Annotated in this window: 113 protein-coding genes, 1 other RNA gene and 1 riboswitch (1 of these 115 running past the window's edge); of the genes, 56 read left to right on the forward strand and 58 right to left on the reverse strand. The window is 37.4% G+C overall.

Annotated elements, in window-relative coordinates; all coding sequences use genetic code 11:
- The 4 genes from ACXM0J_RS09490 to ACXM0J_RS09505 all read left to right on the forward strand — a co-directional run.
- Positions 1–658, forward strand: a 658-nt coding sequence (locus tag ACXM0J_RS09490) for a fimbria/pilus outer membrane usher protein (RefSeq protein WP_304457400.1), incomplete at its 5' end; no start/stop codon positions are given.
- Entirely contained in the window at positions 649–1,677 is a 1,029-nt protein-coding gene (locus ACXM0J_RS09495) for a Csu type fimbrial protein (protein WP_086265640.1), read from the forward strand. The genes ACXM0J_RS09490 and ACXM0J_RS09495, both read left to right, overlap by 10 nt.
- 441 nt (positions 1,678–2,118) lie before the next feature.
- Positions 2,119–3,282: an MFS transporter gene (locus ACXM0J_RS09500; RefSeq protein ID WP_213034440.1), complete on the forward strand. Its 1,164-nt coding sequence runs from the start codon at positions 2,119–2,121 to the stop codon at positions 3,280–3,282.
- 153 nt (positions 3,283–3,435) lie between these two features.
- Positions 3,436–3,939: a hypothetical protein gene (locus ACXM0J_RS09505; RefSeq protein WP_086265639.1), complete on the forward strand. Its 504-nt coding sequence runs from the start codon at positions 3,436–3,438 to the stop codon at positions 3,937–3,939.
- 46 nt (positions 3,940–3,985) lie between these two features.
- Here ACXM0J_RS09505 and accC read toward each other — a convergent pair whose 3' ends face one another.
- The 13 genes from accC to ACXM0J_RS09570 all read right to left on the reverse strand — a co-directional run bounded on the left by accC (position 3,986) and on the right by ACXM0J_RS09570 (position 21,956).
- Positions 3,986–5,353, reverse strand: coding sequence for an acetyl-CoA carboxylase biotin carboxylase subunit (gene accC, locus ACXM0J_RS09510; protein ID WP_002115704.1), 1,368 nt, complete (start codon positions 5,351–5,353; stop codon positions 3,986–3,988).
- Between the two features lie 17 nt (positions 5,354–5,370).
- On the reverse strand, positions 5,371–5,790 hold the full coding sequence (accB, locus tag ACXM0J_RS09515; protein ID WP_000354611.1) for an acetyl-CoA carboxylase biotin carboxyl carrier protein: 420 nt from the start codon (positions 5,788–5,790) through the stop codon (positions 5,371–5,373).
- A 17-nt stretch (positions 5,791–5,807) separates the two neighbouring features.
- Entirely contained in the window at positions 5,808–6,263 is a 456-nt protein-coding gene (gene aroQ, locus ACXM0J_RS09520) for a type II 3-dehydroquinate dehydratase (protein WP_002115614.1), read from the reverse strand.
- A gap of 235 nt (positions 6,264–6,498) precedes the next feature.
- Entirely contained in the window at positions 6,499–7,824 is a 1,326-nt protein-coding gene (locus ACXM0J_RS09525; protein ID WP_086265638.1) for a Y-family DNA polymerase, read from the reverse strand.
- A 269-nt stretch (positions 7,825–8,093) separates the two neighbouring features.
- Positions 8,094–10,331 (reverse strand): TonB-dependent receptor, encoded by a 2,238-nt coding sequence (locus tag ACXM0J_RS09530; RefSeq protein ID WP_086265637.1) that lies wholly within the window; start codon positions 10,329–10,331, stop codon positions 8,094–8,096.
- Positions 10,332–10,485: 154 nt separating this feature from the next.
- The gene (locus ACXM0J_RS09535; protein WP_139841481.1) at positions 10,486–11,256 is read right to left on the reverse strand and encodes an HpcH/HpaI aldolase family protein; all 771 of its coding nucleotides are present in this window, start codon (positions 11,254–11,256) and stop codon (positions 10,486–10,488) included.
- Complete coding sequence (locus ACXM0J_RS09540) at positions 11,249–14,776, reverse strand: IucA/IucC family protein (protein ID WP_086265636.1); 3,528 nt, start codon at positions 14,774–14,776, stop codon at positions 11,249–11,251. Before ACXM0J_RS09540 ends, ACXM0J_RS09535 begins: the two co-directional genes overlap by 8 nt.
- Positions 14,773–15,978: an MFS transporter gene (locus tag ACXM0J_RS09545; RefSeq protein ID WP_086265635.1), complete on the reverse strand. Its 1,206-nt coding sequence runs from the start codon at positions 15,976–15,978 to the stop codon at positions 14,773–14,775. The genes ACXM0J_RS09540 and ACXM0J_RS09545 overlap by 4 nt, the downstream gene beginning before the upstream one ends.
- Before the next feature lie 3 nt (positions 15,979–15,981).
- Complete coding sequence (locus ACXM0J_RS09550) at positions 15,982–17,622, reverse strand: IucA/IucC family protein (protein WP_086265644.1); 1,641 nt, start codon at positions 17,620–17,622, stop codon at positions 15,982–15,984.
- 71 nt (positions 17,623–17,693) lie between these two features.
- Positions 17,694–18,707: a 2,3-diaminopropionate biosynthesis protein SbnB gene (gene sbnB / locus ACXM0J_RS09555; protein WP_086265634.1), complete on the reverse strand. Its 1,014-nt coding sequence runs from the start codon at positions 18,705–18,707 to the stop codon at positions 17,694–17,696.
- A gap of 21 nt (positions 18,708–18,728) precedes the next feature.
- The gene (sbnA, locus tag ACXM0J_RS09560) at positions 18,729–19,733 is read right to left on the reverse strand and encodes a 2,3-diaminopropionate biosynthesis protein SbnA (protein ID WP_086265633.1); all 1,005 of its coding nucleotides are present in this window, start codon (positions 19,731–19,733) and stop codon (positions 18,729–18,731) included.
- A 621-nt stretch (positions 19,734–20,354) separates the two neighbouring features.
- Positions 20,355–21,365 (reverse strand): ABC transporter substrate-binding protein, encoded by a 1,011-nt coding sequence (locus tag ACXM0J_RS09565; protein WP_086265632.1) that lies wholly within the window; start codon positions 21,363–21,365, stop codon positions 20,355–20,357.
- Positions 21,366–21,956: an ANTAR domain-containing response regulator gene (locus ACXM0J_RS09570; RefSeq protein WP_001125253.1), complete on the reverse strand. Its 591-nt coding sequence runs from the start codon at positions 21,954–21,956 to the stop codon at positions 21,366–21,368.
- Positions 21,957–22,411: 455 nt separating this feature from the next.
- Here ACXM0J_RS09570 and ACXM0J_RS09575 point away from each other — a divergent pair, with 455 nt between their 5' ends.
- The 12 genes from ACXM0J_RS09575 to ACXM0J_RS09630 all read left to right on the forward strand — a co-directional run bounded on the left by ACXM0J_RS09575 (position 22,412) and on the right by ACXM0J_RS09630 (position 37,616).
- Positions 22,412–22,681, forward strand: coding sequence for a hypothetical protein (locus tag ACXM0J_RS09575; protein WP_316249391.1), 270 nt, complete (start codon positions 22,412–22,414; stop codon positions 22,679–22,681).
- An 11-nt stretch (positions 22,682–22,692) separates the two neighbouring features.
- The gene (gene nirB, locus ACXM0J_RS09580) at positions 22,693–25,239 is read left to right on the forward strand and encodes a nitrite reductase large subunit NirB (RefSeq protein ID WP_086265630.1); all 2,547 of its coding nucleotides are present in this window, start codon (positions 22,693–22,695) and stop codon (positions 25,237–25,239) included.
- Positions 25,240–25,251: 12 nt separating this feature from the next.
- Positions 25,252–26,874, forward strand: a complete 1,623-nt coding sequence (nirD, locus tag ACXM0J_RS09585; protein WP_086265629.1) for a nitrite reductase small subunit NirD — start codon at positions 25,252–25,254, stop codon at positions 26,872–26,874.
- An 18-nt stretch (positions 26,875–26,892) separates the two neighbouring features.
- Positions 26,893–29,673, forward strand: a complete 2,781-nt coding sequence (locus ACXM0J_RS09590; RefSeq protein WP_086265628.1) for a nitrate reductase — start codon at positions 26,893–26,895, stop codon at positions 29,671–29,673.
- Entirely contained in the window at positions 29,670–30,299 is a 630-nt protein-coding gene (gene mobA / locus ACXM0J_RS09595; RefSeq protein ID WP_057086238.1) for a molybdenum cofactor guanylyltransferase, read from the forward strand. Before ACXM0J_RS09590 ends, mobA begins: the two co-directional genes overlap by 4 nt.
- 148 nt (positions 30,300–30,447) lie before the next feature.
- Positions 30,448–32,721, forward strand: coding sequence for a molybdopterin-dependent oxidoreductase (locus ACXM0J_RS09600; RefSeq protein ID WP_086265627.1), 2,274 nt, complete (start codon positions 30,448–30,450; stop codon positions 32,719–32,721).
- Positions 32,722–32,950: 229 nt separating this feature from the next.
- Complete coding sequence (gene moaA, locus ACXM0J_RS09605) at positions 32,951–33,991, forward strand: GTP 3',8-cyclase MoaA (RefSeq protein ID WP_086265626.1); 1,041 nt, start codon at positions 32,951–32,953, stop codon at positions 33,989–33,991.
- On the forward strand, positions 33,992–34,246 hold the full coding sequence (locus tag ACXM0J_RS09610; RefSeq protein WP_086265625.1) for a MoaD/ThiS family protein: 255 nt from the start codon (positions 33,992–33,994) through the stop codon (positions 34,244–34,246).
- 3 nt (positions 34,247–34,249) lie between these two features.
- Positions 34,250–34,735, forward strand: a complete 486-nt coding sequence (locus ACXM0J_RS09615) for a molybdenum cofactor biosynthesis protein MoaE (protein WP_068563107.1) — start codon at positions 34,250–34,252, stop codon at positions 34,733–34,735.
- Positions 34,736–34,758: 23 nt separating this feature from the next.
- On the forward strand, positions 34,759–35,682 hold the full coding sequence (gene moaCB, locus ACXM0J_RS09620) for a bifunctional molybdenum cofactor biosynthesis protein MoaC/MoaB (RefSeq protein WP_000799986.1): 924 nt from the start codon (positions 34,759–34,761) through the stop codon (positions 35,680–35,682).
- On the forward strand, positions 35,682–36,917 hold the full coding sequence (locus ACXM0J_RS09625; protein ID WP_086265624.1) for a molybdopterin molybdotransferase MoeA: 1,236 nt from the start codon (positions 35,682–35,684) through the stop codon (positions 36,915–36,917). Before moaCB ends, ACXM0J_RS09625 begins: the two co-directional genes overlap by 1 nt.
- A gap of 216 nt (positions 36,918–37,133) precedes the next feature.
- Positions 37,134–37,616 carry a winged helix-turn-helix transcriptional regulator gene (locus ACXM0J_RS09630; protein ID WP_004791810.1) on the forward strand — a complete coding sequence of 161 codons (483 nt, stop codon included), beginning with the start codon at positions 37,134–37,136 and terminating at the stop codon, positions 37,614–37,616.
- A gap of 16 nt (positions 37,617–37,632) precedes the next feature.
- Here the strand turns inward: ACXM0J_RS09630 and ACXM0J_RS09635 are convergent, their stop codons facing one another.
- Complete coding sequence (locus tag ACXM0J_RS09635) at positions 37,633–39,024, reverse strand: aminotransferase-like domain-containing protein (RefSeq protein ID WP_086265623.1); 1,392 nt, start codon at positions 39,022–39,024, stop codon at positions 37,633–37,635.
- 123 nt (positions 39,025–39,147) lie between these two features.
- On the opposite strand from ACXM0J_RS09635, the gene ACXM0J_RS09640 reads away from it, so the two are divergent.
- Entirely contained in the window at positions 39,148–40,011 is an 864-nt protein-coding gene (locus tag ACXM0J_RS09640) for a DMT family transporter (protein WP_213034439.1), read from the forward strand.
- Positions 40,012–40,013: 2 nt separating this feature from the next.
- On the opposite strand, the gene ACXM0J_RS09645 is transcribed toward ACXM0J_RS09640, so the two are convergent.
- From ACXM0J_RS09645 to tusD, 4 genes are read right to left on the reverse strand one after another with little or no spacing between them, the layout of a single operon-like run.
- Positions 40,014–40,325, reverse strand: a complete 312-nt coding sequence (locus ACXM0J_RS09645; RefSeq protein WP_086265621.1) for a TusE/DsrC/DsvC family sulfur relay protein — start codon at positions 40,323–40,325, stop codon at positions 40,014–40,016.
- Positions 40,326–40,343: 18 nt separating this feature from the next.
- Positions 40,344–40,628, reverse strand: a complete 285-nt coding sequence (locus ACXM0J_RS09650) for a DsrH like protein (protein ID WP_086265620.1) — start codon at positions 40,626–40,628, stop codon at positions 40,344–40,346.
- Between the two features lie 17 nt (positions 40,629–40,645).
- Positions 40,646–40,996, reverse strand: coding sequence for a hypothetical protein (locus ACXM0J_RS09655; protein ID WP_086265619.1), 351 nt, complete (start codon positions 40,994–40,996; stop codon positions 40,646–40,648).
- A gap of 44 nt (positions 40,997–41,040) precedes the next feature.
- On the reverse strand, positions 41,041–41,409 hold the full coding sequence (gene tusD / locus ACXM0J_RS09660; RefSeq protein WP_002115623.1) for a sulfurtransferase complex subunit TusD: 369 nt from the start codon (positions 41,407–41,409) through the stop codon (positions 41,041–41,043).
- A 65-nt stretch (positions 41,410–41,474) separates the two neighbouring features.
- Between tusD and ACXM0J_RS09665 the strand changes: the two genes are divergently transcribed.
- Together ACXM0J_RS09665 and fumC are read left to right on the forward strand one after the other, a co-directional pair.
- Positions 41,475–42,482, forward strand: coding sequence for an NAD-dependent epimerase/dehydratase family protein (locus ACXM0J_RS09665; RefSeq protein WP_063099004.1), 1,008 nt, complete (start codon positions 41,475–41,477; stop codon positions 42,480–42,482).
- 116 nt (positions 42,483–42,598) lie between these two features.
- A complete protein-coding gene (gene fumC / locus ACXM0J_RS09670) occupies positions 42,599–43,993 on the forward strand; it encodes a class II fumarate hydratase (protein ID WP_068527042.1) in 1,395 nt (464 codons plus the stop codon).
- 96 nt (positions 43,994–44,089) lie between these two features.
- On the opposite strand, the gene ACXM0J_RS09675 is transcribed toward fumC, so the two are convergent.
- Entirely contained in the window at positions 44,090–44,383 is a 294-nt protein-coding gene (locus ACXM0J_RS09675) for a hypothetical protein (RefSeq protein WP_086265618.1), read from the reverse strand.
- A 173-nt stretch (positions 44,384–44,556) separates the two neighbouring features.
- Between ACXM0J_RS09675 and ACXM0J_RS09680 the strand changes: the two genes are divergently transcribed.
- Complete coding sequence (locus ACXM0J_RS09680; RefSeq protein WP_086265617.1) at positions 44,557–45,258, forward strand: alpha/beta fold hydrolase; 702 nt, start codon at positions 44,557–44,559, stop codon at positions 45,256–45,258.
- On the opposite strand, the gene ACXM0J_RS09685 is transcribed toward ACXM0J_RS09680, so the two are convergent.
- The gene (locus ACXM0J_RS09685) at positions 45,253–45,516 is read right to left on the reverse strand and encodes a hypothetical protein (protein ID WP_086265616.1); all 264 of its coding nucleotides are present in this window, start codon (positions 45,514–45,516) and stop codon (positions 45,253–45,255) included. The genes ACXM0J_RS09680 and ACXM0J_RS09685 overlap by 6 nt on opposite strands.
- 228 nt (positions 45,517–45,744) lie before the next feature.
- On the opposite strand from ACXM0J_RS09685, the gene ACXM0J_RS09690 reads away from it, so the two are divergent.
- From ACXM0J_RS09690 to ACXM0J_RS09700, 3 genes are all read left to right on the forward strand, one after another.
- Positions 45,745–46,188: a BLUF domain-containing protein gene (locus ACXM0J_RS09690; protein ID WP_005073889.1), complete on the forward strand. Its 444-nt coding sequence runs from the start codon at positions 45,745–45,747 to the stop codon at positions 46,186–46,188.
- Positions 46,189–46,430: 242 nt separating this feature from the next.
- Positions 46,431–46,922, forward strand: coding sequence for a hypothetical protein (locus ACXM0J_RS09695; protein ID WP_002115670.1), 492 nt, complete (start codon positions 46,431–46,433; stop codon positions 46,920–46,922).
- Positions 46,923–47,071: 149 nt separating this feature from the next.
- Positions 47,072–47,160: riboswitch (glycine riboswitch) on the forward strand.
- A 175-nt stretch (positions 47,161–47,335) separates the two neighbouring features.
- Positions 47,336–48,580, forward strand: a complete 1,245-nt coding sequence (locus ACXM0J_RS09700) for a D-amino acid dehydrogenase (RefSeq protein WP_086265615.1) — start codon at positions 47,336–47,338, stop codon at positions 48,578–48,580.
- A gap of 44 nt (positions 48,581–48,624) precedes the next feature.
- On the opposite strand, the gene ACXM0J_RS09705 is transcribed toward ACXM0J_RS09700, so the two are convergent.
- Complete coding sequence (locus ACXM0J_RS09705) at positions 48,625–49,269, reverse strand: A1S_1983 family putative colistin resistance protein (protein ID WP_202744382.1); 645 nt, start codon at positions 49,267–49,269, stop codon at positions 48,625–48,627.
- Between the two features lie 100 nt (positions 49,270–49,369).
- Here ACXM0J_RS09705 and ispF point away from each other — a divergent pair, with 100 nt between their 5' ends.
- Positions 49,370–49,861, forward strand: a complete 492-nt coding sequence (gene ispF, locus ACXM0J_RS09710) for a 2-C-methyl-D-erythritol 2,4-cyclodiphosphate synthase (RefSeq protein ID WP_086265614.1) — start codon at positions 49,370–49,372, stop codon at positions 49,859–49,861.
- Here ispF and ACXM0J_RS09715 read toward each other — a convergent pair.
- From ACXM0J_RS09715 to glnL, 5 genes are all read right to left on the reverse strand, one after another.
- Complete coding sequence (locus ACXM0J_RS09715; RefSeq protein WP_086265613.1) at positions 49,849–50,373, reverse strand: protein tyrosine phosphatase family protein; 525 nt, start codon at positions 50,371–50,373, stop codon at positions 49,849–49,851. The genes ispF and ACXM0J_RS09715 overlap by 13 nt on opposite strands.
- Before the next feature lie 192 nt (positions 50,374–50,565).
- Positions 50,566–51,483 (reverse strand): ornithine carbamoyltransferase, encoded by a 918-nt coding sequence (argF, locus tag ACXM0J_RS09720; protein WP_086265612.1) that lies wholly within the window; start codon positions 51,481–51,483, stop codon positions 50,566–50,568.
- 112 nt (positions 51,484–51,595) lie between these two features.
- On the reverse strand, positions 51,596–52,249 hold the full coding sequence (gene adeN / locus ACXM0J_RS09725) for a multidrug efflux transcriptional repressor AdeN (protein WP_086265611.1): 654 nt from the start codon (positions 52,247–52,249) through the stop codon (positions 51,596–51,598).
- Between the two features lie 264 nt (positions 52,250–52,513).
- Entirely contained in the window at positions 52,514–54,007 is a 1,494-nt protein-coding gene (glnG, locus tag ACXM0J_RS09730; protein WP_086265610.1) for a nitrogen regulation protein NR(I), read from the reverse strand.
- On the reverse strand, positions 53,994–55,103 hold the full coding sequence (gene glnL, locus ACXM0J_RS09735; protein WP_002115631.1) for a nitrogen regulation protein NR(II): 1,110 nt from the start codon (positions 55,101–55,103) through the stop codon (positions 53,994–53,996). Before glnL ends, glnG begins: the two co-directional genes overlap by 14 nt.
- A gap of 73 nt (positions 55,104–55,176) precedes the next feature.
- On the opposite strand from glnL, the gene ACXM0J_RS09740 reads away from it, so the two are divergent.
- The 13 genes from ACXM0J_RS09740 (at position 55,177) to lpxA (ending at position 67,784) form a co-directional block, all read left to right on the forward strand.
- The gene (locus tag ACXM0J_RS09740) at positions 55,177–55,398 is read left to right on the forward strand and encodes a hypothetical protein (RefSeq protein WP_005803464.1); all 222 of its coding nucleotides are present in this window, start codon (positions 55,177–55,179) and stop codon (positions 55,396–55,398) included.
- A 47-nt stretch (positions 55,399–55,445) separates the two neighbouring features.
- Complete coding sequence (rimO, locus tag ACXM0J_RS09745; protein WP_032003820.1) at positions 55,446–56,789, forward strand: 30S ribosomal protein S12 methylthiotransferase RimO; 1,344 nt, start codon at positions 55,446–55,448, stop codon at positions 56,787–56,789.
- A 51-nt stretch (positions 56,790–56,840) separates the two neighbouring features.
- The gene (gene pyrH / locus ACXM0J_RS09750) at positions 56,841–57,569 is read left to right on the forward strand and encodes a UMP kinase (protein WP_000852257.1); all 729 of its coding nucleotides are present in this window, start codon (positions 56,841–56,843) and stop codon (positions 57,567–57,569) included.
- Between the two features lie 84 nt (positions 57,570–57,653).
- The gene (gene frr / locus ACXM0J_RS09755) at positions 57,654–58,208 is read left to right on the forward strand and encodes a ribosome recycling factor (protein ID WP_002115638.1); all 555 of its coding nucleotides are present in this window, start codon (positions 57,654–57,656) and stop codon (positions 58,206–58,208) included.
- Between the two features lie 5 nt (positions 58,209–58,213).
- Positions 58,214–58,966: a polyprenyl diphosphate synthase gene (gene uppS, locus ACXM0J_RS09760; RefSeq protein WP_002115643.1), complete on the forward strand. Its 753-nt coding sequence runs from the start codon at positions 58,214–58,216 to the stop codon at positions 58,964–58,966.
- Entirely contained in the window at positions 58,966–59,790 is an 825-nt protein-coding gene (locus ACXM0J_RS09765) for a phosphatidate cytidylyltransferase (protein WP_017385994.1), read from the forward strand. Before uppS ends, ACXM0J_RS09765 begins: the two co-directional genes overlap by 1 nt.
- Positions 59,791–60,987 carry a 1-deoxy-D-xylulose-5-phosphate reductoisomerase gene (gene ispC / locus ACXM0J_RS09770; RefSeq protein ID WP_086265609.1) on the forward strand — a complete coding sequence of 399 codons (1,197 nt, stop codon included), beginning with the start codon at positions 59,791–59,793 and terminating at the stop codon, positions 60,985–60,987.
- A gap of 1 nt (position 60,988) precedes the next feature.
- Complete coding sequence (gene rseP / locus ACXM0J_RS09775) at positions 60,989–62,344, forward strand: RIP metalloprotease RseP (protein WP_086265608.1); 1,356 nt, start codon at positions 60,989–60,991, stop codon at positions 62,342–62,344.
- 36 nt (positions 62,345–62,380) lie between these two features.
- The gene (bamA, locus tag ACXM0J_RS09780; RefSeq protein ID WP_199993209.1) at positions 62,381–64,891 is read left to right on the forward strand and encodes an outer membrane protein assembly factor BamA; all 2,511 of its coding nucleotides are present in this window, start codon (positions 62,381–62,383) and stop codon (positions 64,889–64,891) included.
- A gap of 40 nt (positions 64,892–64,931) precedes the next feature.
- Positions 64,932–65,432 carry an OmpH family outer membrane protein gene (locus tag ACXM0J_RS09785; RefSeq protein ID WP_069030002.1) on the forward strand — a complete coding sequence of 167 codons (501 nt, stop codon included), beginning with the start codon at positions 64,932–64,934 and terminating at the stop codon, positions 65,430–65,432.
- A gap of 4 nt (positions 65,433–65,436) precedes the next feature.
- Positions 65,437–66,507, forward strand: coding sequence for a UDP-3-O-(3-hydroxymyristoyl)glucosamine N-acyltransferase (lpxD, locus tag ACXM0J_RS09790; RefSeq protein ID WP_086265607.1), 1,071 nt, complete (start codon positions 65,437–65,439; stop codon positions 66,505–66,507).
- A gap of 6 nt (positions 66,508–66,513) precedes the next feature.
- Positions 66,514–66,999: a 3-hydroxyacyl-ACP dehydratase FabZ gene (gene fabZ / locus ACXM0J_RS09795; protein WP_002115603.1), complete on the forward strand. Its 486-nt coding sequence runs from the start codon at positions 66,514–66,516 to the stop codon at positions 66,997–66,999.
- Entirely contained in the window at positions 66,996–67,784 is a 789-nt protein-coding gene (gene lpxA / locus ACXM0J_RS09800; RefSeq protein ID WP_086265606.1) for an acyl-ACP--UDP-N-acetylglucosamine O-acyltransferase, read from the forward strand. Before fabZ ends, lpxA begins: the two co-directional genes overlap by 4 nt.
- A 51-nt stretch (positions 67,785–67,835) precedes the next feature.
- Here the strand turns inward: lpxA and ACXM0J_RS09805 are convergent, their stop codons facing one another.
- A complete protein-coding gene (locus ACXM0J_RS09805) occupies positions 67,836–68,708 on the reverse strand; it encodes a YbgF trimerization domain-containing protein (RefSeq protein WP_262470340.1) in 873 nt (290 codons plus the stop codon).
- Between the two features lie 314 nt (positions 68,709–69,022).
- On the opposite strand from ACXM0J_RS09805, the gene ffs reads away from it, so the two are divergent.
- An RNA gene (gene ffs, locus ACXM0J_RS09810) (signal recognition particle sRNA small type) lies at positions 69,023–69,119 on the forward strand.
- A gap of 13 nt (positions 69,120–69,132) precedes the next feature.
- Here ffs and ACXM0J_RS09815 read toward each other — a convergent pair.
- The 4 genes from ACXM0J_RS09815 to ACXM0J_RS09830 form a co-directional block, all read right to left on the reverse strand.
- On the reverse strand, positions 69,133–69,615 hold the full coding sequence (locus ACXM0J_RS09815; RefSeq protein ID WP_086265604.1) for a regulatory protein RecX: 483 nt from the start codon (positions 69,613–69,615) through the stop codon (positions 69,133–69,135).
- A gap of 59 nt (positions 69,616–69,674) precedes the next feature.
- Positions 69,675–70,721 (reverse strand): recombinase RecA, encoded by a 1,047-nt coding sequence (recA, locus tag ACXM0J_RS09820; RefSeq protein WP_002115680.1) that lies wholly within the window; start codon positions 70,719–70,721, stop codon positions 69,675–69,677.
- Between the two features lie 145 nt (positions 70,722–70,866).
- Entirely contained in the window at positions 70,867–71,295 is a 429-nt protein-coding gene (locus ACXM0J_RS09825) for an RNA-binding S4 domain-containing protein (RefSeq protein ID WP_086265603.1), read from the reverse strand.
- Positions 71,279–71,965 (reverse strand): HAD-IA family hydrolase, encoded by a 687-nt coding sequence (locus tag ACXM0J_RS09830; RefSeq protein ID WP_213034438.1) that lies wholly within the window; start codon positions 71,963–71,965, stop codon positions 71,279–71,281. The genes ACXM0J_RS09825 and ACXM0J_RS09830 overlap by 17 nt, the downstream gene beginning before the upstream one ends.
- A gap of 422 nt (positions 71,966–72,387) precedes the next feature.
- Between ACXM0J_RS09830 and ACXM0J_RS09835 the strand changes: the two genes are divergently transcribed.
- Positions 72,388–72,681, forward strand: a complete 294-nt coding sequence (locus ACXM0J_RS09835) for a hypothetical protein (protein ID WP_086265602.1) — start codon at positions 72,388–72,390, stop codon at positions 72,679–72,681.
- A gap of 37 nt (positions 72,682–72,718) precedes the next feature.
- Here ACXM0J_RS09835 and ACXM0J_RS09840 read toward each other — a convergent pair whose 3' ends face one another.
- Together ACXM0J_RS09840 and gigD are read right to left on the reverse strand one after the other, a co-directional pair.
- Entirely contained in the window at positions 72,719–73,255 is a 537-nt protein-coding gene (locus tag ACXM0J_RS09840; RefSeq protein ID WP_086265601.1) for a GNAT family N-acetyltransferase, read from the reverse strand.
- 29 nt (positions 73,256–73,284) lie between these two features.
- Positions 73,285–73,734: an Lrp/AsnC family transcriptional regulator GigD gene (gigD, locus tag ACXM0J_RS09845; protein WP_004791887.1), complete on the reverse strand. Its 450-nt coding sequence runs from the start codon at positions 73,732–73,734 to the stop codon at positions 73,285–73,287.
- A gap of 147 nt (positions 73,735–73,881) precedes the next feature.
- Here gigD and kynU point away from each other — a divergent pair, with 147 nt between their 5' ends.
- From kynU to ACXM0J_RS09870, 5 genes are all read left to right on the forward strand, one after another.
- Positions 73,882–75,132: a kynureninase gene (gene kynU / locus ACXM0J_RS09850; RefSeq protein ID WP_086265600.1), complete on the forward strand. Its 1,251-nt coding sequence runs from the start codon at positions 73,882–73,884 to the stop codon at positions 75,130–75,132.
- 40 nt (positions 75,133–75,172) lie between these two features.
- Positions 75,173–76,579 (forward strand): amino acid permease, encoded by a 1,407-nt coding sequence (locus tag ACXM0J_RS09855; protein WP_086265599.1) that lies wholly within the window; start codon positions 75,173–75,175, stop codon positions 76,577–76,579.
- A 7-nt stretch (positions 76,580–76,586) separates the two neighbouring features.
- Complete coding sequence (locus ACXM0J_RS09860; RefSeq protein ID WP_086265598.1) at positions 76,587–77,333, forward strand: alpha/beta hydrolase; 747 nt, start codon at positions 76,587–76,589, stop codon at positions 77,331–77,333.
- 579 nt (positions 77,334–77,912) lie between these two features.
- On the forward strand, positions 77,913–78,179 hold the full coding sequence (locus ACXM0J_RS09865; protein ID WP_086265597.1) for a ubiquitination-like system serine protease family protein: 267 nt from the start codon (positions 77,913–77,915) through the stop codon (positions 78,177–78,179).
- 557 nt (positions 78,180–78,736) lie between these two features.
- A complete protein-coding gene (locus tag ACXM0J_RS09870) occupies positions 78,737–79,915 on the forward strand; it encodes a S8 family peptidase (protein WP_086265596.1) in 1,179 nt (392 codons plus the stop codon).
- Between the two features lie 45 nt (positions 79,916–79,960).
- Here the strand turns inward: ACXM0J_RS09870 and ACXM0J_RS09875 are convergent, their stop codons facing one another.
- The gene (locus tag ACXM0J_RS09875; protein ID WP_086265595.1) at positions 79,961–81,415 is read right to left on the reverse strand and encodes a SulP family inorganic anion transporter; all 1,455 of its coding nucleotides are present in this window, start codon (positions 81,413–81,415) and stop codon (positions 79,961–79,963) included.
- 408 nt (positions 81,416–81,823) lie between these two features.
- Here ACXM0J_RS09875 and ACXM0J_RS09880 point away from each other — a divergent pair, with 408 nt between their 5' ends.
- Positions 81,824–83,263, forward strand: coding sequence for a glucose/sorbosone family PQQ-dependent dehydrogenase (locus tag ACXM0J_RS09880; RefSeq protein ID WP_086265594.1), 1,440 nt, complete (start codon positions 81,824–81,826; stop codon positions 83,261–83,263).
- A gap of 55 nt (positions 83,264–83,318) precedes the next feature.
- Here ACXM0J_RS09880 and ACXM0J_RS09885 read toward each other — a convergent pair whose 3' ends face one another.
- The 4 genes from ACXM0J_RS09885 to ACXM0J_RS09900 form a co-directional block, all read right to left on the reverse strand.
- Positions 83,319–83,762: a universal stress protein gene (locus ACXM0J_RS09885; RefSeq protein ID WP_086265593.1), complete on the reverse strand. Its 444-nt coding sequence runs from the start codon at positions 83,760–83,762 to the stop codon at positions 83,319–83,321.
- A gap of 146 nt (positions 83,763–83,908) precedes the next feature.
- Positions 83,909–85,999 (reverse strand): sensor domain-containing protein, encoded by a 2,091-nt coding sequence (locus ACXM0J_RS09890; RefSeq protein ID WP_086265592.1) that lies wholly within the window; start codon positions 85,997–85,999, stop codon positions 83,909–83,911.
- Positions 86,000–86,591: 592 nt separating this feature from the next.
- Positions 86,592–86,807, reverse strand: coding sequence for a hypothetical protein (locus ACXM0J_RS09895; RefSeq protein WP_017480975.1), 216 nt, complete (start codon positions 86,805–86,807; stop codon positions 86,592–86,594).
- A 194-nt stretch (positions 86,808–87,001) separates the two neighbouring features.
- Positions 87,002–87,466: a MarR family winged helix-turn-helix transcriptional regulator gene (locus tag ACXM0J_RS09900; protein ID WP_479750474.1), complete on the reverse strand. Its 465-nt coding sequence runs from the start codon at positions 87,464–87,466 to the stop codon at positions 87,002–87,004.
- Positions 87,467–88,217: 751 nt separating this feature from the next.
- On the opposite strand from ACXM0J_RS09900, the gene ACXM0J_RS09905 reads away from it, so the two are divergent.
- Complete coding sequence (locus tag ACXM0J_RS09905; protein WP_086265591.1) at positions 88,218–88,721, forward strand: peptidase associated/transthyretin-like domain-containing protein; 504 nt, start codon at positions 88,218–88,220, stop codon at positions 88,719–88,721.
- 60 nt (positions 88,722–88,781) lie between these two features.
- Here the strand turns inward: ACXM0J_RS09905 and ACXM0J_RS09910 are convergent, their stop codons facing one another.
- The 4 genes from ACXM0J_RS09910 to ACXM0J_RS09925 form a co-directional block, all read right to left on the reverse strand.
- Positions 88,782–90,500 (reverse strand): fructose-specific PTS transporter subunit EIIC, encoded by a 1,719-nt coding sequence (locus ACXM0J_RS09910; protein WP_086265590.1) that lies wholly within the window; start codon positions 90,498–90,500, stop codon positions 88,782–88,784.
- Complete coding sequence (gene pfkB / locus ACXM0J_RS09915; RefSeq protein ID WP_086265589.1) at positions 90,487–91,434, reverse strand: 1-phosphofructokinase; 948 nt, start codon at positions 91,432–91,434, stop codon at positions 90,487–90,489. The genes ACXM0J_RS09910 and pfkB overlap by 14 nt, the downstream gene beginning before the upstream one ends.
- A 15-nt stretch (positions 91,435–91,449) precedes the next feature.
- Positions 91,450–94,302 (reverse strand): phosphoenolpyruvate--protein phosphotransferase, encoded by a 2,853-nt coding sequence (gene ptsP, locus ACXM0J_RS09920; RefSeq protein WP_086265588.1) that lies wholly within the window; start codon positions 94,300–94,302, stop codon positions 91,450–91,452.
- A gap of 315 nt (positions 94,303–94,617) precedes the next feature.
- The gene (locus ACXM0J_RS09925) at positions 94,618–95,478 is read right to left on the reverse strand and encodes an alpha/beta hydrolase family protein (protein WP_086265587.1); all 861 of its coding nucleotides are present in this window, start codon (positions 95,476–95,478) and stop codon (positions 94,618–94,620) included.
- A 143-nt stretch (positions 95,479–95,621) separates the two neighbouring features.
- Between ACXM0J_RS09925 and ACXM0J_RS09930 the strand changes: the two genes are divergently transcribed.
- Positions 95,622–96,077 carry a hypothetical protein gene (locus tag ACXM0J_RS09930; RefSeq protein ID WP_086265586.1) on the forward strand — a complete coding sequence of 152 codons (456 nt, stop codon included), beginning with the start codon at positions 95,622–95,624 and terminating at the stop codon, positions 96,075–96,077.
- A gap of 25 nt (positions 96,078–96,102) precedes the next feature.
- On the opposite strand, the gene ACXM0J_RS09935 is transcribed toward ACXM0J_RS09930, so the two are convergent.
- The 3 genes from ACXM0J_RS09935 to brnQ form a co-directional block, all read right to left on the reverse strand.
- Positions 96,103–96,357, reverse strand: a complete 255-nt coding sequence (locus ACXM0J_RS09935; protein ID WP_005068965.1) for a hypothetical protein — start codon at positions 96,355–96,357, stop codon at positions 96,103–96,105.
- 259 nt (positions 96,358–96,616) lie between these two features.
- Positions 96,617–97,036, reverse strand: coding sequence for a GlcG/HbpS family heme-binding protein (locus tag ACXM0J_RS09940; protein ID WP_086265585.1), 420 nt, complete (start codon positions 97,034–97,036; stop codon positions 96,617–96,619).
- Between the two features lie 189 nt (positions 97,037–97,225).
- Positions 97,226–98,527: a branched-chain amino acid transport system II carrier protein gene (gene brnQ / locus ACXM0J_RS09945; protein ID WP_086265584.1), complete on the reverse strand. Its 1,302-nt coding sequence runs from the start codon at positions 98,525–98,527 to the stop codon at positions 97,226–97,228.
- A gap of 352 nt (positions 98,528–98,879) precedes the next feature.
- Here brnQ and map point away from each other — a divergent pair, with 352 nt between their 5' ends.
- Positions 98,880–99,674, forward strand: coding sequence for a type I methionyl aminopeptidase (gene map, locus ACXM0J_RS09950; protein ID WP_086265583.1), 795 nt, complete (start codon positions 98,880–98,882; stop codon positions 99,672–99,674).
- Positions 99,675–99,719: 45 nt separating this feature from the next.
- On the opposite strand, the gene ACXM0J_RS09955 is transcribed toward map, so the two are convergent.
- Positions 99,720–100,619 (reverse strand): LysR family transcriptional regulator, encoded by a 900-nt coding sequence (locus ACXM0J_RS09955; protein WP_086265582.1) that lies wholly within the window; start codon positions 100,617–100,619, stop codon positions 99,720–99,722.
- Positions 100,620–100,860: 241 nt separating this feature from the next.
- Between ACXM0J_RS09955 and ACXM0J_RS09960 the strand changes: the two genes are divergently transcribed.
- Complete coding sequence (locus ACXM0J_RS09960; RefSeq protein WP_479750476.1) at positions 100,861–101,184, forward strand: hypothetical protein; 324 nt, start codon at positions 100,861–100,863, stop codon at positions 101,182–101,184.
- A 47-nt stretch (positions 101,185–101,231) separates the two neighbouring features.
- Here the strand turns inward: ACXM0J_RS09960 and grxD are convergent, their stop codons facing one another.
- On the reverse strand, positions 101,232–101,573 hold the full coding sequence (gene grxD, locus ACXM0J_RS09965) for a Grx4 family monothiol glutaredoxin (RefSeq protein ID WP_002120913.1): 342 nt from the start codon (positions 101,571–101,573) through the stop codon (positions 101,232–101,234).
- A gap of 227 nt (positions 101,574–101,800) precedes the next feature.
- Between grxD and ACXM0J_RS09970 the strand changes: the two genes are divergently transcribed.
- Entirely contained in the window at positions 101,801–103,009 is a 1,209-nt protein-coding gene (locus ACXM0J_RS09970; RefSeq protein WP_086265580.1) for an aspartate aminotransferase family protein, read from the forward strand.
- Positions 103,010–103,066: 57 nt separating this feature from the next.
- Here ACXM0J_RS09970 and ACXM0J_RS09975 read toward each other — a convergent pair whose 3' ends face one another.
- From ACXM0J_RS09975 to ACXM0J_RS09985, 3 genes are all read right to left on the reverse strand, one after another.
- Positions 103,067–103,498: a CBS domain-containing protein gene (locus ACXM0J_RS09975; RefSeq protein WP_004791938.1), complete on the reverse strand. Its 432-nt coding sequence runs from the start codon at positions 103,496–103,498 to the stop codon at positions 103,067–103,069.
- 147 nt (positions 103,499–103,645) lie between these two features.
- Positions 103,646–104,020, reverse strand: a complete 375-nt coding sequence (locus ACXM0J_RS09980) for a DUF2750 domain-containing protein (RefSeq protein ID WP_025470625.1) — start codon at positions 104,018–104,020, stop codon at positions 103,646–103,648.
- A 392-nt stretch (positions 104,021–104,412) separates the two neighbouring features.
- Entirely contained in the window at positions 104,413–104,646 is a 234-nt protein-coding gene (locus ACXM0J_RS09985; protein ID WP_002121063.1) for an SEL1-like repeat protein, read from the reverse strand.
- 216 nt (positions 104,647–104,862) lie between these two features.
- On the opposite strand from ACXM0J_RS09985, the gene ACXM0J_RS09990 reads away from it, so the two are divergent.
- From ACXM0J_RS09990 to ACXM0J_RS10010, 5 genes are all read left to right on the forward strand, one after another.
- Positions 104,863–105,222, forward strand: a complete 360-nt coding sequence (locus ACXM0J_RS09990) for a hypothetical protein (RefSeq protein ID WP_002120892.1) — start codon at positions 104,863–104,865, stop codon at positions 105,220–105,222.
- Between the two features lie 99 nt (positions 105,223–105,321).
- Positions 105,322–105,648, forward strand: a complete 327-nt coding sequence (locus ACXM0J_RS09995; protein ID WP_002120920.1) for a hypothetical protein — start codon at positions 105,322–105,324, stop codon at positions 105,646–105,648.
- A 120-nt stretch (positions 105,649–105,768) separates the two neighbouring features.
- A complete protein-coding gene (ftsY, locus tag ACXM0J_RS10000; RefSeq protein WP_019767698.1) occupies positions 105,769–106,881 on the forward strand; it encodes a signal recognition particle-docking protein FtsY in 1,113 nt (370 codons plus the stop codon).
- Positions 106,882–107,070: 189 nt separating this feature from the next.
- The gene (locus tag ACXM0J_RS10005) at positions 107,071–107,667 is read left to right on the forward strand and encodes a nitroreductase family protein (RefSeq protein WP_031948528.1); all 597 of its coding nucleotides are present in this window, start codon (positions 107,071–107,073) and stop codon (positions 107,665–107,667) included.
- Between the two features lie 220 nt (positions 107,668–107,887).
- Positions 107,888–108,559, forward strand: a complete 672-nt coding sequence (locus tag ACXM0J_RS10010) for a YccT family protein (protein ID WP_086265578.1) — start codon at positions 107,888–107,890, stop codon at positions 108,557–108,559.
- A gap of 64 nt (positions 108,560–108,623) precedes the next feature.
- On the opposite strand, the gene ACXM0J_RS10015 is transcribed toward ACXM0J_RS10010, so the two are convergent.
- The 8 genes from ACXM0J_RS10015 to ACXM0J_RS10050 all read right to left on the reverse strand — a co-directional run bounded on the left by ACXM0J_RS10015 (position 108,624) and on the right by ACXM0J_RS10050 (position 114,300).
- Entirely contained in the window at positions 108,624–108,923 is a 300-nt protein-coding gene (locus tag ACXM0J_RS10015) for a cyd operon YbgE family protein (RefSeq protein ID WP_086265577.1), read from the reverse strand.
- Positions 108,924–109,025 carry a cytochrome bd-I oxidase subunit CydX gene (cydX, locus tag ACXM0J_RS10020; protein ID WP_002120988.1) on the reverse strand — a complete coding sequence of 34 codons (102 nt, stop codon included), beginning with the start codon at positions 109,023–109,025 and terminating at the stop codon, positions 108,924–108,926.
- Positions 109,026–109,035: 10 nt separating this feature from the next.
- Entirely contained in the window at positions 109,036–110,181 is a 1,146-nt protein-coding gene (gene cydB / locus ACXM0J_RS10025; protein WP_086265576.1) for a cytochrome d ubiquinol oxidase subunit II, read from the reverse strand.
- A complete protein-coding gene (locus tag ACXM0J_RS10030; RefSeq protein ID WP_086265575.1) occupies positions 110,178–111,764 on the reverse strand; it encodes a cytochrome ubiquinol oxidase subunit I in 1,587 nt (528 codons plus the stop codon). The genes cydB and ACXM0J_RS10030 overlap by 4 nt, the downstream gene beginning before the upstream one ends.
- Entirely contained in the window at positions 111,764–111,958 is a 195-nt protein-coding gene (gene cydP, locus ACXM0J_RS10035) for a cytochrome oxidase putative small subunit CydP (protein ID WP_005073962.1), read from the reverse strand. The genes ACXM0J_RS10030 and cydP overlap by 1 nt, the downstream gene beginning before the upstream one ends.
- A gap of 378 nt (positions 111,959–112,336) precedes the next feature.
- Positions 112,337–112,945 (reverse strand): OB-fold-containig protein, encoded by a 609-nt coding sequence (locus tag ACXM0J_RS10040; protein ID WP_002121106.1) that lies wholly within the window; start codon positions 112,943–112,945, stop codon positions 112,337–112,339.
- Positions 112,946–112,970: 25 nt separating this feature from the next.
- Positions 112,971–113,279 carry a Rieske (2Fe-2S) protein gene (locus ACXM0J_RS10045; protein WP_002121079.1) on the reverse strand — a complete coding sequence of 103 codons (309 nt, stop codon included), beginning with the start codon at positions 113,277–113,279 and terminating at the stop codon, positions 112,971–112,973.
- 16 nt (positions 113,280–113,295) lie between these two features.
- A complete protein-coding gene (locus ACXM0J_RS10050) occupies positions 113,296–114,300 on the reverse strand; it encodes an adenosine kinase (RefSeq protein WP_086265574.1) in 1,005 nt (334 codons plus the stop codon).
- 380 nt (positions 114,301–114,680) lie between these two features.
- Here ACXM0J_RS10050 and ACXM0J_RS10055 point away from each other — a divergent pair, with 380 nt between their 5' ends.
- Positions 114,681–115,343 carry the beginning of an insulinase family protein gene (locus ACXM0J_RS10055; protein ID WP_213034437.1) on the forward strand. 2,277 nt of this gene lie beyond the right edge of the window, so the window shows 663 of its 2,940 coding nt (coding positions 1–663); the start codon lies at positions 114,681–114,683; the stop codon falls past the right edge of the window.

Raw genomic sequence — 115,343 nt, forward strand, 5'->3', positions numbered from 1 at the left:
CGATCAGGATGCGAATGAAAACAATGCATCTGTCTATGCCTCTTACCGAGCACGAGCGGCTTACCTGACGGGACGCTATAACCGATTTGGAGACAACGATCAGGTTGCACTTTCGGCGACGGGATCATTGGTTGCGGCGGCGGGACGTATCTTTGCGGCCAATGAAATTGGAGACGGCTTTGCTGTTGTCACCAATGCAGGGCCGCAAAGTCAAATTATAAATGGTGGAGTCAATTTGGGAGAGACTGATAAGTCTGGCCGATTCTTAATTGCGAATTTAAGACCCTACATGTCTCATCATATCTATCTAGACCCATCATATTTACCTTTAGAGTGGGAGATTAGCTCTACGAATCAGACAGCGTTTGTAGGGTATCGCCAAGGAACTTTGGTTGACTTCGGTGCTCATCAGGTCATTTCAGGATTAGTGAAACTGGTTGATCAAAACAATTCACCGTTAATGCCGGGTTATACCGTTCGAATTAATGGCCAGCAAGATGGTGTTGTGGGCTACGATGGTGAAGTGTTTATTCCAAATCTTTTAAAGCAAAACAAGCTTGAAGTCGATCTTCTTGATCATGGCTCCTGCCAAGTTGACTTCACCTATAACAGTAATCAGTACTCAACTAAAAAATTGGGACCTTATGTATGTCGATAAATATTATGAGTCATGATTTTTTGGTAAAGGGTAAAATTTTTTCATTGGTTATAAAGTACATTCTCGTCACAGTGCTAGTTTTTATTCTCTATGCATTTTTTAGCTCGGCGCATGCCAGTTGTACGGTAACGGGCACTACTAATAGTACTTACACCTATACAGCAGCCACCATTAATAATGATGCAACCATAAACTTTTCAGGAACGATAAGGTGTTTTGGTGGGCGTGCTACGCCGGAAATTTCAGGTTATATGTGCATGAAAACGGTATTTACAGGAACCACAAACGCAATTAACAGTGTTTCATTACCTTACACCGTCACAGCAACTGTAGGTGGAGCAGGGTCTTCTACCACGAATCAAACCTCCAATGTTTGGTATGGGCCAGTGAGAACAGTCGCATCAAATAATATTGTGAGTTACTCGGTAAATATAAAAGTACCGGCCCGAACAGGATCGCTCATTGCCTACCCTCAAGGCACGTATACTGGTACGATTCAGCTATTCTGGGACATGCAAGCAAGTTCTAGCACGGTATGTGAAGGAAATAGTGGTGGAGGGTGGGATTCGGGTAATACCACTATAATTGCTAATTATGTTGTACCAAGTTTGTGTCAATTAGATTCAACATCAAATGTCGATTTTGGAAATATCAATGATATTAGTACAACGAGTCGTGATTACACAGCGCAAGGAGCAGTGAATACAACCTGTAATTATGGAACACCATATAGCATTTATTTAGGGGATGGTAATAACCGTATAGCTGGGGGCTTTAGGCGTATGGCAAATGCTAGTAGTCAGTATATTCCTTATCAACTCTATCAGAATTCAACTTATAGTACGGTATGGGATACTACAGGTGGTGTGATTACGGTTGGAGGTGCAGGCGGTGTTTCTAAGACAGGATCGGGGACTGCTCAAAGCACAAATGTCTATGGAAAAATTCCACAGGGGACCACCATTTCAGCCATACCTGGGAATTACTCGGATACTATCGTTGTTACAGTGACTTATTGAGGGATGTTTTGAGTGTGAATATTTAGCTCTGAAAGCATCCTTTCTATGAACTTGATTTTAATTGTTTTGATTTAAAAGCAGTAGATGAACTTGTAATAAAAAGAGGCTCGCAAAAGAACGTTTAACGGTAATGTTGTTTTAGGATGAGTAAAAACAGAAAAAGACAAATTAAAAAAATAAGAAAAAACATCTGATAAATATATACCTTATGAATATTAAATGTATTTTTACATAAGTTAACAGATTGTACAAATTAAATTACAGTTATCTTTGCTTTATTTATTCTTTCTTATCAATAAAAAAGCTTTTAGAGGAAAAGTTGCTTATTAATAATTTAGTTATTTGTATTGGAAAACAAAGTGTTAAAATTGTAGGGTTGGGATGTTTTGAATATATAATTATCTTGAATTTTAACCTATTGAAAATACTAAGGTTTACAACTTGTTCCAACCACTTACAATCCAAACTAGACTTGGCGGATTCTACTTTTTCTACTATTCCATTGTGGGTACATTTATGCCTTATTGGAATTTATATCTACAAGATCAAGGATTTAATTATCAAGAAATTGGTGTCTTATCATCAATTGCGATTGTAACGCGTTTTTTTGCACCTTTAATTTGGGGGTGGATTGCTGATAAATCTGGTAAGAGAATGCTACTTGTTCGGCTGGCAACTTGGATGGAGTCGTGCATATGGTTGGCTATTTTTATAGTTCCAAATACTTTTCAATCAGTTGCTTTGCTTATGCTTATTTTTAGCTTTTTCCAAAATGCGATATTAGCTCAATTTGAAGGGGTAACTTTATTTTGGTTGGGTGATCAAAAAGCCAAACTTTACGGCAAAATTCGTAAGTGGGGATCTGTCGGGTTTATTGTTGGGGTATTCACTATTGGAGCAATTTTAGAAATAGTGCCTATTTCAATGCTTCCAATTTTATTATTAATTATTGCTTCACTGGCATTCATCTGGTCTTTCACCATCCGCGAACCTGATAGTGCGCCTAGCTCGCAAAAACATTTAGAGCCTTTGCTTCCTGTTCTTAAGCGGCCAACAGTGGCTGCTTTTTTTGCAATTGAATTTATTCTACTTTTTTCACACGCCCCTTTTTATAGTTTTTATAGTAATTTTCTGAAATCTTTAAGTTTTAGTACCACACAAATTGGCTTCTTATGGGCTATGGGAGTTTTTGCTGAGATTTTTATGTTTTCAATAGCTGCAAAAGTTTTTCAGCATTTCTCATGGCGTATTCTAGTGATTGTGTGCCTCATATTAACGAGCATACGCTGGATGTTAGTTGCAGTATTTTCACATCAGTTTATGGGTCAACTTTTTGCACAGTGTTTGCATGCTTTTAGTTTCGGTTTATTTCATTTAATTGCTATGCGGGTTATTTTTCAAAATTTCTCTGCGGGACAACAGGGGCGTGGGCAAGCACTTTACAGCACGATGTGGGGATTAGGGGTAGCTTTTGGTAGTATTTTAGCTGGGCATTTTTGGAAAACTCTTTCTGGTGAAGTCATCTTTATGTGTGCAAGTTTAGTTGTGCTATTAGGCTTAGGCTTTGTAATGTGGCTTCCTAAACGAATTGATACTTCAGCATAAGTTGGCGTTACGCATCAATAAATTGGTATTAAAAAAAGCAAATAAATATAAAAATTGTTTGATGAGATATAGTCACTTGTTACGGTTGAAAAATATTGTTTTTATATGGTTATGGAGCAATGATTTTCTAAAAAAATATGCTAACTTAACTCCATGCGTTTAATGATTAATAAATCTATGAAAAATATTTATATTATTGGATTATTGTGGGCTTGTTCTGGTTTAGCTGTGGCAGAAACAGTAACAGAGAAGCCAGTCGAACAACCAGTTCGGACTGCAAGTAATCCTAATGCTATACGTATTGTTACGCGACCTGAAATTATGGGATTATGGGGAATGGAAATTCCAAATAATAAAAAATGTGTAGAATATTATAACTTTCGTAGTAGTAATGATGTAGTGATTAAAAGTGGTCAGGAATGGTCTTATGGTATCTATGAATACCAACCATCTGATGATCCTAAAGAACAGCTAGCTGCTTTAGTGATGCAAATTAAATTTGATAATAATAAAGTAGATTGTTCTGGTCAGAAACAAGACCAAACAGGTGATGTATCACAATATTTTGTACAATGGAAAAACGACCATACAATCAATTTTTGCTCGACAGCTAAAGGTGAGCAGTGCTTTGCGACTTTGCGTAGAGTGTTACCATAAAATTATAGATATAAAAAAAGCCTCTTAAAAATAAGAGGCTTTTTTATTATGCAGTTTCAGCTTTCTTTTCTTCAACTTGCTTTAACAAGTGTTTTTCAAGGTAATGGATATCCATTGCTTGAGAGCAGAAGCTCTTATCTTGCAAAATAAGATCTTTATGCAGAGGAATATTTGTTTTAATTCCTGTAAGGATCATTTCATCTAATGCTTGACGCATACGAGCAATTGAAGTTTCACGGTCTTTACCATGAGAAATCAATTTAGCAATCATAGAGTCATAGTAAGGTGGAATGCTGTATTCTGGGTAGATATGAGAATCTAAACGAATACCAGCACCGCCTGGCGCATAGAAGCTTTCGATTTTACCTGGTGAAGGTAAGAACGTTGTTGGATCTTCTGCATTGATACGGCATTCAATTGCATGCCCTTGAACTTTGATATCTTCTTGTTGAAGCTCTAGTCCTAGACCGCCTGCAATACGTAACTGTTGTTCAATAATATCAACACCAGTAACCATTTCAGTTACAGGGTGCTCTACCTGAACACGAGTATTCATTTCAATAAAGAAGAATTCGCCATCTTCAAATAAGAATTCAAACGTACCCGCACCACGATACTGCATCAACTGACATGCATGAACACAAGCTTCTAAGATATCAGCTCGAGCTTGCTCTGGTAAGTTTGGTGCAGGTGCTTCTTCTAGTACTTTTTGATGACGGCGTTGTAATGAACAGTCGCGGTCATATAAATGAATTGCATGACCATTACCATCACCAAGAACTTGAACTTCGACATGGCGAGGTTTCTGCAAGAAGCGCTCCATGTAAACTGTATCATCACCGAACCACATTTCTGCATCGCGCTGAGCTGCTTGAACAGATTCAAGGAGTGTATCTACCCGCTCAACAATACGCATACCACGTCCACCACCGCCAGAAGCGGCTTTAACGATAAGCGGAAAGCCGATTTCTTTCGCTTCTGCCAAGGCATTGTGGATGGTTACCGCATGGTCGCAACCTGGTACAGTAGGTACGCCTGCTTTTTTCATGGCAACAATCGCAGAAACTTTATTTCCCATAAGGCGAATATGTTCTGGACGTGGACCAATAAAAGTGAAGCCTGAGCTTTCTACAATTTCAGCAAACTCAGCATTTTCTGAAAGGAAACCATAACCCGGGTGAATAGCATCAGCACCGGTAATTTCTGCAGCAGTAATAATTGCCGGGATATTTAAATAGCTATCACTACTTGCGCCCGGACCAATACATACTGCTTCATCAACAAAACGTAAATGCATCAAATCCTTATCGGCATCTGAATAGATACCAACAGTCTTGATTCCTAATGTTTTACAAGCCCGGGTAATACGTAAAGCGATTTCACCACGGTTTGCAATTAAAACTTTTTGCAACATAGACGTCCCCGGGGTAATTACGCGCGATAACGGAATAAAGGTTGACCGAATTGGATAACTTCACCATTTTTCACTAAAATTTCTTCGATCACGCCACTTTGAGTTGCTTCAATTGGGTTCATGATTTTCATTGCTTCAATAATACCCAAAGTTTCACCAGCAGATACTGTTTGGCCTACTTTAACAAATGGTGCTTCACCTGGGCTTGGAGCAGCGTAGAACACGCCAACCATTGGAGAAGTTTCAACTGCTCCACGCGGTGTTTTTGCAACTGGTGCTTCTGCAACAGGAGCAGCCGGAAGTGCTACACCAGCCGCAGCAACGACAGGATTGCGACGAGTTAAAGCGATTGATTGATCACCTTCTTTAACTTCGATCGCTTGCAAGTCAGACTCAATCATTAAATCGATGAGTTTCTTAATTTTGCGGATATCCATGGGCGACTATTCCTAAACTAGTTTGGGTTAGATGGTTGAATTTTTTCAATAGCGTAATCGAGTGCAAAACGATAGCCTTTTGCACCTAAACCACAAATCACGCCAATTGCTTTATCAGATAAATAAGAATGATGTCTGAACGCCTCTCTTGCATGGACATTCGACAAATGTACTTCGATGAATGGAATCGCAACGCCAAGAAGAGCATCACGTAGAGCAACAGAAGTATGGGTAAGGGCTGCAGGGTTGATAATAATAAGTTTTACGCCTTCAGTTTGTGCTTGATGAATACGATCAACAATGGCACCTTCCCAGTTGCTTTGAAAAGTATCTAATGTGATTGAAGCTTGTTGAGCTTGGCTAATAAGTTGTTGGTTAATATCATCTAAGGTAAGATGACCATATACCTCTGGTTCGCGTTTTCCCAGCAAATTCAAATTCGGTCCATGAATCACCAAAATGGTCGAACTCATTCAGATTGCTCCAGCTCTAAAGTTGCAAATATTCTTTGCAAGATGTCTGCAAAGTTTGCTTATTATGGCATATGTTTCTACAAATTTTTTATAATTTGTTTTTATTGTCGCAGAAAGGGTATACCAAATTCGGCTTATATATTGTAAATTTTGCGATGATTTAGCAATGTTAAAAAATGACAAAATTTCAAGTAATTTAATGGAGCTTATTTTAAACCGAATTGACAAAAACAGTTCATGTATTTTGTGTAACGGCTATAGAGTTCTCTCCAATCACTAATAGCTCATTCCATCGAGTTAGATAATTTTTTGAACGGTGGCATTGTTTCATATGCCAAGATGGACTACGGGAATGATAACCGACTTGTAAATAGTGACTACCGAATCGATTACGAACTGTGCTGAGCGTTTGCATTAATTGTTGTCTTTGCTGAATCAACTCAAGAGGTTGCCATAAATCATCAATGTGATGTTGACGGGGATGCAAACCACAAAATAAGACTCCAATTTTAATGTATTTTTTATTTTCTTTATATAAAACATCAATTTGTTGCATAGCTGCTTTTGTTAATATACATAAATCATCTGTTGCATAATTTAGGCCTATCGCCTGAGAAGATGCTTTTTTATAAGGTGGTTTATCTGTTTTTTCATAAAGCATGACTTGAACGCAGGCGCACAGCTGTTCTTGTTTCATTAAGCGGCGATGAGCTCGGTTAAGATGAAAAATAAGCGCTTGTTTAATAATTTCAATACTGGATAAAGCTTGAGCGAAACTACGTGATGCCAAAATTCGTTTTGTGATGATAGCTGGATCGTCAAGTTGAATACAGGATTGGCCTTTTAGCTCACGAATGGTACGTGCCATAACCACAGAAAAAGCTTTTGCTAGATGATGCTCATTGGCAAAAGTTAAGTCTAAGCATGAATAAATCTCATAACTTCGTAATTGTTTGACTAATTGATAGCCAATTCCCCAGACTTCTTTGACTGAAGTGTGTTGCATGAGGTCTTCAAGAAGCAAAGGATCTAAAGTGGTGAAATTACAAATTCTATTAAAGCTTCTAATTTTTTTAGCATAGTGATTGGCTAATTTTGCTTGAGTTTTTGAATATCCGATGCCAATACAACAAGGTAAGCTTAGCCATTCTTCTAAGGTTTCTACGACTTTGACACAATAAGAATGAATATCTAGAGATTGAAGATAAGGGGTAAGGCGAATAAAACATTCATCTATAGAATAAGCTTCTAAATCATCGGGCGAGAAAAATTCACCAAGAACTGAAAAAAAGCGACGCGACATTTCAGCATACAAAGTATAGTTGCTTGAATAGACGTGTACACCTGCTTGAAGAGCTTCTTGTTCGATTTGATACCATGGAATCCCCATTTTGATACCCATATTTTTTGCTTCTTCACTGCGTGATACAACACATCCATCGTTATTAGAAAGTACTACGACAGGCACGCCAATAAGTTTTGGGTTAAATAGTCGCTCACAACTGACATAACAGTTATTAATGTCTACAAGCGCATAAATTTCGCGGTGTGAGATTTCCATTATGATTCGCCCCATTAAAAATATTGGTAAAGCTACATATTTGTATGGGTCTCCATAAAACACAGCGATGTGGCGTGTGAAATGAAAAGTTGGATTTTGAATATGTAACAAAATCAAGTTAACAAAATTTTTAGCAGAATGCTAGGGTGGTTCTGTGGGTTTAACTTAGGTTAACCATGGAAAAAATAGATAAGGTTTTAATATTTTTAATAAAAAAGGAGATCGCATCGATCTCCTTTTTTTATGACACATTCAACGTCAGTTTTTGATTACCACTTATGACTATAAGTTACTTTAAGCGTTGCACCATTTGCCACTAAATGGCTAGTGTTATCGCTAGTTCGTAATAATTGGCTATAGAGAGGATAATACTTGCGGTTAAACATGTTCTCTAAACCAATCGTCACAGTGTCTTTTTTGTTAAGCGCAAAGCTACTGATTAAATCTGCTGTTGTATAAGATTTTACATCATAGCGACCAAAACTATTTTTGCCATTTAAGCGGTAATCTTCTGAACCAAAGTAAGTGGCTTGTAGACGATTCGTCCAAGTTTCCGTTGGACTATAAGAAATATAACCTGTGAGTTTTAATGGTGGAATACGGAAACCTGTCATGTCTTGTTCAGCACCGTTTTGCGGCTTTTCACGACCTTTCATCCACGTAACACTACCACCAGTTCCCCAAACATTGGCATCATCAAGATAATCAAAAGTTGCTTCAACACCAGTGACTTTTTCTTTGGTTCTAGCGAGTACTAAACCATTGTTGAACGATTGCACAGCACCTAGGTCGGAAGTGGAGTGGAAGACCGCTAAACTTGAAGAGAAATTGTTGAAGTTTCCTTTCCAGCCTAACTCGTAGTTATCTACTTTTACGGGTTCTAAGAATGACGAACCAAGGTTAAAACCTTCACCAGCATTACGAATAATCAAACCAACATCAGGTAATTGGAAACCTTGGTTAAAAGATGCATAAATCGAGTGTTGGTCATTTGGAGAGAAAGTCACGTTAGCATTGTACAACCATGCATCAGCTTTCACTTTTCCGCCCTCAACGGTGTAAGGGTTGGGCTTACCTAATTGTGATAAAGGAACAAAGCTATCAATTTGGGCATAGCTGTCTTCATAACGCGTACCAGCTTCTGCTGACCATTGGTCATTAAAGCGGTGTTTTAACTGTATAAAACCACCTATACTTTGCGTGGTGAGTTCAGGTAAATAAATAAGTTTGCCAATTTTTACAAACTCTAAGCCACCAGATTGATCATAAATGTCAGGATCGAAAATATCTAAAGGCATTTCGCTTTTTTCGCGGCTAAAGTCACCACCCCAAACCAATGATGTATCACCTAAAAATTCAAGTGGTGTGGTCACAGTTAAACGGCTACCGAGTACGTTATTTTCTTGATAAATCTGATCGACTTGCTTACCACGATTCGCATTTCCACGCGCATCAAACGGTGAAAAACGTGTAAAGAAGTCGCGGTAATAAATTTGAGCATCAACCTTATTGCCAAAAAAATCTTTATGGTTGTAAGTCAAATTGTATATCTGGTTTTCATTCTTATTTTGGTCTTTAAGCTTTAAGCCTTTAATTGCTTTTGCTGGTACAGTTCCAGTAGCGGCATTCTTAACACTTGGATCAGATGCATAGTCTGAATCTTGCTCAGCATTATAGTAATTTGCAGCGAATTGTAGATATTGGTTGTCATCAATATGGTAACCAAGCTTACCGCCTACGCTGTAGCCATCGGAGTCATATAAATCACCCTGACTTGGTTCTGGTGCAACACGGTCACCACTTGCATCGTACGGGCTACCAATACGTTGATAACCAAAGTCGAACGCGTAATCAAAGGCATTAAAGCTACCTGTGAAATATTGGTGAATATCGCCACTTAAAGCATTAGAACGGAAATTTGTTAAAGGTGTTTGAAGCCCAACCACGGTTTTAGCTGTAGGTTCACCGCCCGCAGCTTTTGTAGTAATTGAAATAATACCGCCCGCAGCACCGCCACCATAAATTGCGTTACTGCCGCGAATCACTTCAATATTTGCAATACTTTCAGGATCAATTGCTGAAAGTCCGCGTGATGTGTCACGTGTAAGGTTCATCGGCACGCCATCGACTAAGATGAGGGCATTACGACCACGTAAGGTTTGACCGTAATCGGTAATGGTGCGGCTTGAATCGGACAAACCCGGTACGGCTTTTGCTAAAACAGTCGCAATACTTCCAGATGAACCATTTCTTAAAAGTTCAATTTGTTTCTCATCTAGCTTGGTGACTTGTTTGGCAGAGGTAGAGAGTTCATCTGCGCGTGAAGCAGTAATTGTAATTGTCGGGAGAGCTTCAGGTTTCTTTTCTGTTTCTGTGGTTTCAGCAGGTGAAGCAGCAAAAGCTGAATTGGAAAGAATGATGGCCCCACTAAGTGAAAGAAGTGGAATGATATTTTTAACTTCAGACTTCCTCGTAAAAAGCTTATTACTTTTTATCTTATTTCTCATTGTCTCGCCCTGAGAGTGATTTTAAATTGAGCGAATTATAAATGAGAATCATTGTAATTAACAATATTGTTCATTACTTTAAAATAATATATTTGAAATTTATTCAATGAATTAGGGGGATAAGTGTTTATTCCCCCAGAAAATTGAATAGTGATTAAATTTCTTTAAACGCATTTAGGTGATTTTGATGGGCACGGCGAATAATGCTTCGATCATCTCCAAGTACAAAAAGCTGAACAGACTGTTGTTTCCAAGCAGCAATATCTTCAGGTTGTCGGGGAATAGCACAGAAATGCTTTTGGCTGTTTTTAATCTTTGCATACATCTCTTGAACTTTTTCTTTGACCTTTGGATGGCTGGTTTGCCACGGCATTCCCATAGATTGAGAAAGGTCGGCAGCACCTTCCAGAATAATATCAATACCTTCAACTTTTAAAATTTCATCAAGCTGTTCTAATCCTTCCAAGCTTTCAATCATAGCAATGACAACCGTTTCGCTTGCTGCGTGTTGAGCAAAACTCGCTAAATCGTCCATGCCGTATCGATTTAACCTTGTCGAATTCAATCCTCTTTGACCAAGCGGCATATAGTGGCAATAGTTCACAGCCTCTTGAGCTTGTTGAGCATTTTCAATACGTGGAAACACAATGCCTGTTACCCCTGCATCGAGCAGAGGTAGAACTAAATGGTTAGCGTTTAAAGGCACTCTTACAAACACATCGAGGCTCATGGCTCTAGCCGCTAAAATCATAGTCTCGACTTGAGACGTACTAAATAAAGTATGTTCCAAGTCGATAATAATAAAGTCATAGCCCGCAAGTGCTAGTTGCTCGACATTAATCGGAGAAGCTACGGAACAAAATATTCCATAAAGCATCTCTCCATTTGCTATTCGTTTCTTAAAAGAAATCGAATGCTTATTCATATTCAATTTCCTTAATGAGACTGAGCGGGTTTGGTGTGGTTTGTACTCTTAAGCGAATTTCCGGAAGGAAACGGCGGCTTGCGAGTTGTTCAATATCAATGGTGTCATCTGTAAAGTTAAATAATTCATAGCGCTCGCTAAACTCTGGGTGAGCTTCTTTATGCTGATTAATAATGCTTCTTAACATGGTCCAGAATTTGATTTCATCGAAGTCATAATGTTCATTTAAGAAAATCGCTAACTCTGCAAGATTTACAAACCAAAGCGCATCTTGGGTAAAGTCTCTTAACTCATTTGGAGAATGGGTTTCCAAGAACGAGTTCGGGTTAATCTTGGCATGTTCTTTTGGTGCATCTTGTAAGTTAGGTAAAAGCTCGGGCTCACGTAAAAGATGACGACTAAAACGGATACCATCGTGGAAATCTTTCAAGGCTGCCTTAATTGGTAGGCCATTTTTATGAATCAGTACCATGTTTTGTGCATGTGACTCTAAAGCCAGACCGTGGCACCATAAAATATGCATGATAGGTAAATAAGCGTTGGTAAGTAATTTTTCTAACCAGAACTCAATACCGTACTCTTGAATCCACTCATCGATTAGTGGTTTTTGGTCCGTATCAACTTGCATTAGACCCGTTACTGGTGTTGCTGATTCGCCTTCTTTTAAGTAGCTGTAAATACTTTCGCGCCAAATGCAGGCGAGTGCGCCGTATTGAACAGGTAGCGCAATTTGCTGATTCACTGAAAGACCGCCAATCTCTCTTAAAATAACAGGCTTACGCTGTTTTTCTAAAATATGGTCTTGTTCAACAATGTTATAAAGCCAGTCACTCATTTTGGCTGCATTTTGAACAGTATGTGGTGCCAATACACGAGAGGTAGAGGTATTGACCAAGTTCATTGCCAACTTGAGAGAAAACGCTGAGATATCACTAATATTTGATAATGTGCGAATGGACTGCTGTGGTAAATAGGTTGGACCTTCAATGTCTAACGGAATGATCAGTTGGTTGCTAATCGCATCTTGATAATATAATTCAATGATTTTATCCCACTGCCACGGGTGAATTGGGGTGAGGATATAATCTTTAAAATCTACATTTTGCTCTTTCAATTGATCATTAATAGTTTGTAGATCTTTTCCTGAAAAATGCTGTTTATAAAGCTGTTCTAAGTTAATAGTTTCACTTAAAACCAGTTTGCATAAACTGTTATGAGTTGCCACCCATTGAACCGTAAAGCCTTCAGAAAGTTCCGGTGCATATTTCTGGTTTTCTTTTAAATCGAAGCCGATACGAGACTTAAAGCTTGGATGATATAAATGCGCATTGGTAATCCGTGCTTCTTGTTCTAAATAAGGCAAGGTTCTTAAAGGTTGAGCAGTGGCTTGGCTTAAAGTTTGAGCATGTTTAACGTAAGTTAAATTGAGTTCATCATTAAAGTTTTGCCATTTGACTGGATCAGCTTCAATAATATTTCTTAGGTCGGTAAGTAGCGTTTTTAGATTAGGGCGAGTTTCAGTGTCTAACGTAATATCAGAACGGACTAAGCTTAAAGAATCTAACTTAATTCGTTTAAAACTAAAGTGTCGTTTAGCCGCGCAAGTATAGAAAACGGTATCGGAAATATAAAATTTGATCTGACCTTTAGAAAACTCGTATTTAAAAGTATTTTCAAAAATGAGTGCTTCTAATAATTGGCCTATCACGCGATTTTCCGCGAGGGTTTTATAATTGGTTTGTTGTGTTGGTTGAAGAGGGCAAAGCGCTTCTGCGCCGCGATATTTATAAATAGGGTTTTCAACTTCAATCCAGATTGGATTGCCACCACTGTGGTAGAGCGTATTTAACATATTTGCCTTAATTGGTAATGTGAGTGAGTTAATTAATAAATCGCGATATTGCTGACCTTTGGTGGTAAATTTTTCTTGTGTGAGCGTAAGACGTGTTGCTTGCCAAAGTTCAGATTCTTCAATCACCGTAACTCGCGCAATTGCACTGATGAGATGAGCAATGTGATTGATCACGAGGTAATATTTTAAAAAGATCCATGCATCTTTCTGAGAGAACCAAACCGTACTATCTTCAGAAATAGATAAGTCATCTTCTATCATTTCTGGAACAATGCTAATGCCTTCCATGTCTCGAAGAATAAGGCGATGGGGATAGCCATTTTTAAATTCCATTAAACTATTTTGCATGTGCGCTTCTACGCTAATACCTTTATTTGCAAACAACTCAATTAATGGAATAAGCGAAACCTTAACGTACTGTTTCCACCAGAAAGTAATGAAGTCTTTCGCGTCTTTCGATTGTAGATTTTGGTTGGGTGCTGCTTGCTGAATAAAGCTGAATAGAGGAATCTCATGATGTTCGTTTTCTTCAACCAAGCCGCCCAGCATTCGGGTATTTTCTAATACATCAGGAGTGAGTCCCGCTCTATAAAGGATACCAAATGAACTTTCAAGCTCTGGAATTTTGACTGTTTTTGCTTCTAACTCCGGCAGAATCACAAGGTCGGGATATTGCTCATTAATCTTGTGATTGATAATGATTTTGCTCGCATCAATGGCACGTTCCATTTCATCCATTGGATTATTACGGATGAAACTGGTAATACGTACATCAATAGAGAGTTTTAAGAATAGGTTCGATTGAGGTAACCACACGGTACGAACGGATGAGGTTGGCCATACCGTTTGACCTAAAGCTCCAAAATAAATAACGTCTTGGCTATCTAAATGTTTCTTTAAAGATGGATGTTGAAGTAAGAAGTTGGCTTGCCACGGATGCGTTGGCATGAGCTCGTAATTTGCTAAGTTTTCTTGCAAATGCTCTTTTGCAGCTTCTAAAACTTCATTTTCAATATGGTGAGAAGGCTGTTCTTCACTTACCAGCTTTTGAATTAAAGAAGAATGAATTGCAAAGTAATGAAGTTGGAAATTTGCGCCTAACTCAGGGCTATACTTTTTCATGTCTTCTTTAGAAAAACCTAAGTTGGCCTTAGAGGTCACATGAAAAGGGTGCCCATATAACATGCCTTGTTCGGTTGCCTGAAAACCACTAACTACTTTAGATGCTGTTTGAGATGGCTTATTTTCTAAAAAGAATTTTGTGTTCTCGATACTATTTACAATATCGGAGTACAGGTTCTTATTTTGGTTTTTATCTTTAAATAAACTATTCAACTCATCTGTAATCAGTTTCACTAAATTTTTAGGGTCGGTGAGCGAGTCGAACGTATTGTCATTTAAGTTTTGCAGGACAAAACCACGTTGATATCTGTGATAACCCGTAGTTGAAAGATGCTGAACTGCGCCATAAACAGTCGTGTTAGATGCATTAAACGTATAAGCAAAATACAGGGTACTGGGTTGCTCCGCATATAGGGTGAATAAAGGAGAATCTTGAGCTGGGATAATGTGCTTTTCAAGATTTACTTTGAGTTCACGAAAGAAAGTATTCAGGTACTGTTCGAAAAGTTTATAAGACCATGCATCTGTTGTAATAATTGAGTTCATTCTTGTGCCTCTTTTAAAATTGTATCCATTAAGAATCTGTTCAAAATCACCACTAATCCTGCACCTATAAAAAATAGTGAAGTGCAGATTAATGCAGCAGTAATATTGAAAAATGAGTAAGTGAGCGTGATGGTGATTGGGCCAATAAGCTGTCCTAAGACAAAGGCACTGTTAGAAATGCCAATCACTTTTCCTTGGCTTTGAGTGCCAGCTTTTAGAGAAATGGTGTGTAAGATCGAAGGAATAAGGGCTGCAAAGCAAAAGCCTTGTATGAGTCGTAATACAAGAACTAGCCAAATATTCGAAACCCAGATCAATGCGAAAATCGTGATGCCGCAAATTAAAGATGCGTAAACGAAGTTATTAAAAGAATCTCCTTTATCATCATTTCGTTTTCCCCAATAGGTTGCAGCAATAAAGGCCGCACCCCATGAAAGCGCATGAATGGTTCCCGTTAAACTCGCAGCAGATAACGATGAATGGGTGGTCTGGCTTATTTCACTAATGTATAAAACGAAGCAAGACACCAAACCAAAACCGCCGGCTTGAACCAAAATGCCAGCGCTTAACCATGAAAAAATCGTTCTATCAAAGAAAGCTGGAAGCTTAGATTTTTCTTTGGTTTTTGTGACCTCTGCTTTAACGGGATTGGTTAATACAAATGACGCAATCAAAATTAAGGTCATCACAACAAATGCTGTTGCGTTGAGTAATACTTCAACCCGCCATTGATCCATAAATATCCCGCCGAGTACCGGACCACATAGGCACGCTAGCGCAACACTACTTTGTAGTTGCCCAAAAGCGGCGCCTCGTTGCTGTTCATTGGAAAGATATGAAACATAAGCATTTAAAATCACGGAAAGACCGCAAAAACCGAGTAAAATTCGCGCGAAAATAAACAGGTATAAATGCTGAGCACTCGCCATGAGCAGTATTGAAATACAGAAACCTGCCAGAGAAAGTAGCAAGGCTTTTTTATGGCCGAATATGTCGGATAGGTGTCCCACAATCGGTGCTGTAAATAAGCTGCCAATAGCTGGAGCCGCGAGTGCCAAACCTGCCCAGATAGTGGGAGCACTCATATGTGCCGTCAGTTTTTTCATATAAAGTGGCATAATCGGAATAAGTACCATGAGCCCGAAAGTGGAAAAAAACTGACAGAGCAAAATAATGAAATGATCTAGGCGAGATGAGCGCATGATTTAGATATCCATGGTCTCATAGCTAGAAACAGATAAGCTGTGATAAGGGTTTGGCGTAGTTCCGATTTTACTTGGCATGCCTGTAGAGTCGCTTTCTTGCGCAAGTAAAGGCGTAAGTAGCTGTTTGAATGGCCAAGTCTTATTGTCAAAAAAATAGGTTTGAATTTGAGATTTTGTTTGTTCTGAAATAGGTTGGGTTTCTACAAAATCTTGAATAATATCTTGAACCATTTCCCAAAAATCGCTTTCTGTACGATCTGTATATTTCAAGGTCGCTAAAGCAATCGGGTAGAGGTTAATTTGAATGCCTAAGGTAATGAAGTAATTAAATAAGTCTTCATTTTTAGTAAAGATAAGATTGTTCGGCGTGCTGGTATCGATGGTATAAACTGGGGGTGTAAAACCATTTTCTTTAATGGCTGTGGTGCATATTCTTAAGGTGTCGTGGTCACGCAAAATAAAGCATTTCAACTTATTATTTTCATAACACACCATGGTGTTTTGCCCGTGGCATTCAGGCATGATTCCTTTTGCCCAAAGCGTTAAGAATGTTTGAATAAAATGAACACTTAAGTCTTTTAGTAATGACCATTTGTCACCTTCAACGCCTAAAGCTTCCCATGGGTCGACATAGGTACAGCTTAAAGCTGACATAGTGATTGGCGTGACATTTTTGTCTCGGCAAAAGTCAGGTAAATGTCGGACTTGGCAACCGATTACACCTAAATTTTTTACAATCGGCTCTTGTTTACCCAGCACCCACCAATGTGTTTCATTACTCAAAAAGAGACGATTGTTTAATAAAGCAGTTTCATTAATGACGTCATTTAAAAAATCATAAGCCGTATGACCATTCATTAAATAACGGCCCGGCATAGAGCGGATTGCACCTAATGTCTTGGCATTGGTTGAGAGTTTTAAATGCAAAGTCGGGTTTGCGTTGTGAACAAGCGTTCTTAAAGAAGAAGTCGGTAAACCAATTGTGGTGACATGGTTTAGGTCAATACCGTCGTACTTATTTTCTTCAAACTTTAAATAGCGATGTTGCGTCTCTAACAAAGGCAGGGCTAAGTAATCATCTGAAAGCTCAGCTATTTTGTCAGCAATATGACTTTCCTCAACTTCTGATAATAGAAGCTCTTTGTGAGGAATCGACTCCATATTGTTGATCACGTCATCTTTCTTAAATGCCCACCAGTACACCTCAATTTCTTTTTGAGTTGTGAGTGGTGCAAGTTCACCTTTTGAGTGAGCGAACGGATGAAATGGACGATCAGCTACCAACGATAGCAATTCACTAGTAATTAAAGGCGAAGAAAATGAAAGGGCTGACTGTAAAATTTGAGGAATTCTTTCAGCCGTTACTAAGTTATCTAGCCAATAATTAATCGCTTTTTGATGGTGTGGTGAAGGCCACCAAGTTGCTTTAGTTAAATAGTTAAAAACTTCAGAGATCGAAATTTTAGAAGTTGTATTACTTAAGAGGTTATGAAGCAAAACTTCGGGTTGGGTAATATAGAAAGGATTTACACCATCTACTTTTAAACAGCTGAAATAGAGTTCCAACTCATCATTGAGAGTAATTGCCAGATAAGGCTTTTTATAGGAAATATGATCTTTAAAATCTCCATAATTCTCCATGTAGAGTGCATCTATCGTTTTTTGTAGTTGTGCTGTGTAAATCCGATCTAACATTTTAGTTATTCCTATTCTTATAAAAGCGGTAGAACCGTGCCAACGTTTTGTTCTTGTGCAGCATTGAAGAACCATTTAGCGCAGACAATATCGTCAATCGCCATGCCCATTGGGTTGAGCAAAATGATTTCATCTTCGTGTTCGCGGCCGCTTTTATGACCAATAATGATGTCGCCAAGTTCAGCATGTAGTTTTTCACGGCTGAATAAGCCATCCTCAACCAGCACGTTGATGACTTTCTTTTCTCGGTTTGATTGGTCCCAGTCATCCACAATGACTTTGTCCACTTTTAAGAAGACTTCGGGCTCGATATCCATAATTGAAATGTTTGAAACAAAGCAGCCTTTTTTAAGCCACTCAAATGGAATGTAAGGCTTATCTGAAACGGTACAGGTAATGAGGACATCGGCTTGCTGAATCGCAGACTTAGCACTGTCATGAATTTCAATTTCTAGATGTGGATATTCCGATAAGAACAGTGCTTTGAGTTTTTCAGCTGCTTCAGGGTTCACATCAAATAAATGGATTTTTTTCACTTGAGCATATTGTTCAAGCACAGTCTTAATTTGCATTTGAGCAATCGGTCCGCAGCCAATCACGGTAATGTCTGAAAAGTCTTTTTTTGCTAAATACTTAATAGAAACACCGGTAATTGCAGCAGTTCGCATGGCACTGATGAGGCTGCCTTCCATCACTGCAACTGGATAATTTGTTTCTGAGTCATTTAAAACAATTAATGCACTGGCACGCGGAATATTGAATTTTTTAGGGTTATGTTGTCTTGAACCAATCCATTTGATTCCGGCAATCGGGTCGTTGCCGCCTAAATAACAAGGCATTGCAATAATACGGTCGGCAATATGGTCTGCACCTTGCCAGCGAAGATAAGGTTTTAAGGGTTGTACAAACTGTTTATTTGCATGCAGGGTTAAACCTTCAGTAATCGCTTCAATAAATGAATTACTATGATTTGCGCCCAGATTTAATAAATCTGATTGACTTAAGTAGCGAAGGGTAGCCAAATTGCTCATGAATATGTCCTAAGGAGAAGGTTAAACAACATTTTGTAAAGTAAGGTTTTCTTGGCGTCGTACGTTTCGATTGAAGTGCCGCTTCTTGATCATTTCGAACCATTCATCTTCATAAACCAGATCGAGGTAACGATCGCCGCGATCGGGCAATAGTGTTAAGACGCATGATCCAGCGGGAATGGTTGGAATCAGTTTTTTGATGGCTGAAATAGATGAGCCGCTCGAACCACCTGCAAAAATTCCTTCATGTTCAAGTAGTTCTCTGCAACCGAGTGCCGATTCATAGTCATCTACATAAATGACATCATCAATTTCATCGGGGGAGAGCAGCGGTGGGACTGTACTTGCACCAATACCGGGAATTTCGCGTGGACCAGATGTGCCACCGAACAAGACGGAGCCGACAATATCGACTGCGATGACTTTTAATTCAGGGAACTTTTCTTTAAGGCGACGAGACACGCCCATAATCGTGCCGGAGGTACTTGCTCCAATCACGAGGTAATCAATCTTGCGATCAATTTGATTTAGGATTTCTTCTGCTTCTCCAAAATAATGGCTTTTCCAGTTATTGGGGTTTGCATACTGATTAATCCAAACAGCATTTGGAAGCTGTTGGCAGAGTCGCTTTACAGTGTCAATTCTGGTTTTTAAATAACCGCCGTTTTGATCTTTTTCAGAGACCATCTCGATATTGGCTTTATAAAGCTTCAACATTTGTAAGTTTGCTGAGGCAATTTTGGGGTCAATAACGGCAGTAAATTTTAATCCATATATTTTGCAAGCCATTGCAAGCGCAATCGCTAAGTTCCCTGATGAACTTTCAACAATATGACTATCTTTATTAATGACTCCAGATTTTAGGCCTTCCTGTAGCATGAATAATGCTGGACGGTCTTTAATACTTCCTCCTGGGTTTAACAATTCCATTTTCGCAATCACTGAGACTGATTGATGCGTGAACAGCCTTGATAGTTGTAATAGTGGCGTTTTACCTATGCATTCGAGAATATTTTCATGGATCATGGTAGATCTTCTCAGGTTTTTATGTGATGTGAATGATAATGATTATTAATTTAATTATTATTACCATTTGTGCCATGATTGTTGCGGTTTGTAACGCAAAATACAGGGGACTTATAGGATTTTTCACTAATTTTTTTTGTGTAATTATTTGAATCATAATATTTATATTTTATGAAGTTAGAAATTAATAAATGTTTTAAATATAATTAGATAGGCAAGAAATTACTTTTTAGCTAAAAAAATTAATTTAATTAAGACGAATGTTTGAAAGTTCTTTGAAGCAATAAAATTTATGACCTGACCTACATAATTTGTGTATCACTATTTTGTAGAGATCATAGATAGGTTTAATGCATAAATAAAAAGAGAGGACTATTTGAGTACTTTCTTAAAAGGCTAAGAATGATTAACGAAATTGAATAAGTGGCAGTTATTGATATGGAAATGTCTGAAAATGATAAGTTTTAGTTGGTTATGATCGAAACCATAAGAACTATATTTAATAGATGGGTTGAGTCCTTTAAATATAGTAATGCGTATAACGCATTTGTCTTATGGGTCTTTCAAGCTGTCTTTGTTAAAAAGACAGCTTTTTTTATGATGATTGAGTTTTAGTATTTCTTAGTGCTTAGCTTGATTGTAGCAATCAAGATTGATGCATTGGTTACTTAGTTCTATGATTTGAGCAGGGGTTAATTGAAGTTTTTCCCATTTTTGCATTTGTTCAAATAGCCAATGAAAGTCTTCAGGTTGAGGGGCAGCATTTTCTTTAACCAAGTGCTTTACAATATTTTGAATCATATAATATTTATCGACATGCACTTCTTCAGAACAATGAAATCGGACAATTCCAAACTCGACTAACAACTTTAAGACAGGTACAAAATCTTTCAAGTCACTTAATTCTTTTTGAGCTTTCATAATTGCTGTTGTGAGTGCAATTAAAGTTTGAGGATGCTGTTCAGCCCACTCTTGAGTTACTGCGAGAACTTTATCTGCCACATTGGGAATAATGTCCTGACTTGAGCATACGATTTTACTTAGACCTAAAAGTTCGCCTTGTGTATTCCAAGGCTCTCCTACACAAAAACCATCAATCACATGGTTATCTAAAGCTTCGACCATATATGGTGGTGGAAGTGCTTTGAGCTTGAGCGTTTGAGCTATTTTAGAGTCTGCCAAAGCGAGCCATTCTCTTAAACAATAATGATGAATTGAATGTTTAAATACATGGGCTAAGGACAAAGGATGATCTGCTTGAATGTATTGAGTTACTTTTAGGGCTGTTGCTTGAGCATCCTCATTTTCTTTAATAGCCAGTTGATGAATTAATTTTTGGCTTAAGCTAATAAAAGCACGGTTTTTACTTAAAATGAGAGGAGTTTGCAGTGCAATACCAATTTGGTCGGCACCCACTGCTGCGGCAGGAAGCATGGCAGATAAACAATGTGCGGCATCCAATAAGCCAAAAGCCAAACGGTCGCGTAGACTTGCCCATGATGCTTCTTTAACTAAAGTAACATCTAAACCGACTTCTTCGAAGAAACCTTGCTGTTTTGCCCAAAGCAATGCAAGACAATCAAGTAAAGGAATATAGCCGAGTTGCAATTGAGTCTTTTCTAATGTGCTCATTTATTCATCCTTTAGTTGATCATTTAGTAATTTTTGGGCATCAAGTAAACGCCTCGCCATTTCCCCAATGGTTATACGATGACTCATGGCATTTTTCCTGAGTAATTGAAAGGCTGTATCTTCAGGTAAGCCATGCAGTTGCATGAGTAATACTTTGGCCTTTTCAACATCTTTACGATCTGCCAATTTGGTTTGAGCTTCTTTTAAGTCACCTTCAAGCTTTTTATGCTTTTTATATTGCTCAATCGAGATTTCTAAAATGGTATGTAAGCGGGCAGGGTCTATGCCATCTACAATATAAGCAGTTACTCCCGCATCTATGGCTTGTTTGATGGTGTCTTTATCTGAATTTTTAGTGAATAGAACGGTTGGTAGGTCATAACTACTTACACAGCTTTCAATAATGTCACGATGAGGATGATCCATATCGAGCAAAATCACATCGGCTTGTAAATCTTCAAGACGAAAAATATTTAAGTGGTCCAAAGTAAGGCAGGCAACCACTTCAAAGTCATTTTCAAGCAGACTGTTTTTTATATAGTCGGCCCGCGCATGATCATCATCAATAAGAGCTATTTTGAGTTTTGGCATAAGGTCAGAAAATCAGGCTAAGAAAATGCGCCAATTCGACGCGTTTTTTGTTATTCAGTTTTAAGCAAGATTAGTGCCATCCAAAACTAAACTAAAAATCAGGATTTATTGGCAATTTAAGAAGTCAAAAAATCGATATGATCAATATTAGTGCAAGAAGATGATTCATTTTGTGGCAAGACGTATTTCTATTTAAACCATTTAAATGTAGAGCTTTGGTGCAAATTGAATAAGACATTATTTTTATATGAGAAGAAGAAAATTTATATCTATATGAAAATAAATATAAAAATTATCAATTTCGAATTTTAAAACAATTGGCATGCAAAATGCTTACTTAATTACAGGTCGAAGACGACCATAAGTTTTAAAGACGGCCAACGATGTCCGTTCTGATCGAATTTGTGAGTGCAACTGTACACACAAGGAATTTACGTTCAGTCGGAGTGAAGGCCATGTCTTTATTTTTATTGCATAAAAAAGTTACATCTGAATTATTTAATTTTTCAGTTCCAGCGATGCGAGCCTTCTCTATGAGGGGGCTCGCTTTTTTTATTTCTTTTTATGACTTTGCTGTGCATTGGGTGTCATCAACAAGTGGGAAAAATGGATTCCAAGCAGCTAAATGCTTTGTGAGATTGATTCGCTTCTCGGTAGAACACAAGGCAAAAAAACAACGTCTATTTGAGAACGCAATAACGCAGCTTAAAAGCAACGTGATTTGAGGAGAAACACTATGAAATTGGTAATGATTGGTCATGGTATGGTGGGCCACAAATTCATCGAAGCCATTTTAGAAAAAGCAGATGATGAACTGGAAATCACGATTCTTGCAGAAGAACCTCGTATCGCGTATGACCGTGTACATTTGACAGAATATTTCTCTGGGAAATCAGCAAAAGATTTATCTTTAGCCCGTTTTGACTTTGCTGATGCTCATGGTATTGACCTGCGTCTAAATACCAAAGCAACTGCAATTGATACAGCAGCACAAACAGTCACAACCAATCATGGTGATGTCATCAGCTATGACAAATTGGTGTTGGCAACTGGTTCGTATGCATTCGTTCCACCAATTCCGGGTAATGACCGTGAAAACTGCTTTGTTTACCGTACGATTGAAGATTTAGACGCGATTCGTGCAGCAAGTTTAAGTGCTAAAACAGGTGTGGTGATTGGTGGTGGTTTACTCGGTCTTGAAGCTGCAAAAGCATTGCGTGATCTTAACTTGGAAACACATGTTGTTGAATTTGCACCACGTTTAATGGCAGTTCAAATTGATGACTTAGGTGGTAAAGTTTTACGCCGTAAAATTGAAGATTTAGGTGTAAAAGTTCATACACAAAAAGCGACGCAATCTATCGAATGTGGCAACAGCACTACACATGTAATGAAATTTGCAGATGGTAGCGAGCTTGAAGCAGATGTCATTTTATTCTCTGCTGGGATTCGTCCACGTGATGAACTCGCACGCAACAGTGGTTTGGCGATTGGTGAACGTGGTGGTATCGTCATTAATGATTATTGCCAAACGTCAGATCAAAACATTTATGCCATTGGTGAATGTGCGCTTTGGCAAAACAAAATTTATGGCTTGGTTGCACCGGGCTATGACATGGCACGTATTGCAGCAAAACACATTTTAAATGAAGAATGTCACTGCTTCGCTGGTGCAGACATGAGCACTAAATTGAAGTTGATGGGTGTTGATGTTGCTTCTGTAGGTGATGCGCATGCCATGACTCCGGGTGCATTAAGTTATTTCTATGCAGATGAGCATGCACTGGTTTATAAAAAGATTGTTGTAAATGCAGATAAAACCAAATTGTTGGGCGCGGTTTTGGTGGGCGACGCCAAAGAATACAACGACCTTTTACAAATGATGTTAAACGGTCTGGTTTTACCGGAAGTTCCTGAAAGCTTAATTATGCCGGGATTTGAGCAGTCGGCAGGAAAATCTGGTGGTAGCGGTGTAGATTTGTTGCCTGATAGCGCAACAATCTGTTCATGTAACAACGTATCAAAAGCAGACATCTGCCAAGCGATTAGTGATGGTTCGACCTCTTTAGGTGCATTAAAGAAATGCACCAAAGCAGCAACTGCTTGTGGTGGTTGTGCACCATTAGTGACTCAAGTTTTAAAGTCAGAGTTACAACGTCAAGGTGTAACTGTAAACAATCACATTTGCGAACACTTTCCGTACTCGCGTCAAGAGTTGTATCACTTGGTTCGTGTCAATGAAATTAAGACATTCGATGATTTGATTCATCAACATGGTCATGGTCTAGGGTGCGATATCTGTAAACCTGCTGCCGCAAATATTTTGGCATCTTGCTGGAACGATTTCGTCCTTGAGCCAAGCCATGCAGGCTTACAAGATAGTAATGACTACTATTTGGGTAACATCCAAAAAGACGGTTCTTACTCGGTTGTACCGCGTATGGCAGGTGGTGAAGTGACTCCAGATGGTTTAATCGCGATTGGTCAAATTGCGAAGAAATATAACTTGTACACCAAAATTACTGGCGGTCAACGTGTTGACATGTTCGGTGCGCAAGTTCATGAGCTTCCATTCATTTGGGAAGAATTAAATGCTGCTGGTTTCGAGTCTGGTCATGCTTACGGTAAATCATTGCGTACCGTGAAATCTTGTGTGGGTAGTACATGGTGCCGTTACGGGGTAGACAACTCGGTTGGTTTGGCGATTGAGCTTGAAAACCGCTACAAAGGTTTACGTTCACCACATAAATTAAAAATGGCAGTGTCTGGCTGTACTCGTGAGTGTGCGGAAGCGCAAGGTAAAGACGTTGGTATTATCGCGACCGAAAAAGGTTGGAACCTTTATGTCTGTGGTAACGGTGGTATGAAACCACGTCATGCCGAGTTACTTGCATCTGACCTTGATAAAGCAACGCTCATCCGTTACATCGACCGTTTCTATATGTTCTACATCCAAACTGCAGACCGTTTACAACGTACCAGTGTATGGCGCGACAACATGGAAGGTGGTTTAGATTACCTTAAATCTGTAGTGGTGGACGATTCACTTGGTTTGGCTGCCGAGCTCGAGCGCCGTATGGAACACATTATTGGCACATATCAAGACGAATGGCGTACTGCGGTGGAAAATCCTGAAGTTCGCAAACGCTTCCAAACGTATATCAACGCAGGTGCAAATGAGCAGGCTGATCCGCACATTCAATTTACAACTGAACGTGGTCAAATTCGCCCATTAACTGAAGCTGAACGTTCAGAAGACCGTATTCCAATGGTTGAAGCATAAAGGAGAGTTTCTATGAATATTGTACAAGACAAAAATATGCTTCCTGATGATCAATGGATTGATGTGTGTGCGCTCGATGATTTAACCCCAAACACTGGCGCGGGTGCGCTCGTGGCTGGACAGGCTGTTGCGATTTTCCGTGTAGGACATGAAAAACGTGTTTACGTGCTGAGTAATAAAGATCCGTTTAGCCAAGCGAATGTCATGAGCCGCGGCATTATCGGAGATTTACAAGGTGAGCGTGTCATTGCATCGCCAATCTATAAACAACATTTTAGTTTGGCAACGGGCCGTTGTTTAGAAGATAAAGACCAAAAATTGGCGGTTTACCCGAGCAAAATTGTTGATGGCCGTGTTTGGGTCAATGCGGTGCCGCAGAAAACTTATATTACCAATACAGGTGTATCACAAGACAAACTTAAACTGGTGTTGATCGGGAATGGTTTGGCAGGGATGCGTTGTCTGGAAGATTTACTTGATATGGCACCAGATCGTTATGAAGTTACGGTGATTGGTGAAGAACCATGGGGTAACTATAACCGTATTATGTTGTCTCCGGTTTTATCGGGTGAAAAAACCATTGAAGACATTATGTTGCATCCACCAAAGTGGTATGACGATAAAGGCATTAAATTTATTGCCGGTGATAAAGCCGTAAAAATTGATCGCCCACGTAAAGTGGTTTACACCGAAAAAGGCCAGACAGTTGATTATGATCGTTTGATCCTGGCAACAGGTTCGGCACCATTTATTCCACCAGTTCAAGGTGTTGACCTAAAAGGGGTGTTAACTTTCCGCGATATTTATGACGTTAACACGATGATTGAATACTGTGGTTCAAAAACTAATGCAGTCGTGATTGGTGGCGGTTTACTCGGTTTAGAAGCGGCGTACGGTTTAAAACAACGTGGTATGAATGTCACAGTCCTGCATTTGATGGACCGTATTATGGAACGTCAACTTGATGGGCGTGCAAGTCAGTTATTACGTCATAGCATTGAACAAAAAGGTATTCAAATCCTTACCGAAGCCAATACCGAAGCGTTAATTGGTGATGAAAATGGGCATGTGAAGCAAATCCGTTTGAAAGATGGCACAGTGTTAGATGCTGACCTTGTGGTGTTCGCTGTGGGTATCCGTCCGAATATTGCTTTGGCACAAAGTGCTGGTTTACGTTGCAATCGTGGTGTATTGGTAAATGACACCATGCAAACATTTGACCCAAGTATTTATGCAGTTGGAGAGTGTATTGAACATCGTGGTCAAACTTTTGGTTTGGTTGAGCCACTATGGGGCCAAGCTTTTATTTGCGCGACCCATTTAGCAGAACACGGCAGCTTAACTTTTAAAGCTCCGACCGTGCCGACTCAGTTAAAGGTGAGTGGAGTCGATGTATTCTCTGCGGGTAACTTTGAGCCGAAAGATGATTATGAAGACATTATCCTGAACGATGAAAAACGCCAGATTTATAAGCGTATTATCATTCAAAGCGATCGAGTAATCGGTGCAGTATTGTTTGGTGATACTGAAGATGGCATGTGGTATGCAGAGTTAATTGCAGACCAAACACCTGTTTCTTCATTCAGAAATAAACTGCTATTTGGTCGAGATTTTGCATTAAAAAATGCAGGCTAAATAGGGAAAGGAGCAGTTATGAATAGTATCCCAAGCGTTGAAGTTGATAGCTCCGATCATGTTGCAAAAACAATCAAAACAACATGTCCATATTGTGGGGTGGGCTGTGGTGTTAGCGTAAACGTCCAACAAAAACCTCAAGGACCTCTGGTACAAGTTGAGGGGGATGCCGAGCATCCTTCCAACTTTGGACGCTTATGTATTAAAGGTAGCCGACTTGCGGATACTTTGGGGTTAGAAACACGTGTTTTACAACCAATGATGGGACGAAAAGCTGATCGGGTGGTAACGACATGGGATGCCGCCATTAATAAAATTGCCGATAAATTCCAATCTTGTATCGATCAATATGGTCGTGACAGCATTGCATTTTATGTTTCAGGTCAGCTTTTGACTGAAGACTATTATGTGGTGAATAAGTTTGTAAAAGGCTATTTGGGTACTGCAAATATTGATACCAACTCACGCCTTTGCATGTCATCTGCGGTGGCAGGTCACAAACGGAGTTTCGGTGAAGATATTGTGCCTGCAAGTTATGAAGATTTTGAACATGCAGATATGGTGGTTTTGGTTGGTTCCAATACCGCATGGTGCCATCCTGTGCTGTATCAGCGGATTATGCAGGCTAAAAGCCAAAATCCAGATATGTTTGTGGTCGTGATTGACCCACGCTTTACCAGTACCTGTGAACAAGCTGATTTACATTTGCCGATTTTACCGGGCCAAGATGTCGCATTGTTCAACGGTCTATTCCAATATTTATATCAAAATGGGAACGCTGATCAGGCCTTTGTAGATAGCTATACTGAAGGTTTGCAAGAGGTTTTGGCAAGTAGTCAGCCAGAAGCCGATATTGAATATGTAGCAAAGCGTACGGGAATTGCACTCGATAAATTACAGCAGTTCTTTGAGAAATTTGCGCAGACTGAAAAAGTAATCACGCTATTTTCAATGGGTGTGAATCAATCAAGTCAGGGTGTAAATAAAGCCAACAGCATTATTAACTGCCATTTACTAACAGGCAAAATTGGTAAGCTCGGCGCTGCACCATTCTCAATGACAGGCCAGCCCAATGCGATGGGTGGTCGAGAAGTGGGTGGCTTAGCCAACATGCTAGCGGCACACATGGACTTAGATAACCCTTTACATCAAAAAGTAGTGCAAACCTTTTGGGACAGCCCATTTATTGCAACTCAAGCTGGCTTAAAAGCTGTTGATTTGTTCCGTGCTGTTGAAGTTGGAAAAATTAAAGCCATCTGGATTATGGCAACTAATCCAGTGGTGAGTTTGCCAGATGCCGATCAGGTGAAACGTGCATTAGAGAAATGTGAATTAGTCGTTGTGTCAGATATCTGTGCCGATACCGATACTACGGCTTACGCCGATGTTTTGCTTCCAGCTTTAGGTTGGGGTGAAAAAGATGGAACCGTTACTAACTCTGAGCGCCGTATTTCACGCCAACGTGCGTTCTTGCCTGCGCCGGGTGAAGCAAAAGCAGACTGGTGGTCGGTGAGTCAAGTTGCGAAGAAATTGGGCTTTAAAGGTTTTGACTATACGAGTGCAAGTGACATCTTTAATGAGCATGCGGCGTTATCTGCACAAGACAATGCAGACATGGATGTGCGAGAAGAGAGTAATAACTTTCGTTATTTCAACCTGAAAGGTTTAATGAACCTAAGTAATGCTGAGTACGATGCTCTGCAACCAATTCAATGGCCAGTATGGGATAAAAAACAAGACACTAAAGTTGTTCAACAACTGTTTGGCAAGGGCCAGTTTAGTCATAAAAATGCCAAGGCAAAATTGATTCCGACGGTTGCCATTGATCCAGTACATGCAGTTTCAGAAGATTATCCGCTCATTTTGAACACAGGTCGTATTCGTGATCAATGGCACACCATGACTCGTACTGGTTTGTCACCAAATTTAACCAGTCACCGTGCTGAACCATTCTGTGAAATTCATCCGAGTGATGCATTGAAGTTTGGTGTACGTGACCAAGGTTTGCTCGAAGTTCGCTCGAAATGGGGCAGTTGTGTACTACGTGTGACCTTCTCATCGGGTGTACGTCGTGGTCAAATTTTTGCACCGATTCACTGGACTGAACAGGTCGCATCCGACGCCCGTATTGGTAAAGTCGTTAATCCAGAAGTTGATGCAATTTCAGGTGAACCAGAGTTCAAACATACGCCTGTAACTATTCAGCCGTTCTATACCACTTGGCAAGGTGTGCTCTATATTCGTGAAGGATATGATTCGCATATTCAAGGATCGCTGCATCACTGTGCATGGTGGACCAAGGTCAAAATGGTTAAAACCAACCGTTATGAACTTGCAGACCGCCAAACTTTTCACGATACTCAAAAGAACCTGAAAAGCTTTTTGCCATTTGCCGATGAAACCTTTGAATGGTTAAGTATAGAAGATATCTCTTCACAACTGAGCCATAGCGTTATTTTGAAAGATGGCATTGTAATTGCAAGTCTATATATTGCACCGCCAGATTTATTACCAGACCGTGATTGGGTTGCGAGTCTGTTTAAACGAGAACGTTTGAGCGCCTTGCACCGAAAAGCTTTACTAGCGGGTATGCCAATGTCGGCTACTAATAATGATGGGCCTTTAGTGTGTAGTTGTTTTAAAGTAGGTAAGAATAAAATTATCGACGTGATAAAAACACAAAACATTACCCATGAAAAACAGGTTACGGCATGTTTAAAAGCAGGTGGGAACTGTGGTTCATGTTTACCTGAGATTCGTGGCTTGATTAAAGCTTGCCAACAAGAGGTGGAAGTGTGAATAAGGGATATCCCGTAACTGATCTGGTCATTTTGGCGGGTGGACAAGCCCGCCGTATGAATGGTTTAAATAAGCTGTTGCAGCAATTTGATGGCGATACCCAACTACTCAAAATTCATCAAAAACTAAAGTCATCTGTATCTGAAATTTGGGTAAATAGTCATCGTGATTATTCGATTTATCAAAGTATTGTGCCTGATATTAAGTGTTTTCAAGATGATGCTTCCGGTTTTTTCGGCCCACTTATGGGTATGAAAAGCGCATGGTCACATGTAAAAGCAGATTATGTTTTGTTTATTCCTTGTGATGTGACGTATATACCTACGCAAGTCGTTGCGAAATTACACAGCGCACTACGCAAAAATAAACAAGCTCAGGCAGCCTATGTTTCAATTAATGGAGATGCTTTATATCCATTTTGCTTATTAAAGCGTGAAAGCCTGATTACGATACGAGAGCAAATTGACAAACAACGATTAAGTTTGAAAGAGTGCTTTAAACTTTTACATGCACAAGTCGCCGTATTTCAAAAACAAAACTTATTTTTTCATAGCATTAACTCTCTGGATGAACTACAACAATATAAACAAATCAATGCCTTTAAAGAGATATTTACAGCAAGTTAAACATTAAATCCTATCAATTTATAAACTAAAGTGATGTTATAAACAAATTTAAAATGATGCGTTCTTGACTATTTAATATATAAGTTCTATTTTGGAACTTGTTATTTTCATTCTAGCCAGATGTATAAAAATAAATGGAGCCAGAAAAATGATGGACGCAGCTCAGCAAAGTAAAACAGATGTGACCGCATGTATCTTATGTTCTAGAAACTGCGGTTTAAGTGTCGAAATTAAAGATAACCAGTTTGTCAAAATTAAAGGTGATCCCAAACATCCTTTTTCTCAAGGTTACATTTGCCAAAAAGCTGCCAGATTACAGCATTACCAGCAACACGCAGACCGTTTGACCACACCTTTAAAACGTCAGCCAGATGGTTCATTTCAAGAAGTGGGTTGGGATGTTGCCATACAAGAAATTGCCGATCAATTAGTTCAGATTAGAGATGATTTTGGTGGGACTGCTTTTGCTTCGGTTGGGGGCGGTGGTCAAGGCAATCATTTAGGTGCAGCGTATGGTCGACAACTTTTGCTGGCCATGAAAAGTTATTATGCATACAACTCACTTGCCCAAGAAAAAACGGGTGATTTCTGGCTCAATGGCCGCCTATTCGGTAGTCAGGCCTGCCATACTACAGAAGATGTTGAACACGCAGATTATGTACTTTTTATTGGAACAAATCCTTTTCAGGCCCATGGCATTCCCAACGCTCGAGACACGCTAAAGCATATTAAGAAAGATCCAAATCGAACCATGGTCGTGTTTGACCCGCGTGTTACCGAAACGGCCAAACAAGCAGACATTCATGTGCAGCTAAAACCAGGGACTGATGCTTTTTTAATGTCGGCTATGATTGCGATCATTATTAAAGAAAAGCTTTATGACGAAGCATTTATTGAGCAACATACGCAAGGATTTGACGACGTAAAAACAGTATTTAACCATGTCCCGATTGAAGACTATATTACCAAAGCAGATGTTCCAGTCGATTTGATTTACCAAGTGGTTCGAGATTTTGCCAAAGCTAAAAGAGGCTGTGTGCGTATTGATTTAGGTATTCAACATACTTTAAATACTACCTTAAACGGATATTTAGAAAAACTACTGTACTTAGTGACTGGAAACTTTGGAAAGCAGGGTACCAATAATTTACATACCATGTTTATTCCAATCTTAAGCGATACAGATGAAAGAAAGCCGAAATATAGACGTAGTGTTTATCATAAAATGTTCCCTATTTCTGGGTTCTTCCCGCCTAATATTTTACCCGATGAAATCTTAAAAGCAGGGGAAAAGCGAATTCGCGCTGTGTTTGTAGATAGCTGTAATCCGTTATTAACTTATCCAGATACACCAGCTTATGAGGAAGCATTTAAATCATTAGATTTGTTGGTTGTGGTTGATGTTGCTATGACGGAAACAGCGAGAATTGCAGACTACATTTTGCCGGCTCACACTCAGTTTGAAAAATGGGAATTTACGGGATTTAATCTTGAGTTTCCTAAGAATGGCTTTCACCTAAGACATCCAGTATTGAATGCTCAAGCGAATACTTTGCCGGAATCCGAAATTTATACACGATTACTCGAAGCCATGCAGGTGATTCCAAAACGCTTTCCACTTTTAGAAAAAATAGCTTCAGTCGATTCTAAAAAAACAGCTTATTTACCGTATTTGTCAGCATTAGGACTCACTTTTGCACGGCATAAAAAATATATTCCTTTTGCAGCCTCAATTCTCTATCGCACTTTAGGTAAACACTTAGAAAAATCAGCTGGTTCAGTTGCTTTTTTATTGCCATTATCGATTCAATATGCTGTGTTACACACCAAAGCGGTACGCCGTGCAGGTTATAAAGGTAATCCATTAACACAAGGTGTCAACTTATTTGAGCAGATATTAAAGCAACGTTCAGGTATGGTTTTATCACAACATGAATATGATGAAGTCTGGAAATTGGTTGCTTATAAAGATAAGAAAGTACGTCTTGCGATTCCCGAAATGTTAAGCGAACTCACAACCTTGAAAAGCTATGAGGTGAATGTTGAAGAATTTCCTTTCATCCTTTTGTCGGGTGAGCGACGTAGTTATAACGCTAATCAAATTTACCGTGACCCGGCTTGGCGAAAAGTAGATGCTGAAGGTGCTTTACGAATTCATCCTGAAGATGCGAGGCAGCTTAATGTAGATGCAGGTGGTCAGCTTAAATGTATTTCACAACATGGAGAAATTCAGGTTACCGTAGATTTTGATGAGGGAATGCGAAAAGGGGTTGTCTCACTTCCACATGGTTATGGCATGCGTTTTCAAGATGGAGAGCCAATAGGACCGCAATTAAACCGTCTAATTTCCGCTGAACATTGTGATCCATTATCTAAAACGCCGTACCATAAATATGTACCCATTCGTCTAGAAAAGTGTTAGAAATAAAGTAAGGCATATAAAAAATTGACGCCGTGCTGGTTTTGCAAAGCTTTAAAAGCTGAGTTAAAACAGTAATGCTGATATTTTAATTACAACCTTAATAATTATGGATGATAAATAGAATTGGAACAAATTTTGCAATAAAGATCAAAGCACTACTAAGGCGCAATTTTTACAGTTTAATTGCTCGTAATCGGTGCTTGCAATATTTGAACTGTTCTCGATATGAGTGCAAATGATGAAACAATATCACTCTGAAACGGCCCCAATTCTTCTGCAAGATCAATATGGGCGCATCAAGCGTAAGTTAAGAATTTCTGTAACTGATCGCTGTAATTTTAAGTGTGTATATTGCATGCCTGAGCATCCTGAATGGTTAAATAAACAGAATTTGCTTAGTTTCGAAGCGCTCTTTCAATTTTGTCATTTTATGGTGCAGCAAGGTATTGAAAGCATCCGTATTACAGGTGGTGAGCCCTTAATGCGTCAAGGAGTTGTTCATTTCATTCGTGATTTACAAGCCTTAAAAATATTAGGTTTAAAACGTATTTCAATGACCACTAATGGACATTACCTTGCAAAGTACGCTCAGCAATTAAAAGACGCTGGCCTAGATGATTTAAATATTAGTCTAGATAGCCTAGATCCTATTCAATTTAAAGAACTTACTAAGAAAAAGTTAGAACCAGTTCTTGAAGGTATTCAAGCTGCAAAAGATGCAGGACTATCCTTTAAAATTAACTGCGTATTGATGAAAGACAAAAATGACGATCAAATCCTACCTATGGTGAGATGGTCAATCACCAATCATATTCCGCTACGTTTTATTGAATTCATGCCACTTGATGGTGATGCTCTTTGGTCAAATAAAGATGTGGTGAGTGAGGCTGAAATTTTACAGACGTTGCACCCACATTATTCACTACAAGTGATTGAGCAGCAACATGAACCAGCGCGCCAATATTTACTTAACAATAGCTACGCGCTAGGCATCATTTCTACCATTACTCATTCATTTTGCCATCAATGTGACCGTATACGACTAACGGCACAAGGTGAGCTATATAACTGTCTATTTGCGCAGCAGGGTTTAAATATTAAGCCGCAGCTTCAAGCATTATTACGCGCACATAACTCAACCGATCATGTTCTGCATAGTCAGCAATTAAAAGATCAAGTTATGCCGTATATCTGGCACAAAGCTAAAGGTTTTCATGCCTTACAACATCAACAAACCCGTAAAATCAGCATGCATATGCTTGGGGGATAAATGCAGCAATCTATTCAAATTAAAATCGAATCATTTGGTGCAATTGAAAAATTGCTACCTCAAGATCTTTCGTTAGTTTTTCCAAGCCATATTTTAGTTAAAGATGTATTAGATGAAATTGTTTCATTACACCCGTCATGTACACAGGCGATGGAAAAATGTGCATGTGCTGTTGGCGATAATGTCATAACAAGACAATCGGCCTTAAGTGAGCCGTGTACTTTGGTTTTATTATCACCAGTTGCAGGAGGCTAAGCTATGCGAGATTTTGCCCGTATACAAGAGCAGGCTTTAAGCCTAGATATTTTTGATCCTATTGAAACATTTCCTGAATGTGGTGGAATCGATATTTTTATGGGTACGGTTCGTAACCATCATGAAGGTAAAGCTGTTAAAGCGCTGAAATATACCTCGTATAAACCGCTTTCTGAAAAAATGATACGTGAAATTGAACTGGAAATTGAGAAAAAGTATCAGGTATCTTATGTGCGAGTGGTTCATCGGATTGGACATCTAGATGTCGGTGAAACAGCCATTATTGCCATTGCTTATGCAGCCCACCGCCGTGAAGCTTTTCAAGCATGCGAAGAAGCGGTTGAGCGGGTAAAACATGAAGTGCCTGTGTTTAAAGAAGAGTTCTTTACAGATGGTACAAGTCACTATGTAGAAGGCTGCTGTATTCGTAAGGATGCGCCGCACGAACACAAACATCACCATCATGCCGGCCATGAACACTCACACTGAAGTAAGCAAGACTAGGATAAATAATGAAAAATGTAGGAATGAAGCCGGAAAGTTATCGAGTTGCTGAAGCACAAGCCATTTTATATGCACCACCGCACTGTATTGAGTTATTAAGACAAGGAAATACTGAAAAAGGGGATGCATTAAAAACTGCACGTGTTGCAGGAATTTTGGCAGCAAAACGAACTGATGAGCTGATTCCTTTGTGCCATCCACTGCCGATTTATCGTGCAGATGTTGAATATGAATTAGAACATGATTTTGTAAAGATTATTACCGTGGTCGAAACCATTGGTCCAACTGGCGTAGAGATGGAGGCCCTAACGGCTGCAAGTCTTGCAGGGTTAACTATTTACGACATGTTAAAGCCACATTGTGAACCAGAAGAGCTCTGGATGGATCAATGTAAATTGCTTAAGAAAAAAGGTGGAAAATCACACTTTAAGCGCGTTCTTCGTCAGCCTGTTTCTGCTGCTGTTATTGTCTTATCCGATACCGTGGCAGCGGGCAGAAAGCCCGATACTGCCGGAAAATCTGTGGTTGAAACTTTAACCGAGGCAGGATTCGATCCAATCCATTACCAGATTTTGCCAGATGAAGCGGATACTTTAAAAAACTTAGTGCTTGAGCTGAGCAAATCATATGCTTGCATTATGACCGTCGGCGGTACGGGAATTGGTAAGCGTGACATTACGGTTGATACGCTAGAGCCACTTCTTGAGCGTAAGCTAGATGGTTTAATGGAAGCTGCTCGTTCATTTGGACAAAAACGCACGCCATATGCTGCAATGTCACGTGGGGTAGCTGGCTTTATTGATCGTTCTTTAGTGGTGACTTTACCGGGAAGCCGTGGTGGAGCGAGCGAATCAATGGCTGCTATTTTACCTGCCTTAGTCCATATTTTTGATGTTTGCCGTGACTTACCACATCCGGGAGGCTATGAATAATGTCAGGTTGTGGTGCAGAACGTGGTTTGATTAGCGTAGATGAAGCACTTGAGCTGATTAGTAACCGACCTAAAAAATTAGGTTCAATTCAGCAACTTCTTCAGAATAGCCTAAGTAGGTATCTTGCTAAAGAAATCTATTCAGAAGTTAACCTACCAAGTTTCTCTCAAAGTGCTGTAGATGGTTACGCACTTTGTTGTCATGCCGAAGATTTAAATAATCAAAAGTTTCAGGTTACTGGCGAGATTCGTACTGGAAGCGAAAGTCATGACATTCTAAGTGAAGGTCAGGCAATTCGTATATTTACGGGCGGTAAAATTCCTGAAGGCACAACGCATGTTGCGAGGCAAGAAATCGTATCGGTTGTTTTGCCTCAAGAGATTTGTTTAACGGAGAATATACGCCCTCAAGCTGATATTCGTTTTACTGGCGAAGAAATCCAGCAAGGGCAGTTACTTGCACAAGTTGGACAATTTTTGAATATTGGAAGTTTGGCTGCCTTAAGTATGGCGGGTGTGCAAACCGTTGAAGTCTATCGTGCACCGAAAGTCGCTGTTTTGATCACCGGTGATGAAGTTGCCGAAACAGCAGAAGATCTAGCTGAAGGTAAAATATTTGATGCAAATGGCCCATTACTAAAAGCTTGGTTTGAAGATTATGGCTTGCAGGTTGAAATTATTCATGTGGCAGATGAGGCAGCACAGGTCACACAATATTTCGACCAATTAAAAGATAACCATGATGTTGTTATAACGACTGGCGGGGTGTCCGTAGGAGACTACGACTTTGTTCGGCCATGTGCTTTTGAAGTTGGTTTTGAACAGATCTTTTGGAAAGTAAAACAAAAGCCGGGTAAACCTTTATTCTTTGCTGAATATTCTCAACCTGAAACAAATCACAATTGTTATTTGCTGGGGTTGCCGGGTAATCCTGCTGCGGTCTATGTGTCTATGCAGATTTACGGTAAAGCATTGCTTGATACTTTGCAGGGAAACTTAGCTGGACCAGAGTGGTTTAGTGCAATTTTAGATCATGATTTAAAAGAAGATGCACGTGAACGTTTTCTACGGATGCATGCTTATTTTGACAATGGACAACTTAAAGTTAAAAGTCTGGCAAAACAGCAATCACACATGCTCAGTAATCTAATACAGGCCAATTGTCTGGTACGAATTCCAGCAAGTGTGAAACTAGAAGCAGGTCATATTTTGAAGGGCGTATTCATCTCAAATTAATGATGAATAATAATAGATATAACTCACTATATAATTGAGTGAGTTATATTAATTAAGCAATTTTAAATAATAATTTTTAATTTTTTATAATAAAAATTTGTTCATAAAGTTGATAAGAAGTTATTTTTATAATGAATCTTGCTTAATTCGTGGTAAGTGGTTTAGGGTATAAACAATAGGGCCATTAGGCTAGGAAATATCGAGGAACGCATAAAGATGAAATGGGATGACATCGGTGATCAACCTTGTTCGGTTGCTCGTATGCTATCAGTGATTGGCGATCGATGGACGATGCTAATATTACGTAATGCTTTTATGGGAATACGCCGTTTTGACGATTTTCAAAAATCATTAGGTGTCACTCGTCATGTCCTTTCAGATCGTTTAAAGCGTTTGGTTGAATATGAAATTTTAGCCAAAGCTCCTTATTTTGATCGTCAAGAACGTTTTGAATATCGCCTCACTGATAAAGGTTTTGAACTTTATCCAATTATTTTATCGATGGCGAATTGGGCAGATAAATGGATGGATCAAGGTTTAGGCAAACCTTTAGAATATCGTCATAAAACTTGTGGCCATAAATTTGAACCAGTTATGGTGTGTTCAGTCTGCCATGAACCTTTACATGCAAAACAAGTGCAAGTTTCAGCTGGGCCAGGCTATTTTGCATATATTGAACAAAAACAGAAACAAGCTTAATTTCTCTTATTACCAGTCATGAAGACTCTTGTTGAATCGCATCAGCTAGAGTCTTATAGATGTGGTCATGATTTGACTGGGTTACATTAAAGCGGATGAATTGACCAGCATTAGAAGCTTGGCTAAACGCGTTTCCTGGCGCAAGAATAACCTGATGATTAATACAATATTTTGCAATTTCTGAAGCTTCAACTCCCTTTGGCAAATGACACCAAACAAAAATTCCCGCTTGTGGCTTAATCCATGGCTTTATACCCAATGGTTCAAGTTTACTAATCGTATCGTGCATCGCTTTTGCTAAACGAACCTTTAGTAATTCTATATGTTTACGGTACGAGCCATCTGTTAAAGCACTTAATAAAACTTCAGCTGATACGCCATTGTGAGAAAAGCTTGTGGCAATTTTCAGGTCTGTGAGCTGATCAATCCATTCTGGTTTAGCAATAATATAACCACAACGAATAGATGCTGATAACGTTTTAGAAAAACTTCCAATAAAGATTACACGTGAAAGATTATCCAAAGCAGCAAGTCGAGGAGCAGGGCTATATTCAAAGTCTGAAAAAATATCATCTTCAACGACAATCAAATTGGATTGTTCAATGAGTTTTAATAATTGATGCGCCATAGAAAGAGAAAGTACTGCACCAGTTGGATTATGAATTCCTGAGTTGGTGATATAAAGACGTGGATTATAAGTTGCAATTGCTTCTTTAAATGCCTCTAAGTCAGGACCTGTTGGTGTGTAGGGAATACCAATAACCTTAACTTGATGAACTTTAAGTAATGCATGAAAGTTAAAATAACAAGGATCATCAATGAGAACGACATCATCGGGCTTTAGTAAAAATCGGCAAACCAAATCAATCGCTTGAGTTCCTGAGTCTGTTAAAAGTACTTGATTAAGATTTGCATTGATACCTTTTGCTTGAGCGCGTCTTGCCAGTAAGTCACGTAGAGCGGGTAATCCTAACGGTGTTGAATAACCCATCAAACAATCATCTGGGCTTCTTGCAGCTGACCTTAAGGCTTTACGAATACTATCTAATGGCATCCAGTCATCAGGTAACCAACCACAACCGGGTTTAAACACATCTGCTTTCGCCTCCAAAGATTGGCGTGAAATCCACAATGGATCGACTGAGCGATCTAATTTAGGACCTAATTCACTTAAAGAAAGAGGGGCAAGCGGACCAACAATATAGAATCCAGATCCAGTTCTTGATTCGATTTTGCCTAAAGCAATTAATCTTTCATACGCTTCTACAACAGTTGATACTGAAAAGCCCAGATCATTTGCTAACTTACGAACAGAAGGCAAGCGTGCTCCAGGCATTAAAGAGCGATTTTTTATTTGTTGCTCAATCTCTGAAATGACAATTTCAATTTTGGTTTTGTTCTGGTTCACTGACTTACAATCCGAACTGTACTGGTTATTAATACATTACAGTTCTTTAAAATTGTACTGCTTTGTATCTGGTTTATTCACCTTAGCACAGCTTAAATTCTTCGTATAGTGACGGAGAAAATTATGAATAGGTTTATGAATGGCTGGGTGAATGGTTTTATTGGCGTGGCTATTTTTGCGGGATCACTACCAGCAACACGCGTAGCCGTAATGGGTTTCGATCCTGGTTTTCTAACTGCGGCACGTGCGGCAATTGCAGGTATTTTAAGCCTTATTCTTATTTTGGTTTTAAAACAAAAAAAACCAGCCAAGCAAGATTGGTTGCCTCTTGCCATCGTTTCTTTAGGCGTGGTGATAGGTTTTCCTCTATTTACAGCGTTTGCTCTGCAATACATGAATGCAGCTCATTCAATCGTTTTTGTTAGCCTTTTACCTCTCGCAACTGCAATATTTGCTGTGTTGAGAGGCGGTGAAAAACCGAATCAATTTTTCTGGATATTTGCAGTCTTAGGGAGTGCGGTTGTCTTCACTTATATGTTTTTGATTTCTGGTGATATCTCACTTGGGATAGGAGACTTTTATATGTTGATGGCGATCATTTTTTGTGGCTTTGGTTATGCAGAAGGCGGTGTACTTTCAAAAAAAATTGGTGGATGGCAGGTCATTTGTTGGGCGCTTATTTTGTCACTACCTTTTATGCTATTTCTGACTATTTTCTATATGCCAGCTTCATTTCAGAACATATCTACATCAGCTTTAGTAGGTCTTATTTATGTGTCTTTATTTAGTATGCTGATCGGTTTCTTCTTTTGGTACAAAGGGCTTGCGCAAGGAGGAATTGCTGCGATTAGCCAACTACAACTCTTGCAACCTCTAATGGGATTAGGTATTGCTGCGGTCTTGTTACACGAACAAGTAAGTTGGTCAATGTTGGTTGTTACAGCAGCAACAATTTTATGCGTCGCTGCTGCTAAGAAATTTACTTAATTTTATAAACAATTTGCTGGTTTAGGAATCCCTGCTAAACGACTTAAGTGACGCGCCACTAAACCAGTATTAAATTGTTGCTGTAAAACTGCATTATTAATCTCTGGACTGACCGTTTTCATTAAAAATTTAATCAGCGGGCGAGTTGCTGGAGAGTGTCCAAATTGCTGATAAAACTGACGTACAGCTGCTAAAACTTCAAAATGCCAATCGGTGAGTTCAAGATCAAGCGATTTGGCAAGTTCTTGCGCAACTTTAGGATTCCAGATTGTGTAATCAACCAAATGACCATCTTGGTCTAATTCTAAATTCATGAAACCAGCCTAAATATATTATTTAAGAGAAATACAGCGATTAAACGTTAAAACCAGATCAGTAAATTGATCGTAATCTAATACCTTTATCTGAGCTAAAGTATCTGTATCAAGTAAGTCTTTCTCGATGCTTAAGCATGAAACAGATTCAAATGGTTGAATCATTTCAATAGAAATGTGTGCAACTGAATCACCCATAAAAACAACTTGATCACCTATCTGAAAAAGATGACTTAATTCATCAATAATCTTAGGTGTAGCATGGTAAGAAGATTGCACAAGATAAAGTGTCGACGGATTCATTAAACTTACACCTTTATCTACCAATATAGAACATGATCAAAAGATTGAATGAACTCAGCATTCAACTGAACGAATTCAATCTCTTGTTCGGTTTTTTTTACAAGAGGATGCTGCTGATTTTTACTTTCAATCAGAATAGGGCTCAAGTCGTAGAACTCAAAACTTTCGACCATATTTGAAGCCACTTTGAAAGCCTGACGAAACTGATCAAAGCTTAAATCATTTTGCAGAAGACTAAGAGCAGCATCTTTCAATAATACTTTGACTGGTGAGCCAAAGGTTGCTAAAACCATAGTAGCAGAAAGGCTTTCATTGATTTGAAGACTGGTTAAATTGGCTTGACTTAAAATGACGAGTACAGATTTCACACAATATACCTTTTAAAAGCAACAATCTAAGCAAACAAAGTAACTTAAAATTGAATAAGACGAGATGCTGACTGTACTGCATCAGCAAGTTCACCTAACCCGACAAGTTCAAAGTCTTTGGCAAGGTTGTGATGAGTAAGGTGATGGCGACTGGCATTTTCTGCATCTGTAATACCACGAGCGAGGGCAGCACTCACACAAACAGGAAGACGAATCGCAAGCTTTTGCCATTCATGCGTTAAATTACGCTGGTCGTCAGGAACCCATTGAAAATCATTAGCAACCTGCACGCCATCTTGGTAAAAGAATACACGGAAGTCTTCATTTTTACTTTTGAGTGCCTGAGCAAGTCCTAACGCATGCCAAGCATGAATGGAAGTAGGAGCAGAGGTAATTAGTAGTAATGTACTCATTGAGAATTCACTATGGTCATACGTCTAAATGGGCGTAGATACATTAAGAGAAAGGTAAGTATACAATGATTTTAGTGACAGGTGGTTTAGGCTTTATCGGTTCACACATTGCGTTGAGTCTAATGGCTCAAGGGCAAGAGGTGGTAATCGTCGATAATTTGGCTAATTCAACCTTGCAAACTTTGGAGCGACTAGAGTTTATTTCTGGTATGTACGTTCCATTTGTCAAACTTGATGTACGCAATACACCAGCGCTGAATAAGGTGTTTGAGCAATATTCAATTGATGCAGTTATTCATACTGCCGGATTTAAATCAATTGAAGAGTCTAACCTTAAACCTCTTGAATATTATAATGATAATGTTAGCTGCATCATGAGTTTACTGCGTGCCATGCAACGTACGGGTGTTCGTCACTTCATTCATCTGTCTAGCCTTGCAGCTTATGGGAAATCTGGTTTGCAATTGAGCGAAACAGAAGAATTTAATTATGCTTATCCTAATCCTTATATTAAGTCTCAACAGATGATTGAAGAAATTATCCGTGATACTTATAAAATTGATCATGAGTGGAAAATTGCGATTTTACGATTATCTAATATCGTGGGTGCATTTGAGCATGGAGTGCTTGGAGAGTATGTCGCTCAGCTGCCTAAAAATATCGTACCACTTGCCATGCAAGTCGCAGCAATGCAACGTGATTTGATTGAATTACAAGATCAAGCTGAAACGTCAGATCATACGACTGAACGCAGTTTTCTACATGTCTTAGATTTATGTGAAGCGGTTAGTGCGAGTTTACATTGGTTGCGTGAACAAACGCATTGTTGCGAAGCATTTAATATTGCCCATGACCAAGTTCATTCAATTCGTCAATTACTCGATGAAATTTCACAGGTCACTCAAGCTGAGATTTCAACACAACCAGCAATTTATAAACATGTTGAGTTAGATCAAGTTGGGGCTAATATTGAAAAAGCGAAAACATTATTGCAGTGGTCACCAAAACGCCCGTTAAAACAAATGATCGAAGATGAATGGCGCTTTTATCAAAATACTCTAAATGGAAGATAAGATAATGATTCTTATTTACAATGTTGGTATGCTTGAGTACGATATTCAAAATTAACTAGCCAGAGCAAACACTTGCTTCAGCCCGTGAGTTCTTTATTGAGATAACCGAGGTTTCTATGCAAACACGAATTGAACATGACACTATGGGTGAGATTGAAGTTCCAAATGAAGCATTGTGGGGAGCACAGACTCAACGCAGCTTACAGAACTTTAAAATCGGGCAAGAACGATTACCCCGTGCCATGATTCGAGCAATGGGTTTGGTAAAAAAGGCTGCTGCAATAACTAACGCTGAACTTGAGCAATTACCACAAGATTTGAGTCAATATATTGTGGATGCGGCTCAAGAAGTAATTGATGGTAAATGGGATTCACAGTTTCCTTTAGTCGTTTGGCAGACAGGTTCTGGTACGCAAAGTAACATGAACTGTAATGAAGTGATTGCCAATATTGCAAACCAAAAGTTAGGTCAGGCGTTAGGTGCTCAAAAGCCAGTACATCCAAACGATCATGTCAATCGTGCTCAATCAACAAACGACTCGTTTCCAACCGCCATTCACGTGGCAGCAAGTTTACAAATTAACGAATTACTCATCCCTGCTGTAGAGCAACTTAAAGCGACTTTGCAAAGAAAGTCAGATGAATTTCAAGACATTGTCAAAATTGGCCGTACTCATTTGCAAGATGCTACTCCATTAACCTTAGGCCAAGAATTTAGTGGCTATGTATCTCAGCTTGAGCATGGATTGATTCGATTACAGCAAGCTTTAACTGGTTTATATGAATTGCCATTGGGTGGAACTGCGGTAGGGACTGGGTTAAATGCACATCCTGACTATGCAGTAAAAGCAGCTGCTCAACTTGCTTTGCTGACGGGCTTGCCATTTGTAACTGCGCCTAACAAATTTGAAGCACTTGCAGGCCGTGATGCGGCTGTTTTTGCATCAGGTGCATTAAAAACTTTGGCTGTAAGCTTAAACAAAATCGCGAATGATATTCGTTGGCTGGCTAGTGGACCGCGTTGTGGTTTTGGTGAAATCCGTATTCCAGAAAATGAGCCTGGTTCAAGCATTATGCCGGGGAAAGTAAACCCCACACAAAGTGAAGCAATGACCATGGTTGTTGCGCAAGTGCTTGGAAATGATACGACCATTAATGTAGCAGGTGCTTCAGGTAACTTTGAATTAAACGTATTTATGCCTGTGATTGCTTATAACTTATTGCAGTCTATTCAATTGCTTGGTGATGCGTGTAATAGTTTTAATGACCATTGTGCAGTAGGAATTGAGCCTAATCGCGACAAGATTGATCACTTCTTGCATAATTCTCTGATGCTAGTTACAGCTTTAAATCCGGTAATCGGCTATGAAAATTCTGCAAAAGTTGCAAAGACTGCTTATAAAGAAAATAAAACTTTGAAGCAGGTAGCTGTTGAGCTTGGTTTAGTTACAGCAGAGCAATTTGACGAAGTCGTTAAACCTGAAAAAATGGTTTCTCCAAATAGTAAATAATCACTAAAATAATGTAAGTGTTAATATTTATATAAAAGCCCTCAAATGAGGGCTTTTATAGGTAGAGACTAACTTATAGCTTGAGATAGGAAAATATCAAAGTAAGCCTTCTATATATTCCCAGCCATGAGATTTCATAGCTTCAAACTTCTTTTTTAGCTCTTCTTTTTCGTAGTCATGTATATCGCGTGCTAAAAGAACATGATACGAGTTAGTTTCTGGTTCTATAGTCACTTCAATAATCTCTACTGGTTCAATCACTCCACTCTCAGTTAAACCAGAATCTATAAAACACATTCCTTTTACAGGAATAACAGTACAATCATATTCCTTGGAAATAAAATAATTATTTGCTGAAGCGGAATACGTACGTGATGCTCTAACTTTCATGTGTACCTCCTTCAAGCGTAAAAAGGGAATGTTTTAGTCTGGCGTGCTTGTAGAGTTAATACTGTTTAATTTATATAGTGATTTTATTTTTTACTTCAATATTCTAATTATCGATTTTTTATTAGCATAAAATGCTGTTAGCTATAATTTACAAGTAAGGTATTAAAAAATTTATGAATCAAAAGCCACTTTCAGTTGTTTTAATTCCTGGTTATATGCTTGACGAATCTCTGTGGAATGAAGTCATAAATGAGGTGCCTAAAGAGTGGAATATATCTCGAGCTACTTTAAAAGAAGGGCAAACAATAAAAGAGATTGCTCAGAATATTGTTAAAAATGCGCCTGAGAGCTTTGTATTGATTGGATTCTCACTTGGAGGATATATCGCTAGATCTATAGTGGAGCAATTTCCTGAAAAGGTTAAGGCGCTTGTTTTAATAGCCTCTTCATTACGTTCAGATACAGAAGAGCAGAAAAATCAAAAGTTAACCGCAATTAAACTTAATTCTGAGAAAACTTTCCATGGGCTAAGCTCAATATCAATTGAAAAAACACTTCATCCAGCAAATGTGCAGAATCGTGCTCTTGTAAAAAGAATCCAAGAAATGGGAAAAACTTTGGGTTATGAAGAGTTCGTAAAACAATCGATGTTAGATAGAAGCTCTTATGATATGAGTAAGATCGCATGTCCAACTTTAATTATTTCTGGTGCTGAGGACCAGCTCCGCTCCAAGGAAGAAGCCATAGAATTATTAGATCAATTGCCACATGCAAAGTTTGAGATAATTAAAAATACGGGCCATATGATTCCGATTGAACAGCCGAAAGCATTGGTTTCAGTGATTTTAACTTGGTTAAGTACTTATCTTTCATGAGGGCCTAACTTTCGTTTTCTTCGTCAGAATCTTGATAATCTTGAAAACTTGATTGCCAAGTTTGATTTTTTGATGAATAGTTGCATGATCAAGCTGATCCCATAACTCAAATGGGAAAAACTCCGAACTATGATCAAATATCCATAACCATTGATAGCTATTGTTAAGGGTATTCTTATCAAAACGAACATCTTGAACTTTGACAATTTTAAACTGTTTATGATGTTCATCTTGAAGAATAACTTCATGATTCTCCATTAGACATCCACGCATTAAAAACAATTTTCAATTGTACTAAAATTAATAGTGTCTGATTAACTTGTTAAGTTGGCATTAATTTACAAAAGATTTCGGGTTGTTAAAGTTTGTCATTTTCAAAAAGAAAATAATCTTTACTTTTGAAATACAAGGTTTTAATTAGGTTACATTGTAAGAAATGTGTGCAAATGTCAGAATGTACAGTGAAATCTATCTTCGAGTATCGCTATGAGTTTAATAGGCTTTATGTATGCAAGTAAAACCAATAGTGAACATAGTCAAATAAAACAAGATTTAATTGATATTCTCACTGAAGCAGTCAAATTCAACTCACATAATGATATTACAGGAGTACTTTACTATGGTAATGGATACTTCTTGCAGTATTTAGAAGGTGAGAAAGAACAAGTCGAATCGCTATTTTATAAATTAATTTTGAAAGATTCGAGACATCAGAACTGTGAAATCATCTTTTCAGAACCATCCGAACAACGTCTATTTAAACATTGGAGTATGAAATTTGCTCCCATTAACACGAAAATAAAAGAATTCTTTCATCATCATCATGTTGATGAGTTTAATCCTTATCTGCTTAACACTACATCTATTCCATCTTTTATTGAATTGCTTGTAGATCAACCAAACCATAAAGTTGATCAATATCAAGGTTAATCAAAATCAGGAATTGCAGTAGATTTTTAATTATCCTATGTAAAATTAAGCTCTCTTCGGAGAGCTTTTTATCAAGAAGGTTGAAACTTTCACTAATTAATGGCGAATTGGCGTTGAATAAGCCGTCATAATTGTTAAAATGCCCACCTTGTCCTGTTTTTATATTGTTTTTTGTTTTGCATTTATTTCGCAAAGTTAGAGATAAAATTATTAAAAACAGCTGCTTAGTTAAGGATTTTTGAATGCTCTCTATTTATTTGACAGATACCCAACAACACGTGCAATTTAATGATTATCCTAGTGATCAGCCGGTTAAGTTTCTGTTAAATCTTAAAAAGATTTTCCCAAGTACAGCGGATTTATTATTACCAGTTTTACCTGAAGATAATGATTTAGAAAACGTAACGTGGGAATCTACCTCAAAAGATTTTGAAGTCTTTAAAAAGCTATTAGCGGGATGGGGTGTGATTGAGCTTCGTTTAAATGCAATCACTGCTTATAAAGATAAAAACTTTGCAAATGAGCTAGTGAAACAAGCACAGGTAAAACGTAAGAAAACAGCGCAAAAAAATCATCAGCTTTCTTTAGTTGCTTTGGATTATATTTTTATGCACGAAGTTCATGCATTGATTGATGCTGAGCTGGTCACTATTGGTGAAAAATTCTACTTACCAACCTTGCGTGAGCAATGGAAGGGTACGGTTTCAGACCAAGTGCTCAACGGAAAACTCTAATTTTAGTGCAAAAGGTGAATTTATAAAAATTCACCTTTTTTATTGTTAATTAAATCAATAGCTTATATTTTTAAGATTGCTTATACAAAAGTTTACAAGAAAAGAATGCGTTTTTTCTAATGTGGCAGATACATTGCTTATATAAATACAAAATTATTGCGGGAGAGAGGTTCATTAAGAACCCGCCGAAGGAGCAACAAGCCCGGAAACTCTCAGGCAAAAGGACTGTAATAATTAAAAAATCTGGAGAGAAGCTTAGATTTATAAGAATGGAAAACAATAACTTATAAATTATAAACTCACCGAAGGGGAAGATCTAAACGTTAAAAGGTAACGTTGGGGTCGAAACTCTCAGGTACCAATGACAGATGGGCTGTACTGATGAAATGTTTTGCATTTCTGAGGAGTCTGTTATGCCACATGTTATTGTGATAGGTGCGGGAATCACAGGGGTTACCTCTGCTTATGAGTTATCGCAACTGGGTTATGAAGTCACAGTGATTGATCGACATTTATATCCTGCAATGGAAACATCATTTGCCAATGGAGGGCAATTATCGGCTTGTAACGCCGAAGTATGGAACCAAAAAGCTACCGTGATTAAAGGCTTTAAATGGATGAGACAAAAAGATGCTCCTCTATTGTTGAACCCTTCATTTAGTTTGCATAAGTATAGTTGGCTAGTTGAATTTCTATCACATATTAAAAACTATGAAGCGAATACGATTGAGACGGTCCGCTTGGCATTGCTCGCTCGTAAGCGTTTATTTGAAGTAGCTGAAAAAGAGCAGCTTGAGTTTGATTTGGAGAAACGTGGAATTCTCCATATGTATCACAGTAAGGCTGACTACGAGATTGCTAAAAAAGTTAATAATGTATTGAACAAAGGTACATTGGAGCGCTATTCAGTTTCACCTGATGAAATGAAAACAATAGAACCATCTTTGACGGGTGACTATTTCGGTGGCTATTACACGCCAAGTGATGCGACGGGTGATATTCATAAATACTCAACCTCTTTAGCTGAGAAGACTAAACAATATGGCGTTCAATATAAGTTCGGTCTAGAAGTTATGGATATTAAGTGCAGCGCAGACAAAGTAGTCGTAACTTGTCAGCCAAGTGCTGAGCATCCTTATTTGGTTGAGTCCGACAACATTCAGCTAGAAGGTGATGTACTTGTAGTTTGTGGTGGTGTAGGGAGTTATCAACTTGCCGATATGATTGGTGAGCGAGTAAATGTGTATCCAGTAAAAGGTTATTCAATTACCGTACAATTAAAAGATGAGCACAGTGTAAAGAATGCTCCTTGGGTGAGCTTGTTAGATGAAAGTGCAAAAATTGTGACTTCTCGTTTAGGTAAAGATCGACTGCGTGTGGCAGGGACTGCTGAGTTTAATGGCTATAACCGCGACATACGGGCTGATCGTATTCAACCATTAGTGAATTGGGTTAATCGTAACTTTGATATTTCAACTGAGCATGTGGTGCCTTGGGCAGGGTTAAGACCTATGATGCCGAATATGCTGCCTGTTGTTAAGCAATCTAAACAACCTCGTGTTTTTTATAATACAGGGCATGGGCATTTAGGTTGGACTTTGTCTGCGGCAACCGCAGTTTTAGTCGGTCAGGATATTGCTCAAAAATATCCAGCGTAGAAAGTAAAAAGCCAGTGTTCAAACACTGGCTTTTATTTTAAGCGTTAGTCATATAAGCGGTAGATTCCGCTAAAACGTTCACAGCCTTTTTGCTGAGTTTTTACCTTCAGTAAAGCTTTTTGAAAATTAAACTGATATTTACAGTTGTGCTCATTGTCTAAAATTTCACTTTTTTGTTCAGGCGAACTATACGCCATCAATGAAATCGTTTGAGTTTCTTTGCGATTATTTGGGTTGCGGTATGCTATCCCTTCAATCTTGATTTTGTCTTTCGCGAGTTGATGGACTTGAATGTGTACAGGCTGAGCGGCTATATGTCCATTCTCAAACTTAAGATAATGTTGGGTAAGCGTTTGCTTAAGCGACGCATAAAAATTTAAGTCATCAGTACGTAAATCAAACTGTTGTTGAATGCATGTATTGCTCTTGCATTGCTGAGTATGTTTAGACCATAACTTTTGTGTATCCTGTAAAAGCTGTAAGGGGGCATCAGTAACTAAATATGCAGAAAGATATTTATTATTGAGTTGCTTTCTTGATTCACTAAATGTTTTTGAGCAGATTTTAAGCTCAGTTCCAGTATTGGAACAGTCTATTGATTCTGCAAAGACAAGAGGTGAACATAAACAACTCAGTGTCATGACAAAACTTAATCTTTTCAATTGATTCATATCAGTATTAGACAGCATGATCGCTTATACTTTCAGTCTACTTTGCTAGGTGTACTATAGCGAAACAGAAAGGCTGAATACAAGATTTCTTAAGTTTTTATGGAAGGTAATAATTTATATGGTTGCTCAGATTCGTATTGGACAAGGAATAGATGTACATGCCTTTGAAGAGGGGAACTTCGTTACATTGGCGGGTATTCAAATTCCACATACACATGGTTTGAAAGCACACTCGGATGGTGACGTCGTACTTCATGCGCTATGTGATGCTTTATTAGGTGCTTTAGCGCTTGGAGATATTGGACAGCATTTTCCTGATACTAATCCAGAATACAAAGGCGCAGATAGCCGAGTATTGTTAAAGCATGTTTATCAATTAATTTTAGACCGCGGATATCAGTTAAATAATGCCGATATTACGGTGGCTTGTGAGCGTCCAAAATTAGCTAAGCATAATTTAGAAATGCGTCAAAGCATTGCTGACGTTCTAAATGTAGATATTAATCAAATTAGCATTAAAGCAACGACAACCGAAAAACTAGGGTTTACCGGTCGTCAAGAAGGCATTTTGGCAACAGCGACTGTTTTAGTCTCTCATCACACTAAATGATCGGCCTGTTGCAAAGATTGCTGAAGTTCTAGAGTTGCCTTACGGCCTTGTAGCTGTAAGGTAATACTATGAATGAGTCCAGTCCAAGTTTCGTTTGGTTCCCAAATTTCGTGCAATAAATCTTGAGACGTAGGCATATCCATATTCATATAAAACTGTCTATAGACATACATAAGGCAACTTACACGTTTATTTTTGGCACAATGTATCCAAACAATTTCATTTTGCACTAAATGATCAATCAAATCTAAAACTAATAAGCACTGCTCAGCAGAAGGAATCTCCCAATCAATTGGAATATGAATGTAATTTAAACCAAGGTCTAAACAAATACGATCTTCATTTTCAAGATGATTTGAAGCATTAGTTAAAGCAAGGTTAATGACTGTGCTACACCCATACTCTTTAATCAATTTTAGTTGTTCGACAGAAGGTTGGGCTGAACTAAATAAATGTTCATGAATAATTGAAAATGTGGGAATTTGGGATAATGATTGTTCAACGGTTGTCATGATCGCACTCTACAAGAGTAGGCTTAGCTTATTGTATAGAATGTTATACACGATTCTAGATCAGAGTTGAAATATAGAGTGTTTATATATTCGACAACGTTATCAAAATTTTAAAAATAATTAACTAGAGAACTACAAGTCTTATAAAAATAAAAAAACAGCATCATAAAGATGCTGTTTTTTTCTAAATACTTAAGCTTTTAGATTTTCATTCAATAAAAATTCGACTAAAGCTTTTTGAGCATGAAGACGGTTTTCTGCCTCATCCCATACCACTGCATTTTTATGATCGAGCATGGTTTCCGAAATCTCTTCTCCACGATGAGCAGGTAAGCAGTGCATAAATAAACAGTCTGGGTGAGCAAGACCCATTAATTTTTCGTTAACCTGAAAATCAGCAAAGGCTTTTTCACGAAGTTTTTGTTCTTCTTCTTGGCCCATGCTTGCCCATACATCAGTCACAATGAGATCGGCATTTACTGCTGCATCTTCCGCATTATCATAAAGCTCAACGCAATGACCAAACTCCGCTAAAAATTCAGGTTTAGGTTCATATCCTTTTGGCGATGCAATCTTGAGTTTGAAACCCATCATGTGTGCAGCTTCAATGTATGAATTACACATATTATTACCATCGCCAATCCAAGCAACGGTGTTGCCTTCGATGCTGCCGCGATGTTCAATATATGTTTGTAAATCTGCTAATAACTGGCAAGGGTGGTGGTCATCAGTTAAGCCGTTAATTACGGGAACTTTTGAATAAGATGCAAAGCGTTCAACAATGTCATGACCGAAAGTACGAATCATCACAATATCAAGCATACTTGAAATTACACGTGCTGAATCTTCGATTGGTTCGCCACGACCTAATTGTGTGTCACGAGGCGATAAAAAAATCGCACTACCGCCAAATTGGTTAATACCTGCTTCAAAAGAGATACGTGTACGTGTGCTTGATTTCTCAAAAATCATTCCCAATACTTTACCGACAAAAGGTTGGTAGACCTTATTGTCATGTTGCATTTTTTTAAGCTCACTTGCGCGTTCCAAAATGCGATTAAGTTCTAGAGTGGATAGATCACGTAAAGTCAGGAAATGTCTTAGAGCCATGTAGCTACTCCATAATAATTGTTTTGAAATATAACAATTATCTGTTGTTGGCTGGGTGGATGTGGGAAAAAAGAAGTCTACTATACTATAAGCATTTTAAAATGCAAAAGAATTAGACTTTATGATGGCCTTTTAAGAAAATATCTACACAATAATTAATATAATCAATAGCTTCTTTCTCATTAGGTGGAAGTGGCATTCCCATAATCATACGCCATTCGATATCACGTAAAATTCCAAAATACATTAAAGAGGAATAATCTGGAGATGCGCAAAAAATTTCTTCAGCTTGGTGAGAGAAGAGAAGTGCTTGAGCAATTGTGTTTTGTACGTCTAGAGCGCACTTTTCATATAGATATTGACTCAAAGTTGCATTGCATTGTGTTTGCTCTATAACTAGACGTAAAAAAGCGATGTGTTCAGGTTGAATAATATGAGTATAAAAGCGGATCAGAGTTTGAACTAAATAATCGCGTAGGGAGCCTTGTGAAGGCTGAAATGGTACACAAATATCTTTAAAGAACATTTCGCGGCGGTAATCGCAAATTGCTGTAAATAAACCATCTTTATTGCCAAAATACTTATAAATTGACGCCTTAGAACCGCCTGCATGATTGACAATATCATCAAGAGATACCGCATCATATCCTTTCTCTAGAAACAGCTCGGTCGCGCTTAACAATAGGGCTAAACGACGTTCAATACCGCGGCGTGTTTGAGGTTTTTCACATACAAGATGATGTGAATCCAGGACTGAATCATGCATAAAATTTAATAATTACGACTAACTTTGCTTATTTAGTATAGCAAAACTATCTTTAAGGATGCTGATTGCTATTTTTTTAGATCATATGCTGAACAGTAATTGACTAATTAAAGCAAATAAAATAATAAAAAATATGGGGTTAGTTTGTTTTTGAAATGATTAAATGATGTAACCTCGTGTTTATTTTAAAATTTAATGGAAATCCGATCTTAAAAAAAGCGGCTAAGAATGACTTAACCGCTCTGAAGTTAACGCATAAGTGTTTTAGGCCTCAGTTTGAGTAACCTTGTGCTCATCTTCTTCGTCATCATCTGCAGAATCCATTCCAAGTTCTTTTAATTTGCGTGTTAAGGTATTGCGACCCCAACCTAATAATTCTGCTGCGTGACGTTTGCGTCCACGTGTTTGTTGTAGAGCTGCGTTAATCAACGTGCGTTCAAACATTGGTGTGGCAATATCCAAAATCTTCATTTCACCATTCTTAAGCTTTTGAATGGCCCATTGATTTAGTAGCTCATCCCAATGGTGTAAGGAGATACGCTCAAATGAAGGTGCAGGTTGTCCAGAATCACTATTTTTTTGCAATGGAACTTGTTTAAGCTCTGATGGTAAATCTTCTGGATAAACTTCACGACCAGTGATCATTACAGTTAACCAGCGGCATGTGTTTTCTAGTTGGCGAACATTACCGGGCCATGGTAACTGTTGCATGTAGTCCGTTGTTTCAGTGCGTAAGATTTTTGGACTTACACCAAGCTCTTTGCCTGCACGAGCAAGAAAATGCTGCGCAAGCATTGGGATATCTTCACTACGGTGAGCAAGTTTAGGAATGTGAATACGAATAACATTTAAGCGGTGATATAAGTCTTCACGGAAGCGGCCTTCGTTTACCAGCTTTTCTAAATCCTGATGTGTAGCCGCTACAATTCGAACATCTACTTTAACGGGAATATGTCCGCCTACACGATAGAACTCCCCGTCAGCGAGTACGCGAAGCAATCGAGTCTGAGTTTCAAATGGCATATCACCAATTTCATCAAGGAACAATGTTCCACCATTTGCCTGTTCAAAGCGGCCTTGATGCTGAGTATTCGCCCCTGTGAAAGCGCCTTTTTCATGACCAAATAACTCGGTTTCAATCAAGTCTTTTGGTATCGCTGCCATATTTAAAGCAATAAAAGGCTTGGCACGGCGTGGGGAGTGCTTGTGTAAAGCATGAGCGACTAATTCTTTACCCGTACCCGATTCACCATTAATTAAAACAGTAATATGAGATTGAGATAAACGGCCGATAGCACGGAAAACCTCCTGCATTGCCGGAGATTCACCAATAATTTCTGTTGATTGAAGAGGTGAGGCTGTTTTTGTAGCTTCTTGCTGTTGTAGTTTATTAATGTGCAGGATCGCGCGATTGACTAAAGCTAAAGCTTCATCAATATCAAAAGGTTTTGGTAAATACTCAAACGCACCCGTTTGATAACTTGATACAGCCGACTCTAAGTCAGAATGTGCTGTCATAATAATGACAGGTAGCTCTGGATGTGTGTTTTTGACTTTAGATAAAAAAGTTAAACCATCAATTCCAGGCATGCGGATGTCAGTTAAGATGACATCGGGAGCATCATGGTGCAAGCGTTCAAGTGCAGTTTGAGCTTCTTCAAAATTGGTAACATCAAAACCTTCCTCTTTAAAGGTCTTTTCCAATACCCATCGCATGGCGCGATCATCATCAATAACCCATATTTTATTTCGCGACACGGTCTGACTCCCAAGGTAAATATAAGCTAAAAATTGTTTTTCCAGGAACAGATTGGCATTCAATCATTCCGTTATGTTGATGCATAATATTCTGTGCAATACTCAGGCCAAGCCCAGTACCTTTTGCTCGTCCAGTAACCAATGGATAGAATACTGACTCCAAAATACTTTCAGGAATGCCTGGTCCATTGTCCTCTATATCGACTCGCACTGTAGATCGATTCAGCACACCATTAATTGTGACAAGTCGTTGTATGCGTGTACGTAGAATTAACTCCGGTTCGTGATCTATAAAAAATGCTTTGTTTTCTGTTATGGCTTGAATTGCATTTACACTAATGTTGAGCATGACTTGTATTAATTGATCACGATCGGCATTAACATCGGGTAAAGACAAATCATAATCCCGTATAATTTTAATTTTCTTCTTTGTTTGGTTGGCGATAAGTGAACGCACTCGCTCCAAAGGCTCGTGTACGTTAACATTTTCATAACTTGGAAGTTGCCTAGAACCCAACATGGTATCTGCTAAGTTAGTTAAGCGATCTACTTCATTAATAATGACATCTGTAAATTCAGCATAACTCTTATCATTCAAACTGCGCGCGAGTAATTGAGTTGCACCACGAATACCCGCAAGTGGGTTTTTAATTTCATGAGCTACGCCACGCACAAGCTGCCTAGCCACCTGATGTTGCTGTACCAGATTTTCTTCTTTAGAAATCTTTAACATACGATCAATCGGGTTGAGCTCAATCAAGAGTAATGGGTGATAACTTTTGCCAGCATTTAATTGTGAAACTGTATAATCAACATGAAGGTCTTTAAAGTTGACATTAATAACCGCTTCTCGACGGGTATAAGGTTGCCCCGTTTTTATGGTGTTTAATAAAGCTTCATGTGTATTAAAAGTATCATCAGGCGCATGAAGTAAGTTTAAAACGGGCTGTCCTGAAGCTCGAAGCAAACTAATATCAAATAGTGCTTCGCAGGCAGAATTTAAATAAAAAATGTTTAAGTTACTATCGATCAATAAAATCGCAGTAGTTAAGTTGTCTACCAATAGGCGATAGTCGATAGGGTTGTGTTGATCCATTAGCGAATCGTTCCTGTCTTAAAATAGCGCAATGGCATCTTCATTGGTTATCGGATTTTCACCGTTATAGAACATGAACGATGCAAAATGTACGCCAACTTTGTTTATGGGTTATTTTAAAGTTTTAAAGTATTTAAAAACGCGCTTAAATCGGTCTTTATATCGGTTGATCAAAACTGATGGCTTAAATAGAGATAATAACATGATCCAACTTGGTGCAAAGATGAGTTTTGGTGCAAATGTTGGTCGTATTTTGGTGCATTACACAAAGAGTGGGCTTTCCACCTATGCTTGAGACAAGAAAAGACATACAATACGCGCATTCAAGTGGAGCGCAGATTCATGAAGACCCCCAAAGTCGGTTTTGTTTCTTTAGGTTGTCCTAAGGCATTGGTAGATTCTGAACGAATTTTAACTCAGTTAAAGACTGAAGGTTATCAAGTTGCATCAGATTATGATGGTGCTGATTTAGTTGTTGTAAATACCTGTGGTTTTATTGAATCTGCGGTACAAGAGTCGCTAGATGCAATTGGCGAGGCCATGAGTGAAAATGGTCGAGTGATCGTTACAGGGTGCTTAGGTAAGGACGAAGACAAAATTCGTCAAATGCATCCAAACGTTTTAAAGGTTACTGGTGCAGCAGCTTATCAAGATGTAATGGAAGCTGTGCATGAATATGTACCGGCACCTCCTAAACACAACCCGTTTGTTGATTTGGTTCCTGAACAAGGAATTCGCTTAACACCAAAGCATTATGCCTATTTAAAAATATCTGAAGGATGTAACCATCGTTGTACCTTCTGTATTATCCCAAGTATGCGTGGTGATCTTGTTTCTCGTCCAGTTGGAAGTGTATTGGAAGAAGCCGCTGCGCTTAAAAGAGCAGGTGTTAAAGAAATCTTGGTTATTTCGCAAGATACATCAGCTTATGGTGTAGATACCAAGTACAAACTTGATTTCTGGAATGGCCAGCCTGTTAAAACAAAATTCTTTGATATGTGTGAAGCACTAGGTCAACTTGGCATCTGGGTGCGCTTACATTATGTTTATCCATACCCACATGTTGATGCAGTTATTGACTTGATGGCACAAGGAAAAATTCTGCCATATCTTGATATTCCATTTCAACACGCAAGCCCGCGTATTCTTAAGTTAATGAAGCGTCCGGCTCACAGTGAAAATACACTAGAAAAAATTAAATTGTGGCGTGAAAAATGCCCTGAACTTGTAATTCGTTCTACATTTGTTGTGGGTTTCCCAGGTGAAACTGAAGAAGATTTTCAAATATTGCTCGATTGGTTAGTTGAAGCTGAACTTGATCGTGTTGGCTGCTTTACCTACTCACCAGTAGAAGGCGCTACGGCAAATGATTTACCCGATCATGTGCCTGAAGAAATTAAGCAAGAGCGTTACGAGCGCTTTATGCAAGTGCAGCAACAAATTTCTGCTGCTAAGTTGCAAAAACGTATTGGTCAAACGATGACTGTATTAGTCGATAGTTTGGAAGATGAATATCCTGTTGCTGTTGCACGTTCTTATGCGGATGCTCCGGAAATTGACGGTAATGTCTTTGTAGAAGATATCGATAAGAGCACTATTCAACCAGGCGATATGTTGGAAGTCGAAATCACCGATGCGGATGAATACGACTTATTTGCAAAGTTAATTAAAATTAAGTCGGTTTAATCGATAACGATTCAAAAAAGCATTCAGTTTAAGAGGTTTTGGAGCAAACTCATGGCGGAAACAATTAGCCCCCGTTATTCACGCATTTTATTAAAACTATCTGGTGAAGCATTATCAGGTAACAAAGACATGGGTATTGACGCCCAAGTTCTTGATCAAATGTCCCTTTCAATTGCTCACTTAGTTGGCTTAGGTGTGCAAGTGGGTATCGTTGTTGGTGGCGGTAACTTGTATCGTGGTAGTCAGTTGCAAAAGGATGGCTTGGTTGGTCGTGTAACAGGCGATCAAATGGGTATGCTTGCAACTGTAATGAATGGCTTGGCTATGCGTGATGCATTGGTTCGCCGTAATATCAGAACTCGTCTTATGTCTGCATTACCAATTGGTACAGTAGTAGAGTCTTATTCAAGTCGTGATGCGATTCGTCACTTGAGTCAGGGTGAAGTTTGTGTTTTTGTTGCTGGTACTGGAAATCCATTCTTTACGACGGATACGGCAGCTTGCTTACGCGGAATTGAAATTGAAGCAAATTTAATTCTAAAAGCGACCAAAGTTGATGGCGTATATAATAAAGATCCAAGTAAATACGAAGATGCAGTTAAATATGATCATTTAACCTTTGATCAAGTATTAGACGAAAAACTTGGTGTTATGGATTTGACAGCTATTTGTTTATGTCGTGACCATAATGTGCCATTACAAGTTTTTGATATGAATAAATCAGGCGCGCTATTGTCAGTAGTCATGGGCGAAAAAGAAGGTACACGCGTTACTAAATAATGTACGTGTTGACGAAAGCTCTTTATACTAGCGCTAAATTAAATTTGTTAAAACATCCTTGAATAAATAAGTAAGGTAGATCATATGATTAACGATCTGAAAAAAGACAGCGAACAGCGTATGTTGAAAACTCTTGAGTCTTTGGAACTAGGGTTTGCTAAAGTTCGTACCGGCCGTGCACACCCATCAATCTTAAATGGGGTAATGGTTCCTTACTACGGTTCTGATGTGCCTTTAAATCAAGTGGCAAACGTTGGGGTTGAAGATTCTCGTACACTTCTTGTTCAGCCATTTGAACGTACAATGGTTTCAGCTATTGATAAGGCAATTCGTGAGAGTGATCTTGGTTTAAACCCAATTACAGCGGATGCAATTCGTGTACCTTTACCTGCATTAACTGAAGAAACACGCCGTGATATGCAAAAAATTGCGCGTAGTGAAGCTGAAAATGCAAAAGTTGCAATTCGTAATATTCGTCGTGATGTGTTAGGTGATATCAAAGCATTATTAAAAGAGAAAGAAATCTCTGAAGATGATGAGCGCCGTGCAGGTGATGATATCCAGAAAATCACTGACAAATATGTTGCAGAAGTAGATAAGCGTCTTGCAGCGAAAGAAGCAGAATTGATGAAGGTCTAAATTTTATGACCGATTCAGAAGAGTATCATCTTCCTAAGCATGTTGCCATCATCATGGATGGCAACAACCGCTTTGCAAAAAAAAATCAAATGCAAAAAGGTGATGGACATCGAGAGGGTAAAAATGTTCTTGATCCTATCGTTGAACATTGTAAAAAAACAGGTATTCGTGCTTTAACGGTTTTTGCATTTTCAAGCGAAAACTGGAATCGACCACAATTTGAAGTCGATCTGCTTATGAAGCTTCTTGAAGAAACTATTCATGAGCAAATACCTCGCATGAAGAAATTTAATATTGCTTTGCGTTTCATAGGTGATCGTTCTCGATTACCGTCACACCTAGTTGCCTTAATGGAAGATGCAGAGCAACAGACAGCACACCATAACACGATGACCTTAACTATTGCTGTGAGCTATGGTGGGATGTGGGATATTGCAAATGCAGCAAAACAAGTTGCTGAAGCGGTTTCCCGTGGTGAATTTGGTGCTGATCAAATAAATGTTGATTTGTTCGAAAAATATGTCAGTCTAAACGATCTGCCAGCTGTGGACTTATTAATCCGTACAGGCGGAGATTATCGCATATCTAATTTCTTGTTATGGCAAGCAGCATATGCTGAGCTGTATTTTACTGATACTTTATGGCCAGAATTTACAGTACAAGAATTCGATCATGCATTGAATGTTTTTTCAGGGCGTGAACGTCGTTTTGGCAAAACATCTGAACAAATTCAGCAAGAGAAAATAGAGAACTTATAATGTTAGAGCGGATTGTTACCGCATTGGTACTTGTCGCAGTTGTTTTAGGCTGTATGTTTGCTACGCAATCACATTATCCAATGTTGGTTCTTATGATTGTAGCAGCAGGGGTTGCGGGGTATGAATGGTATAAATTAATGCCCCATGAAACTGTAAATGCTGTAAAGCCAAAAGCTTGGTGCTACGGTCTGCTTGTTGCATTCGTTTCAGGCGTTGCTCTATTTTTCCATGATATTGCATTACTGTTGTGGTCAGCTTCAATTTTGACTTGGCTTGTAAGCGTTTATTGGGTCAAATCTTTTCCTGAATTTGATGGGTGGTATAACGCTACTCTATATGTAATTGGCATTATTTTAGTTTGTGCGGCGGTAACTTCAATTTTTGTTGTCTGGCAAAGTTCGCCATGGTGGTTAATGTATCTGTTCTTACTCGTGTGGGGTGCAGATAGTGGTGCTTACTTTGTTGGCCGTAAATTTGGTAAAAGAAAACTAGCACCAACCGTAAGTCCGAACAAATCAGTAGAAGGTTTGTATGGTGGTATTATCACGACCATACTGGTAATGTTGGTTGTGCAATATCAGTATCTAAATTTAACTTTAATTCAGCAAATCCTGTTTCTTATCTTGTCACTAATTACAGTATTCGGTTCAGTTTTAGGTGATTTATTTGAGTCGATGATTAAACGTCGTGCTGGTATTAAAGATTCTGGACGTGTACTACCTGGTCATGGTGGTGTTTTAGATCGTATTGATTCTTTACTTGCTGCAGCCCCGATCTTTGCAACGGGAATGTATATATTAAAACTTATTGGTGTAGATTTATAAATGACACAATCTGTTTGCATATTGGGTGTAACCGGTTCCATTGGGCAAAGTACCTTAAAAATTTTAAATCAACATCCTGATAAGTATTCAGTATTTGCAATTTCAGCTCATAGTCGAATTTCTGAATTGGTTGACATATGTAAACAATTCCAACCAAAAGTTGTAGTTGTTCCAAAGCAAAAAATTGATGAATTAGCAGCTTTATTTGTAGAAAATGAATTACAAAATATTGAGATTTTGACTGATCAGGAAGGGTTGGTAAGTATCGCATCTCATCCAGATGTTGATGTAGTTATGGCTGCAATTGTTGGAGCTGCAGGTTTATTGCCAACATTGGCGGCTGTAAAAGCTGGTAAACGCGTTTTGTTAGCTAACAAAGAAGCTTTGGTCATGTCTGGTGAAATCATGATGCAAGCAGCACGTGATCATCAGGCATTATTATTACCGGTAGATTCAGAACACAACGCTATTTTTCAGTCATTACCTCATAATTATTTAGACGCTGAAAGAAATGGACAACCGCAACAGGGTGTATCAAGAATCTTATTGACCGCTTCAGGTGGACCATTTTTAAACCATTCGTTAGAACAATTAGAAAAAGTTACTCCTGCCCAGGCTTGTAAGCATCCCAACTGGTCTATGGGACAGAAAATCTCAGTTGACTCAGCTACTCTTATGAATAAAGGGTTAGAGTTGATCGAGGCGTGTCATTTGTTTTCAATATCTGAACATTTTGTTACAGTTGTTGTTCATCCACAAAGTATTATTCATTCTATGGTGCAATATGTTGACGGTTCAACATTGGCTCAAATGGGTAATCCAGACATGTGTACACCGATTGCCCATGCATTAGCATGGCCAGAACGTTTACAGACTAGTGTTCCTGCTTTAGATTTGTTTGAGTATTCTCAGCTTAATTTTCAAGCACCGGATATCCAGAAGTTTCCAGCGCTTGATTTAGCCCGTCAGGCAATGCGTGCAGGAGGGCTAGCCCCTACTATTTTAAATGCTGCAAATGAGGTTGCTGTTGCTGCATTTTTAAAGGAACAGATTGGATTTACAAATATCCCACAAGTGGTAGAGCATACTTTGCAAAAATTGGAAAACTCAGTTGCTGATAATATCGAGTCTATTTTGAATAAAGATGAAGTAGCACGACATGTAGCACAGCAGTATATATCAAGTATAGGAGGCTGAAATGAGTGCATTATTTATGATTGCAGCAGCAGCTCTCTTGCTCGGTCCATTAATTGCAATTCATGAGTTCGGTCATTATTGGGTGGCACGAAAACTTGGTGTTAAAGTTTTAGTCTATTCCATCGGTTTTGGTCCGACATTACTTAAATGGACATCAAAAAAATCTGGAATTAAGTACCAACTTTCAGCTTTGCCTTTAGGCGGATATGTAAAAATGCTCGATGAGCGCGAAGGTAATGTTGCAGAGCAAGATTTACCTTATGCATTTAACCGTCAAAAACCATGGAAGCGTATAGCAATTGTTGCGGCTGGACCTTTAATTAACTTGGTTTTTGCTGTTTTACTTTTCTGGATTTTATTTTTACCAGCGCAAGAACAACTAAACACGAGAGTGGGTAAAGTTATACCTAACTCGCCAGCAGCAACTGCTCAACTACAAGTAGGTGATAAGATTATTGCTGTTGACGGAAAAGAAACTCAAACTTGGGAAAAACTTAACTTTGCTTTGATTGACCGTGTAGGTGAAACTGGTACCTTGAATATCGATGTAGATCGTGCAGGCACTGAAAAAAATATTGTTTTACCGATTAAAGATTTTTTAAAAAACCAAAATGAATCAGCTTTAGATGTATTGGGTTTTTTACCCTATCGTCCCATTATTCCTGCTGTTGTAACTGAGTTGACTGCAGATGGGGCAGCAATTCGTCAAGGCATGAAAGTTGGTGATCGTATTGTTTCAATTAATGGTCAAGTAATGAAGGATTGGTTTGATGTTGTGGAAGTCGTACAACACTCACCAGAAAAGTTACTTAATATTGATGTGTTGCGTAATGGTCAACTCGTTCATTTGCAAGTCATGCCTCAAGGAAAGCGTGACAACATGGGGCAAGTGAGTGGGGTTTTAGGCGTAAAAAGCGATGCAGGAAAAATTACAATTCCTGACGAATATAAGCAAACAATTCAATACACTCCAATACAAGCTTTCCAGATGTCGCTCGATAAGACTAGCCAAATCTCTAGCATGATATTGAGTTCAATAGTAAAAATGGTTAAGGGATTGATTGGTCTAGAGAATCTTTCTGGTCCAATTACAATCGCGAAAGTAGCGGGACAAAGTGCAGAAATGGGATGGCAGACTTTTATCTCATTTATGGCTTTAATGAGTGTAAGTCTTGGAATTTTAAATTTATTGCCAATTCCAATGCTAGATGGTGGACATCTCGTTTATTACATTATTGAAGCTATTCGTGGGAAGCCTGTTTCTGAACAAATACAAATGTTTGGTCTAAAAATTGGTATGGTACTGCTCGGTAGTATGATGCTTTTAGCTTTATTTAACGATTTTATGCGTTTGTAAACGTATATGGATTTATAACTTACTGGAAAAACTGGCATGCGGCACACACATTTTTTAATGCCTTTGGCACTTGTTAGCGCTATGGCAGCGGTACAACAAGCATATGCAGCTGATGATTTCGTTGTTCGAGATATTCGTATAGATGGTTTGGTCCGTCTAACTCCTGCAAATGTTTCTACCATGTTGCCAATCAACAGTGGCGATCGCGTTAATGAACCGATGATCGCAGAAGCAATTCGAACATTGTATGCCACTGGACTTTTCGACGATATTAAAGCATCAAGAGATAATGATACTTTAGTCTTTAATGTCGTAGAGCGCCCAATTATTTCAAAACTTGAATTTAAGGGTAATAAACTTATTCCTAAAGAGGCATTGGAACAAGGCCTCAAAAAAATGGGAATTGCTGAAGGCGAAGTTTTTAAGAAGTCAGCTTTACAAACAATTGAAACTGAATTAGAGCAGCAATATACTCAACAAGGCCGTTATGATGCTGATGTAACTGTTGACACTATAGCTCGTCCAAATAACCGTGTTGAACTTAAATTAAATTTTAATGAAGGTACGGCAGCTAAAGTTTTTAATATCAATATTATTGGTAATACTGTTTTTAAAGACAGTGAAATTAAACAAGCTTTCGCAGTTAAGGAAAGTGGTTGGGCTTCAGTTGTAACCCGTAATGACCGTTATGCTAGAGAGAAAATGGCAGCGAGCCTTGAAGCTTTGCGTGCGATGTATCTGAATAAAGGTTATATCAATTTTCATATCAATAACTCACAGCTTAATATTAGTGAAGATAAAAAGAATATCTTTATTGAAGTTGCTGTAGAGGAAGGTAGTCAGTTCAAATTTGGTCAAACCAAGTTTTTAGGTGATGCACTTTATAAACCTGAAGAACTGCAAGCTTTAAAAATCTATAAAGATGGCGATACTTATTCTCAAGAAAAAGTAAATGCTGTTAAGCAGTTGTTATTGCGTAAATATGGTAATGCTGGTTATTACTTTGCAGATGTGAACGTTGTTCCGCAAATTAATAATGAAACGGGTGTTGTTGACTTAAACTATTATGTAAACCCAGGCCAGCAAGTAACCGTACGTCGTATTAACTTTACAGGTAATAGTAAAACTGCCGATGAAGTACTACGTCGTGAAATGCGTCAAATGGAAGGCGCTTTAGCAAGTAATGAAAAAATTGATTTGTCTAAGGTTCGTCTAGAGCGTACTGGATTCTTCAAAACAGTTGATATTAAACCGGCTCGTATTCCAAATTCACCAGATCAGGTGGACTTAAACGTAAATGTTGAAGAACAGCATTCGGGAACTACGACATTGGCGGTAGGTTACTCGCAAAGTGGTGGTATCACCTTCCAAGCAGGTTTGAGTCAAACTAACTTTATGGGAACGGGTAATCGTGTTTCGATCGATTTATCTCGTTCTGAAACTCAAGACTACTATAACTTAAGTGTTACCGACCCTTACTTCACGATTGATGGGGTAAGCCGCGGTTATAACGTTTACTATCGTAAAACAAAGCTAAATGATGACTATAACGTTAATAACTATGTTACCGATAGTTTTGGTGGCAGTTTAAGTTTTGGTTATCCAATTGATGAAAACCAAAGCCTAAGTGCTTCTTTAGGTATTGATAATACTAAAGTAACGACTGGTCCTTATGTCTCTACTTATGTACGAGACTACTTGTTAAAAAATGGTGGGAAAACCACTTCTACAAGTACCTATTGTCTTGTTGATCTTGTTCAAGATAAAGAAACAGGACTGTATAATTGCCCACCAGACAAAGTATCAGATCCTTATGGAAGTGCATTTGAAGGCGAATTTTTCACTTATAATCTGAATTTAGGTTGGTCATATAACACACTAAACCGTCCAATTTTCCCAACTTCAGGTATGTCTCATCGAGTAGGGCTTGAAATTGGTTTACCGGGTAGTGATGTCGATTACCAAAAAGTAACTTATGATACACAAGCATTCTTACCGATCGGTAATTCAGGTTTTGTATTACGTGGTTATGGTAAGCTTGGCTATGGTAATGATTTGCCATTCTATAAAAACTTCTATGCGGGTGGTTATGGTTCTGTTCGTGGTTATGACAACAGTACCTTGGGCCCGAAATATTCAAGCGTGAATTTACAAGAAGAAGGTAAAAATGACTCTTCTCCAGAAGAAGTTGGTGGTAATGCTTTAGTTCAGTTTGGTACAGAGCTTGCTTTACCATTGCCATTCAAAGGAGATTGGACTCGCCAAGTGCGACCAGTCATTTTTGCTGAAGGCGGTCAAGTATTTGATACTAAGTGTGATGTTGGCTCTTATTCTATGATTATGAATGGGCAGCAAATAGCAGATGCTAGAAAATACTGTGAAGATAACTACGGTTTTGATTTAGGCAATATGCGTTATAGCGTAGGTGTAGGATTTACATGGATTACCATGATTGGGCCATTATCTCTTAGCTATGCATTCCCTCTAAATGATAAGCCTGGTGATGAAACTAAAGAGATTCAGTTTGAAATCGGTCGTACTTTCTAAGTACGACTTGACTAAACATGCAATAAGGACACAAATTTAAATGAAAAAATTAAATATATTAATTTTAGGATTAGGCCTTACAGTTTCTGCTATGACTAATGCAGCTGGGTATGGTGTTATTGATCTTGCTAAAGTTGTTGAGAGTAGTACTTATTTAAAACAACAAAATGCAAGTTTAAATCAATCTGTTAAACCAACAACAACTCGTCTTGAGCAGTTGGGTAAAGAATTAGAAGGTCTTCAGCGCCAAGCCCAAACTCAAGGGCAAAAAATGAAAGAAGATGATATTAAGAAGCTTCAAACTCAATATCAGTCGAAATTAAACGAATTTAATTCAACTCAACAAGGCTTACAGTCTAAAGTTCAAACTAGTTTGCAAGGAATGAACTCAACATTTGAGACTCGTGTGAAGCAAGCGGCTGAACAATTACGAAAAGAAAATAATCTTGACTTCATTTTGAATAAAAATTCGACCGTTGCCTATGACGCTAAATATGATTTAACTGATAAAATGATACAAAAGGTTAATTCAATGAAATAAATTAATGAAAGTGCAACATTATCGTTTAGATGAACTAGCTCACCTAGTGAATGGTGAGTTAGTCGGTGCGGGTAGTCTTCAATTCATAAACCTAGCAAGTTTAGAAAATGCTGAACCTTCTCATATTACTTTCGTAAATGGCGAAAAGTATATTGATCAAGCAAAGGCTAGTCGTGCGGGTGCGTACATTGTTACAAGCTCTATTAAAGAACAGCTTACTGATAAACAAAATTTTATTATTGTTGATAATCCATATTTGGCTTTTGCCGTACTTACGCATGCTTTTGATAAAAAGATCACATCAATAGGTATTGAAAGTACTGCTCAAATTCATCCTTCCGCAATTATTTCCGATAAAGCATATATTGGCCATTACGTTGTAATTGGTGAAAATTGTGTAGTAGGTGAGAACACGATTATTCAGTCTCATACTCGTCTGGATGATAATGTGGAAATTGGCAAGGATTGTTTTATTGATTCACATGTTACAATTACGGGTGGGGCTAAATTACTTGATCGTGTTCGAGTTCATGCAAGTACTGTAATTGGTAGTGAAGGCTTTGGCTTTGCACCATATCAGGGTAAATGGCATCGTATTGCACAATTAGGTTCGGTTATTATTGGTAATGATGTTCGCATTGGATCAAATTGTAGTATTGATCGAGGGGCACTAGATAATACGATTTTGGAAGATGGGGTAATTATTGATAATCTTGTGCAAATCGCACATAACGTTCATATTGGTTCCAATACAGCTATTGCTGCTAAATGTGGAATTGCTGGAAGCACTAAAATTGGCAAAAACTGTATTCTTGCAGGAGCCTGCGGTGTGTCTGGTCACCTTTTAATCACTGATAATGTGACTTTAACTGGAATGTCAATGGTCACAAAAAATATTTCTGAAGCTGGTACATATTCTTCAGGAATTGGATTATTTGAAAATAGTCATTGGAAAAAGACGATTGTACGCTTGCGACAATTAGCAGATGTGCCATTGACCCAAATCACTAAACGACTTGATCATATACAAGCTCAAATAGAGTCTCTTGAATCAACTTTTAATTTGCGTAAATAGAATATTATGACCGAGTCAACTACACCTAAATTTGCCATCCCTGAATTACCAATGCAGATTCAAACGATTCGTCAATATTTGCCGCATCGCTATCCATTCTTATTGGTTGATCGTGTTACTGAAGTTACTGACAATAGTATTGTTGGTTATAAAAATGTTTCTATTAATGAAGAGTTCCTGCAAGGGCATTTCCCAGAATACCCAATTATGCCAGGTGTTTTAATTGTAGAAGCATTAGCTCAAGTTTCGGGCGTTCTAGGTTTTATTATGAACAATGAAACGCCAAAACCAGGTTCTTTATTCCTCTTTGCTGGTGCAGAAAAGGTTAGATTTAAAAAACAAGTAGTTGCTGGCGACCAACTTGTATTAAAATCTGAATTAGTAATGCAAAAACGCGGTATCTACAAATATAACTGTACGGCTACCGTTGACGGTATTGTAGCAACAACCGCTGAAATTATGATTTCACACCAAAAAACAGAGCAGGCATGAGCAATCACGATTTAATTCATTCTACGGCCATTATTGATCCATCTGCAGTGATTGCCCCGGATGTCCAGATAGGACCTTATTGTATTATTGGTCCAAATGTGACGATTGGAGCTGGTACTAAATTACATTCACATGTTGTAATTGGTGGTTTTACGAAAATTGGTCAAAATAATGAGATTTTCCAGTTTGCAAGTGTTGGTGAGGTTTGCCAAGACTTGAAATATCAAGGTGAAGAAACTTGGTTAGAGATTGGAGATCATAATTTAATTCGTGAGCATTGCAGTTTACATAGAGGAACTGTACAAGATCATGCTTTAACTAAAATAGGTAGTCATAACTTATTGATGGTTAATACTCATATTGCGCATGACTGTATTGTTGGTGATCATAATATTTTTGCAAATAATGTAGGTGTTGCTGGACACGTCCATATCGGTGATCATGTCATTATTGGTGGTAATTCAGGAATTCATCAATTCTGTAAAATCGATTCTTACAGTATGGTCGGTGGAGCATCTTTAATTTTAAAAGATGTACCAGCTTATGTTATGGCATCTGGTAATCCAGCACATGCATTTGGTATCAATATTGAAGGTATGCGCCGAAAGGGTTGGTCTAAAAATACAATTCAAGGTCTTAGAGAAGCTTATAAATTGATTTTTAAATCAGGCCTGACTTCTGTTCAAGCAGTTGAGCAGATTAAAAATGATATTCTTCCGAATGTTCCAGAAGCTCAATTATTAATTGACTCTGTTGAGCAATCAGAACGTGGTATTGTGCGTTAAGCTGAGATATTAAAAAAGACACCGTATATACGGTGTCTTTTTTTAACAGTTTTATTTATTAAAAAATTTGGCTTCTTCAGATTTCGGATACTGACTTAAGATTTTAGCTTTATATTGGTTTGCTGAAACAGTATTTTTATCTACATCCTTAGCAATACTGTAGAGTTGATAAAGCGCGCGAGGAGCTTTACTAGAATTTGGGTATTGCGTTGCGACTACATTATAGTTCTTTTTAGCTTCGTTATAATTTACGGGATCAGTAGCTAAATTAAACTCGGCTAACCAAAAATAGGCATTCCCTGTATAAACGCTATTAGGATGATTTTTGATAAAGTTTTGCATTGGAGCAATCGCTTTTTTTGCTCCACCTTGTTTATAGGCATCTAAAGCAACAGTATAAGCTGCTTTTTCAAGTTCTACAGGGTTCGATTGATTTTGTGTAGCAGGCGGTGAAGCTGGTTGTGTTACTTGCGTTTGTGAGGGGAGAGTAACTTGACTTGCAGAAGTTGTAGTACTTGCTGCTTTATTGTCGGTAGGTGGAGCTTCTGAGCTTCCAGTAGCTGTAGCATCACTATTAGTTGTATTGTCTGGTGTTGCACTTTCAGGATCTACTTTTTGATTCAGTAATTCCAAACGCTGGTCTAAATCAGTATAGCGATTAGATAAATCTTTTTTCAATTGTTCAATATCATTCGATTGTTCTTCTAACTGACCGCGCAGGGTGCGTATATCATTTTCTAATTGTTGGTTTTTTTGCATCAATTCCCAATTTAAATTACTAGGGACTGAAGCGTTATTCGATGAAGTGCTAGTTGAGCTACCACCACTTTGACTTAAACCGCGCGATTCAATTGGAATATTGGCATAGAGAGAAGTAGTGCTCATTAAGGCAATAAATAATAAAGAATGCTTCATCAATCGCATGAGTATAGGTCCATAATTTTATGTAAAAGCTAACTTGACAAGGGAATATGTAAACTATTCACATTAGCTATCTAAGGTTTTAATTGATCACTGCAATTAAAACAGCTAACAATATAAATGCAAGAATAGTTTACAATGTTCAAGCATATTTTATTCAAAATAAGTATCAAGAAAGAATACAAGATAAAATATTCTAGGAATTTATGTGTTTTTGATGATGAATTAATCAATTGAAACATAAACTTGCTTAAAAATGAGAAGAAGGCTTGCAACTCTTTTAAAAATCTCTATACTCTGTTTTGCAATGGTAGCCCCGCTGGTGGCTTCGCAATTGTACTCTGTGAACCCCGCCAGGACCGGAAGGTAGCAACGGTAGCAGATCTATGATGTGCCGAAGTTTTGCTAGTGGGGTTGCCACCATCTTCTAATCCGACCTTCGTTGGATTGCCTTCATAATTACATCTAAATCAAATCCTCTATACTGTAAAAATCTCATCTGTTTTGCTTTAAGTTTAGGATCTTTTTCTACTTCTTCACCAAATTTTTTAACTTTAAGCTGATAAGCCTGTTCTACCCAATCAATGTTATGAATTTCATCTGCAATTAAATCATTTTCGATTTGTTTTGTTTTTAAAGCTTGTTTAATACGTTTTGGGCCTTTACCTTTGCGAATTTGGCTAGCCAATGTTAGTTCTGCAACGCGTTGGTCACTTTGATAGTTTTGCTCAGATAACTCTTCAACAAGTTGCTTAACCTCTTCAGGGTTTTGTGCATAACGATTCAATTTCTCGATAAGTTCTGCTTTCGAATAGTCTCGACGAGTCAATAAAGCAAAAGCATATGAGCGCAAACGTTGACCTGTAAGCAAAGCGCGTTGTTGGGACTGTTCTTCTGTTCTTTTGAACATATTTAATATTTCCTTGTAAAAAACGCCCCGAAGGGCGTTTTAAGACTTATAAGCGATAATTAAGACTCTAATAGAAGATCTTCTTCTTCATCTTCCACCTGTACAGCACCATTAGTACCCGTAGTTAGCAGTTGTTCACGGATAATTTTTTCAATTTCTCCAGCCATTTGAGGATTTTCTTCAAAGTGGCGAATAACGTTGTTTTTACCCTGACCAATTTTATTGCCTTGATACGAATACCAAGCACCTGCTTTTTGCACGATATCTTGTTGTACAGCTAAATCTACAAGTTCGCCAAGCTGGTTTGTACCTTTACCGTACAAGATTTGAAAAATAGCTTCTTTAAATGGAGGAGCCATTTTATTTTTAACAACTTTAACTCGAGTTTCAGAGCCGATGATTTCATCACCTTCTTTGACTTGACCAATACGGCGGATATCTAAACGTACAGAAGCATAGAACTTCAATGCGTTACCACCAGTCGTAGTCTCAGGGCTACCAAACATTACACCAATTTTCATACGGATCTGGTTAATGAAAATAACCATACAGTTCGAGCGTTTAGCGTTACCCGTAATTTTACGTAGTGCCTGACTCATTAGGCGAGCTTGTAAGCCCATGTGAGAGTCACCCATTTCGCCTTCAATTTCTGCTTTAGGAGTAAGAGCAGCAACTGAGTCGACAACGATTAAATCAATTGCACCAGAGCGAACTAGCATGTCTGCAATCTCAAGTGCTTGTTCACCGTTATCAGGTTGCGATACAAGTAGATTATCAATGTCCACGCCCAGCTTACGTGCATATTGTGGATCTAATGCATGTTCTGCATCGATAAATGCACAAGTACCACCAGCTTTTTGACATTGTGCAATCGCTTGGAGAGTCATTGTGGTTTTACCAGAAGATTCTGGACCATAAATCTCAACGATACGACCTTTCGGTAAACCGCCAATCCCCAATGCAATATCTAAAGTCAAAGAACCTGTAGATACAGCTTCAACTGCTTGAACAGTGTTGTCACCGAGACGCATCACCGTATTTTTGCCAAATTGTTTCTCAATTTGACTTAGCGCGGCTTGTAATGCTTTGCTTTTATTCTCATCCATCTCAAAAACCTCAATACTCTAAGTTCATCACGTTTAACCCAAGTGGATGCATTGAATCTCAACTTGTTTCACAGGGCTAATAGTGACAGATTTTTTCTATAGCTTCTATGTGTTGTCTGTGTGTGTGCGACACAACTCGACGTTTTTATTCATCACCATACGACCAGTGTTGATCATTGTCCTGTTTAAACCGATTAATCTGTCTACGATCCTTTTTACTCGGTCTATGATCAGGTCGAGCAAGATTATGCAATTTTCGTTGGGATGCAATCAACTCCCGTCTAGCAATACTTACTTCTGTTTCTTCATAAAGTTGCTGGGCAACTGGTGCTGGACCACGTGTGTTGGAAAGCGCTTTTACTACAACGGTTTTTTTATCAAAACCTTGTTGAATAATCAGTTCCATTCCAACACGAATTTCTTTGGAAACTTTTACACGCTCATTATTGTGATGTACTTTACCTCCTTCGATTGCTGCTTTAGCAATTGAACGAGTTTTAAAAAAACGAGCAGCCCATAACCATTTGTCGATACGCATGGTCTCTACAGCATCGTTTTCAAGCAATTTTGACATCATTATCCTTTCTATCAATTTGATTCAATATAGACAGCAATTCTGTAAGTCGATCTAGTGCTTTATATTCTAAATCTTCATGCTTTCTTGCATTCTTTAGACTTGAGGGCTGCAAGATAGTAAACAAGTGTTTGATACCAAATTTTTCAGCTGTTTTTAGTACAGGAGTTGTATCGTCAATAAAAATGGTTGCGTCTGGGTCGAAAGGGTGTAATTTTTGGAGCTCTTGCCAAAAATGAATATCTTCTTTTGCATAACCAATTTGTTCACTCGATACGATTACGTCAAAGAAGTGTTCAATTGCAATATTATCGAGCTTTAGTTTTAAGCTAGCACGGTCAGCATTTGTAACTAACCAACAACTATATCCTTGTTCTTTCAGTTCCTGCAGAAGCTCAATACAACCTGAGCGAGCTTGAATTTTTGTCTGAAATTCTTTCTGTAATTTGAGTACATCTACACCTACAGTTTTAGTCCAAAAAGTTGATGAATACCAAACAAGTGTATGCTTATGTGCTTGATAAAACTGATATAGTATTTTTTGGCTCTGCGTGAGCGGAAGTTGATGTATCTCTGCATGTCGCTTAGGAAGACATTCATTCCAAATGAAATCATCAAAAGCGAGATCTAATAGCGTACCATCCATGTCAAACATTACGATTTTAGACATATATAAATATCTCCAAAATCATTTAAAGCAAATTTTTTAAGACGCATCTACCATATATCCTTTTAAAATCATTAATTAAAGAAACTTTGAAATATAAAATTAATTTAAAACTCCACCCATTAATTCTTTCAAAAGGTGTTTTGATTAATGTGATGGGTAGGGAGGATAAATGATTTGAAAATTATAGCGTGTAATTTTGCAAACAAAAAACAATAATAAATGCTTTTTAATAGAAAACTTTTCCTGTGTTTAAAGTAAAAATAGGCAGCCAAAGTTTTGCAATTAAGAAATCTTAAAAGTCATCTATATTTATGGTTAATTTTGCTTACATAGGATACGTATTGACATACATTTTATAAATTGAAGGATACTTGTTTAAAGTTATATTTAAAATTAACCCTAATAAGAATTTAGAGAAAGCAATGAAAATTGGATTTATTGGCGGAGCCAATGACGGTATTGTAATCAATGCTGCTGATGGCCTTGATACTTATAAGCTTGAATGGCATTACAAAGCAGAAAAGCATTGTGAAGCACAGCCAACCTTAGGTCTTAATGGGCCTGAGTATGATTACTACAACCTATTAATACTAAGAAAAAATAAAGAGGCTAAACTCTTTTATGTACTCACTACAATGGGAAAAGATGATATCGCGAGTAAAATCCATGAGTATTGGGAGTACTCTACATCTGTTGGCTATGATTTCGATGATTAAGAAAATATTTATTAATAATTTAATATTTTGACTTTAATCAAAAATTAAATGAAGAGCTCGTAATTTCATATAACACATGTGCTTTTAATTGGTGATGGAGAGGAACCTTGGGATGATCAAAGTTTTTAACTTTATGCATTCCAAGTTTTTCCATGACAGCTTGAGAGGGTGTATTTGTGTTAGCGGTAAATGAAACGATCTTATCTAAATTCAGTACATTAAAACCATAGTCTAAAGCTGCTTTTGCTCCTTCAGTTGCATAACCTTGTTTCCAGAATTCTTTTGCAAGTCGCCATCCAATTTCCACACATGGAGAGAAGTCAAATTGTTCAGGTTGGCTATGTAAGCCAATAAATCCGATAAATTGATGGGTTTCTTTTAATTCTACTGCCCAGAAGCCCCAACCATTTTCATTAATGAGAGATGAAATTTTTTGGATTAAATTATGGCTTTCTTGGGGTGTTAATAGATTTGGGAAAAATTGCATAACATCTTGATCTAAGCCCATTGTTATAAAAGGCTCAACATCACTTTCTTTCCACTGTCTTAAAATTAAACGCTTTGTTTCGATCATGAGATGTCTCTTTAATTAAAAATAAGGGATCAAAGTGGTTTTTGCACAATCTTTTGTAAAATGATCTTGGAATTGATGCTTACTACACCTTTTATTTTATTTAAGGTATTAATGACGAAATGAGAAAAAGAACTCAAATCTTTGGTCGCAACGTGTAAAACATAATTAGATTCACCAGTAATAATATATGCATTAATGACTTCATCAAAATTTTTGATCTGGCTTAAAAAGAAGTTGTGATCATTTTCTGTGAGTTGGGCAAGCTTTATTTCGACAATTGCCTCAATTTTTATACCTAGTTTTTCATAGTTAACTTTCGCTTGATATTTTTCAATTACACCATTGCTTTCTAAAATTTTAACTCGCCGATGACAAGCTGAAGCCGAAAGGTTAACGAGATCGGCCAGTTCTTGGTTACTTAACCTCGCATTATCTTGTAAATACTTCAAAATTTTAAGATCGATTGCATCTACATTCATTTTCGAATTTCATCCATGTTTTTTAATTTTAATTCGAATTTTATACGAAAATAGCAAATTTTAATCAAATATTATCGAATAAATCGAAAGAATTGGCATGATAAAATTCAACTACAAAGGAAATGTTGAAAATAGGTGAAAGAACAAATGATTACTCACGAACAATGCCTCTATTGGGATCAGGAAGATGAACTCAAAAAGTTTAAAGATGAATTTGCACTACCAGAAAATGTCATTTATTTAGATGGTAATTCTTTGGGTGCAAGACCAAAAAAAACATTAGAGGTTGCTCAGCATATTATTGCCAAAGAGTGGGGTGAGGACCTTATTAATAGTTGGAATAAAGCAGATTGGTGGGGCTTACCGACTAGACTCGGAGATAAAGTCGCGCAGCTTATCGGTGCTGAAAAAGGGGAAGTCGTTATTTCAGATTCCACAACATTAAATTTATTCAAAGTTTTATCAGCAGCGGTAAAAATTCAAGCTGAAAAATTTCCAGACCGTAAAATTATTGTTGCAGAAAAAGATGCTTTCCCAACCGATATTTATATTATTGAAGGCTTTATCGATTTGATTCATCAAGGCTATCAAGTTGAGTTAATTGATGGTGCAGATGATTTATCTCGTGTTTTAGAAAAAGATGTAGCGGTAGTTGTTCTTTCTCATGTGAATTATCGGACTGGATATTTCTATGATATGGAATCTATTAATCAACAAATTCACGCTAAAGATGCTTTGATTATTTGGGATTTATGTCACTCAGTTGGTGCGGTGTCTATGGATCTTAATCAGAGCAATAGTGATTTTGCGATTGGTTGTACTTATAAATATTTAAATGGTGGCCCAGGTTCTCCAGCGTTGTTATGGGTAAATCGAAAGCATCGTGATCAGTTCTGGCAACCTCTCTCAGGCTGGTGGAGCCACAAAAAACCATTTGATATGGCTCAGCATTATGAACCAGCTAACAGTATTCGCCGTTACTTGTGCGGAACTCAACCCATTATTTCTATGAGCCTAATTGAATGTGGTGTCGATATTTTCTTGCAAGCTGATATGCAACAAATACGTGAGAAATCACTCAAATTAACTGATTTGTTTATTCAACTTGTTCAACAAGAGTGTGTCCAGTTTGGTTTTGAACTGATTACACCTTTAAATCATAAATATCGTGGTAGTCATGTCAGTTATAGACATGAGTTCGGTTATGAAATTATTCAAGCGCTGATTGCTCGTGGTGTGATTGGGGATTATCGAGAGCCGGAAGTATTACGTTTTGGAATTACACCTTTATATTTAGGATTTGAAGATATTTGGAATGCCGTACAACAACTTAAGCAAATCATGCTGAATAGTGAATGGAAAAATGAACGTTATCTAGTGCGCAGTGAAGTGACCTGATCGTTAAAGATCAACATTAGAAAAATGGCTAGGAGGGCCTATGAGCAGTTTTGATGAAATACAAAATCGAGAAGCGGGTTTACATAAAAAATTATCCGCAAAACAGATGGGAATGATTGCAATTGGTGGAGCGATTGGTACAGGGCTGTTCATGGGAAGTAAGTTCGCAATTAGCTTTGCTGGCCCAGCTGTTATTGTGAGTTATGCCATTGGTGGTTTAATCGCATTTGCTATTATGGCTTGTTTGGCTGAGATGACGGTTCAGCATCCTACATCAGGCTCATTTGGAGCATATGCTGAGCATTATGTAAGTCCTCTTGCGGGTTTTTTAGTCCGTTATTGTTATTGGGCGTGTATTGTATTAGCGGTCGGTACAGAAATTACAGCAGTTGCTGACTATATGAAATTATGGTTTCCACATGTAGGTTCTTGGGTCTGGATTGCCTTTTTCTCGCTAACTTTACTTGTTGTTAATGCTTATAGCGTTAAAGCATTTGGGTTAGTTGAATATTGGTTTTCGACAATAAAAGTCTTTGCAATTATTGTATTTATTCTTTTAGCAATTGGTATTTTGACCCAAAGTCATGGAGGAACAGCTCAGGTTCTCTCTAATTTAACCGAGCATGGAGGATTTTTCCCTTATGGTTTTAGTGGAGTCTGGATTGGAGTAATCATTTCAATATTTAGTTATTTAAGTATTGAAATGATCGCTGTTGCAGCAGGTGAGGCTAAAGATCCAGAAAGAGCTGTTAAGAAAGCTTTTAAAAGTACTGCAATTCGCTTAATTCTATTTTATCTACTGTCTTTATTTCTCATTGTGGCACTTGTTCCTTGGACAACTTTAATTGGAGCTGACGCGACCAGCCCTTTTGTGATGGTGATGAAAATTGTAGGTATTCCATATGCAGACAGTATTTTAAATTTTATTGTAATTGTCGCGGCCTTGTCAGCCATGAATAGTATGCTATATATCTCAACACGTATGCTATTTAGCTTGTCACGAGCAGGTGATGCACCAAAACTGTTTGGTCGTATTAGTCACAATGGCGTACCAATTAATGCGTTGTTGTTGTCAGCCGTTGGTATTGGTATCGCTAGTATTGTTTATACCATTAATCCGAGCTCGGCATTCCCGATCATGATTGCTTTATCTATGTTTGGTGCACTGTTCACGTGGGGCAGTATTTTTGTTACCCATATGTGTTTCAGAAGGCACATGACACGAAAAGGACAGACGTTAAAGTTTAAGGTTCCAGCGAGCCAGTTAATTTCACTGTTGGGATTAATCACAATTTTGAGTATTACTATCACAACTTGGTTTACCAATGAATTTAAGTCAACTTTACAATTTGGAGTGCCATTAGTTGTTGTTCTTACGGTTTTTTACTATTTAAAGCGGTCATCAGCCAAGCTTGCTTTAAATGCTCATGAAGAATCATTGAAGTGAGAGATCTATGCGATCATATGACAATTCTAGAACCGTAGCGAATGAACATGAAATATTGGCAGAATTTAAAAGAACAAGCTTAGTGAGCTATCAAAAATTTACCCATATTGTAGATATCCAATATGGTAAGCACCCACGGTCAACTTTAGATTTATTTCCATTAGAGCAAGCCAAAAAGACTGTTATTTTTATTCATGGTGGCTATTGGCAATGGTGTGATAAATCAGATTTTGCATTGATTGTACCGTATGTTCTAGCGAAAGGCGCCCAGTGTGTTCTTTTAGAATATGATTTGGCACCACAAAGTAAAATTTCAGATATTGCTTCTCAAGTTAATCAAGCTCTCGATTTTATTCGAGAGCAAGGCTGGAAAACTGATGAGGTGGTTTTAGTTGGGCATTCGGCAGGAGCACATCTGGCTGCTTTGTCATTAGATCATCCACTGATATCTGAGATGGTTTTGTTAAGTGGAATTTATGATCTAGAGCCTATACAAAGTACCCATTTAAATCATGCTCTCACGCTTTCAAGCGAAGATATCTTAAAATACAGCCCTGTTCATCAGTCAAAACGAATTACTATTCCATGTTCAATTTTATGTGGTGAACTTGAGCTAGACGAGTTGAAATGGCAAAGCCAAAATTATTTTGAAAATAAAAGACAGCAAGATCAGGATTTTGTTTCTTTTAAGCTTATTTCTGGAATTAACCATTATTCTATTTTAGAGTATTACTTTAACTCGATATTAATTTAAGTGTTTGAAATAGAATGTAATTGAGTAAATAAAAAACAGATTAAACTTATTAGAAGATAAAATGTGAGATCAATCACAACTCAACCTGATTTTTATAAAAATTAAGTGTTCTTATTGACCTGACTATAGAACTTAATTAGATTAAAAAGATAGTGCTTTCTCACTAAGCGACAAAATGTTTAGCTGTTGTTTAGTTGAGTTTCAAGTCCGTAGCTTCCCAAGATACGGACTTTTTTATTTGACTTTTAAAAACAATAATATAAAGCGAATTTTGTTCTTGGATAAGGCGGTAATATCTATTTAATTATTCAAATGAATTAATCACATAGCCATGTGCTAAATAAAAAATAGTATTTACTTTTCATTATTTAATTGGAATTATCATTTAATAAATCGATTAATTGAAATACAAGCTGATTAATCTTCATGAATTTGTAATAAAGGTTCGATAAATTAAAAACAGAAAAATAAAAGAGAGAATGCTATAACGGATAATTAAATAATATATAGAATTTTTAAATATTTTATTTGGTTAGTCGGCTTTCATGAGTTGGCTTTTTTATTGATAAAGGAGTCTTGATGAAAGTACAGTATTTCGAAGGCGGCATGTATAAACATATGTGTCCTGCTTGCGGATATCTTCATTATATTCCTGTACATTATCCCTTCTCTAATGGCAATCAGTGGTTTTTTAATGGGGATTTTGAAAAACCTACATTTGATCCAATCATAAGAATAAATGAATATTGTAATTACTTTATCAAAGATGGCTTTATTGAGTATAATATTGATTGTAGACATTATTTGGCAGGATACAAGGTTGAGTTGCCAGACCTAAAATTATAATAATTTTATTATTTATTTTATTAGAAGTATAACTATTTGAGAATTTATCAAATTATTAAACAAAAGAGATTTCTGAAATATATATTTACGTATTTAATACTGAACATGTATAGTTAAAGAAATTGTAAATTTATTCTAGTTGAAGCTAGTATTGAAATTTGCAAGAATTTTTATAACTAACTGTTTGTATTGTTATTTATGGATATCTGGAAATTTTTAAAAAGCTTTAATACGACTGGCACATATCTCTTTATTTCTACGGTTATATTGTTTTTAATGATTATATATTTTTACATTATACACCATTCTTAATCTAAATTATAAATAGAGATAAAATAATTATTTGTTTTTAACTCGGTAATTTTTATGAAGTAGTTCTCATTTTTGATTAAAAAAGATAAGAACATTGTGTAGAACCAAGTTTTATGAAAATATGACTTGGTTATAATACATGGAGAATATAATAAGAATTCTTTTTAAAATACCTTAGTCCCAAAATATAAAGACTGTACTGATCATAACAACGATGTCTGAAGTAAAAGATATGGAGATTTTTTATGAAATTTTGCCAAGTTTCGAGTTTTCTTTTAACAATAGCTGTTAGTCATTTCATTTATGCTGCACCAGCTACAACAACTTCTGTATTAAGTTCTTCTCAAGCAAAAGGAATTATTAAAAACCAATATATTGTTATTCTTAATAAAGATGTTGGTCCTTCTAACGATTTTGCACAAGGTATTGCTAAACAGCATGGGGGGAAGATATTACAGACCTACGATACTGTACTTAAGGGATTTGCAATTTATTTACCCGATGTTGCAGGCACTGCTTTTGTTGAGGCAATGAAAAAAAATCCCAAAGTCGTTTCTGTAGAAAATGACACAGTCATGAAAATTGATGCGACTACGCAAAGCAATCCCGATTGGGGTTTAGATCGTATTGACCAAAAAACCTTACCTTTAAATTCGGCTTATTCATACTTACAAACAGGCTCAGGTACAACAGCTTATATTGTTGATACAGGAATATTGTCTACACATCAACAGTTCTCTGGACGAGTATTAAGTGGCTATACCGCGATATCTGATGGAAATGGCACAAGCGACTGTAATGGTCATGGTACACATGTGGCAGGAACAGTTGGTGGTAGTACTTATGGTGTCGCTAAGAATGTAAGTTTGGTACCTATTCGGATTTTAGGGTGTGATGGATCTGGTGCTTCAAGTAACGTAATTGCAGGCTTAGATTGGATATTGAAAAATGGTAAAAAACCAGCTGTAGTGAATATGTCTTTAGGCGGTGGGGCGAGTACATCATTAGATAGTGCGGTTGAAAATTTATTTAATAATGGTTATGTGATGGTTGCGGCTGCAGGAAACTCTAATACTGATGCTTGTAATAGTTCACCGGCAAGAGTAAGCAAGGCAATTACTGTCGCAGCTACAGACAGTACAGATACTCGTGCTAGTTATTCTAATTATGGAGGCTGTGTTGATATTTTCGCACCCGGAAGCCAGATTAACTCTGCATGGATTGGGAGTAATACAGCAACTAAAATTTTAAATGGGACTTCAATGGCTACTCCACATGTGGCTGGTGTGGTAGCTGAAATGTTGCAAAGTACGCCCACTGCAACGCCTCAGACAATCTCGACCAATCTTTTAAATCAAGCAAGTAGTAATGTTGTAAAAAATCCTTCTGGTAGCCCAAATCGGTTGTTATATAAATCTCCTTAATAAGAAGGAAGTCTTGGAATTAGAAAAGGTCCCGAAGGACCTTTTTTAGATTTTTGCATGAGTACCGTATTTATCAATCATGATTGAGCTGGCTTCATTTAACCCGCGAACCGTTACTTTAATACCGTTTTTTTGAAATTTATTCACTACTGAATCTAGCATGGCAACTGAAGTCACATCCCAAATATGTGAGTGGGTAAGATCAATAATGACTTCTTTAGCATCTTCGTTAAAGTTAAAACTTTGCATAAATTTTTCAGAAGAACTAAAAAATATTTGGCCTCTTAATTCGTATAGACGAGCTTGATCTTCGAATGAAGTTTCAATACGAATATCGTTTTCCAGTTTATTTGCTAAGAAAAGTGCTGAAAGTAATACGCCAGTTAATACACCTAGTGCTAAGTTATGAGTAGCAACCACTACAATAACGGTAGCGATCATAACGATATTACTACTTTTAGGATTATTTTTAAATTGTGTTAGAGAGCTCCATTCAAAAGTACTGATCGATACCATAATCATGACCGCAACCAAAGCAGCCATAGGAATAACCTTTAACCAGTCGCTTAAAAATACAACCAGAATAAGTAAGAATATGCCCGCGCAGAAAGTGGATAAGCGTGTGCGACCACCAGACTTTACATTAATCATTGATTGACCAATCATGGCACAACCAGCCATACCACCCATAAAACCTGAAGCGATATTAGCAATACCTTGACCCCTACATTCTTGAAATTTATCACTTGATGTATCTGTCATTTCATCAACGATTGTTGCGGTCATCATTGATTCAAGTAAGCCAACTGCAGCCAGCGCTAAAGAATATGGAAGAATAATAAGAAGTGTTTCTAAATTAAAAGGAATATTAGGAATCAGAAATATCGGCAAAGTGTCTGGTAATGAACCCATATCACCAACTGTTCGAACATCAAACCCTAAAAAAATAGCGAGTAATGTGACTACTACAATACAAATAAGGGGTGAGGGAAAGAACTTTCCAATTTTTGGAATATAGGGGAAAAGATAAATAATTCCTAAACCAATTGCTACTAGTAAGTAGACATGCCATGTAACGCTTATTAATTCCGGTAATTGAGCCATAAAAATGAGAATAGCGAGTGCATTAACAAATCCAATGACCACCGATTTGGAAACAAAGCGCATGAGTTTGGCAAGTTTGAAATATCCGGCGAAAATCTGTATGACGCCAGTTAATACTGTCGCTGCAAATAAGTATTGAAGCCCGTGGTCCTTTACGAGCGTTGTCATAACCAACGCCATGGCACCCGTAGCTGCCGAAATCATAGCCGGACGACCGCCTACGAAAGAGATAATAACGGCAATACAAAAAGAGGCATATAAACCGACTTTTGGATCTACACCCGCAATAATTGAAAATGCAATTGCTTCTGGAATTAAAGCAAGACCAACAACAAGACCAGAAAGAATATCTGAACGGACATTAGAGAACCATTGTTCTCGGACATTGGATAACATGAGAAATAGCCTAAGTTCTAAATTTAAAAGGCTAGTGATGTGATATACCAACACAAGCGACTACACCACATCACTAGACAGTGATGAGTTATTTACGGATGAGACGAGTAAATAAACTTAAGGTGGCGTAAGTGTCATAGGTATAGAGATTTGAGGCATTTAAAAGTGCCTGAAGAATAGCATAAGTTTTTAAGGTTGACTAACCTACGCCTGCTAAGCTTAAAGATATTTAAAAATGCTGGTTACGCATATTGCATAGCTACTTTTATGCAACAGAGCCTTTCATAAATTTGGATTTTAATAGTTCTGCTATTCATCATAATACAAATCATATAGAGAACTTGTATAAACCAATCCGTAAAGGTTTAAAAATTCTCGGAAAATTTTGATAATTTATAAGGTGGACTCATGAATAAACATTTACTGGCAAAAATTGCTTTATTAGGCGCCGCTCAGTTAGCTACTCTCAATTCAGCATTTGCTGATGTTCCTCTTACTCCATCTCAATTCGCTAAAGCTAAAACAGAAAACTTTGACAAGAAAGTTATTCTATCTAATTTAAATAAACCGCATGCTTTGTTATGGGGGCCTGATAATCAAATTTGGTTAACTGAGCGGGCAACAGGCAAGATTTTAAGAGTTAATCCTGAGTCGGGCAGTGTAAAGACAGTTTTTCAGGTGCCAGAGATTGTCAATGATGCTGATGGACAAAATGGTTTATTAGGCTTTGCTTTCCATCCGGATTTTAAAAATAATCCTTATATCTACATTTCAGGTACATTTAAAAATCCGAAATCTACAGATAAAGAGCTACCGAACCAAACTATTATTCGTCGATATATCTATAATAAGTCAACAGATACGCTTGAGAAGCCAGTAGATTTATTGGCAGGATTACCATCATCGAAAGACCATCAGTCTGGTCGTCTTGTCATTGGTCCAGATCAAAAGATTTATTATACGATTGGTGACCAAGGGCGTAACCAGCTTGCTTATTTGTTCTTGCCAAATCAAGCACAACATACGCCGACTCAACAAGAGCTGAATGGCAAGGACTATCACACCTACATGGGTAAAGTACTACGCTTAAATCTTGATGGAAGTATTCCAAAAGATAATCCAAGTTTTAATGGAGTGGTTAGCCATATCTATACACTCGGGCATCGTAATCCGCAGGGCTTAGCATTCACTCCAAATGGTAAATTGTTGCAGTCTGAACAAGGTCCAAACTCTGACGATGAAATTAATCTCATTGTCAAAGGTGGCAACTATGGTTGGCCGAACGTAGCAGGTTATAAAGACGATAGTGGCTATGCTTATGCAAATTATTCAGCAGCAGCCAATAAGTCAATTAAGGATTTAGCTCAGAACGGAGTAAAAGTAGCCGCAGGAGTTCCTGTGACGAAAGAATCTGAATGGACTGGTAAAAATTTCGTCCCACCATTAAAAACTTTATATACCGTTCAAGACACCTACAACTATAACGATCCAACTTGTGGAGAGATGACCTATATTTGTTGGCCAACAGTTGCGCCGTCATCTGCCTATGTCTATAAAGGCGGCAAAAAAGCAATTTCTGGTTGGGAAAATACATTATTGGTTCCATCTCTAAAACGCGGTGTTATTTTCCGTATTAAGCTAGATCCAACTTACAGTACTACTTATGATGATGCGGTGCCGATGTTTAAAAGCAATAACCGCTATCGTGATGTGATTGCGAGTCCAGACGGGAATGTTTTATACGTATTGACGGATACAGCTGGGAATGTTCAAAAAGATGATGGCTCTGTAACAAATACCTTAGAGAATCCAGGATCTCTCATTAAGTTTACATATAAGGCTAAGTAATACAGTCCATTAAAAAACCGATCTATAAAGATCGGTTTTTTTAGCTTCAGTAAAACTATTCTGTTACGACTAATACTGGTAAATGAATTTCTCCTAAAAGGGCTTGAGTGACACTTCCTAAGAAGAATTTTTTAAAGCCTTTTCGACCATGAGAACCAATGACTAACAAGTCTGCTTTTAACTCAGTAGCTGCTTTAATAATTTCTGTATGAATTGTTTGACCTTCAACAATTTTTGTATCAACAGAAATTCCATGTTTGCTAAATTGTTCTTTAGCCTCGTCTAGAATACTCTGAATAGATGCTTTAGCTTTATTAAAATAATCCTGTGCTAATTCTGTACTATCAATAAATTCTACAGAAATGAAAGGATCTATGGTCAGCGCATATATTAGAGTCACTTTACTACCAAAGGCTTTAGCAATTGCTGTTGCGTGATTAACAGCAATGAGTGAAGTAGGAGAGCCATCGACTGGAACCAAGATATGGTGATAACTCATATATTGCTCCTTATTGTCCTTTGACAATGTATGGTGTGGAAACACCGAATTATTATCTTTGTGCTTATATTATGAACAATTTTAAAAGTAATATTGTTTATTTTTAGTATGAATAAAAGCCAGAAAGTTTATTAAATGTTTTATCTTCAGGGATTGTAATGGCTTACCAAGTAAGGTTGATTCTGTTTAAGTATTGAAATGACTTGATTGGCATCTATAGCAGATTCAAATAAGAAGCCTTGACCAATGCTATATCCAAATTGACGAAGTAACTCTTCTTGTTCTGGAGTTTCAATTCCTTCTGCGATGAGTCCAAGTGATAAATTTGGAGCGAGTAAACCAATTGCCTGAACAATCGCGTAAATTGATGGGTCGTGTTGCATCTTTTGTATAAAACTACAATCTACTTTTAAACTGTCAATTGGGTAGTCGCGAATATGTGTTAATGATGAAAAACCAGTACCAAAGTCGTCGAGTGCAATACGTACACCATGCTGCTTTAATTTATTAAGTGCACGGATTACATACTCTGAACCACGATCACCTAGCATGTGCTCGGTGACTTCAACTTCAATATAATGAGTCGGTATTTGAAATTGATTAATCTTTTTCAAAAGCCTTTCAGCATAGTTGTCTCTCAAGAATTCAACTGGAGCCGCATTTAATGAAACAGGGAGCGGCTTAATACCAAGATCTATCCATTTGGCTATGTCACGTAAAACTTGGTGTTGCATTGTTTCACCAATTTTACTCGCTAAATTATAATCTTTAAAAGCTTCAGCAATTTGTGCGGGATAACCTCTTTGCGCTGAGGTTGTATGCCAGCGCAATAAAGCTTCAAACCCCACTACACGATGGGTATTTAGGTCTACTTTAGGTTGATAGTATGGCTGGATTGTATGATGACGAATCAACTGGCGAGCTAAATTAAGCTGAGAAGCGACAGTTTCAGTCATTTGCATCATGCACGGATCATACATGCGGATACCACCACGACCACGCGCTTTTAAGTCATGCAATGCCATATCAGCACAACTAAGTAAACCTGACTGGTCTATAGCATCTTGGGGATAAATCGCACACCCAATGCTCATGCCACCATTTAATACATTTCCTAAATAAGTAATTGGCTGATTTAACTGTTGCAGTAAAATTGCTGCTAATTCACGAACATCATTTTCAGATTTGAGGTTATTGATAATAACTGCGAACTCATCGCCACCTAATCTGGCAACAAAGCATCTTTCATCATCCATACAATGACTAAAGCGTTTGGATAAAACTTTTAATAAATGATCACCTGCACTATGACCCAAAGTATCATTAATATGTTTAAAATGATCGAGGTCAATTAAAAGTAATCCCACACTTGTTTGAGTGTCTTTTGAATAGGCAAGGGTGCGTTTAAGCTGAAATTTAAATGAGCGTCGATTACATAACCCCGTCAGTTCATCTCTCTCACTCATATTCCTAAGTTGGTTTTCTGCCAAATGCTGTTGAGTAACATTACGTGAGACACAGAGTATTTGTCCGATTTCTCCGTTTTCCCGATGAATAGGGGTAAGCATATTATCCCAATATTCAGGATCTTGATTTGGTAAGCAGCTCATTCCTGCAAATCTGGCAACTTTACCTTGAAGGGCTTTTTTTAAAGCGACCCGTCCGCGTTTACGAATGTGAGGTGGCAATAACTCAAGCCATTTCATTCCAAATTCTGTTTCATCAACAGGGACACCTAAAGCGAGGCATCCTGATTTATTCATATGTGAAACTGTGCCGTCTACATTAAGCACCTTAATGCAATCTACACTGATATCTAACATTTGATTTTGTATTTCAATGTTCTTCTGTAAGTTTTGTTGTTCTTGAATATCGTGATCAATATCTAAAAAGCTAACATACCATTCATTATTTTGAGATAGGCCGCGATACTTAGAAGCTTGGATGGAGAGTTTGCACCATCTATATTCATTTCCAACTTGTAAAAGTCGACATTTAAATTCTATTCTTTTTTGTAGGCGAATTGCTTCGAGCCATCTATTTTTGACTTCATCTAAATCGACAGGATATATAAAATCTAACCATCGCTGAGGCAATGGAGAAAAGGTATCCAGCCAATATTCTGTACACTCTACATTGCAATATAATATCAAGCCATTTTCATCACTAACCCAGGTGGGTAGAGGAATTTGCTCAACAATAAAATGCTTTTGGGTGTTGTTCGACATTGAAGTCATAACATGCCTAGAAAGATTGCAAGTTGATTAATCTATTTATTAGTCGTTATTGTAATCTTTCTGTAGTAATCAAAACAGCGATAAATAAATTTTAAGTGTGCTTTTTTTGAACTAAAATTGGGAGATTAAAACCAATATATACTTAATATTTAATTTATGTTTTTGTTATTTATTGATTTTTATTCATCTTAAGTAAAAAAAATATTTATGCTTATTTTTGTAAAAAACTTATTAAAACAGAAACTTATAATTATATTTATGTATTTATTTTAACGAAACTAAATGTAATGATGAAAAGTAGTAAATTAAAAAATTAATAAAATTTGATTTATCAAATTTTATTCACAAAATATAAATAAAGGTATCCTAAACAGAGTTTAAATAAATACAATAAGCACTATTAAGTTTACAAAAGTAATATAAAATAATAGCTTATATTATCGTAAAATTCTTTTTGTCAAAAAGGATATATATTTCCTTTTTGTGCATTTTATAGCCTACATTTTCCCCAAGATGTAGGTTTTTTTTATTCATAATTTTTAGTTTTTATAAACTAAAACTATATAAAATAAAAAAAAGCCAAAAAGGCTTTTTATACGGTTTCTGGTTTTTTCAACTGTTGTTGAATGTACAAGTTCATATAGTATTGTTCGATATAATCATCGGCGTAGTTGTTTGCTAAGGTTTTTGTTGCCACTTGCTCATGTTTTAAATAGCAGTTTGATTCAAGATCTTTCTCGAGTACCCACCAACTACGGTTAATACGACGTACCTGAAATTTGTCACTTTTGTATTTTCTTTTAGCCATTTTCCGAAATTTGCTATTCAGTTATTGAAAGAGAATTTCTACTGGACTTAAGAGCTCAAGTCAACCGATAGAAGGTTAATTGATTATTTTATGTGGGATGCTATTTTTCTCAATATCAAAGTAGAGACATTAAAATAGTTAAGCTCTCGTAATGAGAGCTTAACTATTGCTTATAAATAGATTCTTATTTCGTCTTAGCGAGAAAGGTTCTTTAAAAGTAATTTTAAACTTTCCATCATTTTTTCTAACTGCAAAGGAGTAATGCCTTCAAAAGACTGTTCAAGTACTACACTGGTTAGGTCATTGATCTTGTTGATCATTTCAGTGCCTTTTTCTGTAAGTACTACACGAGTAATACGACCATCAGTCTGGCAAGAGTAGGTCTCAACCAATCCTTCATCTTTCAAACGATAAACAATTTTTGTGGTGGTCGACATTTTTGAAATAATCATATCTGAAAGTTCAGAAACACTCGCATGAGGCTTGCTGCTTAAGGCCAACATAATGCGTCGACGTGAGTTATCTAAACCATATTTTTTTAAAGCATTATCAATATTTTGTACATACTGAGCATGTACTTGAGTAATCCAATAATATGGAAAATCTTCAAGAGTAAAAAATTCTGTTGTAGGTAAAAAACGCGCATACTTCTTTGTCATTGACTTTTCCCCATACCTTGGTGGATCGCATTTCTGGTGAACTATCTTTAATAGTTGAAAAATATAGTTTCATCAAGCAAGTTATATCAGGACTTTACTTGTTGAGCAAAAGTTATATAGCTTCATTTAACAATGACATGGTTTAACTGTCCTTATCTTTATGAATGCCACTTTACTTTGCATAGACTGCAATTATTCTTCCTCTATAATCAAAGATTATTCAAGGTTCATACTGCTTATCAGGGCCAGACCTAAAACTCTTTGAACAGATATATGAGATTACATCTAAACTTGCTTGCTCGTTAATTGAACGATGTTGCTTGCAAAGGCATCGTAGAAAAAAAATTATGATTTGACCGTGGCATTGAACGAGAAAGTTTTTGTCTCTAAAGTCATAACTATGAAAAATTAATATATTTAAATAATAAATATTTATATATATCAATTGTTTGCATTGTTTTAATATTGGTAAAATTTACCATACATTTAACATGAAACATCTATTATTTAGTAAAATAAAATTAGTTTTCTATTTTAAGTGTTTGATTTTTATTTATAAATTTAAAACGTGATTTGAGATAATGAGCTATTGAAATAGAGCTATTTTTATCTATAAATTATAATTTTAATAATATTTATGTTAGTAAATGTTCAATAGTTAATCTAAAGAAATGTATTTTAATTGTTATTTTTTGTTTCATTTATTATAGTGCGCGTTCCAATAAATATTGATAACTCTTTGAGCTTAATGATGAAAAAATTACTACTTAGTTCGTTGATTGCATTAACTGTGGGAATTAATGGTTGCGCAACTATAGTTTCTGGTTCTTCTCAAACACTTACTTTCACTAGTGTTCCAGAGTCTGCAACCATTGAGATTAAAAATCGTAAAGGAATAAAAATCCATACTGGACAAACTCCAGCAACCGTAAGTTTGAAAAAGGGAGCAGGCTATTTTAAACCAGAAAGTTATCAGGTCACTTTTAGTAAAGCAGGTTATCAAAGTAAGACTGTAGAAGTTACGGGTACATTAAGTGGATGGTATTTTGGTAATATTCTTTTTGGTGGGCTAATTGGTATTTTAATTGTAGATCCTGCAACAGGTGCCATGTTTAGATTAGCTCCAAAAGATGTAAGCGCAGTTTTAGAATCGCAAAATTTATCTACTAAGTCGCAAAAAGAACCATCTTTAACTGTAATGTTGGCAGAAGAAGTGCCCGCACATATTATGGCAAGAGCTGTTCAAATCAAATGATATAAGTTTTATAAAATGAATGATTATTAAAAAGGGAGAATTTATTTTCTCCCTTTTTAATTATGAAATAGTTGCTGTTTTATCTTCTATTTTTTTCTTAACAATAGCATAGCTTATGCCTGTAACCACACTCCCAGCAGCGATTGCAGCAAGGTATAGCCAAGCATGATTAATTGCATTTGGAATTAAAAGAACAAATACACCACCGTGAGGAGTAACTAACTCACAATGGAACAAGGCAACAAGTGCGCCAGTTACAGCTCCACCTAAAATACAAGTTGGAATAACACGCATAGGGTCTTTAGCTGCAAAGGGAATAGCACCTTCAGAAATAAAACATAAACCTAATACAAAAGCTGCTTTTCCTGCATCCTTTTCTCCTGTACTAAATTTATTTTTAGCAATGAAAGTCGCAATAGCCATACCAAGAGCAGGGACCATGCCACCGGCCATGGTGGCTGCCATAGGCATATAAGTATTTGTTGTCAGTAATCCGACAGTAAAAGCGTAAGCTGCTTTATTGATTGGTCCACCTAAATCAATACACATCATACTTGCTAATATAATTCCCATTAACACGGCATTTGTTGTACCCATGTTGTTTAAGAAATCTTTCATTAGCTCAAAAATATGTGCTACTGGTTGTCCAACCACATAAAACATGATAAGGCCAACAAATAAAGTACCTAATAGCGGAATAATTAAAATAGGTTTAAGTGCTTCTAAGCTTGTAGGAAGTTTGAGTTTTTTTGCAATGAAAAGTGCGATATACCCTGCAAGAAAACCAGAGACAATACCCCCTAAGAAACCTGCTTGTAACTCAGAAGCAAGTAAGCCTCCAATTAAACCAGGTGCTAGACCAGGGCGGTCAGCAATTGAGTAGGCAATATAACCAGATAACATTGGAACCATAAGCATAAATGCTGCGGCCCCGATTTGTTTTAATATGGCTGGTAAGCTGCCTGCTTGCTCAGCTGCATTGAGACCAAAGCATAAAGAGAGGGCAATTAAAAGACCTCCTGCCACCACCATAGGTAACATATAAGAGACACCTGTTAAGAGATGTTTATATACGCCAACTTTTTCGGCTTTATCTTTATTTTCTGTAGATGTTTGTTGCTTACCTTGTTCTAAAACTTGCGCATTACTGATTGCCTCGGCGAAAGCTTTATCTGTTTGCTTTAGAGCAAAACCTGTACTACATCTATAAACACGTTTACCTACAAAACGGTCTGTATTAACTTCAATGTCAGTCGCAAGAATAACGATGTCTGCATCAGCAATAGCTTGAGGTGATAAGATATTTTTTGCGCCAACGGAACCTTGAGTTTCTACTTCAATATCATAACCGTGTCTTTCTGCACCTTGCTGTAAAGCTTCGGCGGCCATAAAAGTATGCGCAACGCCCGTAGGACATGCAGTGATCGCAACAAATTTTTTAGCTGTAGATGCTGATAAGCTATTATCATTTTGCCAGTCTTGAGCAGACTTAAAATGATCTAAAGCAGTTTGAAGAGCTGACTGAGCATCACTTTTGATCTCTTCAATATTAATAAAAGATAAAAGGTGTGGACCAAAAATATTAAGATTTTTCGGGCGTTGTCCAACAACGATAACTTGGTCAAAGCTTTCATTCACTTCGAATTCATCAAGTGAAATAATGCTATTTTGATAACCCTGTTGGGACGCGACTTGTGCAAGCTTACGAGCTAAAATCAAAGCATTGACTTGCTGTTGCGGACTATTAATAACAAATAATAAACGTTTAGCAGTTGGCATCAGATTCACTCAATGAATTGATTGTTGTTTGGGTTTTTAATTGGTTTAGCTTTTCAGCATTAGGAATACGAAAGCCTACTTGTGTTACAGCGTGACTTGCAATTGCTGTAGCAGTTTTTAATGTTTCTTCAGCAGAGAAGCCACTCAATAAGCCATGAATCATACCTGCTAAAAGAGAGTCACCCGCACCAACTGTACTTTTAACTATTACTTTAGGTGCTGTGGCATGAAGTGGGTGAGTGTCATGTAACCAGTTTACACCGTCTTCACCCATCGAAATAACGACATGTTCAATTTTGGCTAGGTTTTCAAAAAGCTTTTTTTGTTCAGCATAGGTTGTAGCAGGAAGCTGATAACTTTCTACTAACTCATCTGTATTTGGTTTAATCATCCATGGTTGACATTCAATGGCAGCAACCAACGCTTTACCACTTGTATCTAGTGCAACTTTTTTCCCTTGCGCTTGAATGAGTTTAATAAGTTGTTTTAACTCATCAACACTAAATCCCTGCGGAATGCTTCCAGCAATAGCAACCACATCTACCAGAGGCAAAATCATTTCAATTTTTTGGAAGAGGTGCTTCTTATCTAGTTCAGATACGAAAAAACCTTTTCCATTTAAATCCGTCATACGTCCTGAATGTTCAGCAATTTTTATATTTTGGCGAGTTTCACCTTCAATATAAATAAATTCAGATTGAAATTGAGCTTCTTTAAAATGGTCATCGAAAATCTGTCTGTTTGTTGTTCCTAGAAAACCAGAAACAACAACCTCATGCCCCAAATCTTTTAAAACTTGTGCAATATTTAAACCTTTGCCTGCCGCATGTATTTCTACAGATTGTTGGCGGTTTACTTCACCTAACTGTAACTCATTGAGTTGTATAGTCACATCAATTGCAGGATTTAAAGTAATTGTTAAAACTTTAGCCATTACCATTCCTAATTTTTACATTTCTTGTTCGGATAACTGACGTACAGCAGTAGCGCTATCACATTCAAGTGCACGCTTTGCAAGCACTTGAGCTTGGCTGTAGTTAAGTGTACGAATTTGGGCTTTAACCAAAGGAATACTATTCGGTGACATACTAAGCTCATCCACCCCTAAGCCCATTAGAATGGGTACAGCTTTTGGATCGGCTGCGAGTTCACCGCATATACCAACCCATTTGCCATGCTTATGTGCAGCTTTTACAGTTTGATCGATCAATTGCAAAATACTTGGGTGTAGTCCATCAGCTTCAGCCGATAGAATAGGGTGTCCACGGTCAATGGCTAATGTATATTGAGTTAAGTCATTTGTTCCGATACTAAAAAAGTCCACTTCTTGCGCGAGGATAGGTGCAAGTAAAGCAGCAGAAGGAACTTCAATCATGATCCCAATTTGTAAGTCGGCGCATGGATATGTCGCTTTAACTTCATCAAGAATAGCTTTTGCAGCACGCCATTCTTCTACACGTCCAATCATTGGAAACATAATTCTTAAAGGGCGGTCATCTGCAGCTTTAAGCAGAGCAATAAGTTGTTGACGCAACAGCTCTGGCTGTCTTAGCGTTAAACGAATACCTCTCAATCCTAAAAATGGGTTTTCTTCTTCAGCAATTGGAAGGTAAGGGAGTGGTTTGTCACCACCTACATCTAACGTACGTACTACGAGGGGACGGCCTGCAAGAGCATCTAAAACGATGCGATAATCTGCTTCTTGGGTAGCTTCACTGGGAGCGCTACTATGGGCCATAAAAACAAGTTCAGTTCTAAGTAGGCCAATTGCTTCGGCACCACATTCTACTGCATGAGGGGTCGCTTGAACTTTTCCTAAATTGGCAGCAATTTCGATTTGGTGTTGATCCAGAGTAATTGCAGGTTCTTGGCTATGACGTTCAGCTTCTTCACGAATTTTTTTCTGAAGCTCTCGCTCTTGTTTCGCTTGTTCGATTTGTTGAGCATTAGGATTTAAGATAAAAGCTCCGGTATCTCCATTAATTAAAAGAGAACTTTTTTGCTCAATATCTAGTACTTGATCACCAGCGCCAACAATTGCAGGGATACCTAGAGCACGAGCAACAATAGCACTATGAGCGCTTGCACCACCTACGGCGGTCAAAATACCTGCTACACGATCTTTATTAAGGCGGGCTACATCACTTGGTCCGACGTCATACATAATCAATATATAAGGTTCTTTAGGTTCTTCGATGATGACCTCACCGCAGAGTTGAGCCAAAACGCGATCACCAATATCACGTAAGTCTGTAGCACGCTCAGCTAATAATCGATCTGGTAAAGCTGCTTGCTCTTTGGCTGCTGCTTCAATATGCTCATGCCAAGCAGCAGGAGCAGAAAGATTTAGGTTAATCTTTTGATAAACACCATTAATAAGATCTGGGTCATCAAGCATTTCCAAATGTGCTTGGAAGATTTGCTTAATTTCAGCAAATTCAGATTTTGCAATAACTTGGTGAATATTGTTTTTAACTGCGTGAAGTGCAATATCAAGTTTTTCTTTTTCTGCTTTGACACTTAAGCCCATGCGTTCATATTGGTAAACCTTAGGTTTAATTACATGTACAGGGCCAAAAGTTAAACCGCTTGAAGCAGCAATTCCTGTATTTGCGCTAAGTGGTTTTGAATGGCTTGGGATTTCACTAGATTGCTCTACTTTGATGTCTGAAGATTGTATAGGTTCAACTTCTTCACCTAAGCCTTGTTGCACTGCCAGAATAACTTTATCTAAAGCTTCAACTGCATCCGTTTCTGGTTCAGCAATGAAACGTAAAGTTTGACCGCGTTTACAACCTAAAGCTAAGAGACGTGTCAAACTTTTAGCTGAAACAAAATTGCCTTCATCTACTGCGACTTGCATATCACCTTGAAAACTTTTTGTTAAGTTTACTAAATGAGTTGCTGGTCGAGCATGTAATCCATGTGCATTAGCGAGTACAACAGAACGGTGGGGCCAATCGGGAATAACATCTGCACCAATGATTTTAGCAATTTCATTTGGTGCTTGTGTTTGGTCTAATTGTGCAACTTGCTCTGGATTAAACAGAATATCAATCAGTCGATTAAATCTCTGGCTATCTAATTGTTCATTGGCAGCTATACAAACTAGCGTATTTAATTTTTGTCCGCCTAGGTCTAAAGCATGGCGGGGCTTTACAATACTGATTGCTGGTTGTTGAACAAACTTACTGCTTGAAATAGACCAGATTTGATCTTGTAGTTGAATAACTTGATCAGGGTCAAGTGAACTTAGAAAACCGCACTTTACGAAATTGTGTTTTTTTAGAATCTGAGAAGCAGACCAAAATAAATCTTCAATATCTTGAGATTCAATTTCAGTTTGAATTAAATTTTCATGCAAAGTTAGAGATAATGGTTGAGCTTGTAAGATTTCAATAATTTGTTCAGGTTGTTTAGCATTTTTTACCTGTTCACTTACATCATGCATTAAAGCACGAGTTAATATTTGTAGAACTTGTAAATGTTCATCAGATTTTGCCGCAATAACAACAGCTAAATAAATTCTGTTTTCACCATCCCATATAATTCCTTCTGGAAAATGAGCTAAACGGATACCTGTTTCTAAAATAAATTCGCGAGATTGGGGGGTGCCGTGGGGAATAGCAATACCTTGACCTAAATAGGTGGCACTTTGCTGTTCCCGATTGATGAGTCCTGTAATGTAGTCAGGTGTAACTAACCCATCTTTTACCAATATATCTACTAGACACTGTAATGCATGCTTTTTATCAACAGCATGTTGATTCATATGAATATGTCGAGGCTCTAGTGCTAGCATACTTATCCTTGAACAATTTCTTTGGTTTAGCTAAACAGAAAAAAAGAAGCTGTTTGTATTAAAAATAGGTTAGTTTAACCGTTTTTAAACAACAGCTTCGTATAAATAACGATAGCAGAACTTTAAAGCTATATCGACGTATTTACGTAAAAAATGCTTGTTTTTAATACAAAGGAATAGGTGATTAATATATTTTAATTTTCTATGATAATTATTAGGTTAATAAGGTAACTTTATAAAAGAAGTGGGTATTAATATTAAAAAAACCTCTATACCGGATTACGGGTATAGAGGCAAAAGTAAAAGATCCATAGATTAGTGTTGGATTTCTTTTTCTAAAAGTGACCATAAATTTTGATGTGATTTTTTAAAGATTAGCATGTGCCCAATTGATTTATGCCCAAGTTTCATGGGATTTAGCTCTAGCATTTTTGTGGGTGCATTAGGATAGAGTTTTAATAAATCTTCAACGTTGCGCTTGGTTGCAATTTCATCGTCACTTGCCCAAATAGAAGTAATAGGGCAGATAATTTCAGTATGAAAATCATGGTGGATTGTTTTACCAATAGCATTTTTCACATAGCCAGGATGGCTGCAAAATTCTCGCCATTGTTGGGCGACTTTTTTAGGTAAGTTTTCTCCCATTCCAATAAATTGAGTAGCACCATAACCTTTAAAAGCACTAGAAATTGGAAATATGACATTGAACATTACTGGTGCTAAAAACTTGGTTTTACCTTTAAGACCTTTTACATGGCCAGTGGAACCTGCGACCGCGATAACTTTTGCTACTTTATGAAAATTAGGCACAATTCCTAATAACTGTCCTCCAGCACTATGGCCAAGAAGAGTAACTTGCTGTGCTTCGGTTTTCCCCAGTAAAGTATCAATTGCACAAGGGATATCAAGAGTTCCCCAATCATTAATACTTGCAGTACTTTGCTTTAACGGCCCATGCAATGAATCTCCAATTCCACGGAAATCAAAGCTTAATACATCATAGCCTTGATGACTTAACCAGTTAGCAAAAGAATGATAAAAGTTTTTGGTAATACCTGTTGCCGGACAGATCAACACGGGATTTGCTGACTTTGGGGATTGAGCTGGATAAAAATGTGCTGCAAGTTGATAACCGTCTTTGCAGGTCATCCAAAATGATTCAAAAGTGTTATCCATAATATTAAGTAAAGATTGGTTTATTGATGACTTTAAATTTACATGAGTTCCAAAATGAAACTTGATTAAAATGTGACTGCAAAGTCAATATTTATGTTATATAGCTCATTAAATTTTCAATAAAACGAATAATTGGAAAAAAGATGGATTTATCGAAAGCTGTACAGCTTGCAATTGTGTTTAGTGGCGTATTTTTATGGATAGGGATGTTAACTGGGGTATGGAAATATTGGCAAATACGCCGCTCAGCATTAAGTCGTGCGCATTATTATGTGGATATCGCTCATCGAAGTAGTTTGCTCTATGCAGCTGCTAGCCTAATTTTAGCTGTATTAAGTTATTTTACTGTTTTAAATGAAAATATTACTTTATGGTGTGTATTGGCAAATATTCTATTTTTTAGTTTTTCAATTCTGGTTTATATCATACATGGCTATTTACAGGATACGACAAATCAATTCAAACGTCCGCACAAGTTAGGTCGTTTTAGCTTGCCTTCATGGCTAATGTCTTTGATGATGTTAGGATTGATTGTGACTGAATTAGTAGCTACGGCTATTTTAGTTATCGGAACAATTTTTTTATTTTTAGTTATATAAAAATGGATGATCGCTCATCCATTTTTTAAGTATTCGAGTTTTGTTGACTAAGACGTCTTTTAGCTAGTTTTCGCATCTTATGATCGACAAAGGCCCACACACAAAATATGAAAGAAACAACCATCGCATACATAAAGTATTCGGGTTTCAGATTTCCTTTAATCATACCTTGAAACAGTAAAGTCAGCATAAGAGCAAGCGGTGTTACTCCATAAACAACTGAATCTTTGCTGTTCAGAGTGTTAATGAAGACTTGTTTGTTGAAATGTAATGATAACATCTCCATCCCTCCTTGTGGTTGCGCTAAAACCGAATGTTTTAGTCAAGAATAAGTTTAATGTTGTACTGCTATTTTGGGTTCAATTCAATAGTCAATAGAAAAAAATTTAAGCAATTTTATAAAAAGCTCTATGTTTATAAATAGTTAAGGTATAAGAAAAGTAAATATTAAATATTTTTGTATAAAATGCATAATATTTTTGAAAAGAGAAATGTTTAAGTGAAAATTATAATAATTTCTCTTTTCTGCAAGAATTGGTTTAATTACTTTGTTTTTTCAAAAAAGTATCAATCGCATGTTGAGCAATTTCTGCATCTTCAAAAGATTGAACACCAGAAACACCAATAGCCCCTAGAATTTGGCCTTCATAAATAATTGGTTTTCCACCTTCTAACATTCCTTGCGCACTAGGCATGCTTAAAAAACCTAAGCGTCCATTTTGTAGAAGTTCTTCATAGAATTTTGAAGGTCTACCTGATATTGAAGAACATTTTGCTTTTTCTAAACATAAATGTGAGGATAAAGGCGAGGCGCCGTCTAATCGTTTCATAAATAGTAGAGAACTTGTTTCATCAACAATAGCGATACTGACTTTAAAGTTGTGCTCAATTGCATATTTTTGAGCTTCGTCCATTAAAAACTCTGCATCGGCTTGTGTTAGGTAATATTTGCTTTTCATTGTTGCTCTTCTTTCCTAGTAAGCTAAAAATTATTTTAGTGTAATTTTACAGTAAAAAATGATTATATCTATAGTTGATTTGTCATTGAAAGTAGTATGGAAATAAAATGCCGGTTGGGTAAACTCAGCATTTTATTCAATATATAAAATCATGTTTGGGTAAAACTCGATTTCAAAAGAGACACTAAATTAAATGTTTTTAAATTTAACTTTGTCGATAATTACGGTAATTGCTAGAACAACTAGAGATGGGATCAACCAAGCTAAATTTTGTTCATTTAAAGGTAAATGTTGAAGAAATTCAGGTAAATAATCTCCAAAACCAGCAACTTTAATACCATCAATAATACCGAAAATTAAAGCAATACTTGTTACCGAACCCACAATAAAAGAAGGTTTTTGCCAAAATTTCCAAAAGAAGCTCAGCATAATCACAACAATTGCAGGGGGATAAATTGCGCTTAAAACAGGTACTGATACAGCAATAAGTTTGGTTAATCCAAGATTAGAAATAATGAAAGAGAAACCAACTAAAATGAATACTAAAAGTTTGTAAGGCAATTTAGTTAACTGTGCAAAATACTCACCGCAAGCACAAGTTAAGCCAATCGCTGTCACCATACATGCTAGAAAAATTAGGCCAGTTAAGAATAATGAACCCATATTGCCAAAAGCATGTTGAACATATGCATGTAGAATTACTGCACCATTTGCTGCATTTGGCGCAACTTCGTGACTACCTACACCTAATTTGAATAAGCTTAAATAGACTAAAGTAAGACCTGCACCGGAAATAAGGCTGGCAATAATCGCATACTTAGTCACTAATTTTTTATCGGTAACACCACGCGAATAAATCGCTTGAATAATTACGATACCAAATACTAGTGCGCCTAAAGTATCCATAGTGAGGTAACCATTTACGAAACCTTCCGAAACCGGAGATTCAACGTAATGGTTGATTGGAGCAGGGACGTAACCCGCTGGGATCATAACTGCTGCAATGCCTAAAATTGCTAAAGCAATAATTTTTAGCGGAGCAAGCACATGACCCACTGTATCTAATAACTTGTTAGGATAAAGTGAAACTACAGTTACAAAAGAAAAATAAATTGCACTGTAAATTAAAAGGCTAGTATTTGATGTTCCAAAATAAGAAGAAAAACCAATTTCGTAAGAAACAGTAGCTGTACGTGGAGTAGCAAATAAAGGGCCTACTGATAAATAACAAACTACGGTTAAAATCAGACTTGCTACACGACCTAAAGGAGAGCTAATAATTTCAATGGAACCCTGCATACGAGAGAGTGCCATGATGGTAATTACGGGTAAACCAACTGCAGTAATCAAAAAGCCTATAGCGGCTAGCCATACATGATCACCGGCTTGTTGAGCGACAATGGGAGGAAAGATAATATTGCCAGCCCCAATAAAAAGGGCAAAGGTCATAAAACCTAGGGCAATAATATCTCCAGTACGAAGATGTTGCATAAATTAAAATTAATAAAAAAGAAGGAATTTTAGAGCAAAAGAGAGCATGATCAAGCGGTATTTTATGTGAAAAAGATTTTTTTCGAAGCTCAAAATCCATTAATAGATATTAAAAATATCAACTGGTTAAGGTATGTAATTGAAAAACCATTGAAAGAATCTGGGAAATTATTTTTTATATCTGACTTTTTAAAGAAATTATGCAAGAATAAAAATATAAATTTCTATTATGACTGTTGAATATTTGGGCATATAAAGCTTCCAGCCTATCCTATATCCGTTCTAAAATATTCTAAATTAACTTACATTTTTGTAGGTATTGTAAAAGCAGTACCTACGAGGATAAAACCGAATGAGAGCTTCTACTGTTACAATAAAAACTGAACAAGATCTAGAAAAGTTAAGAGTTTCTGGACGTCTTGCTGCGAAAGTTTTAGAAATGATAGGGGCATATATTAAACCGGGTGTATCTACGGAATATTTAGATAATCTGTGTAATGACTATATTGTAAATACTCTAAAAGTTATTCCTGCGAATGTGGGTTATCATGGTTTCACTAAAACAATATGTACATCAGTAAATGAAGTAGTTTGCCATGGAATTCCGTCACCGAATAAGATTTTAAAAGATGGCGATATTATTAATATTGATGTTGCCATTATTAAAGATGGCTATTTTGGTGATACGAGCCGTATGTATTTTGTGGGTAATGTAAATCCACAGGCAAAAAAACTTGTCGAAACAACATATGAGGCAATGGTTGCTGGTATTCATACTGTTAAGCCTGGAGCTACGTTAGGCGATATTGGCTATGCTATTCAGTCGGTTGCTCATCGAGAGGGATATAGTATTGTTCGCGAATATTGTGGACATGGGATTGGTAAGGTTTATCATGAGCAACCCAATATTTTGCATTATGGGCAGCGCGGACAAGGCATGGTCTTAAAGAAAGGTATGGTATTTACTATTGAACCTATGATTAATGCAGGTAGGCCACAGGTAAAAGAGTTAAATGATGGATGGACCGTCGTTACTCAGGATCTTTCGCTATCTGCTCAATGGGAACATATGGTTGCAGTAACAGATACTGGCTTTGAACTATTAACGCCTTGGCCTGAAGGTGTAGGAAACTATCCTATAATTTGAATAATAAAAAAGTTCGATAATTGTCGAACTTTTTTTTAATTCATTTTAGTGTTCGGAAAGATGTTCTACTAAATAATCAATAAACACTCGAACAGCAGGTAGCAACCCTCGGCGTGATGGATAAACTGCATGGAATACACCATGTGGTGCTTTCCATTCGGGTAAGATTGGTAGGAGTTGCCCAGATTTTACAAAATCTTCTGCTGCGCTCTCAGGTAATAAAGCGATGCCACAGCTTTGACTAGCCAATTGCGCTAACATGTGAATATTTGTGCCCATTACAGTAGGACTGACTTTGACTTTCTTTTGCTGATTATCAGGGCCATGTAAAATGAATTGTTGATCAAGATGTTCTTCAGATAAACTTAAAATGCGGTGTTCGCTAAGTTGTTCAGGATTTTTTATATCTCCAAATTCATTTAAATATGCCTGACTTGCGAATAGACTTTGTTGTATAAGGGCAAACTGTCTAAGAACTAAACTTGGATCGTCATCAAGTTTTGAACGAATACGTAAAGCAATATCAATTCCTTCATTAATGACATCTACTCGACGATTGCTGACCATAAGTTGCAAACGAATTTCTGGATATTTTTTTAAGAAAGCAGGCAGGATTTTAGGAAGTTGATTTTGAGCAATATCAACAGGAACACTAACTTTTACAACACCTCTAGGTTGAATACTTAGATGATCAACCAGATCGTGAGCAGCTTGTGCAGCATTCATCATGACCTGAGCATGTCTATAAATATCCATCCCAATATCTGTAACAGCAAAGTGGCGTGAGCTACGTTGAATCAGGCGAACTCCTAAATTCTCTTCGAGGCTGTACACGCGACGGCTTAATTTTGATTTTGGTATATCCGTTACACGCTCAGCAGCACTAAAGCCACCATGCTCAACGACGAGAGCAAAACAATAAAAATCATCAAGATCAGTGAGCATTAAAATATCCTATTTCTGCAACAACCATGATTTTACATTATTATTTTTGCAACGATAATTTTTAAACTAAATTTTTTGTAATTAAAACATATACTAACATATTCAGTTTAAGTGAAAAAATAAATTACATTGTAATTACGATGTGATTTTAATGTGTATTTTCTACTAAGTGTCTATAGCCTTTTCTAGAACTTTTAATTAATTTCTCTTACACTATCATTTTCCTTATTTCTCAAATCTAATGCACTATCAATTGATTGAATTTAACGATGCTTCTGCGAATATTGAATGTCCATTTTGCAAACAAGTGATAATTGACTGGGCACAAGAACAGTATGTTCAGCCATGTGAACATACTTTATTTATTGCTATGGACTTAGGGTTTGAATTTATTGCTGATCGATTTGAAGAGTGTATGGATCAGAGTGTAGATGAGTTACATGAACATCCGAATATGAATATTTTTGAAGCTCTCACAACAACAACTTATGAAAATCTAATTATTTTAAAATCTGATTTAGGTGTGGAAAATTTATTTCGCTATGTCGGGGTAAGTGATCGTTAAGATTGAGAGTATAAAAAAGCCAATCTATTGATTGGCTTTTTTATTATTTACGCTTCTGGCGCTGCGCTATATTGTTCAACTAATGGTTTTAATTCGCCATTTTGGAACATTTCGAGCATGATATCGCTACCGCCAATAAGTTCGCCATTTACCCAAAGTTGCGGGAATGTTGGCCAGTTCGCAATTTTGGGTAAGGTTGCACGAATATCAGGGTTTTCCAAAATATTTACATATGCAAATGGACGACCAATTTGACTGAGCGCCTCTACAGCACGTGCAGAGAAACCACATTGTGGAAACTGTGGAGTGCCTTTCATGTAAAGTAAAACGGGATGCTTCGCAATTTGATCGCGGATTAACGCTTCAGTATCACGTGCTTGTTCAGTCATAAAGAGATCCTCAACTAATCTAGCAGCATTATAGGGGGTGTTTACATCGCTTTGCAAACCACCTGATTACTTAAAGTTGCATTGAATATTCAATATTTTATTGTATAAACCGAAGTGATAGCGGAAAGCGGACGAAATTTTAGATAAATGAGTGATGAGACTTTTCATCAGAGCTAGTTTTTGCTTATATAAACCCTTCCTAAAATCTCATACAGACAGAGTTCGTTATGAATGATATTACCCTAGCTCCAATACAACCTGATCAACCATCACATTTAATGGCTACTTATGGTCGCCAAGCGATCAGTTTTGTACGAGGCCGAGGAGCATATCTATATACCGAAGATGGCACAGAATATTTAGATGCTTTAACTGGTATTGCTGTATGTGGTTTAGGTCATGCGCATCCAGCCATTGCTGCAGCAATTGCAGAACAAGCTGCAACACTGGTACATACAAGTAACCTATTTGAAATTCCTTGGCAAACGGCTGCTGCTCAGAAGCTGGCTGAAGTTTCAGGAATGGAAGAGATCTTCTTTTCAAACAGTGGTGCTGAGTCAAATGAAGGTGCCATTAAGATTGCTCGTAAATTTGGTACTCAACAAGGTATAAGTTCACCAAAGATAATTGTGGCAGAGCAATCTTTTCATGGTCGTACTTTAGCAACACTTTCAGCAACTGGTAATAAAAAAATACAAGATGGTTTTGCTCCATTAACCAGTGATTTTATTCGTGTGCCATTTGGTGATGTAGAAGCAATTCAAGAAGCTGCTTTACAGCATCCAGATATTGTTGCGATTTTGATTGAGCCAATTCAAGGTGAGGGTGGTATTAATACTGCGCCTCAGGGCTTTAGCTATCTTGAAGAAGTTCGCATCATATGTAATCAACATAACTGGCTAATGATGCTAGATGAAATCCAAACTGGTAATGGTCGTACAGGCAAGTATTTTGCTTATCAGCACACAAATATTGTACCCGATGTTCTTACGACTGCGAAAGGACTTGGTAATGGCTTTCCAGTGGGGGCTGTAATGACACAAAGTAAAGCTGTTGGCTTATTAGGACCAGGTAGTCATGGTTCTACTTACGGTGGCACAGTACTTGGTTCTCGTGTGGTTTATACAGTAATAGATACCATCCAAAAAGAAAATGCTGTAGAAAATGCGGCAGTCGTTGGTGGTTATATTGTTGATCAATTACGTGCGCAATTGGCAGATAAAAATGTGCAAGTACGTGGCTTTGGTATGATGATTGGTATTCAATTGCCTAAAGACTGTGCTGAACTCGTTGCAATTGCTCGTGATAAACACAAGCTTATTATTAATGTTACAGCTGGTTCTGTAGTGCGTTTATTGCCACCAATTAATATGACTCAAGCACAGGCTGATGACTTACTAGAGCGTTTAGTCGCTTTAATTAATAACTATCTTTAAGTTTTTTATATCAATAAAAAATGGGCATATAAATGCCCATTTTTTTATGCGAAATAATTAACCAGAAATGTACTGTTTTAACTGTTCAATGAGATTTTTCTGATCTTCCATTGCTGCTTTTACTAAGTCACCAATAGAGATAAATCCAACTAGTTTTTCATTGTCTAATACAGGTAAGTGACGTAAATGACGATCTGTCATGAGCTGCAAACATTCTTCAACCGTGTTATTTAAGCTTACCGTAAGTACTTTGGATGTCATAATTTCAGCGACTGTGGTGCTATATGATGAACGTTCCATAAGCGTTACTTTTCGCGTGTAGTCACGCTCAGATAAAATTCCGACAACTTTTTCTCCTTCAGCTACCACGAGTGCACCAATCCCTTTATCAGCCATGATCTTAATTGCTTCAAGGACAGTGGCTTCTGGAGAAATTGTAAAAATATCTTGCTCTGATTTGTTCTTGATTACTTGTGCAACGATTGTCATTTCTTCTGTCCTGTGTTTTATCATTTTGATTTAAATTAGCTTGATTTTATAAAAATGCAAAGACTTGATAGTCATTCAAATACAAGTTTCACATTCAAGCGTTCAAAAAGCATTCTATATTGATCAGTAGGAAACTAAAGAAAAGTTTTATGCTCCTTGCCAATGCGGATGTTTGAAAAAGAAATGTTGCATTTGCTGTGTAGATAACTTTAATTTTCTATGAGATGAATTAAACAGAGCAGGAGTGACGTTAAGTCGAGTTAAAGTTGGTAGTAAAGACTCATGGAAATCTTTAGGTGTAATTCTTCTTGGTTTGTAGTGGGGCCAATGCTCTTTTGCGTAGCGATGTGCCTGCAACCCATTAAGCCAAAAAGGAAAAATAAAGTCTTCCTGATCTGATTTAATTGCCCATCCTTGATGAAATAATCCCCAAAGAACCCCGCAATACATCATGGTTCTTAAAATATAAATCTTAATCATCAAGTCTCTTGAAACCGGTTGTAGATTACTTAAACTTTTCATTGTGAATTTAAAGGTTCTAACTTGTCTTGCTTATTATAAAAAAATCAGATGACATTTCAGTTTAAACAGGTATCAAATCGTAAACAAATATTCCAACTGTGAAATTCATGTCCTTTACTTAAAGCGGCTAAAGCCTGTGGTGTAACTTGATACAAACCAAGTCCGTAGTGAATTATATTTAGAGAAATTTTTATACAGGCATAAAAAACGCCACCTGAGCCATGACTGAAGTGGCGAAGTAAGGCTTTAGACAAATTGATCACTTTGGGTTTTTTACAGGTATAAAAAAACACCACCTGAGCCACGATTGAAGTGGCGAAGTAAAGCTTTTGATAAATTGATAAATTCGGGTTTTTACGGGCATAAAAAAACGCCACCTAAGTGACGTTTCTTTATGCTTGCATTGTGGCTAACTTTTGCCAATATTGTGCTTTAAGTGAGTCACGTTCAACACGGAAACCTTGATAATACAATTCTGCTAAAAACAGAGCAGCTTTACCGTGCCCAGCACGAGCAACTTCTTCTAACTGTGCAACTGCATCCTGAAAATTCATTTGAGAGTGAATTGTGTTTACTGCAGTTGCGTACACATGTTCTAAATCATGATGAGAGATACGTTGAATCATAGAAAACTCCTTATTGTAATTATGATTACTTTTTCTAAAGGCCACTGCCTTTAAATTAATTTAACTTAGAATTATTAAACTAATATTACAAATTAATGGATTTGTCAACTATTGGTGCATACCAGTTAATTCACTATTAGGATACATGATTAAACATTATTCACAAATAATTTTGAGTAAAATCAATATGAGAATAAAAGACAAGGAGAATAAAATATGACAAATACTATCGATGGCTTTGTTTTTGATACTCCACCAAGAGAGGAACAAATCATAGAACTAGCCCATTATCATCGTAAGCTATTAGACGAAGCGATCTTTCATCAAGAGATCCATTTAGGGGATTATTGTCTTGCCCAGCGCAAAAGGGTATTTGACTTTGCACGGCATTTGGAACCTGCACAAAAAAACTGGTTTTATCAAGTTTATGATGGTGAACTGAGAAAAATTGCCGACGAAGACGAACTGCATCCAGCCGATGCTGAAGAAGGTTTAAGTATTTTTGCGATGTTTTTAGTCTTGGTGATTATTGCAGCAATTTTATACTTTTCCGTTATTCGTTCACTAATAAGCTAAGTATTATGATCCAGTAAGGTATGTTTCTTGGCCTTACTGGATGTTTGATCTTGTGCTTATGAGTATTGAACCCTACACTACACTAATTCGAGGTAGGTCATGCTCATATTCAAACAAAATTTTCTTAAATTAAAGTCTGAGTTAAAAGTTGATCAATGTTTTAACCTATTTGTGGTTATTGTCATTGGTTGTATTTTTGTGCTGTCATATTTAGCATTACTTCGGCCTATTAGTCCGGAACAATATCAACGAATTATACAACTCTCTCATCAGGCTACTTATCCTAAAACTCAAGATATGGCTGAATTGCTAATAGCTCAATCAGAAATTCATAGAGCAGAGTATTTAAAGTTAATGCATGCATATCAATTTGAAGGTGCTCATATTAGACAATATCCAGCACTTGCTCAGGAAGATACTCAGTAAATAGGTTAATCAGGTTAATTCTTGGTTTCCAAAGCTTTTTGAGCACTATTGTGGCAGGCAAAATTTTGAATTTATGCTAAACTTTATATTTTTAAACGCGCTGCTTTTCAAGGAATCCGCATGGAGCAACAATCGAATATGCAAAATAAATTCTTGATAGATGCTGAGATCGGTGATGACGATGTCACATTACCTAATTTACCTGCTATCGATGTTCCCATCGTTGAATCTCCTGCTAAAGCACAAGAAAATATTGAAGTAGCTAAAGACGAAGTAGCTTCTACAGGAACAGCGGCTGAACAACCAAAAACTGGTTTTTTTGGCCGGATGAAAGAAGGCTTAACCAAAACTCGTCGTAATTTCGCTGATGGTATGGTCAATATCTTGATTGGCGGAAAGGAAATTGACGATGAATTACTTGAAGAAGTCGAAGAGCAATTATTGGTTGCAGATATTGGTGTTGAAGCAACAAAAACCATCATTACCAATTTAACAGAGCGTACAGCTCGTGGTGATTTGATCTATTCTCACTCTTTATATAAAGCGTTACAAGAAGAGTTGGTTGCTTTGTTGGCTCCACGTGTTAAGCCATTGCATATTGACCCTAATAAATCACCTTATGTGATTTTAATGGTTGGGGTAAATGGAGTGGGCAAAACTACAACTATTGGTAAGTTGGCGAAACGTTTACAAGGTGAAGGTAAAAAAGTGATGTTGGCTGCTGGTGACACATTCCGCGCCGCAGCAACTGAGCAATTACAGATCTGGGGCGAACGTAACGATATCTCTGTAGTAGCGCAAGGTCATGGAGCTGATAGTGCTTCTGTTATTTTTGATGCCTTTGAAAGTGCTCGTGCTAAAGGAATTGACGTATTAATTGCGGATACGGCAGGTCGTTTACATAATAAGAGTAACTTGATGGAAGAGCTCAAAAAAGTTAAACGTGTTATGCAAAAAATTGATGCAACTGCACCGCACGAAATTATGTTGGTGGTAGATGCAGGAACAGGTCAAAACGCGATTAACCAAGTACAAGAGTTTGATCAAGCTGTAGGTTTGACGGGTATTACCATTACCAAGTTGGATGGAACTGCGAAAGGCGGTGTACTCTTTAATATTGCAAGTCGCACCCATGTGCCAATTCGTTTTATTGGTGTAGGTGAAAAAATTGATGATTTAAGACCGTTCTCTGCTAAATCTTTTGTTGCTGCACTGTTTGAAACCGATAAGTAAATTGGTTGGTAACCTTAAAAAGCTTCACTAAATCGTGAAGCTTTTTTTATATGTATATCTTTTTTTATTGTTGCGAAAATAAAACGAACTGTCATATTTTTAATGCTGATTATGAAAAATGACTTTAATACACTGTATTCATTCCCAAACAACGGCCCTTGGTCAAATCAATAGGTAGGAAATAACAAAATGTCTACTTTCTTAGATAAAATTAAAAACCGTCGTACAATTTATGCAATTGGTAAAAACGTTGCATTAGATCGCACTAAAATTGAAGAAACTATCCGTGAAGCAGTTAAGCATAGTCCTTCAGCTTTTAACTCACAATCTTCACGTGTAGTGACACTATACGGTGAATCTCATGCTAAATTCTGGAATTTAGTTCGTGAAGCTTTGCGTAAAATTGTTCCTGCCGATGCTTTTGCAGGTACAAATGCAAAAATTGATAGCTTTGTAGCTGGTGTTGGTACGGTTTTATTTTATGAAGACCAAGCTGTTGTTAAAAGCTTACAAGAGCAATTCGAATTATATGCAGACAACTTCCCAGTATGGTCTGAACATTCAAGTGCAATTGCTCAATTTGCAACTTGGACTGCACTTTCAGAGCTTGGTTTAGGTGCATCTTTACAGCACTATAACCCAATTGTTGATGCAGATGCAGCTGAAGCATTTGATGTTCCTGCAACTTGGAAATTACGTGCTCAATTGGTATTTGGTTCAGTTGAAGCACCAGCCGGTGAAAAAGCATTTATTAATGATGCTGATCGTTTCAAAACTTTCAATTAATTTAATTGAAGTTAAAAAGAGCACCTATTTTAGGTGCTTTTTTTATGTTTTTAGAATGAATAGGAGGAATACATAAAACGAAAATTTATGAAATTCAAATACATATTTCAAAATAATAAATCAAGAAATTAGTCGATAACTGCTTTGTCATAAAATAGTCACAATCATATTGCATATTGCTCATGATTTAATAGCTTATCAAACACAGAGAAAGAGACAGATGACTTTAAGATTAGGTGTTGCTGCAATTGGTTTATTACTCAGCGGTTCGGTATTTTCAGCAGTTACAATTACGGCACCAGAGGAAATTGTAATCCTTGCGGTGAATGGTCAGGAAGTCAACTCTGGGTTATTTCGTTCATCTAAAAATAATTATAAAGTCGATGCTGGTGAAACAAGCTTAAGTGTGCGCTACCAAGAATACTTTGAACATTTAAGCGGGGAGCATGACATTGTTAAATCTGGAGTAGTTACAATTCAAACTCCGGCTCTCAAAGATGGGCAAACTTATAAGCTCGCAATGGTAGATGCACCAAAACAATTTGAACAGGCTAAGAAATATGCTGAGCAACCAACAGTGGCTTTGTACAGCGCAAATAATGAATTAATCGTACAACAAACTGGTGCAAACAATGAGGCAAAACCATGGTTTGCAACTGGCTTGTTGGGTAAAGTCACTGACTTTACGACTAAATCATCTAAATCGCAGCCTGAGGCAGTGTATGCCTCTGCTAAACCTACTTCTGCTCAGGTGGCTGTACCAGCTCCAACATCTATGCCTGTAACAGGTGTAGCCCAAACGAATGATCAACGTTTAGTTGAAACCTGGCAGAAAGCTTCTAAAGCTGAGCGTCAAAAATTTATGGCATGGTTAGCTGAACAATCAAATTAATTTACTATTAGTACCTATTAAGTTGGTTGAAATGAAAAAAGACCTCAGATGAGGTCTTTTTGATTTAGGTTAGGAACCAGATGTAATAGCCTAAAAGCATGAGAGGCCAAGCCACCCATGGGCTAAATAACCACTTCCATAACCAGAAGTTGGGTACGAAACCCACTCCGTAAATAAATCCACCAGAAATACCAATCATGACCAGCATAAGCAGGCTATGATTGTAGTGCCCATTAGCATCTAGCATGAGTGAAGGGTAAACCAACAAAATTGCAGCAAGAGGCAATGCCAACAGAAAAGAAAGGGCCATTGCAAATGCTTGAGCTTTTCGATGATTTGATGCTGTCATTGCTTTTGCCATCATTTATTCCTCATCTAAATCTTGATGATGTTCGATATAAAGCGCGCTGAGTACACCCGCAAAACATGCCATCAAAATGCCTAGGATCCATGCGAAATACCACATAGTCTTCTCCTTAATACAAGCTATGCGAGTTTGACTCGATATGTTTGTTAGTAATGACTCCCCACATTTTGTAATAAGACCAACTGGTATAGATCAAAATAAGAGGAACAAATATACAGGCAGCAACTGTCATAACGCCTAAAGTAAGGTGGCTTGATACAGCATCCCACATTGTCAAGCTAGAGTTAGGATTAATACTAGATGGAAGTAGGAAAGGGAATAGGGCAAAACCAGCAGTTAAAATTGCTCCTACAATCATTAAACTTGTACCAGTAAAACTTAGACCTGCTTTTGCTTTTGAAGATGCAACAATTGCAATGATTGCGCCTAATATGGCAAGAACAGGGGCAACTTTAGTCACTGGATAGGTACTGTAATTGTTCATCCAACCTGGATTGCTATTGGTAACCACTTCTTTAGCTAGAGGGTTAAGCGCAGCATTTGGATCTATAACAACAGCATAGCTATAACCTGGCACTTGCCCGAAATACAGCCATGCTCCAATTACAAGGAAACAAATTAAAAAGATAATTGCCATAATTTGAGTGGCTTTGGCGGAGCGTTGTTTTAAAGCTTCATCAGTACGTAGCATGAGCCACGCACCTCCATGTGCACAAAGCATAGACAAACTTACCACACCGCAAACTAGAGCAAAGGGGTTAAGAAGAGCAAAAAAGCTGCCTGTATATTCAGAGCGTAATGTGCTATCTAAACTAAAAGGAATACCTAAAAATAAATTACCGAATGCCACACCAAACACAAGCGCTGGAACAGCACCACCGATGCATAGACCCCAGTCCCAAGAGTTACGCCATTTGGTATTTTCAAGTTTAGAGCGATAATCGAAACCTACTGGTCTTAAGAAAAGTGCAAATAGAACTAACAAGAGTGCCCAGTACATGCCTGAGAAAGCGACTGAGTAGACCATTGGCCATGCAGCAAATAGTGCACCACCCGCCGTAATAAACCAGACCTGATTACCATCCCAGTGTGGGGCAATGGTATTGATTGCAGCACGACGCTCGTTATCAGTTTTTCCAACGAAAGGCATAAGAGCCATAGACCCCATATCAAAGCCATCGGTAAGTGCGAAGCCGATGAGTAGTACACCAACTAAGACCCACCAAATGACTTTCAATAATTCATATTCAATCATGATAAAGCCTCCCCATTAACAGCTGTTTTCGGCTCTTGCTTTTCAAAATGATATTTACCAGTGTGTAAAGAACTTGGTCCTAAACGAGCAAATTTGATCATTAAATACATTTCAATAATTAAAAGAGCAGTGTAGAACGCTGCTAGCGCAATAATTGAACCCCACACGTCACCAGTACTTAAACTTGAAGCAGATAGATGTGTTGGTAGGATTTCACCAATAGACCATGGTTGACGACCACCTTCAGCTACATACCAACCAGTTTGTGCAGCAATCCAAGGAAGCGGCAGAGCAAACAATGCATATTTAAGTAGCCAAGGTTTGTTTTCAGCGTTTCTTCTTGCTACGGCCCAAGTCGCTAAAATGAAGAGTAATAGCATCAAGAAGCCAGAGGCAACCATTGCACGGAAAGAGAAAAATAGTGCTGTAACATTTGGAATAGTATCTTTTACAGCAGCTTTAATATTTTGCTCGCTTGCATCAACTACATTTGGTGCATATTTCTTAAGAAGTAGGCCATAACCTAGATCTTTTTGATTTTTTTCAAAAGAGGCCAATAACTCTGGTGAACGATCACCTGCACGTAATTTTTCAAGTTCAGCATAGGCCTGCATACCATTACGAATACGAACTTCGTGCTGTTGCATGAGATCTTTAAGACCAGTAACTTCTTTGGTTGTTGAGCGAGTTGCAATTAAACCTAATGCATATGGAATTTTAACTGCGTAATCTGTCCGCATCTCTTCATGGTTTGGTACACCAAACAAAGTAAACGGAGCAGGGGCAGGATGAGTATCCCATTCGGCTTCGATCGCAGCGAGTTTAGTTTTTTGAACATCACCTAGCTCATAGCCAGATTCGTCACCTAACAAAATCACTGAAAGTGTAGATGCGAGACCGAAAATGGCAGCAATTGCAAATGAACGACGTGCGAAAGGAAGATCACGTTTTTTTAGTAAATAATAGCTTGAGATGGCGAGTACAAAAATTGCACCAGTTACATAACCCGCAGATACAGTGTGGACGAATTTCACCTGAGCTACAGGGTTAAAGATAAGCGCGCCGAAATCAACTAATTCCATACGCATCGTTTCGAAGTTAAATGCAGCACCTACAGGGTTTTGCATCCAACCATTCGCCACTAAAATCCAAAGCGCTGACATATTCGACCCGAGAGCGACTAACCATGTTACGCCTAGATGCTGAACCTTACTTAAACGATCCCATCCGAAGAAGAATAAACCAATAAATGTAGACTCAAGAAAGAATGCCATAAGGCCTTCAATTGCTAATGGAGCACCAAAAATATCACCTACATAGTGTGAGTAATAAGCCCAGTTTGTTCCAAATTGGAACTCCATGGTTAAGCCAGTTGTTACCCCTAAAGCAAAGTTAATACCAAATAATTTTCCCCAAAATTTAGTCATATCCTTGTAAATTTCTTTACCGGAAATGACATAAGTGGTTTCCATGATGGCAAGGATAAATGCCAAACCTAGAGTTAAAGGGACGAAAAGAAAGTGATACATTGCGGTCATCGCAAATTGAAACCGCGAAAGATCAACCACGCTTTCAGAAATCATCAACGTGTCTCCTTAATGTGGGAAATGTTATCGCCAGCAATATGCTCGGCGACCTGATTGTCAAAATTTTTGGGGATGGTGGGAGCATCAAACCAAATATGTTTGATCGTTAAGAGGAGCACTATTTTTATTATTAGAATAATAGTGATTTCTTTAACTAAACGACCATTAAGATTTTTAAAATTAAGGCTCATAAATTAAACCTCATTTGATATTATTTTTATTATTAATCAAAATATAATAAAAATAAACATTAAATATATTTTAAATGAATATTTAAATAATTAATTTATATAAAACAAGTACTTAATATTTTAAAATAAATACTATACTAAAATAGTTTGAATTAATTATTAAATCCTACTAAAACACTTGTAAATAGAAATATTAAGTTTATTAAAATAGTTTGTTTTAATTTAATACCAACTAAAATGGTTGTGTATTATATTTATAAATTATATTTCAAACTAAAATGGTTGGAATAATAAATAATTAATTAAAAAGAAAATAATAAAATATAGGCGTAATAAAGCCTGTTAAAAGCAGTAAGTAAATAGAATAGTAGTAAGAATTTAATCGGGGGCGAAAAGATCGTTTGATACAGAAATTTTCTTGGCTACATAATGGCTTTTATGCACTCTGACAAGGATAACCTGAGAGTATAATTCGAGTTCGCCGTATTCTGGTTCGACTTGAACGTAGTGGAGCTGGCCGAATTCATCACGCACTCGCGCTTGGGCAGAAAACCCAGGTCTAGCATTACCACTGGAAACCGTCGCTAATCGTCCTAAAAGATTATAATTTGTATGAGTAAGCTTTGGTTTAATTACTTGGTCAAGGCAGTGAATCATGAATACAGTAAAAAAGATTGCGATGACAAGGGCTGGGACGATTAAATAAAATGGTGAAATAAAATAATGCTGGATTGCAAAGAAAGAAAGCTGTAAAAAATAACCTGCAAAACTAAAATTTATAAGTAAAAAAACGAAAATTAAAGCTTTAGAAAATTTTACGTTAAGTAGTGGCGAGTTAGAAAGCCAAACAGGTGCAATTTTTTTGAGTAATTGACTTGGACGAAGTCCAATATACATACCAATGGTTTCTACCACGCTGAGTAATATCAAAGCCACTACACTTAAGTGGAATGGCATAAGATAATAATTGAAAAAGAAATCAGCCATGGCAGAAACTCTAATGTTGATCGCTTCAGTCTACGATATAGATACCGCCATCTGAATGTACTTTAATCTCAACTTTATTTAAAAAATCACCTAAACATGGTCCTGAAATACATTCGCCTGTTTCCACAGTAAATAAAGCACCATGGGTAGAACATTGAATATATTCTTGATCCTGATCGAGAAATTGATTTTCTAAATATTCAAGCTCTGTTTGCAAATGAGGGCATAAGTTTTGATAAGCATAGAATGCGCCATCACGTTGTGTAATGAAAATAGTAGTTCCTTGTAAAGTGTCAAAAGCTCTAGCTTCACGCTCAGGAACTTCTTCCGTCATACAGATCCTTTCCATTTCAAGCACATTCCTTCTGAAAATTTTCAAGAAGTTTAGCATAATCATTAATCGCTAAACGTGGGCCAAATTGAGAAACAACTTCACTAGAAATCAAGACAGCCAACTGTGCAGCAGCGTTCAAATCTTGATGATGGTTTAGGGCATAAAGGAATGCGCCTGCAAATGCATCACCTGCACCATTGGTATCAACCGCTTCTACGTGGCGACCTGCAACATGGAAATGTTGAGTAGAATTAGAAACTAAAGCACCTTTAGCGCTTTGTGTAATGACTACTGTATGATTTTTAAAACGTAATTGAGCAAGAGCGTCTTCTACAGTTGTTGTATTTGTATACATTAAGGCTTCTTGTTCATTACAAAATAGTAAATCTACGCCATCATCCATAAGTTCTTCTAAGCCTTCACGAGCGTATTGCACCATCGCAGGATCTGAAAGGGATAAAGCAATCTTAACACCATTTGCTTTTGCAATTTCTCTGGCTTGTTTTACAGCTTTACGCGCTGTTTCACTTGTAGAAAGGTAGCCTTCAATATAAAGCCATTTAGCTGTTTTTAATGGTTCAAAGTCGATTTGATCTTGAGAGAGTTCAGCGGTGATACCCAGATAAGTATGCATCGTACGTTCAGAGTCAGGGCTAATCAGTACCATACAGGTACCTGTCACGCCTTCACTGATTGATTTTGGAGTGGTTTGAATGCCAGCTTCACTTAAACCTTGTAGATAAATTGAACCTAAATCATCGTTACCAACGCGGCAACCATAAAAAGCACTTCCACCTAATGCACTAAAGGCCACAGTCGTATTTGCAGCGGAACCACCACTTGCTTGACCTTTGTAATCTTGATGCTGTTTTAACTCTGCATAAAGAGCAGATTGAGTGTCGCCATCGGACAACTGCATTGTGCCTTTTTGCAAACCTTGTTGACTAAGAAAATCATCAGACACTTTAAATTCTTGGTCGATTAATGCATTACCAATTGCAAAAAGATCTACAGTTGCCATATGTGTTGTCACAAAATAAAAAATTAGGTTCCTAAGTTTACACCATTGCTTGGGTTTGCTGTAGTTTGTTGAATAAAATTCAGTTAAATCAAAAGTTAGTGGAAAAATATTGTTGTGTGAATATTTTTTAGATTCGAGGTAGGTCAGCCAAATAAAAATGATAAGCTTTTTTATTCAATGTCTATCATATACATAGAATTAAAAGCTTTTGTTCTGGTAGGATAAAACATTCATCGCTATGTGCTTGATATCAAAGCTATGCCGATGAAAACTAATACTCAACAAAAACATAGTATTTTACTTGGTTTTTGTTCGCCAATCTCAAGCTGACTCAGGCTATAATGAGACTTATTCACTTATCCGATATGTTAGGAGATCACATGACTGTAGATGTCACTGAAACCATTTCTCAAACTGTTCACCCTGCGTTTCAGTTGCTACGTCAGCACCATGTAGAAGCATTAGATATTTTAGTGTCTGAATATAAGCATAAAGTCACAGGTGCGGTGCATTATCACTTGGCAACTGATTATGATGAAAATGTATTTCTTGTTGCTTTTAGAACACAGCCTATGGACTCTAAAGGCACGGCACATATTTTAGAACATACTGCTTTGTGTGGCTCTGAAAAGTTTCCGGTACGTGATCCGTTCTTTTTAATGATTCGTCGTTCTTTAAATACCTTTATGAACGCGTTTACAGCAGCAGATTGGACAGCATATCCATTCGCGACTCAAAATAAAAAAGATTTCCAAAACTTACTTTCTGTTTATCTTGATGCGGCATTTGCTGCTAATTTGAATCCGCTTGATTTTGCTCAAGAAGGTATTCGTATTGAACTAGAAAATGGTCAACCTGTATATAAAGGTGTTGTTTTTAATGAAATGAAAGGTGCGATGAGTGCACCGTCTGACCAACTTTACCATCAGTTGGCTCATCATTTATTCCCTGAAACCACCTATCATTACAACTCTGGTGGTGACCCGAAAGATATTCCTGATTTAACGTATGAGCAGTTAGTCGATTTCTATAAGGTACATTAC

Source organism: Acinetobacter sp. GRABPA_MV_2, from assembly GCF_056725885.1.

What these genes read in the sequence shown, in the direction of transcription:
- ACXM0J_RS09495 (WP_086265640.1), top strand. Translation starts at nt 649, where the DNA reads ATGTCGATAAATATTATGAGTCATGATTTTTTGGTAAAGGGTAAAATT.
- ACXM0J_RS09505 (WP_086265639.1), top strand. Translation starts at nt 3,436, where the DNA reads ATGCGTTTAATGATTAATAAATCTATGAAAAATATTTATATTATTGGA.
- accC (WP_002115704.1), bottom strand. Translation starts at nt 5,353, where the DNA reads ATGTTGCAAAAAGTTTTAATTGCAAACCGTGGTGAAATCGCTTTACGT.
- accB (WP_000354611.1), bottom strand. Translation starts at nt 5,790, where the DNA reads ATGGATATCCGCAAAATTAAGAAACTCATCGATTTAATGATTGAGTCT.
- aroQ (WP_002115614.1), bottom strand. Translation starts at nt 6,263, where the DNA reads ATGAGTTCGACCATTTTGGTGATTCATGGACCGAATTTGAATTTGCTG.
- ACXM0J_RS09525 (WP_086265638.1), bottom strand. Translation starts at nt 7,824, where the DNA reads ATGGAAATCTCACACCGCGAAATTTATGCGCTTGTAGACATTAATAAC.
- ACXM0J_RS09530 (WP_086265637.1), bottom strand. Translation starts at nt 10,331, where the DNA reads ATGAGAAATAAGATAAAAAGTAATAAGCTTTTTACGAGGAAGTCTGAA.
- ACXM0J_RS09535 (WP_139841481.1), bottom strand. Translation starts at nt 11,256, where the DNA reads ATGAATAAGCATTCGATTTCTTTTAAGAAACGAATAGCAAATGGAGAG.
- ACXM0J_RS09540 (WP_086265636.1), bottom strand. Translation starts at nt 14,776, where the DNA reads ATGAACTCAATTATTACAACAGATGCATGGTCTTATAAACTTTTCGAA.
- ACXM0J_RS09545 (WP_086265635.1), bottom strand. Translation starts at nt 15,978, where the DNA reads ATGCGCTCATCTCGCCTAGATCATTTCATTATTTTGCTCTGTCAGTTT.
- ACXM0J_RS09550 (WP_086265644.1), bottom strand. Translation starts at nt 17,622, where the DNA reads ATGGAGAATTATGGAGATTTTAAAGATCATATTTCCTATAAAAAGCCT.
- sbnB (WP_086265634.1), bottom strand. Translation starts at nt 18,707, where the DNA reads ATGAGCAATTTGGCTACCCTTCGCTACTTAAGTCAATCAGATTTATTA.
- sbnA (WP_086265633.1), bottom strand. Translation starts at nt 19,733, where the DNA reads ATGATCCATGAAAATATTCTCGAATGCATAGGTAAAACGCCACTATTA.
- ACXM0J_RS09565 (WP_086265632.1), bottom strand. Translation starts at nt 21,365, where the DNA reads ATGAGCACATTAGAAAAGACTCAATTGCAACTCGGCTATATTCCTTTA.
- ACXM0J_RS09570 (WP_001125253.1), bottom strand. Translation starts at nt 21,956, where the DNA reads ATGCCAAAACTCAAAATAGCTCTTATTGATGATGATCATGCGCGGGCC.
- ACXM0J_RS09575 (WP_316249391.1), top strand. Translation starts at nt 22,412, where the DNA reads ATGTCTTTATTTTTATTGCATAAAAAAGTTACATCTGAATTATTTAAT.
- nirB (WP_086265630.1), top strand. Translation starts at nt 22,693, where the DNA reads ATGAAATTGGTAATGATTGGTCATGGTATGGTGGGCCACAAATTCATC.
- nirD (WP_086265629.1), top strand. Translation starts at nt 25,252, where the DNA reads ATGAATATTGTACAAGACAAAAATATGCTTCCTGATGATCAATGGATT.
- ACXM0J_RS09590 (WP_086265628.1), top strand. Translation starts at nt 26,893, where the DNA reads ATGAATAGTATCCCAAGCGTTGAAGTTGATAGCTCCGATCATGTTGCA.
- ACXM0J_RS09600 (WP_086265627.1), top strand. Translation starts at nt 30,448, where the DNA reads ATGATGGACGCAGCTCAGCAAAGTAAAACAGATGTGACCGCATGTATC.
- ACXM0J_RS09610 (WP_086265625.1), top strand. Translation starts at nt 33,992, where the DNA reads ATGCAGCAATCTATTCAAATTAAAATCGAATCATTTGGTGCAATTGAA.
- ACXM0J_RS09615 (WP_068563107.1), top strand. Translation starts at nt 34,250, where the DNA reads ATGCGAGATTTTGCCCGTATACAAGAGCAGGCTTTAAGCCTAGATATT.
- moaCB (WP_000799986.1), top strand. Translation starts at nt 34,759, where the DNA reads ATGAAAAATGTAGGAATGAAGCCGGAAAGTTATCGAGTTGCTGAAGCA.
- ACXM0J_RS09625 (WP_086265624.1), top strand. Translation starts at nt 35,682, where the DNA reads ATGTCAGGTTGTGGTGCAGAACGTGGTTTGATTAGCGTAGATGAAGCA.
- ACXM0J_RS09630 (WP_004791810.1), top strand. Translation starts at nt 37,134, where the DNA reads ATGAAATGGGATGACATCGGTGATCAACCTTGTTCGGTTGCTCGTATG.
- ACXM0J_RS09640 (WP_213034439.1), top strand. Translation starts at nt 39,148, where the DNA reads ATGAATAGGTTTATGAATGGCTGGGTGAATGGTTTTATTGGCGTGGCT.
- ACXM0J_RS09645 (WP_086265621.1), bottom strand. Translation starts at nt 40,325, where the DNA reads ATGAATTTAGAATTAGACCAAGATGGTCATTTGGTTGATTACACAATC.
- ACXM0J_RS09650 (WP_086265620.1), bottom strand. Translation starts at nt 40,628, where the DNA reads ATGAATCCGTCGACACTTTATCTTGTGCAATCTTCTTACCATGCTACA.
- tusD (WP_002115623.1), bottom strand. Translation starts at nt 41,409, where the DNA reads ATGAGTACATTACTACTAATTACCTCTGCTCCTACTTCCATTCATGCT.
- ACXM0J_RS09665 (WP_063099004.1), top strand. Translation starts at nt 41,475, where the DNA reads ATGATTTTAGTGACAGGTGGTTTAGGCTTTATCGGTTCACACATTGCG.
- fumC (WP_068527042.1), top strand. Translation starts at nt 42,599, where the DNA reads ATGCAAACACGAATTGAACATGACACTATGGGTGAGATTGAAGTTCCA.
- ACXM0J_RS09675 (WP_086265618.1), bottom strand. Translation starts at nt 44,383, where the DNA reads ATGAAAGTTAGAGCATCACGTACGTATTCCGCTTCAGCAAATAATTAT.
- ACXM0J_RS09680 (WP_086265617.1), top strand. Translation starts at nt 44,557, where the DNA reads ATGAATCAAAAGCCACTTTCAGTTGTTTTAATTCCTGGTTATATGCTT.
- ACXM0J_RS09685 (WP_086265616.1), bottom strand. Translation starts at nt 45,516, where the DNA reads ATGGAGAATCATGAAGTTATTCTTCAAGATGAACATCATAAACAGTTT.
- ACXM0J_RS09690 (WP_005073889.1), top strand. Translation starts at nt 45,745, where the DNA reads ATGAGTTTAATAGGCTTTATGTATGCAAGTAAAACCAATAGTGAACAT.
- ACXM0J_RS09695 (WP_002115670.1), top strand. Translation starts at nt 46,431, where the DNA reads ATGCTCTCTATTTATTTGACAGATACCCAACAACACGTGCAATTTAAT.
- ACXM0J_RS09700 (WP_086265615.1), top strand. Translation starts at nt 47,336, where the DNA reads ATGCCACATGTTATTGTGATAGGTGCGGGAATCACAGGGGTTACCTCT.
- ACXM0J_RS09705 (WP_202744382.1), bottom strand. Translation starts at nt 49,269, where the DNA reads ATGCTGTCTAATACTGATATGAATCAATTGAAAAGATTAAGTTTTGTC.
- ispF (WP_086265614.1), top strand. Translation starts at nt 49,370, where the DNA reads ATGGTTGCTCAGATTCGTATTGGACAAGGAATAGATGTACATGCCTTT.
- ACXM0J_RS09715 (WP_086265613.1), bottom strand. Translation starts at nt 50,373, where the DNA reads ATGACAACCGTTGAACAATCATTATCCCAAATTCCCACATTTTCAATT.
- argF (WP_086265612.1), bottom strand. Translation starts at nt 51,483, where the DNA reads ATGGCTCTAAGACATTTCCTGACTTTACGTGATCTATCCACTCTAGAA.
- adeN (WP_086265611.1), bottom strand. Translation starts at nt 52,249, where the DNA reads ATGCATGATTCAGTCCTGGATTCACATCATCTTGTATGTGAAAAACCT.
- glnL (WP_002115631.1), bottom strand. Translation starts at nt 55,103, where the DNA reads ATGGATCAACACAACCCTATCGACTATCGCCTATTGGTAGACAACTTA.
- ACXM0J_RS09740 (WP_005803464.1), top strand. Translation starts at nt 55,177, where the DNA reads ATGAACGATGCAAAATGTACGCCAACTTTGTTTATGGGTTATTTTAAA.
- rimO (WP_032003820.1), top strand. Translation starts at nt 55,446, where the DNA reads ATGAAGACCCCCAAAGTCGGTTTTGTTTCTTTAGGTTGTCCTAAGGCA.
- pyrH (WP_000852257.1), top strand. Translation starts at nt 56,841, where the DNA reads ATGGCGGAAACAATTAGCCCCCGTTATTCACGCATTTTATTAAAACTA.
- frr (WP_002115638.1), top strand. Translation starts at nt 57,654, where the DNA reads ATGATTAACGATCTGAAAAAAGACAGCGAACAGCGTATGTTGAAAACT.
- uppS (WP_002115643.1), top strand. Translation starts at nt 58,214, where the DNA reads ATGACCGATTCAGAAGAGTATCATCTTCCTAAGCATGTTGCCATCATC.
- ACXM0J_RS09765 (WP_017385994.1), top strand. Translation starts at nt 58,966, where the DNA reads ATGTTAGAGCGGATTGTTACCGCATTGGTACTTGTCGCAGTTGTTTTA.
- ispC (WP_086265609.1), top strand. Translation starts at nt 59,791, where the DNA reads ATGACACAATCTGTTTGCATATTGGGTGTAACCGGTTCCATTGGGCAA.
- rseP (WP_086265608.1), top strand. Translation starts at nt 60,989, where the DNA reads ATGAGTGCATTATTTATGATTGCAGCAGCAGCTCTCTTGCTCGGTCCA.
- bamA (WP_199993209.1), top strand. Translation starts at nt 62,381, where the DNA reads ATGCGGCACACACATTTTTTAATGCCTTTGGCACTTGTTAGCGCTATG.
- ACXM0J_RS09785 (WP_069030002.1), top strand. Translation starts at nt 64,932, where the DNA reads ATGAAAAAATTAAATATATTAATTTTAGGATTAGGCCTTACAGTTTCT.
- lpxD (WP_086265607.1), top strand. Translation starts at nt 65,437, where the DNA reads ATGAAAGTGCAACATTATCGTTTAGATGAACTAGCTCACCTAGTGAAT.
- fabZ (WP_002115603.1), top strand. Translation starts at nt 66,514, where the DNA reads ATGACCGAGTCAACTACACCTAAATTTGCCATCCCTGAATTACCAATG.
- lpxA (WP_086265606.1), top strand. Translation starts at nt 66,996, where the DNA reads ATGAGCAATCACGATTTAATTCATTCTACGGCCATTATTGATCCATCT.
- ACXM0J_RS09805 (WP_262470340.1), bottom strand. Translation starts at nt 68,708, where the DNA reads ATGCGATTGATGAAGCATTCTTTATTATTTATTGCCTTAATGAGCACT.
- ACXM0J_RS09815 (WP_086265604.1), bottom strand. Translation starts at nt 69,615, where the DNA reads ATGTTCAAAAGAACAGAAGAACAGTCCCAACAACGCGCTTTGCTTACA.
- recA (WP_002115680.1), bottom strand. Translation starts at nt 70,721, where the DNA reads ATGGATGAGAATAAAAGCAAAGCATTACAAGCCGCGCTAAGTCAAATT.
- ACXM0J_RS09825 (WP_086265603.1), bottom strand. Translation starts at nt 71,295, where the DNA reads ATGTCAAAATTGCTTGAAAACGATGCTGTAGAGACCATGCGTATCGAC.
- ACXM0J_RS09830 (WP_213034438.1), bottom strand. Translation starts at nt 71,965, where the DNA reads ATGTCTAAAATCGTAATGTTTGACATGGATGGTACGCTATTAGATCTC.
- ACXM0J_RS09835 (WP_086265602.1), top strand. Translation starts at nt 72,388, where the DNA reads ATGAAAATTGGATTTATTGGCGGAGCCAATGACGGTATTGTAATCAAT.
- ACXM0J_RS09840 (WP_086265601.1), bottom strand. Translation starts at nt 73,255, where the DNA reads ATGATCGAAACAAAGCGTTTAATTTTAAGACAGTGGAAAGAAAGTGAT.
- gigD (WP_004791887.1), bottom strand. Translation starts at nt 73,734, where the DNA reads ATGAATGTAGATGCAATCGATCTTAAAATTTTGAAGTATTTACAAGAT.
- kynU (WP_086265600.1), top strand. Translation starts at nt 73,882, where the DNA reads ATGATTACTCACGAACAATGCCTCTATTGGGATCAGGAAGATGAACTC.
- ACXM0J_RS09855 (WP_086265599.1), top strand. Translation starts at nt 75,173, where the DNA reads ATGAGCAGTTTTGATGAAATACAAAATCGAGAAGCGGGTTTACATAAA.
- ACXM0J_RS09860 (WP_086265598.1), top strand. Translation starts at nt 76,587, where the DNA reads ATGCGATCATATGACAATTCTAGAACCGTAGCGAATGAACATGAAATA.
- ACXM0J_RS09865 (WP_086265597.1), top strand. Translation starts at nt 77,913, where the DNA reads ATGAAAGTACAGTATTTCGAAGGCGGCATGTATAAACATATGTGTCCT.
- ACXM0J_RS09870 (WP_086265596.1), top strand. Translation starts at nt 78,737, where the DNA reads ATGAAATTTTGCCAAGTTTCGAGTTTTCTTTTAACAATAGCTGTTAGT.
- ACXM0J_RS09875 (WP_086265595.1), bottom strand. Translation starts at nt 81,415, where the DNA reads ATGTTATCCAATGTCCGAGAACAATGGTTCTCTAATGTCCGTTCAGAT.
- ACXM0J_RS09880 (WP_086265594.1), top strand. Translation starts at nt 81,824, where the DNA reads ATGAATAAACATTTACTGGCAAAAATTGCTTTATTAGGCGCCGCTCAG.
- ACXM0J_RS09885 (WP_086265593.1), bottom strand. Translation starts at nt 83,762, where the DNA reads ATGAGTTATCACCATATCTTGGTTCCAGTCGATGGCTCTCCTACTTCA.
- ACXM0J_RS09890 (WP_086265592.1), bottom strand. Translation starts at nt 85,999, where the DNA reads ATGACTTCAATGTCGAACAACACCCAAAAGCATTTTATTGTTGAGCAA.
- ACXM0J_RS09895 (WP_017480975.1), bottom strand. Translation starts at nt 86,807, where the DNA reads ATGGCTAAAAGAAAATACAAAAGTGACAAATTTCAGGTACGTCGTATT.
- ACXM0J_RS09900 (WP_479750474.1), bottom strand. Translation starts at nt 87,466, where the DNA reads ATGACAAAGAAGTATGCGCGTTTTTTACCTACAACAGAATTTTTTACT.
- ACXM0J_RS09905 (WP_086265591.1), top strand. Translation starts at nt 88,218, where the DNA reads ATGAAAAAATTACTACTTAGTTCGTTGATTGCATTAACTGTGGGAATT.
- ACXM0J_RS09910 (WP_086265590.1), bottom strand. Translation starts at nt 90,500, where the DNA reads ATGCCAACTGCTAAACGTTTATTATTTGTTATTAATAGTCCGCAACAG.
- pfkB (WP_086265589.1), bottom strand. Translation starts at nt 91,434, where the DNA reads ATGGCTAAAGTTTTAACAATTACTTTAAATCCTGCAATTGATGTGACT.
- ptsP (WP_086265588.1), bottom strand. Translation starts at nt 94,302, where the DNA reads ATGCTAGCACTAGAGCCTCGACATATTCATATGAATCAACATGCTGTT.
- ACXM0J_RS09925 (WP_086265587.1), bottom strand. Translation starts at nt 95,478, where the DNA reads ATGGATAACACTTTTGAATCATTTTGGATGACCTGCAAAGACGGTTAT.
- ACXM0J_RS09930 (WP_086265586.1), top strand. Translation starts at nt 95,622, where the DNA reads ATGGATTTATCGAAAGCTGTACAGCTTGCAATTGTGTTTAGTGGCGTA.
- ACXM0J_RS09935 (WP_005068965.1), bottom strand. Translation starts at nt 96,357, where the DNA reads ATGTTATCATTACATTTCAACAAACAAGTCTTCATTAACACTCTGAAC.
- ACXM0J_RS09940 (WP_086265585.1), bottom strand. Translation starts at nt 97,036, where the DNA reads ATGAAAAGCAAATATTACCTAACACAAGCCGATGCAGAGTTTTTAATG.
- brnQ (WP_086265584.1), bottom strand. Translation starts at nt 98,527, where the DNA reads ATGCAACATCTTCGTACTGGAGATATTATTGCCCTAGGTTTTATGACC.
- map (WP_086265583.1), top strand. Translation starts at nt 98,880, where the DNA reads ATGAGAGCTTCTACTGTTACAATAAAAACTGAACAAGATCTAGAAAAG.
- ACXM0J_RS09955 (WP_086265582.1), bottom strand. Translation starts at nt 100,619, where the DNA reads ATGCTCACTGATCTTGATGATTTTTATTGTTTTGCTCTCGTCGTTGAG.
- ACXM0J_RS09960 (WP_479750476.1), top strand. Translation starts at nt 100,861, where the DNA reads ATGCACTATCAATTGATTGAATTTAACGATGCTTCTGCGAATATTGAA.
- grxD (WP_002120913.1), bottom strand. Translation starts at nt 101,573, where the DNA reads ATGACTGAACAAGCACGTGATACTGAAGCGTTAATCCGCGATCAAATT.
- ACXM0J_RS09970 (WP_086265580.1), top strand. Translation starts at nt 101,801, where the DNA reads ATGAATGATATTACCCTAGCTCCAATACAACCTGATCAACCATCACAT.
- ACXM0J_RS09975 (WP_004791938.1), bottom strand. Translation starts at nt 103,498, where the DNA reads ATGACAATCGTTGCACAAGTAATCAAGAACAAATCAGAGCAAGATATT.
- ACXM0J_RS09980 (WP_025470625.1), bottom strand. Translation starts at nt 104,020, where the DNA reads ATGAAAAGTTTAAGTAATCTACAACCGGTTTCAAGAGACTTGATGATT.
- ACXM0J_RS09985 (WP_002121063.1), bottom strand. Translation starts at nt 104,646, where the DNA reads ATGATTCAACGTATCTCTCATCATGATTTAGAACATGTGTACGCAACT.
- ACXM0J_RS09990 (WP_002120892.1), top strand. Translation starts at nt 104,863, where the DNA reads ATGACAAATACTATCGATGGCTTTGTTTTTGATACTCCACCAAGAGAG.
- ACXM0J_RS09995 (WP_002120920.1), top strand. Translation starts at nt 105,322, where the DNA reads ATGCTCATATTCAAACAAAATTTTCTTAAATTAAAGTCTGAGTTAAAA.
- ftsY (WP_019767698.1), top strand. Translation starts at nt 105,769, where the DNA reads ATGGAGCAACAATCGAATATGCAAAATAAATTCTTGATAGATGCTGAG.
- ACXM0J_RS10005 (WP_031948528.1), top strand. Translation starts at nt 107,071, where the DNA reads ATGTCTACTTTCTTAGATAAAATTAAAAACCGTCGTACAATTTATGCA.
- ACXM0J_RS10010 (WP_086265578.1), top strand. Translation starts at nt 107,888, where the DNA reads ATGACTTTAAGATTAGGTGTTGCTGCAATTGGTTTATTACTCAGCGGT.
- ACXM0J_RS10015 (WP_086265577.1), bottom strand. Translation starts at nt 108,923, where the DNA reads ATGATGGCAAAAGCAATGACAGCATCAAATCATCGAAAAGCTCAAGCA.
- cydX (WP_002120988.1), bottom strand. Translation starts at nt 109,025, where the DNA reads ATGTGGTATTTCGCATGGATCCTAGGCATTTTGATGGCATGTTTTGCG.
- cydB (WP_086265576.1), bottom strand. Translation starts at nt 110,181, where the DNA reads ATGATTGAATATGAATTATTGAAAGTCATTTGGTGGGTCTTAGTTGGT.
- ACXM0J_RS10030 (WP_086265575.1), bottom strand. Translation starts at nt 111,764, where the DNA reads ATGATTTCTGAAAGCGTGGTTGATCTTTCGCGGTTTCAATTTGCGATG.
- cydP (WP_005073962.1), bottom strand. Translation starts at nt 111,958, where the DNA reads ATGAGCCTTAATTTTAAAAATCTTAATGGTCGTTTAGTTAAAGAAATC.
- ACXM0J_RS10040 (WP_002121106.1), bottom strand. Translation starts at nt 112,945, where the DNA reads ATGGCTGATTTCTTTTTCAATTATTATCTTATGCCATTCCACTTAAGT.
- ACXM0J_RS10045 (WP_002121079.1), bottom strand. Translation starts at nt 113,279, where the DNA reads ATGACGGAAGAAGTTCCTGAGCGTGAAGCTAGAGCTTTTGACACTTTA.
- ACXM0J_RS10050 (WP_086265574.1), bottom strand. Translation starts at nt 114,300, where the DNA reads ATGGCAACTGTAGATCTTTTTGCAATTGGTAATGCATTAATCGACCAA.